The 81076-nt window shown below is 68.2% G+C and carries 91 protein-coding genes, 3 tRNA genes, 1 pseudogene and 1 riboswitch (1 of these 96 running past the window's edge); of the genes and pseudogenes, 50 read left to right on the top strand and 45 right to left on the bottom strand.

The annotated features are described in order from the left end of the window. Positions 1 to 300: 300 nt before the first annotated feature. From V5E28_RS32500 to V5E28_RS49705, 3 genes are all read right to left on the bottom strand, one after another. Complete coding sequence (locus tag V5E28_RS32500; protein WP_336212628.1) at positions 301 to 690, bottom strand: hypothetical protein; 390 nt, start codon at positions 688 to 690, stop codon at positions 301 to 303. Further along, positions 687 to 1946, bottom strand: a complete 1260-nt coding sequence (locus tag V5E28_RS32495) for an IS256 family transposase (RefSeq protein ID WP_336212634.1) — start codon at positions 1944 to 1946, stop codon at positions 687 to 689. Before V5E28_RS32495 ends, V5E28_RS32500 begins: the two co-directional genes overlap by 4 nt. A gap of 709 nt (positions 1947 to 2655) precedes the next feature. Next, positions 2656 to 2781, bottom strand: a complete 126-nt coding sequence (locus V5E28_RS49705) for a transposase (RefSeq protein ID WP_442945902.1) — start codon at positions 2779 to 2781, stop codon at positions 2656 to 2658. Positions 2782 to 3083: 302 nt separating this feature from the next. Here V5E28_RS49705 and V5E28_RS32490 point away from each other — a divergent pair, with 302 nt between their 5' ends. Both V5E28_RS32490 and V5E28_RS49700 read left to right on the top strand, forming a co-directional pair. Continuing rightward, positions 3084 to 4751, top strand: coding sequence for a reverse transcriptase domain-containing protein (locus V5E28_RS32490; protein ID WP_336212627.1), 1668 nt, complete (start codon positions 3084 to 3086; stop codon positions 4749 to 4751). A 3-nt stretch (positions 4752 to 4754) separates the two neighbouring features. Then, positions 4755 to 5546 carry a hypothetical protein gene (locus tag V5E28_RS49700; protein WP_442945900.1) on the top strand — a complete coding sequence of 264 codons (792 nt, stop codon included), beginning with the start codon at positions 4755 to 4757 and terminating at the stop codon, positions 5544 to 5546. A 187-nt stretch (positions 5547 to 5733) separates the two neighbouring features. Here the strand turns inward: V5E28_RS49700 and V5E28_RS32485 are convergent, their stop codons facing one another. Next, a complete protein-coding gene (locus V5E28_RS32485; RefSeq protein WP_336212625.1) occupies positions 5734 to 5973 on the bottom strand; it encodes a hypothetical protein in 240 nt (79 codons plus the stop codon). An 880-nt stretch (positions 5974 to 6853) separates the two neighbouring features. On the opposite strand from V5E28_RS32485, the gene V5E28_RS32480 reads away from it, so the two are divergent. Then, the gene (locus V5E28_RS32480; protein WP_336212624.1) at positions 6854 to 8161 is read left to right on the top strand and encodes a hypothetical protein; all 1308 of its coding nucleotides are present in this window, start codon (positions 6854 to 6856) and stop codon (positions 8159 to 8161) included. Positions 8162 to 8565: 404 nt separating this feature from the next. On the opposite strand, the gene V5E28_RS32475 is transcribed toward V5E28_RS32480, so the two are convergent. Next, positions 8566 to 9294 (bottom strand): XRE family transcriptional regulator, encoded by a 729-nt coding sequence (locus V5E28_RS32475; RefSeq protein WP_336212623.1) that lies wholly within the window; start codon positions 9292 to 9294, stop codon positions 8566 to 8568. A gap of 155 nt (positions 9295 to 9449) precedes the next feature. Between V5E28_RS32475 and V5E28_RS32470 the strand changes: the two genes are divergently transcribed. From V5E28_RS32470 to V5E28_RS32460, 3 genes are all read left to right on the top strand, one after another. After that, the gene (locus V5E28_RS32470) at positions 9450 to 9803 is read left to right on the top strand and encodes a hypothetical protein (RefSeq protein ID WP_336212621.1); all 354 of its coding nucleotides are present in this window, start codon (positions 9450 to 9452) and stop codon (positions 9801 to 9803) included. A 5-nt stretch (positions 9804 to 9808) separates the two neighbouring features. After that, positions 9809 to 10261 (top strand): GntR family transcriptional regulator, encoded by a 453-nt coding sequence (locus V5E28_RS32465; RefSeq protein WP_336212620.1) that lies wholly within the window; start codon positions 9809 to 9811, stop codon positions 10259 to 10261. Positions 10262 to 10328: 67 nt separating this feature from the next. Further along, complete coding sequence (locus V5E28_RS32460; protein ID WP_336212619.1) at positions 10329 to 10895, top strand: HD domain-containing protein; 567 nt, start codon at positions 10329 to 10331, stop codon at positions 10893 to 10895. Here V5E28_RS32460 and V5E28_RS32455 read toward each other — a convergent pair. Then, a complete protein-coding gene (locus V5E28_RS32455) occupies positions 10863 to 11339 on the bottom strand; it encodes an NUDIX hydrolase (protein ID WP_336212618.1) in 477 nt (158 codons plus the stop codon). The two genes, V5E28_RS32460 and V5E28_RS32455, sit on opposite strands and share 33 nt — an antisense overlap. 4 nt (positions 11340 to 11343) lie before the next feature. Beyond that, a complete protein-coding gene (locus V5E28_RS32450) occupies positions 11344 to 12084 on the bottom strand; it encodes a helix-turn-helix domain-containing protein (protein ID WP_336212616.1) in 741 nt (246 codons plus the stop codon). A 149-nt stretch (positions 12085 to 12233) separates the two neighbouring features. Between V5E28_RS32450 and V5E28_RS32445 the strand changes: the two genes are divergently transcribed. Next, complete coding sequence (locus V5E28_RS32445; RefSeq protein ID WP_336212615.1) at positions 12234 to 12443, top strand: hypothetical protein; 210 nt, start codon at positions 12234 to 12236, stop codon at positions 12441 to 12443. After that, positions 12440 to 12631: a hypothetical protein gene (locus V5E28_RS32440; RefSeq protein ID WP_336212613.1), complete on the top strand. Its 192-nt coding sequence runs from the start codon at positions 12440 to 12442 to the stop codon at positions 12629 to 12631. Before V5E28_RS32445 ends, V5E28_RS32440 begins: the two co-directional genes overlap by 4 nt. Here V5E28_RS32440 and V5E28_RS32435 read toward each other — a convergent pair. Continuing rightward, positions 12591 to 12968 carry a winged helix-turn-helix domain-containing protein gene (locus V5E28_RS32435; protein WP_336212611.1) on the bottom strand — a complete coding sequence of 126 codons (378 nt, stop codon included), beginning with the start codon at positions 12966 to 12968 and terminating at the stop codon, positions 12591 to 12593. The two genes, V5E28_RS32440 and V5E28_RS32435, sit on opposite strands and share 41 nt — an antisense overlap. 109 nt (positions 12969 to 13077) lie before the next feature. On the opposite strand from V5E28_RS32435, the gene V5E28_RS32430 reads away from it, so the two are divergent. The 9 genes from V5E28_RS32430 to V5E28_RS32390 all read left to right on the top strand — a co-directional run bounded on the left by V5E28_RS32430 (position 13078) and on the right by V5E28_RS32390 (position 19525). Continuing rightward, complete coding sequence (locus V5E28_RS32430) at positions 13078 to 13407, top strand: SCO3933 family regulatory protein (protein ID WP_336212609.1); 330 nt, start codon at positions 13078 to 13080, stop codon at positions 13405 to 13407. Then, positions 13400 to 14719 carry an FtsK/SpoIIIE domain-containing protein gene (locus tag V5E28_RS32425; RefSeq protein ID WP_336212608.1) on the top strand — a complete coding sequence of 440 codons (1320 nt, stop codon included), beginning with the start codon at positions 13400 to 13402 and terminating at the stop codon, positions 14717 to 14719. Before V5E28_RS32430 ends, V5E28_RS32425 begins: the two co-directional genes overlap by 8 nt. A gap of 19 nt (positions 14720 to 14738) precedes the next feature. Beyond that, entirely contained in the window at positions 14739 to 15380 is a 642-nt protein-coding gene (locus V5E28_RS32420; RefSeq protein WP_336212607.1) for a DUF2637 domain-containing protein, read from the top strand. Between the two features lie 21 nt (positions 15381 to 15401). Next, the gene (locus V5E28_RS32415; protein ID WP_336212606.1) at positions 15402 to 15563 is read left to right on the top strand and encodes a hypothetical protein; all 162 of its coding nucleotides are present in this window, start codon (positions 15402 to 15404) and stop codon (positions 15561 to 15563) included. A 2-nt stretch (positions 15564 to 15565) separates the two neighbouring features. Further along, entirely contained in the window at positions 15566 to 15688 is a 123-nt protein-coding gene (locus V5E28_RS32410; protein ID WP_336212605.1) for a hypothetical protein, read from the top strand. A gap of 135 nt (positions 15689 to 15823) precedes the next feature. Further along, positions 15824 to 17164, top strand: coding sequence for a replication initiator (locus V5E28_RS32405; RefSeq protein ID WP_442945901.1), 1341 nt, complete (start codon positions 15824 to 15826; stop codon positions 17162 to 17164). Then, a complete protein-coding gene (locus tag V5E28_RS32400) occupies positions 17154 to 17336 on the top strand; it encodes a helix-turn-helix domain-containing protein (RefSeq protein ID WP_336212602.1) in 183 nt (60 codons plus the stop codon). Before V5E28_RS32405 ends, V5E28_RS32400 begins: the two co-directional genes overlap by 11 nt. Then, the gene (locus V5E28_RS32395; RefSeq protein WP_336212601.1) at positions 17336 to 18577 is read left to right on the top strand and encodes a site-specific integrase; all 1242 of its coding nucleotides are present in this window, start codon (positions 17336 to 17338) and stop codon (positions 18575 to 18577) included. Before V5E28_RS32400 ends, V5E28_RS32395 begins: the two co-directional genes overlap by 1 nt. 291 nt (positions 18578 to 18868) lie before the next feature. Further along, positions 18869 to 19525 (top strand): hypothetical protein, encoded by a 657-nt coding sequence (locus V5E28_RS32390; protein WP_336212600.1) that lies wholly within the window; start codon positions 18869 to 18871, stop codon positions 19523 to 19525. 76 nt (positions 19526 to 19601) lie between these two features. Here the strand turns inward: V5E28_RS32390 and V5E28_RS32385 are convergent, their stop codons facing one another. The 3 genes from V5E28_RS32385 to V5E28_RS32375 all read right to left on the bottom strand — a co-directional run bounded on the left by V5E28_RS32385 (position 19602) and on the right by V5E28_RS32375 (position 20911). Then, positions 19602 to 20105 carry a DUF4265 domain-containing protein gene (locus tag V5E28_RS32385; RefSeq protein ID WP_336212599.1) on the bottom strand — a complete coding sequence of 168 codons (504 nt, stop codon included), beginning with the start codon at positions 20103 to 20105 and terminating at the stop codon, positions 19602 to 19604. Positions 20106 to 20226: 121 nt separating this feature from the next. Beyond that, positions 20227 to 20299: transfer RNA gene (locus tag V5E28_RS32380), tRNA-Arg, on the bottom strand. Positions 20300 to 20356: 57 nt separating this feature from the next. Beyond that, positions 20357 to 20911 (bottom strand): hypothetical protein, encoded by a 555-nt coding sequence (locus V5E28_RS32375; RefSeq protein ID WP_336212598.1) that lies wholly within the window; start codon positions 20909 to 20911, stop codon positions 20357 to 20359. A 125-nt stretch (positions 20912 to 21036) separates the two neighbouring features. Here V5E28_RS32375 and V5E28_RS32370 point away from each other — a divergent pair, with 125 nt between their 5' ends. The 7 genes from V5E28_RS32370 to V5E28_RS32340 all read left to right on the top strand — a co-directional run bounded on the left by V5E28_RS32370 (position 21037) and on the right by V5E28_RS32340 (position 26671). Beyond that, positions 21037 to 22170, top strand: a complete 1134-nt coding sequence (locus V5E28_RS32370; RefSeq protein WP_336212597.1) for a sensor histidine kinase — start codon at positions 21037 to 21039, stop codon at positions 22168 to 22170. A gap of 234 nt (positions 22171 to 22404) precedes the next feature. Next, positions 22405 to 23031: a response regulator transcription factor gene (locus V5E28_RS32365; protein WP_336212595.1), complete on the top strand. Its 627-nt coding sequence runs from the start codon at positions 22405 to 22407 to the stop codon at positions 23029 to 23031. 18 nt (positions 23032 to 23049) lie between these two features. After that, positions 23050 to 23364 carry a hypothetical protein gene (locus V5E28_RS32360; RefSeq protein ID WP_336212594.1) on the top strand — a complete coding sequence of 105 codons (315 nt, stop codon included), beginning with the start codon at positions 23050 to 23052 and terminating at the stop codon, positions 23362 to 23364. 418 nt (positions 23365 to 23782) lie between these two features. Next, positions 23783 to 24133, top strand: a complete 351-nt coding sequence (locus tag V5E28_RS32355) for a hypothetical protein (protein ID WP_336212592.1) — start codon at positions 23783 to 23785, stop codon at positions 24131 to 24133. Positions 24134 to 24135: 2 nt separating this feature from the next. Next, positions 24136 to 24867: a prolipoprotein diacylglyceryl transferase gene (locus V5E28_RS32350; protein WP_336212590.1), complete on the top strand. Its 732-nt coding sequence runs from the start codon at positions 24136 to 24138 to the stop codon at positions 24865 to 24867. Beyond that, the gene (locus V5E28_RS32345; protein ID WP_336212588.1) at positions 24864 to 26417 is read left to right on the top strand and encodes a radical SAM protein; all 1554 of its coding nucleotides are present in this window, start codon (positions 24864 to 24866) and stop codon (positions 26415 to 26417) included. Before V5E28_RS32350 ends, V5E28_RS32345 begins: the two co-directional genes overlap by 4 nt. Then, positions 26414 to 26671: a hypothetical protein gene (locus V5E28_RS32340; RefSeq protein WP_336212586.1), complete on the top strand. Its 258-nt coding sequence runs from the start codon at positions 26414 to 26416 to the stop codon at positions 26669 to 26671. The genes V5E28_RS32345 and V5E28_RS32340 overlap by 4 nt, the downstream gene beginning before the upstream one ends. Here V5E28_RS32340 and V5E28_RS32335 read toward each other — a convergent pair. From V5E28_RS32335 to V5E28_RS32315, 5 genes are read right to left on the bottom strand one after another with little or no spacing between them, the layout of a single operon-like run. Continuing rightward, positions 26655 to 27998, bottom strand: a complete 1344-nt coding sequence (locus V5E28_RS32335; RefSeq protein WP_336212584.1) for a hypothetical protein — start codon at positions 27996 to 27998, stop codon at positions 26655 to 26657. The genes V5E28_RS32340 and V5E28_RS32335 overlap by 17 nt on opposite strands. Further along, positions 27995 to 28480, bottom strand: a complete 486-nt coding sequence (locus V5E28_RS32330; RefSeq protein WP_336212582.1) for a SigE family RNA polymerase sigma factor — start codon at positions 28478 to 28480, stop codon at positions 27995 to 27997. The genes V5E28_RS32335 and V5E28_RS32330 overlap by 4 nt, the downstream gene beginning before the upstream one ends. Positions 28481 to 28534: 54 nt before the next feature. Then, a complete protein-coding gene (locus tag V5E28_RS32325) occupies positions 28535 to 28993 on the bottom strand; it encodes a MaoC family dehydratase (RefSeq protein ID WP_336212580.1) in 459 nt (152 codons plus the stop codon). 11 nt (positions 28994 to 29004) lie between these two features. After that, positions 29005 to 30267, bottom strand: a complete 1263-nt coding sequence (locus tag V5E28_RS32320) for a hypothetical protein (RefSeq protein ID WP_336212579.1) — start codon at positions 30265 to 30267, stop codon at positions 29005 to 29007. Further along, a complete protein-coding gene (locus tag V5E28_RS32315; RefSeq protein WP_336212578.1) occupies positions 30264 to 30734 on the bottom strand; it encodes a SigE family RNA polymerase sigma factor in 471 nt (156 codons plus the stop codon). Before V5E28_RS32315 ends, V5E28_RS32320 begins: the two co-directional genes overlap by 4 nt. A 234-nt stretch (positions 30735 to 30968) precedes the next feature. Here V5E28_RS32315 and V5E28_RS32310 point away from each other — a divergent pair, with 234 nt between their 5' ends. Further along, entirely contained in the window at positions 30969 to 32150 is a 1182-nt protein-coding gene (locus V5E28_RS32310; RefSeq protein ID WP_336212576.1) for an ATP-binding protein, read from the top strand. A 109-nt stretch (positions 32151 to 32259) separates the two neighbouring features. Here V5E28_RS32310 and V5E28_RS32305 read toward each other — a convergent pair whose 3' ends face one another. Further along, a complete protein-coding gene (locus V5E28_RS32305) occupies positions 32260 to 33048 on the bottom strand; it encodes a MauE/DoxX family redox-associated membrane protein (protein WP_336212574.1) in 789 nt (262 codons plus the stop codon). A 5-nt stretch (positions 33049 to 33053) separates the two neighbouring features. Then, positions 33054 to 34001 carry a hypothetical protein gene (locus tag V5E28_RS32300; protein ID WP_336212572.1) on the bottom strand — a complete coding sequence of 316 codons (948 nt, stop codon included), beginning with the start codon at positions 33999 to 34001 and terminating at the stop codon, positions 33054 to 33056. A gap of 217 nt (positions 34002 to 34218) precedes the next feature. On the opposite strand from V5E28_RS32300, the gene V5E28_RS32295 reads away from it, so the two are divergent. Continuing rightward, on the top strand, positions 34219 to 34725 hold the full coding sequence (locus V5E28_RS32295; protein ID WP_336212570.1) for a SigE family RNA polymerase sigma factor: 507 nt from the start codon (positions 34219 to 34221) through the stop codon (positions 34723 to 34725). Here the strand turns inward: V5E28_RS32295 and V5E28_RS32290 are convergent. Then, a complete protein-coding gene (locus V5E28_RS32290) occupies positions 34682 to 35176 on the bottom strand; it encodes a MarR family winged helix-turn-helix transcriptional regulator (RefSeq protein ID WP_336212568.1) in 495 nt (164 codons plus the stop codon). The two genes, V5E28_RS32295 and V5E28_RS32290, sit on opposite strands and share 44 nt — an antisense overlap. Before the next feature lie 94 nt (positions 35177 to 35270). Here V5E28_RS32290 and V5E28_RS32285 point away from each other — a divergent pair, with 94 nt between their 5' ends. The 6 genes from V5E28_RS32285 to V5E28_RS32260 all read left to right on the top strand — a co-directional run bounded on the left by V5E28_RS32285 (position 35271) and on the right by V5E28_RS32260 (position 42327). Continuing rightward, a complete protein-coding gene (locus tag V5E28_RS32285; RefSeq protein WP_336212566.1) occupies positions 35271 to 35831 on the top strand; it encodes a YceI family protein in 561 nt (186 codons plus the stop codon). Between the two features lie 162 nt (positions 35832 to 35993). Further along, positions 35994 to 36082, top strand: a tRNA-Ser gene (locus V5E28_RS32280). Between the two features lie 326 nt (positions 36083 to 36408). Next, the gene (locus V5E28_RS32275) at positions 36409 to 39765 is read left to right on the top strand and encodes an AfsR/SARP family transcriptional regulator (protein ID WP_336212565.1); all 3357 of its coding nucleotides are present in this window, start codon (positions 36409 to 36411) and stop codon (positions 39763 to 39765) included. Positions 39766 to 40407: 642 nt separating this feature from the next. Further along, positions 40408 to 40926 (top strand): hypothetical protein, encoded by a 519-nt coding sequence (locus tag V5E28_RS32270; RefSeq protein WP_336212563.1) that lies wholly within the window; start codon positions 40408 to 40410, stop codon positions 40924 to 40926. Between the two features lie 175 nt (positions 40927 to 41101). After that, the gene (locus V5E28_RS32265) at positions 41102 to 41338 is read left to right on the top strand and encodes a hypothetical protein (protein WP_336212636.1); all 237 of its coding nucleotides are present in this window, start codon (positions 41102 to 41104) and stop codon (positions 41336 to 41338) included. Between the two features lie 620 nt (positions 41339 to 41958). After that, positions 41959 to 42327: a hypothetical protein gene (locus tag V5E28_RS32260; protein ID WP_336212562.1), complete on the top strand. Its 369-nt coding sequence runs from the start codon at positions 41959 to 41961 to the stop codon at positions 42325 to 42327. Positions 42328 to 42590: 263 nt separating this feature from the next. Here the strand turns inward: V5E28_RS32260 and V5E28_RS32255 are convergent, their stop codons facing one another. The 7 genes from V5E28_RS32255 to V5E28_RS32225 form a co-directional block, all read right to left on the bottom strand. Further along, on the bottom strand, positions 42591 to 42944 hold the full coding sequence (locus V5E28_RS32255) for a hypothetical protein (RefSeq protein WP_336212560.1): 354 nt from the start codon (positions 42942 to 42944) through the stop codon (positions 42591 to 42593). A gap of 179 nt (positions 42945 to 43123) precedes the next feature. After that, the gene (locus tag V5E28_RS32250; protein WP_336212558.1) at positions 43124 to 44089 is read right to left on the bottom strand and encodes a hypothetical protein; all 966 of its coding nucleotides are present in this window, start codon (positions 44087 to 44089) and stop codon (positions 43124 to 43126) included. Further along, positions 44089 to 44469 (bottom strand): hypothetical protein, encoded by a 381-nt coding sequence (locus V5E28_RS32245; RefSeq protein WP_336212556.1) that lies wholly within the window; start codon positions 44467 to 44469, stop codon positions 44089 to 44091. The genes V5E28_RS32250 and V5E28_RS32245 overlap by 1 nt, the downstream gene beginning before the upstream one ends. 166 nt (positions 44470 to 44635) lie before the next feature. Continuing rightward, a complete protein-coding gene (locus V5E28_RS32240; protein ID WP_336212554.1) occupies positions 44636 to 45004 on the bottom strand; it encodes a VOC family protein in 369 nt (122 codons plus the stop codon). A gap of 16 nt (positions 45005 to 45020) precedes the next feature. After that, the gene (locus tag V5E28_RS32235) at positions 45021 to 45398 is read right to left on the bottom strand and encodes a VOC family protein (RefSeq protein ID WP_336212552.1); all 378 of its coding nucleotides are present in this window, start codon (positions 45396 to 45398) and stop codon (positions 45021 to 45023) included. Positions 45399 to 45529: 131 nt separating this feature from the next. Beyond that, on the bottom strand, positions 45530 to 46654 hold the full coding sequence (locus tag V5E28_RS32230) for a S1 family peptidase (protein WP_336212550.1): 1125 nt from the start codon (positions 46652 to 46654) through the stop codon (positions 45530 to 45532). Positions 46655 to 46793: 139 nt separating this feature from the next. Then, the gene (locus tag V5E28_RS32225) at positions 46794 to 47381 is read right to left on the bottom strand and encodes a TetR family transcriptional regulator (protein ID WP_336212549.1); all 588 of its coding nucleotides are present in this window, start codon (positions 47379 to 47381) and stop codon (positions 46794 to 46796) included. 85 nt (positions 47382 to 47466) lie between these two features. Between V5E28_RS32225 and V5E28_RS32220 the strand changes: the two genes are divergently transcribed. Genes V5E28_RS32220 through V5E28_RS32200 form a run of 5 tightly spaced genes read left to right on the top strand, consistent with a single transcriptional unit; the run spans position 47467 to position 51546 of the window. Further along, positions 47467 to 49269 (top strand): MDR family MFS transporter, encoded by a 1803-nt coding sequence (locus tag V5E28_RS32220; protein WP_442945899.1) that lies wholly within the window; start codon positions 47467 to 47469, stop codon positions 49267 to 49269. Beyond that, on the top strand, positions 49266 to 49676 hold the full coding sequence (locus V5E28_RS32215; protein ID WP_336212545.1) for a hypothetical protein: 411 nt from the start codon (positions 49266 to 49268) through the stop codon (positions 49674 to 49676). The genes V5E28_RS32220 and V5E28_RS32215 overlap by 4 nt, the downstream gene beginning before the upstream one ends. Then, complete coding sequence (locus tag V5E28_RS32210) at positions 49673 to 49912, top strand: hypothetical protein (protein ID WP_336212544.1); 240 nt, start codon at positions 49673 to 49675, stop codon at positions 49910 to 49912. Before V5E28_RS32215 ends, V5E28_RS32210 begins: the two co-directional genes overlap by 4 nt. Before the next feature lie 38 nt (positions 49913 to 49950). After that, the gene (locus V5E28_RS32205; RefSeq protein WP_336212543.1) at positions 49951 to 50688 is read left to right on the top strand and encodes a M15 family metallopeptidase; all 738 of its coding nucleotides are present in this window, start codon (positions 49951 to 49953) and stop codon (positions 50686 to 50688) included. A gap of 12 nt (positions 50689 to 50700) precedes the next feature. After that, complete coding sequence (locus V5E28_RS32200) at positions 50701 to 51546, top strand: NUDIX domain-containing protein (protein WP_336212541.1); 846 nt, start codon at positions 50701 to 50703, stop codon at positions 51544 to 51546. Here the strand turns inward: V5E28_RS32200 and V5E28_RS32195 are convergent. Further along, positions 51529 to 51870, bottom strand: a complete 342-nt coding sequence (locus V5E28_RS32195; protein ID WP_336212540.1) for an STAS domain-containing protein — start codon at positions 51868 to 51870, stop codon at positions 51529 to 51531. The two genes, V5E28_RS32200 and V5E28_RS32195, sit on opposite strands and share 18 nt — an antisense overlap. Positions 51871 to 51906: 36 nt before the next feature. Here V5E28_RS32195 and V5E28_RS32190 point away from each other — a divergent pair. Then, positions 51907 to 51993: transfer RNA gene (locus V5E28_RS32190), tRNA-Ser, on the top strand. 1 nt (position 51994) lies between these two features. Here V5E28_RS32190 and V5E28_RS32185 read toward each other — a convergent pair. Then, positions 51995 to 54028, bottom strand: a complete 2034-nt coding sequence (locus V5E28_RS32185) for a MinD/ParA family ATP-binding protein (RefSeq protein ID WP_336212538.1) — start codon at positions 54026 to 54028, stop codon at positions 51995 to 51997. Between the two features lie 114 nt (positions 54029 to 54142). On the opposite strand from V5E28_RS32185, the gene V5E28_RS32180 reads away from it, so the two are divergent. Continuing rightward, the gene (locus V5E28_RS32180) at positions 54143 to 55099 is read left to right on the top strand and encodes an NAD(P)H-quinone oxidoreductase (protein WP_336212536.1); all 957 of its coding nucleotides are present in this window, start codon (positions 54143 to 54145) and stop codon (positions 55097 to 55099) included. Between the two features lie 5 nt (positions 55100 to 55104). After that, on the top strand, positions 55105 to 55620 hold the full coding sequence (locus V5E28_RS32175) for a bacterial proteasome activator family protein (protein WP_336212534.1): 516 nt from the start codon (positions 55105 to 55107) through the stop codon (positions 55618 to 55620). Here V5E28_RS32175 and V5E28_RS32170 read toward each other — a convergent pair. Further along, positions 55611 to 56417 (bottom strand): HAD family hydrolase, encoded by an 807-nt coding sequence (locus tag V5E28_RS32170; RefSeq protein WP_336212533.1) that lies wholly within the window; start codon positions 56415 to 56417, stop codon positions 55611 to 55613. The genes V5E28_RS32175 and V5E28_RS32170 overlap by 10 nt on opposite strands. Positions 56418 to 56641: 224 nt before the next feature. Here V5E28_RS32170 and V5E28_RS32165 point away from each other — a divergent pair, with 224 nt between their 5' ends. Together V5E28_RS32165 and V5E28_RS32160 are read left to right on the top strand one after the other, a co-directional pair. Further along, positions 56642 to 56845, top strand: coding sequence for a cold-shock protein (locus V5E28_RS32165; RefSeq protein ID WP_043619750.1), 204 nt, complete (start codon positions 56642 to 56644; stop codon positions 56843 to 56845). Between the two features lie 201 nt (positions 56846 to 57046). Next, the gene (locus tag V5E28_RS32160) at positions 57047 to 58426 is read left to right on the top strand and encodes a sialidase family protein (protein ID WP_336212526.1); all 1380 of its coding nucleotides are present in this window, start codon (positions 57047 to 57049) and stop codon (positions 58424 to 58426) included. An 11-nt stretch (positions 58427 to 58437) separates the two neighbouring features. Here V5E28_RS32160 and serS read toward each other — a convergent pair whose 3' ends face one another. Genes serS through V5E28_RS32145 form a run of 3 tightly spaced genes read right to left on the bottom strand, consistent with a single transcriptional unit; the run spans position 58438 to position 61897 of the window. Next, positions 58438 to 59700 (bottom strand): serine--tRNA ligase, encoded by a 1263-nt coding sequence (gene serS, locus V5E28_RS32155; RefSeq protein ID WP_336212524.1) that lies wholly within the window; start codon positions 59698 to 59700, stop codon positions 58438 to 58440. Positions 59701 to 59741: 41 nt separating this feature from the next. Next, the gene (gene pheA, locus V5E28_RS32150) at positions 59742 to 60662 is read right to left on the bottom strand and encodes a prephenate dehydratase (protein ID WP_336212522.1); all 921 of its coding nucleotides are present in this window, start codon (positions 60660 to 60662) and stop codon (positions 59742 to 59744) included. 2 nt (positions 60663 to 60664) lie between these two features. Next, positions 60665 to 61897 carry a glycosyltransferase 87 family protein gene (locus V5E28_RS32145; protein ID WP_336212521.1) on the bottom strand — a complete coding sequence of 411 codons (1233 nt, stop codon included), beginning with the start codon at positions 61895 to 61897 and terminating at the stop codon, positions 60665 to 60667. 60 nt (positions 61898 to 61957) lie between these two features. Between V5E28_RS32145 and V5E28_RS32140 the strand changes: the two genes are divergently transcribed. Then, complete coding sequence (locus V5E28_RS32140) at positions 61958 to 64435, top strand: hypothetical protein (RefSeq protein ID WP_336212519.1); 2478 nt, start codon at positions 61958 to 61960, stop codon at positions 64433 to 64435. A gap of 430 nt (positions 64436 to 64865) precedes the next feature. On the opposite strand, the pseudogene mptB reads toward V5E28_RS32140, so the two are convergent. The 3 genes and pseudogenes from mptB to V5E28_RS32125 form a co-directional block, all read right to left on the bottom strand. Continuing rightward, a pseudogene (gene mptB / locus V5E28_RS32135) lies at positions 64866 to 65696 on the bottom strand (polyprenol phosphomannose-dependent alpha 1,6 mannosyltransferase MptB); the annotation flags it as partial. Between the two features lie 581 nt (positions 65697 to 66277). Beyond that, positions 66278 to 67018, bottom strand: coding sequence for a glycosyltransferase family 2 protein (locus V5E28_RS32130; protein ID WP_336212518.1), 741 nt, complete (start codon positions 67016 to 67018; stop codon positions 66278 to 66280). Beyond that, complete coding sequence (locus tag V5E28_RS32125) at positions 67015 to 67362, bottom strand: STAS domain-containing protein (protein ID WP_189127379.1); 348 nt, start codon at positions 67360 to 67362, stop codon at positions 67015 to 67017. Before V5E28_RS32125 ends, V5E28_RS32130 begins: the two co-directional genes overlap by 4 nt. A gap of 320 nt (positions 67363 to 67682) precedes the next feature. On the opposite strand from V5E28_RS32125, the gene V5E28_RS32120 reads away from it, so the two are divergent. Further along, positions 67683 to 68084 (top strand): hypothetical protein, encoded by a 402-nt coding sequence (locus tag V5E28_RS32120; RefSeq protein WP_336212515.1) that lies wholly within the window; start codon positions 67683 to 67685, stop codon positions 68082 to 68084. Positions 68085 to 68086: 2 nt separating this feature from the next. On the opposite strand, the gene V5E28_RS32115 is transcribed toward V5E28_RS32120, so the two are convergent. Together V5E28_RS32115 and V5E28_RS32110 are read right to left on the bottom strand one after the other, a co-directional pair. Next, positions 68087 to 69241, bottom strand: coding sequence for a sensor histidine kinase (locus tag V5E28_RS32115; protein WP_336212514.1), 1155 nt, complete (start codon positions 69239 to 69241; stop codon positions 68087 to 68089). Then, complete coding sequence (locus tag V5E28_RS32110) at positions 69238 to 69936, bottom strand: response regulator transcription factor (RefSeq protein ID WP_336212513.1); 699 nt, start codon at positions 69934 to 69936, stop codon at positions 69238 to 69240. The genes V5E28_RS32115 and V5E28_RS32110 overlap by 4 nt, the downstream gene beginning before the upstream one ends. A 94-nt stretch (positions 69937 to 70030) precedes the next feature. Here V5E28_RS32110 and V5E28_RS32105 point away from each other — a divergent pair, with 94 nt between their 5' ends. From V5E28_RS32105 to V5E28_RS32095, 3 genes are read left to right on the top strand one after another with little or no spacing between them, the layout of a single operon-like run. Next, positions 70031 to 70204 (top strand): hypothetical protein, encoded by a 174-nt coding sequence (locus V5E28_RS32105; RefSeq protein WP_336212511.1) that lies wholly within the window; start codon positions 70031 to 70033, stop codon positions 70202 to 70204. Beyond that, positions 70201 to 70422: a DUF6412 domain-containing protein gene (locus V5E28_RS32100; protein WP_336212509.1), complete on the top strand. Its 222-nt coding sequence runs from the start codon at positions 70201 to 70203 to the stop codon at positions 70420 to 70422. The genes V5E28_RS32105 and V5E28_RS32100 overlap by 4 nt, the downstream gene beginning before the upstream one ends. A 53-nt stretch (positions 70423 to 70475) precedes the next feature. Then, the gene (locus V5E28_RS32095) at positions 70476 to 71123 is read left to right on the top strand and encodes a YidC/Oxa1 family membrane protein insertase (protein ID WP_336212508.1); all 648 of its coding nucleotides are present in this window, start codon (positions 70476 to 70478) and stop codon (positions 71121 to 71123) included. On the opposite strand, the gene V5E28_RS32090 is transcribed toward V5E28_RS32095, so the two are convergent. Further along, a complete protein-coding gene (locus V5E28_RS32090) occupies positions 71107 to 71538 on the bottom strand; it encodes an ATP-binding protein (RefSeq protein WP_336212506.1) in 432 nt (143 codons plus the stop codon). The two genes, V5E28_RS32095 and V5E28_RS32090, sit on opposite strands and share 17 nt — an antisense overlap. 142 nt (positions 71539 to 71680) lie before the next feature. Then, a complete protein-coding gene (locus tag V5E28_RS32085; protein WP_336212504.1) occupies positions 71681 to 73504 on the bottom strand; it encodes a PAS domain S-box protein in 1824 nt (607 codons plus the stop codon). A gap of 141 nt (positions 73505 to 73645) precedes the next feature. Between V5E28_RS32085 and V5E28_RS32080 the strand changes: the two genes are divergently transcribed. Next, a complete protein-coding gene (locus V5E28_RS32080; protein WP_336212502.1) occupies positions 73646 to 74212 on the top strand; it encodes a methylated-DNA--[protein]-cysteine S-methyltransferase in 567 nt (188 codons plus the stop codon). On the opposite strand, the gene V5E28_RS32075 is transcribed toward V5E28_RS32080, so the two are convergent. From V5E28_RS32075 to V5E28_RS32065, 3 genes are all read right to left on the bottom strand, one after another. Further along, complete coding sequence (locus V5E28_RS32075) at positions 74181 to 75530, bottom strand: purine-cytosine permease family protein (protein WP_336212501.1); 1350 nt, start codon at positions 75528 to 75530, stop codon at positions 74181 to 74183. The two genes, V5E28_RS32080 and V5E28_RS32075, sit on opposite strands and share 32 nt — an antisense overlap. Next, a riboswitch (TPP riboswitch) is annotated at positions 75520 to 75633 on the bottom strand. It overlaps the preceding gene by 11 nt. 65 nt (positions 75634 to 75698) lie before the next feature. Continuing rightward, the gene (locus V5E28_RS32070; protein WP_336212500.1) at positions 75699 to 76022 is read right to left on the bottom strand and encodes a rhodanese-like domain-containing protein; all 324 of its coding nucleotides are present in this window, start codon (positions 76020 to 76022) and stop codon (positions 75699 to 75701) included. Further along, entirely contained in the window at positions 76019 to 76450 is a 432-nt protein-coding gene (locus V5E28_RS32065; protein ID WP_336212499.1) for a winged helix-turn-helix transcriptional regulator, read from the bottom strand. Before V5E28_RS32065 ends, V5E28_RS32070 begins: the two co-directional genes overlap by 4 nt. Before the next feature lie 81 nt (positions 76451 to 76531). Between V5E28_RS32065 and V5E28_RS32060 the strand changes: the two genes are divergently transcribed. Beyond that, positions 76532 to 77941 (top strand): MFS transporter, encoded by a 1410-nt coding sequence (locus tag V5E28_RS32060; protein ID WP_336212497.1) that lies wholly within the window; start codon positions 76532 to 76534, stop codon positions 77939 to 77941. Positions 77942 to 77943: 2 nt separating this feature from the next. Here V5E28_RS32060 and V5E28_RS32055 read toward each other — a convergent pair whose 3' ends face one another. After that, positions 77944 to 78822 carry an Fpg/Nei family DNA glycosylase gene (locus V5E28_RS32055; RefSeq protein WP_336212495.1) on the bottom strand — a complete coding sequence of 293 codons (879 nt, stop codon included), beginning with the start codon at positions 78820 to 78822 and terminating at the stop codon, positions 77944 to 77946. Positions 78823 to 78858: 36 nt separating this feature from the next. After that, complete coding sequence (locus tag V5E28_RS32050) at positions 78859 to 79464, bottom strand: TenA family protein (protein ID WP_336212493.1); 606 nt, start codon at positions 79462 to 79464, stop codon at positions 78859 to 78861. A 23-nt stretch (positions 79465 to 79487) separates the two neighbouring features. Between V5E28_RS32050 and V5E28_RS32045 the strand changes: the two genes are divergently transcribed. Continuing rightward, on the top strand, positions 79488 to 80135 hold the full coding sequence (locus V5E28_RS32045) for a GOLPH3/VPS74 family protein (protein WP_336212492.1): 648 nt from the start codon (positions 79488 to 79490) through the stop codon (positions 80133 to 80135). A gap of 21 nt (positions 80136 to 80156) precedes the next feature. Here V5E28_RS32045 and V5E28_RS32040 read toward each other — a convergent pair whose 3' ends face one another. Then, a protein-coding gene (locus V5E28_RS32040) for an LCP family protein (protein ID WP_336212491.1) crosses the window boundary here: on the bottom strand, positions 80157 to 81076 show its 3' portion. 352 nt of this gene lie beyond the right edge of the window; the window shows 920 of its 1272 coding nt (coding positions 353–1272); its start codon lies beyond the right edge, outside the window; its stop codon occupies positions 80157 to 80159.

The following is an 81076-nucleotide window of genomic DNA, read 5'->3' as shown; positions in this document are numbered from 1 at the left end:
AGATGGACCCGGTCTCGTCGGAGATCAGCACACCCTTCCGACCGAGCCGGTGCCCATCAGGCCCCGGCTGTGGAAGGCGCGTGCGCACGCCCCTCCCACACCGTCCACGTCGTCGCCGCCCGCCTCGGTCATGCCGACCCGTCGATCACCCTCCGCGTGTACGCCCACGTGATCCGTGCGGCGGAAGCGTCGGCGGCGGACGTCTTCGCCCAGGCCATCGGCGACCAGAGGGAGCCACGCTGTTAGCAAGAGAAATAGTCAATACCTGTGGATGAGTTGTTTTCCCCTCGCCTGGGGTGGCTACTTGGGGTCGTCGGTCTGCCAAGGGTAGAGAAGTTGCTCAGGGCGCAGGTGCCATGCTTCGAGCGTTGTAGTCAGCTCTGACTCGCTGTCAACCGTCGTGCCTCTGACCAGAACGGCGTCGATGTCGTAGTCGAAGCCGTTGATGCGGTCGGCGTCGTAGTCCCAGTGTTGCAGGCGGAACGTGCGGGAATGGTCGGCTCGTTTCCACCCCTGCTGGTGGGCTTGGATGTCGGCTGGAGTGGTGACCGGCGTGACATCGATGAATGCTCGCCGACCAGGTCGGGAGGGTGGGACCTCGGTGACCAATCGCTGGCCGAGGCGCAATGCGTTCAGCTTGTCGGTGGGCCATTCCCGTTCCCTGCCGGTGGGATGAGATGGCGTGCTCATGCAGCCGTCTCCGCTGGTCGTTCAACAAGTTGGCCATGCACGAAGGTCGCGCCGACACGGACCAGGGCGACGAGGTGGGGTGCGTTGACCGCGCGCCAGCGGACCTGGGCCGACTCGATCAATTTGAAGGCCATCGCGAGCCCGGCAGCGCGAGACCCGGGTCCTTTGGTGACTTTGGTCCGGTGCCGGACGGTGGCAAAGGTGGACTCAATCGGGTTGGTCGTGCGCAGATGCACCCAGTGCTCGGCGGGGTAGTCGTAGAAGGCGAGCAACTCATCCAGGTCGTCGACCACTTTGGCGACGGCCTTGGGGTACTTGGCGCCGTAGGCGGCCTGGAAATCCTTCACCGCGGCCTGGGCGTGCTCCTTGTCCTCGGCGTTCCAGATCTCGGCCAGGTGCTTCTTGGCGGCAGGATGGGCCGACTTCGGCAGCGCCCCCAGCACGTTTGAGATTTTGTGAAACCAGCACCTCTGCTCCTTGGCCTGCGGAAACACCTCCCGCAGCGCCGACCAGAACCCGAGCGCGCCGTCGCCGATGGCCAGCACCGGGGCGCGCATCCCGCGCCTTTTGCAGTCGCGCAGCAGATCGGCCCATGACTCGGTGGACTCGCGGTAGCCGTCGGTGAGCGCGACGAGTTCTTTGCGGCCGTCGGCGCGCACGCCGATCATCACCAGCAGGCACAGCTTGTGTTCTTCCAGCCGGATGTTGACGTGGATGCCGTCGACCCACAGGTAGACGTAGTCGAGGCCGGACAGGTCGCGGGCGGCGAAGGCGCGCTGCTCGGCCTTCCACTGCTCGGTGAGCCTGGTGATGACCGGCGCGGACAGGCCAGCGCTGGAGCCGAGGAACTGTCCCAGCGCGGGCACGAAGTCGCCGCTGGACAGGCCGTGCAGGTAGAGCAGCGGTAGCACCTCGGTGATCTGCGGGGTCTTGCGGGCCCAGGCCGGCAGGATCGCCGAGGAGAAGCGCCGGCGCTCGCCCGTGGCCTCATCGATGCGCTTGTCGTTGACCCGCGGGGCGGTGACCTCGATCGCGCCGGCTGCGGTGAGGATCTCGCGCGGGAGGTGGGAGCCGTTGCGCACGACCAGGCGGCGGCCGTTGTCGTCGCGCTCATCGGCGAAGGCGGCGATGTAGGCGTCCACCTCGGCCTGCAGCGCGGCGGCCAGCATCTTGCGGGCGCCCTCGCGGACGATCTGATCGATCAGCGAAGCCGAATCCGGCGTCGGGCCATGGTCGTCAGCAGGCGGCTCGGGCACTACGGTAAGCGGCACGGGTGTGCCTTCCCGACCGACGTTGGCGCGTCGGCCTTATCTCGAAACCACATCGGATGATCCGGGAAGGTACACCCCTTCCCGGCAGATCCACAGATTTCGATCATTGCTCGTTAGCAAGATCCCGAGATCGTCCTGACAAACACAAAGGCCCGCTCCAGGATTTCCCTGGTGGCGGGCCTTGCGAGTGAGCGCGGCCGACAGGAGTCGAACCCGTAACCTTCTGATCCGTAGGGAAGGGCATGTGCCTCGTCAGCGGCCTCTTCCCCTGCTACAGCGGCGGATATGGGTTGATGTCATGTGATCGCGTGAGGCGGTGTTGCTGTACGAGCTGCTGTACAGCACTCCGCCAATAAGCTTCAGCGCTGTTGCCACCCAGTTCGCGCTGGGAGAGGGCGCTGGCTCTCAACTGGTACCGGCCGGAAACCGGGCTACCGCAAGGCTGCCGGCGAGATCTTCCACGGGAAGGTCAGCGTTCAGTGCGGTGACCATCGCCTGCATCAGCGGAGGAGGGCGTAGATGAGCCGCACCGCGTCAAAATCCACAGACACCTCGTATTAGTCCTCCGCGAACCGCTGGAACGCCTCCGAAGCCGGATCAACGAGCCTTGCAAAACAGGTACACCGCCCCGTCTGGATCGCTCACGCCGTCCCGGTAGTTGCTCGCGCCCACCCGCCAGGAGTCATCGCCAGCCTCACGCCACAGGCAAGCGATCACAACTGACACGCCGCGGCGACATGTCGTGGGGCAGCAGCCACCATGCACAGCCTGCCCGTACCCAGTACGCCAGCGCATTCACGATCTCCCGACGCTCATGGATGGCAGGCCGGCCACCTGGTCTGGAAGCAGGAATCAGCGGGGCGAGCAGTTCCCGCTCGGGTCAGACAAACCGGTTGCTACGGACGCCAAAGGACCATCGCTCGGGGCCCGACACCCTGTCAGCATGACTCGTCGGCCCTTTCAGACACCCTCTTGCAGAGTACCGACGATTCAAAACGGAAGGGCTCAATGACCTCTCTGCGAGAGATACTCCATAGGTCACAATTCGGTGTAAGGATGGAACTACGGAATGGAATATTGCTACACTGTTCAACCTCAAGAATCTTCCCCTCATGAGGAAAATTGGAACTTCTAACGGTTGAAGAGGCAGCGCTTCGACTCGACCTAACCGTTAGTGCCGTCCGCAAAATGGCGGCACGAGGGCAATTGCCAGCAATAAAAAGCGGCAAACAATGGCTTATTGAAGGCGAAGGGCTTGCCAAGCCTAAACGAAAAACTATTGTGGCCGATCCGCACTCAGATGTAGATTTGACGACAGCCCTTCGGCATATCCAAGCGACAGACCTGAAGGAGCTATGGGTTCCTGACGTGTTGCGATTTAAGGACTACCTTGTCGAACCACGCGAACTCATATCTACCGCTTCAGAGCGTCTCCTCAAGGCGGCGGCTGACCCCATTACTGAAGTAGCTGTGGCAAAGACGCCCTTCTTCACAAGAAGCGCAGTACTGCTCACTATTGAGGACCGAGTAGCGTACCAGGCGGTCGTTGCAGCAATTTCCCCGGCAATTGAGTCCGCCCTACCGGAAGTAGTTTACTCCGCACGGCTTTCTAACTCTACCAAATGGTTCCTGAAGCAAGGAACAAAGCAGTGGGTGCTTTGGAAAGAGCGTGTCAGGGCAGAGGTCGCTGCAAAGGGGCCCTGGCTCATTAAAAGTGACCTCACCGGCTTCTTTGACACCATCCCACATGATCTGCTCATGGCCGATATAGCCTCTTTTGCAGAGGACAAGAAGATTGTTGATGCACTTAGTTGGATGCTATCTACCTGGGCCATCGTACCCGGCAGGGGAATACCGCAAGGACCCAGCGCATCGCGCGTTCTAGGAAATATGTATATGATTCCCATCGATGAGGCGATGCTTGCAGCCGGATTCAATTACTCCAGATATCTGGACGACATCAGAATTGTCGGCGGAAGTAAGATGGAAGTTATCTCAGGCCTACGACTTTTTGAGAAGGAGTGTCGTAGGCGGGGGCTAATTGTCAGCTCCGCTAAAACGAGTCTGCTGGAAGGTAAGGATGCTCAAGAGGATGGGGCCCATCCTGAGCGTGATGCGGCACAGTACTTCTTTGAAATTCGCGCGCTTCGTCCTGCGCGCCGAGAGTTGAAGAAGATATTGAGGACCGCGCTGAAGGATGACGGACACATTGACCAGAGGGATGTCCGATTCAGTCTCTGGAGGCTATCTAAAATTCGCGAATACACTGTGCTCGGCTTGACCTTGAAGCGTTTGGAAGATCTCGCGCCTGTCGCCAGCGTAGTAGCTGCCTATCTGAAGCACTTCGTGCATCGACAAATTACTGTAAACGGTATTTCCCGTTTTTTGAGTGACTCGTCACGAGTACACTCCACCTACCTTGTTACTTGGCTCTTCGCTGTCATGCTAGAAAGACGCGGTATCATGCCCGAGGGATGGGCTCATCAGGCACGCCTAACCGTACGCGACAAAAACCAACCCGCCTATTTGCGCGCTGTGGCGGCAGTGGTAATGGCGCGAGGGGGGAAACGTTACGACATATCCTGGATTCGATCTCAGATGCGGGAAGAGAGGGACGTTACTCTCCTTAGAGGGTATGCTACCGCTCTTGCGTGGACTGGCAACCTAAGCCCAGTTGATCACATGGTCTTGAAGCAGAAAGGGCCAGCGCTCGTGAGGACGTCAGCTTATCTGGCAACGGCGCAGCAGTTGCCCTCACTTATAGACTCGTCACTATTGGCGGGGATCTGACAGGTGAAGCGCGCAGCTATATACCTCGCCCTTCTGATCACCGGAAGCATCCTACTCCTTATCATAGATCCAAACAATCAATGGTTTGGAATCATCGGCGGATTCTCTGCGGCTGTGCTCCTAGCACTGTTGGATAGTGCGCTTACAAACCTAAGATATATACGCTTCTTCTTCTATATTTTTAGATACCGTGGCAGTCGGGTACGTATATCAGCTGCCTACCTTTTCCGCATTAAGATCCGAGGAAATTATCTCTTGATAAAGGGCAGACGTTTTCCTCAATATCAACCTGTGGGTGGAGTCTACAAGTCTTCGTCAAGTGCCAGAGAATTTCTCAATAGAATTGAGGCAACAGACGACGATCTAATCTCTTTGGACGATGTCAGCGAACACGACCTGCGCATACGCATTCCCATGCGACGCCTGATTGATTTTGTACGGTGGTTTGAGTCAGGCGTCTCGCGGGAAACTTCCCCTTGGCGCGAATTCTATGAGGAACTTGTTAAGCCAGGAATTATTTCTAGCCAGAATTTTCCTTTCATCTACCACGATTTCGTTACTCGGACTTATCACCCTTTGCGCCATAGCGACCATGCGCAATCGCTAGAGATATTGATATCGGACATATACGTCCTACTGCTTACGGAATCGCAGGAGCTCGAAATTGAGAAATTGATAGGCAACGAAAGCTCGGATATCATATGGGTTTCAGAGGAAACAATTAGGCGTCGCGGTGCCATACCTGGCAAGGATCAGAGTCTCGTGATAGCCGAAACTGCCAGATGGATTGTCTAGGGCAGGGTGCTCGCTTAATAGTTGACGACCGTGCCGGCAACGAACCGATTCCCTCCATCGCACCTCACCACCATCACCCTTCACACACGACGTACAGCACCTGCGAATCCGGTGGCAAGCCGACCCGGAGCGCAGGGCCGCCAGGCCCGAGCACCGGAAGCGGCGCGGCAGCCTGGCTTTTCGCTTTTCAGTCTTTGATGTGGCTGCGCGCACGCCCTGCGTGGCATGACGGCGCGGACGAAAACGCGCCATCGTCGCCCTCGGCAACTCCGTCCTGACCATCGTCTGGCACCTGCTGTCCGACCCTGACGCCCGCTACCACAACCTCGGCCCGGACTTCTACCAGTCCCGCATCGCCACCCAACGCCGCGAACGCGACCTCATCCGTCAGCTCGAACGCCTCACCGGCAAAACCGTCACCCTGCAACCAGCCGCCTGACCACACCCCACCGCGCCAACCTCACCGAAGACCGGAGACGAGGTTCGCTGCCGCCTGCCCACGAACTCACCCATTTTCGAGCCAGGCGGAGCAATCACACTGCTCGGACGATCGAAGCTGTGGTAGAGAGCGTATTGGACGGTGCCGTGGATGCGTCGGCGTGTGGGGACGTTGCTATCAGCGCTGCTGTCACCTCAGCCATGGCCCGACGGAGGAGGGGCCTTGCCACCGGGTGGCCAGCCAGTGAGAGGGGCACCGAAGTCAGCGATGCTCATGACCTGAGCCAACCGCTTTGGCGTGCTCGTGGCCTCTCAAGGCCATCGAGGGTCCGCGTGAAGGTTGTGCGGTTGGACTAATGCCGTAAGCGACGTTGCTACGCTCAGTCCCTGCTCCGTAGTGAGAGAGCCCTCTCAGAACTGCGCTCGGCATGCGCGCGCAATAGTCGGAAATGGGTCGCACGCCCAAGCTGCATCAAGGCAAACTGGCGGCTGTGGGCAGGAAGAGCAGAGAGAAGCTTCGTCGCCGTACTGATCCCGAGTACGGGGAGAGAGTGAAGGCTGCGCAGGCAGAGAGCCGTGGCAAGCAAGTACCACCAACGCCGGCAGGTTACACGCGAGCGGCCGAAACGCGGGGTCATGCAGGAATAGTTGAAGCTCTAATATCACGACACAACCAGCGGTGGAGCAACGTTCGTCACAACCTCACGCCATTGAGTGAACCGATTGCAGAATCGCTTCACGTCATATATCCGCTCGACGCCTTCTTGTGGCGGATGGGAGTTCGCTTTACTGAGCCGCCTTCAGATCCGGCAGGTGGCTGGCTTGGGCAACTACGGTGGGGATTAGATAGCGCGTGTCAGGTTTCGCGCATGCTCCTGGCATCCAACCCGCTTGGAGCGGCGGCTGTCGCGCGAACGCAAATTGAGCGATGGAGCTACAATCGCATTGTCTCCAATGGCATTGAACAGGAAGATGGGGTTTCTACGTCCGAACACTACACGACGATATGGATGCCAGAGGGCCCGAAGGTGCCGGCGGGTACTGTCTGGACCTCACTCTCTGAACTTCTACATGGTCGCGGACCATTGCTTGATTCTGCGCGCTGGGAAAGCATTGACCTAGCCGATCCTCAACGAATCGGAGCAAGCAGGGAAATATTCTTGCATTCGCTTACAGCGACCGAGCTTTCCTTGCGTCAAGTTCTCCTTGGCGTAGTAAGTCTTACGCGGAACTTGGGATCTGTAGCCAACTCTTATCATCCACTTCTGGAGATGCCTCTTTCCCTTCCTTCGGAAGTGAGGATGGGGGACAGTCCGACCGCCGTTTGGCCGTTGAATCTGGAGATGCTCTCCAGCATGGGTGAAGCTGTAGCCCGCTACGGTGCTGCACACCTATCTGATGTAGAGAAGCTGGCATCAGGACAGAAGACCAGGGAACTGGTTTACTCGGCAAGGAGCCTAGAGGCATTTGCGTCCCGGCGAGGTCGTGCAGCATCAACCGCCATCAGAGCATTCGAGGCGGAGAGGCAACACTTGGGGGATCGTTTCGCCCCCAAGGACCTGGCTCAACGAGAACTTGCTTATATATGGCTGAACGAAACTGCCGCCATTTTGGCGTCGTGGATCGATGGGCCGGTATCGGATGCTTTGACGGTGGCTTCTAGTGCTCTGCGAGCAGCATTCTGGCTCTGGCTCGAAGACGACGATCGCTCCATGGTTCTGGCACGTACTGTGGTTGATCAGACGGCAAGACTTAGGGTATGGCGTGTAAAGCCGGAGAAGGCGGAGAACATTGAAGCGCGCGGGAGCCGAACGAGCACCCGGGATTGGATTGACACCGCCGGGTGGCGCCGTCTATCGATTTTGAATCGTAGCCTTGGAGAATTCTCTCATACGTCACTGCCCGCTACGCTAGCCAACGCACGCGCCGCACTGTCCGCAATCCAGAATCAGGACGACGCACATGCAGAGCACACGGCCCGCGGTGGCACTCTGAACGAAATCGCATATGCCTTTGGCTCCGAGATCAGCTACCTAACTCGGGCATATCACCCTTCGCTTGCAGCTGCATTCGAAAGCGTTCTTCCATATGCGGGAGTTGACGGGACTGAAGCACGTGTAGAGCAATGGCTGCAACGCTGCTGGATGCATCGCGGTCTTACTCTACGTGCGAACTAACTCGAAGGCTTAGAGAATGCACGGCTTGGCGCTGACCGCCGAGTTCGCTCACATCGCAGCATAGGACGATCTACAGAGTTAGTGACGCTAATAAGTCCAGAGGACTCTTGACCAGTGCGGATACGTCGGTAGGTTATGGATGTCCTGCCCCCTCCGCTGGGGTTCGGCTTGGCGGGCCTGGTGTAGAGGAACTTCCTTCGGGCCTGCCAGTGATCCTTCGTGTGGAGTCGGTTGCACGGTGCTCCTCGCGCGTGGGCGGTGCTGGCCGCGACCGGCCGGAGAGCCGCAGCGCGGCCAGCGACCGCCCGATGCGCGGCAGGCCGCCGCAGGCGGGCTGCCCTTGATGACGAGGAGATAAGTTGCTTTCTGGGCTGCCCGTAGCTGTAACTATGGGTGTCTATGAGCTATTTGGGGCAGGGCTGGGCGATGTTCCAAATGCGGGCCATGCTGCTGAGGTAGGTGGCTGCCGGTCCTCGGTCGTCGGTGTGCGATAGGTGCATGACGGGGGCGTTGGCGGCTGGTGTGCCGTAGGCGTGGGTGTTGACCAGCAGTTCTCGATCGGCGCGGTAGATGGAGTTGTAGAGCACGGTCCGGTGTAGGCGGATCTCGACGCTTGGGACGTCTCGCAGGGACCGGTACAGCGTGAGCGCGTTGTTGACCCGCGCTGCCATGACCTTGGCTCCGATTCCCTCGTCGACGCCACGTGCAGCCACCTCCTGCCCCTCGGGGTCGCCGAGCAGTATGCGCACCGTGACGCCGGCCTTGGCGCGGTCGGTGAGGGTGTCGAGGATGCCCCGGTCCTCGGCGAGGAACAGCGCGCTGTAGGCCAGGATGCCGATCTCTCGCCTGGCTCCGCCGAAGAGGTTGCGCCAGACCGTCTGTGGGATGGCCCAGCGGTGTGGGTAGATGGCCTGTATGCCGTCGGCGAGTGCCTGGTGTCGTGGCGCAACCTCGGGCCATAGCTCGGCTTCGTCGACGTGGAGCAGGTCGGCGACGGCCCACCGGTGGCGCGGATAGGGCACGCGCCCGTGAAGCCATCGGCTGACGGTTTTGGGGTCGACGGCCAGGGCGGCGGCGACATCGGTGGTGTTGAGGCGGGCGGCGGCCAGTGCGTAGCGGAGGTTGTCGTTCATGTGGCCGGCCTGTTCCTCTCGCGAGTTGACCCTTGTGCTGCGACGTTAACATCAGACGTCCCGAGACGTCCCCAAGTTGTGGTGTTCCTGCCCCTGGCCGTGGGGCGACGCTCGACGCACACAACGACCGGGCATGAATGTCAGGGAGGACCAGGATGCAGGCGAGCCAGACCGTCAAGGAGCAGCAACGGGCCTACACCGAGCGGCTGCTGACCGCGCTGGGCGAGCAGCTGAACGCGCGCGATATCGCGGCGGTGCTCGTCGGCACCCAGGACGGCCGTCCGGCGCTGGACGTGATCGACAGCCGGTGCCGGATGCGGCGGGTGTTCGTCCACCTGTCGTTCTGCTGGTTCTACTGGGGCGACCAGGACGACGAGCGGGTGTCGTTCCTGCAGATGGCCCACGCGGTGGACCGGATCGAGCAGGCCGCCGAAGATGGCTGGCACGACGGTGAGCAGGGCGATCTCAAGGTCGACCTGGACAAGATCCTCGACGCTTACCGCGGCTGACCCTTATGTCCGGCGGCCGATGGCTGACGGGCGGACTGGTCTACCCGCAGATCGCCGCCCGCATCCGTGAACAGATCGTCGCGGGCGAATTCGCGCCGGGCTCGGTGCTGCCGTCTGAGGCGGAGCTGTGCCGCAGGTTCGGGGTGGCGCGCAACACGGTACGGCGCGGCCTGGCGCTCCTGGAGGGCGAAGGACTCCTGGTCACTGTCCCGTCCAAGGGCCGCGTGGTGGCTGCCGACAGCGGCGCGGCCCCGTACCGCTACCAGCAGATCGCCGCAAGCCTGCGTGAGCAGATCGAAAGCGGCATCCTGGCACCTGGTGCCGCGTTGCCCAGCGAGGCCGAGCTACGCCGCCGGTTCTCGGCCTCGCGTAACACGGTGCGCCAGGCCCTGGCCGTGCTGGAGCGCGACGGGTTGATCGTGGCCGAGCACGGGCGGGGGCGCTTCGTCCGGAATTGAGACGTCCTGGGACGTCTCGCCTGCCCCTCTGGCTTCGCCCCTGCCCGTGCTGCCTATCGTGAACCTCGTGGGACAAGTTGAATGGGCCTACGGCCTGGCCAAGGATCTGCTGAAGACGACATTGCCCCGGCGCTGGGCGCACACCCAGGGAGTCGCCGACCAGGCCGAGACCCTGGCCCCGATCCTCGGCGCGGACACTGACACCCTGATCGCCGCGTGCCTGCTGCATGACATTGGGTACGCCCCGGATTTGGTCGACACTGGCATGCACCAGCTCGACGGCGCCCGCTACCTGCGCGACGTCGCCCAGGCCGATGAGCGGCTGTGCCGCCTGGTGGCCTACCACTCGTGCGCGGACAACGAGGCTCGGCAACGGGACATGTTCGACGTGCTGGCCGAGGAGTTCGACCAGGAGCGGCCCGATCTGGCTCGGGCGCTGACCTACTGCGACATGACCACCAGCCCGGACGGCAAGCACCTGGACGTACGCGACCGGCTGGCCGAGATCCACTCCCGGTACGGTCCCGAGCATGTGGTCAGCCGTTCGATCACCGATGCCACACCGTGCATCGTGTCGTCGGTGCGGGCGGTGGAGGCCGCGCTATCCGATGTACGGCAGGCCGATGCCGGCTAGGTAGTGCTCGATCCGCATCCGCATCGATGCGGCCATCGGCAGCGACAGGACCTCATCGCGTGGCACCCACCGCACCTGTAGAGACTCCGCGCTGACGGCCGGAGCTCCGGACACCGCGCGGCCGGTGAGCACGATGGAGAACTCCTGTCGGGCCTCGCCGTTGCTGGTGTAGAGGATCACGTGTCCGGGGTCGGTGTAGGTGCCGACCAGGCCAGTGATCTCACACAGGATGCCGGTCTCCTCCAGCGTCTCCCTTACGCCCGCCTGCGGCAGCGACTCCCCCAGGTCGATGGCCCCGCCGGGCAACGCCCAGTTGTCGTTGTCGGAGCGCTGGATCATCAGCACCTCGCCGCGCTCGTTGGTGACCACGACGTTCACCGACGGGACCAGGCTGTTGGCCTTGGGCGCGTTCGGGTCATGATCGAAGTCGATTCGCCGCGCCATGCCTTTAGGACTCCACCGGGATCGCCTGCGCCCACACCTTCTCGAAGCTGTCGGCGTATGTGGCGACCATGTCGCCGCCGGCCACCCTCCGTAGGTGCAGGACCGGCGCGTTGCCGGCGCGGGTGCCGTACACGTGCATGTTGATCAGGAACTCGTCGTCGGCGCGGTAGATCGAGTTGTACAGCACCGTACGGTGCAACCGGATCTCGACGTTCTCCAGGCCGGTGATCGGCCGGTAGAACACCAGCGCGCTGCGGATCTGCGCCGCCATGCTCTCGCCCACGCCCTCATCGGCTCCGCGCTGCGCCACCTCGGCCGAATCCGGGTCACCCAGCAGGATGCGCACTCGCACACCGGCCCGCGCTTTGTCGGCGAACAGCCGCACCATGCCCCCGTCGTCGGCGAGGAACAACCCGCTGAAGGCCAGGACGCCGATCTCTTCTGACGCCGCACCGAACAGTCGTCCCCAGATGTCCCGGGGCACCGCCCACCGGTGCGGGTGGATCGCGATGATCTCGCTCTGCGAGGCAGACGTCACCTGTTCGGGGCTGAGCGCGTCCGGCCACAGGTACGCCTCGTCCACTCCCAGGTACGAAGCGGTGGCGAAGCGGTGTTTTCGGTACGGCTCGCGTCCCTTGGTGACCCATCGCTCGACGGTTTTGGGGTCGACTTCGATGGCCTCGGCCAGATCGGCGATGGACACGCCTTTCTGTAGCAGGGCCGCGCGTAGTCGTTCGTTGGCCATCTCACCCGCTTCAAGGGGACGTCCGGGGACCTGGCCATCGTAGGCCGGACGTCTTGAACATGTCCCGTCGTGTAGTGATCTCGTCCTGACTCTCCGCAGCATTCTCGGTTCGCAAGCAAGAACAACCGACCGAGAGGAGAGGTGATCACATGACTGAGGAGATCTACCCGGAGCCCACCTGCGCGTGCACCGCACGCCTGGAGCAGGGACAGACCCGCTGCCGTAAGTGCCTGGCCCGTGAGCGCTGGATCAAGAAGCAGGCGGCCAAGCGCAACCGCGACGGCCAGCGGCGGAGTGAGACCCGCCGTCCCCCGCGCGCTCCTCGCGGCCTGGCCGGGGCGGGGGTGATCTGGTCATGACCACGATCCCGCTGATCATCGCCGGAGTGCTCGGCGTCGCGCTGCTGGTCGGGTACGTGACGGTGCTGGTCGGCATCCGCCGTGAGGACAAGCGGCTCAGCCTGCGCCGCAGCCCGTCGGGTGCGTCGGCGTCGCTGGCGCGGAAGGTTACCGGCTGCTACGTCCGGGGCGGGGTGTCGTGGACGTAGCCAACTGCTCCTCGACCTTCGCCAGGCGTACGGACAGGTCGTGCACGGTGGCGCGCAGGTCGGCCAGCTCGTCGCCGGCAGTCTGGGGGTTGTCGGCGGCCTGGACCTCGTCGGCGTCGCGGACGAACACGCCCTTGCCCTGCTGGCCGATCACCAGGCCCTCGGTACGCAGGACACCGACGGCCAGCTTCACCACCGACAGCGACGCGCCGTACTGCTCGGCGAGCTTGGCCGTGGACGGCAACGGAGTTCCGGGCGCCAGAGAGCCGCCGCGGATCTGCGCGCGGAGATCGTCGGCGATCTGCAGGTAGCCCGGCCGGCCGGTGTTCTTGACCATCGCCCTCAATCTCACCACGAAAGTTCGACCAAGCCAACCGAGAGAACATGGACAACCAAGCCAACTAGGTTAACTATGTTGGCAGCGACGAAAGAGGAGGTCACAACCCATGCGTTCCGTCCCCATCCCCGTGGATGTCAGCAAACTCGCCATCACCTGCGTCAAAGCCCCGCGCCCGCGCGTCCTCAACCGCGACACCGGCGAGATCAAAACCGACAAGAACGGCAACACCGTCTACGAGGTCACCGTCTCGGTAGAAGACGAGTTCGGCCGGATCGAACTCGTCAAGATCGGCACCACCGGAGAGCCACCCATCACCACCGGCGACCAGGTCACCGCCGTCGGCCTGCTCGGCTACGTATGGGAGATCTCCGGCCGGTGGGGCATCGCCTACCGCGCCACGGCGCTGCTCCCTGTCCGGGAGGCCGCCGATGTCTGACGCGCTGTTCGTGCTCGCAGCCCTCGCCGCTGTCGCGGCGGGGCTGTGGGCCTGGCGCCGCTTCCACTACCCCTCGTTCTGGCTGGCGCTCGGCTTCCCGCTCACCGCTGCCTCGGTCCGGGCGTCCTGGCGGCGGGTCGCCCTCGGCTGTGGACTGACCAAGAAGCGGCAACGCTGGTGGTTCACCCTCACCCCCGGCGCGGTCGCCTCCACCGGGCTGGTGAAGGTACGCCGCCGCTTCCAGCGGGTGGCCGTCGACACCAAACCGTTCATGTGGCTGCCCAAACCGACCCGGCACGGCTGGCGCGTCTCCCTGTGGACGCTGGAAGGCCAAACCCCCGGCGACTACGCCGACGCCGCCGAACGCCTGGCGCACTCCTGGGGCGTGCACGCGATCCGCGTCTCCTCACCCCGCCCCGGCCGCGTCGTGCTGATGGCGACCATGCGCGACCCGCTGGTCAAGGTCGACCAGCTCCCGCCCTCACCTGAGCTGCTCAAGGTGACGGTCGGGCAGTTGGAGACCGGCAAACCCTGGGTGATCGACTTCCGTACGGTGCCGCACTGGCTCAACGCGGGCGCGACTCAGTCCGGCAAGTCGAACTTGGCCAATGCGCTCATCGTCGGACTCGCGCCGCAACCCGTGGCGCTGGTCGGCTTCGACCTCAAGGGCGGCGTGGAGTTCACCCCATACGCGCCCCGACTGTCGGCGCTGGCCACCTCGCGCGCCGAATCGGTCGGCCTGCTGGCCGATCTGGTCGGGCTGATGATCGACCGGATGGGGTTGTGCCGCCAGGCGTCTGCCCGCAACATCTGGCAACTCCCGCCCGCCATCCGGCCCGTGCCGGTCGTGGTCCTGGTCGACGAGCTGGCCGAGCTCTACCTGATGGCCGACAAGTCTGAGAAAGACGAGATCGCCAAAACCTCCACCGCCCTGCTGCGGGTGGCGCAACTCGGGCGGGCGTTCGGCATCTACCTGTTCTGCTGCGGACAAAGGATCGGCTCCGACCTCGGCCCCGGCGTCACCGCCCTGCGCGCCCAATGCTCCGGGCGGATCTGCCACCGGGTCAACGACCCCGAAACCGCGACCATGACCCTCGGCGACCTCGACCCGGCCGCCCTCGTCTCCGCCCGCGCCATCGCCGCCGAGACACCCGGCGTCGCCATCGTCGCCTCACAGGACGGTCAGTGGTACCGCGCCCGCTCCTTCTACGTCACCGACGCCACCGCCGAACACGCCGCCCACACCCACGCGCACCTCGCCCCGTCCTGGGACGAGATCACCGCCCACCTGACCGAACACGCCAACGCCTGAACCCGAGAGGAGGGCACCGATGCGACGCTTGGCCTGCCGACTGCTCGACACCGGCCCGGTTCTCGTCCTGGCCGTCATCGCGGGTGCCGGATCGTTCACCCACATCCGCGACACCGCCACCGAGCACGGCCAAACCGGCTGGATGTCCTGGGCCGTCGCCGTCTGCATCGACCTGACCTGCGTCATGGCCGCCCGTGAACGCCAACGCGACAAGAAGACCGGCAAAGGCCGGCAAGGCCGCATCACCTGGCCCGTCCTCGTCCTGACCGGCGGCATCATCCTGTCCCTGGCCGCCAACCTCGCCCAAGCCGCCCCCACCGTCTGGGGCTGGATCACCGCCGCCACCCCGGCCGCCGCCTTCCTCATCGCCGTCTCGATGCTGGAACGCCGCGCCACCCACCCCGAACCGCCTCCAGCACCGGCCGCCTCGCCCACGCCCGCGCCCGTCCTGGCCTCGGTCCCGGTCCCTGAGCTCCTCCGCCTGGACAACGACACCCCGGGCGACGGCCTGGCCCCGGCGCTCGTCGACTACGCCCGCCGCGTCGCCGACAACCACCACGCCAAACACGGTCGACCGATCACCCGCGACACACTCCGCACCCACCTCGGCGTATCCGACCAACTCGCCGCAGACCTGCTGCGCGCCCTGCCTACCGCCTGACCAGAAAGGAGGGCAACGACCATGCGCATCCGCATCGACGGCACCCGCGCCGAAATCGTCGACGCCCTGTTCCGCCTGCGCCTGCACTTCACCGTCTACGCCGTCTCCCGCGCCTACCCCGACCGCGCCCGTCCCCACCACTGGCGCGTCTACCTCACCACCCGCCCTAGCGAAAGAAGGTGACCATGCCCGATGACCTGCCGATGATCCACTACCGCTGCTGCACCTGCGGTGGTACCGGCCTGCACTCCGAAGGCGACCGGTGCGCCGACTGCGACGGCACCGGCATCGACAACCACGGCGCATAACGCGCAGCGCCCCCGGCCTGGCCGTACATCCGCCAAGACACACGCCAGGTCGGGGGCCATCCCCATCACCCGAACGAGTGAGAGGAGGTCTCCATCTTGCCCGCAACTCCTGCCAACGCGCACGCCATCACCGGCATGATCAAGCGCCTCAACCGGGCCGACTACGACCGCTGGGCATCCCAGATCCGCGCCACCGGCGGCTGCCGACAACCCATCCACCTACGCGGCAAGGTCGACCACTACGACCAGGCCACCGGCCAACTCCTGCACCGCTACACCACCAAGCACGAGCCCGACGGCGTACTACGGGTGCCGTGCAAGACCCGCCGCGCCTCCCGCTGCCCCGCCTGCGCCGAGACCTACCGCGCCGACACCTACCACCTCATCCGCGCCGGTCTCATCGGCGGCAAGGGCGTCCCCGACACCGTCACCGGACATCCGACGCTGTTCGTCACCCTGACCGCTCCGTCCTTCGGCACCGTCCACACCCGCCGCGAGCACAACGGCAAGGTGCAGCCGTGTCACGCCCGCCGCAACGCCGAGACCTGCCCGCACGGCCACGTGATGTCCTGCACCGAACGGCACAGCAAGGACGACCCGCGCCTCGGCGAACCGCTCTGCCCCGACTGCTACGACTACACCGGCTCCGTCCTGTTCAACGCCCTCGCGCCGCTGCTGTGGAAGCGCTTCGCCGACTCCGTCCGCCGCCACCTCGCCAAGACCGGCGGCCTGGCCCTCAAAAACCTCCGCCACCACCTGACACTGTCCTTCGCCAAGGTCGCCGAATACCAGCGGCGCGGCGTCGTCCACTTCCACGCCGTCATCCGCCTCGACGGCCCCGACGGACCCGCTACGACTCCCCCGACCTGGGCCACCGCCGACGCCCTCACCCAAGCCGTCCAGCACGCCGCCCAAGCGGTCTCGGCCACCGCACCCGCTCACGACGACCAGCCAGAGCGCACCCTGCGCTGGGGTTCTCAGCTCGACATCCGGCCCATCACTCTGAACGGCGATCTCACCGAGCAAGCCGTGGCCGGCTACATCGCCAAGTACGCCACCAAAGCCGCCGAATGCGTCGGCACCCTCGACCGCCGCATCAACCCCCTCGACAACCTGGAAGCCTTCAACCTCCGCGACCACGCCCGCCGCCTCATCACCACCTGCATGCACCTCGGCGCCCTCGACGAGCTGGCCGAACTGCGGCTTGCGGACTGGGCCCACATGCTCGGATTCCGCGGCCACTTCTCCACCCGCTCCCGCCGCTACTCCACCACCCTCGGCCAACTCCGCGCCGCAAGAGAACACCACGCCCGCGACACCGACATCACCACCGGCCGCCTCCCTCTCTTCGAGGAGGACACCGTCCTCGTCATCAGCGAATGGGAGTACGCAGGCAAAGGCCACTCATTCGGGGACGCGCTCCTCGCCGCCGCCCTCACCGGGACCCGCCTCGAACGGAGTCCTTATGAGCTGTGAGCTTCTAACCGTTCCCGAAGCGATGGCCGTTCTCAAGGTCAGTCGCTGGACCCTCTACAACCTCATCCGCTCCGGGGAGGTCGCCTCGATCGTCGTCGGAGAGCGCTGCCGCCGCATTCCCGCCTCAGCCCTCGACACCTACGTGACCCGGCTCTGTGAGGAGGTGTCCTGATGGGCAAGCGCTCCAATGGGGAAGGCTCGATCTTCCCCTATAAGGACGGCTGGGCGGGCTACGTCTGGGTCACCACTCCCGAGGGCAAGAGGACCCGCAAGTGGGCGTACGGCAAGACCCGCGAGGAGACCCACGAGAAATGGCTCAAACTCCACGAGCAGTCCCGCAAAGGACCAGTGCCCACCAAGAACCCCGCCTTGGCCGCCTTCCTGTCCCGCTGGCTGGAAGAAGTGATCAAACCCAACCGAGAGCCGACCACCTACGTCGCCTACGAGCCACTCGTCCGGCTCTACATCGTCCCCGGCCTGGGCAAGAAGCGCCTGGACAAGCTGACCGTCCGCGACGTACAGACCTGGCTGAACACCCTGCCCACCCTCTGTACCTGCTGCGACCAGAAGAAGGACCATCGGCGGCCCGCGCACAAACGGCGGTGCTGCTCCCTCGGCAAGTGCTGCAAGGGCTACCCGTCCCGAAGCACCATCGCGGGCATCCGTCGCGTCCTGCGCTCCGCCCTCGGTCACGCCCTGCGGGAAGAAATGGTCTCGAAGAACGTCGCGTCACTGACCACGCTGCCCAGCCCCAGTACGACCAAGAAGAAGCGCCAGCACACGGCGTGGACGGTCGACGAGGCCCGTAGGTTTCTGGAGCATCTCCGAGAGGTCGACGACCCGCTCTATGCGGCCTACGTCCTCATCCTCGTCCTGGGCCTGCGCCGTGGGGAAGTCCTCGGCCTGGCCTGGGACTGCGTAGACCTCGGCGGCGAACAGCTCTGGATCTCCCGTCAACTCACCAGAGTCAGCGGCCGGCTTCTCCACCGCGAGACCACCAAGACGGACGACTCGACGGCCTCCCTACCCCTGTTCGGCCTCTGCGTCTCAGCTCTCCGCCACCGTCAACGCGTCCAGGACGAGGCACGCAAGACGGCCGGAGACAGATGGAAGCCCTCCGACCTAACCTTCACCACGCGGACGGGCACGCCGATCGAACCGCGCAACTTCAACCGCGCCTTCGAAACCCACTGCCGCAACGCGGGTGTCCCTCGAATCCGCGTCCACGACACCCGGCACACTTGCGCCTCGCTGCTGGCCGCCCTCGACGTACACCCGCGCGTCGCGATGCGCATCCTGCGGCACTCGCAGATCTCAATGACCATGGACGTCTACACCCAGATCCCGAGCCCCGAGACGCGCAAAGCGCTCGACCGGCTCAATCAGAGCCTCGACCGTCAAGCCAAGGCATAGCTCATTAACCCGTTGCCACAAAGGCCCTTTGGGATCGCCCCAAAGGGCCTTTACCCATGCACCACTTCTAGCCATAGCCGAAAGGCTATACCGAACTGGCCACCGCGATAATTTCGTTATTCGTTATTTGTGAAAGAAAAGAATAGGTTTCGTGCGAGCCTCTCAGTTCACCTTCACGCCGAGCGTAACGGAGAGCGAATGAAGCACCCTGTGAATTGTGAGCGCGCCAAGGGGCATCACTGTGGATGTTCCGCCTGCGGCGGGGCACAGCATGGTTGGACCAACGCCCTCATGTTGGCTCGCGATCCCTCTCCCACCAGTCGCCAAGAAGCGAGAGACCGCAGCGACTCTGACTGGGCCAAGACCCAACCTCCCAGAGGACGACGGGGGCCCTCCAAGGGGCGACAGGCAGCAGCCACCGACAGTGCCACAGTTGATCTCATTGACTGGCTGGTCGAAAATCCAAGCACTATCGAACACATCCAGGAAGTCGGCGACCTCCTTGCCGGCCCTGTGATCAGGGAACTAGATAAGAGGTTCGGCGGCAGCGATCCACGAGAGACCAGACGGCGCCTCACCGATCATTTCTGGTGCGATCTCCTAACCGCTCTGGCCGAAGCCATCGAGAAATTCTCGAAAGCCATGGACCAAATACCCGCATACGTTACTACGGCCATCATCAAGTCCAGAGATGTCGAGCATCGCAGCCCTCTCCTCGAAGCACTGATAACTCTTGCCGTACGGACAGCGTGGGAGCCCATCAAGAGCATGATCCAAACCGGCGGGATCGAGGACCTGCAACGGACGTGTCGGATCCTCGCCGTCCTGATCTGCCCGGCTCCCGAAAATCACGCGGCAGTTCAAAACGGCGCCCTCCTGCCCCTGGCGAAGGAGGGCGCGTTGGAGATCAGCAAAGAGCGACTTGAGCAGGTCTTCCCCGCAGACTGAGTTCACCGTCTACGGGAGGGCCTCGGCGGTGCCTGAGCAAGGCTGCTGGTTTCCGCCCCCGTGAACGAACCGATCGTTAAGCGCTTCGCCAGGCGTCGGTGATGCAGGACTCCTCGAAGTGCCACCAGCCATCCATTTGACCGCGTGTCAGCAGCGTCCTTATCTGCCCAAGGTCTGCGTCAGCCGGCACGGTGAAGGCGATCAGAGGAAGCTCCGAGCTGAAGGATTCCCCGTCTAGGCCGAACAAGGCCAACCGCTCGCGCACGGCCTGCGCGCTTCGCCCGAGCGGTCCATCGGGCACCGGCAGGATCCGGATCGTGCAATTGCCCGACACCTCCACCCGCTCACAGGCCCAGTGAAGCCCGTCGTCGTCGGTGATGAAGCGCACCACGTCGCCTTCGGCGACCCCGTCCTGTAGAAACGGGACGTTCGCCACACGGGCGGTGTCCCGGCTCAAGCGCGTGGCCCAAAGCCCTTCGGTGTCGTAGGGAAGCCAGCCTTCCCGCGGCACGAACTGAAACCACACCTTGATCAGGCCGGGCTCTATAGGGACACGTTCGGAGGGGGCTGCGAGGATCATGCCTACATGATCGCGCTGTCTGTAGGAGACCGGCTGTGTGGGCTCGCGTTGCTGTAGAACGCTGCTGTACGGCAACGAAAAAGGCCCTCTGGGATGATCCCAAAGGGCCTTCGAACTGGAGCGCGGCCGACAGGAGTCGAACCCGTAACCTTCTGATCCGTAGTCAGATGCTCTATCCATTGAGCTACGGCCGCTCGCTTCTGAAGCAAGCATAGCGGGTTCTCACCGATGCCTCGAACCAGTTACCGCAATCATGAACTGACCGATTCCACCTTCCGGGGCCACAGGGTGTAACTGACGGGCCAGATCAGTGCGATCAGGACCACCACGTCCGCCCCTCTCACGAGGGCGATCAGTGGTTCCGTACGCGCGGGATCGTCGACGAGCCATGCCAGTCCCAGCGCCAGCACCCAGGCGACTCCGTACGCGACCGCGATCCACAACCACAGCACCCACTCGTACCGGGCCCGGGCCATGCCGCCGGCCGGGGGGCGGGGCGGCGGGGGGCCGCCGGCGAAGCGGTGGTGGAATCTGGCGTCGGCCCAGCGCAAGGTGCGATGCCCGAAGACGACCGAGTATGCGAGGTACGCCACGGCGAGGCCGTGTCTGCCGTCCGCCATGGCGCCACCGCGCATGTCGATCACCGCGGCGGCGAGGAGGATCACGTCCAGAAGGGGGACGCTGATCAGGAGGGCAGTGCTGAGCCGGCGGCGGCGCCACAGGTAGCGGCTGGCGAGGCCGAGGGCGAGAAGAACCCAGAAGCCGATTTCACAGCCGATGATGATGGCAACAATCACGTTATTCATGATCTGGGATGGTCCAGGCGTATTCATCCCCTAGGGGGACGAGCCTGTGGATACATCGAAGTGTGTATCCACAGGCGGACCGGCGAAGGAGGGGAACGGTCGCGTTCGGTGGTGGGATAGGGGACATGAAACGCGTGGCTCTGTGGGCGGGGCTGGCCTTCCTGATGGGCCTGTTCCTGATCGCGGCGGGGGCGTCCCTGCGCCGCGACGCGCCCACGTGGCAGCTCGTGATCCCGCTCGCGATCACTTGCACGGCCGTCCTGCTGCGGACCCGGGCACCGCTCGGGTCGCTCGGGCTGGGCACCCTGGGGGTCCTGCTCGACGCGTTCGTGGGGCCCTCGCTGGGGACCGTGCTGGTCTACACGGACAATCTGTACGCCGCCGCGCTGTACGGCCCGGCGAGGTTCGCGCGGTGGCTGCTGGGGATCACCACCCTGATCGCGGTGGCCGCGGGAGCGGCGGGATGGTTCATCGCGGGAGACTGGCGGTTGCTGGCACTCGTCGGTTTCCAGGTGGCGCTGGTCCTGGTGACGCCGGTGACCACCGCGCTGGTGCTGCGGCAGCATCGTGACCAGGCGGCCATCGAACGGGCCAAGGCCGAGCAGGTGGCGCGGCTGGCCGAGCTCGACCGGCAGGCGGCGATCGCCGCCGAGCGGGCGCGGATGGCCCGCGAGCTCCACGACATGATCGCCAACCATTTCAGCGCCATCGCCATCCAGTCCACCGCCGCGCTCTCACGCAAGGACCTCGATCAGGCCACCGTGCGCAAGGTCATGGAGTCCGTACGGGAGAACAGCGTGAAGGGCCTGGCCGAGATGCGGTCCATGATCGGCTTGCTGCGGCAGGAAGGCGACGAGGGCGAGGCCACGCGGTTGCGCCTACAGGACGCGGAGGACCTCGTCGACAGGTCGCGGCGGTCGGGGATGGCCGTCGGGTTCCAGGTAGATGGCGAGCCGCGGGAGCTTCCTCCCTCGGTGGATCTGGCCGGTTATCGCATCCTCCAGGAGGCGCTGACGAATGCCCTCAAACACGGCGAGCAACCGACGGCCGTCAGCGTCACCTACGCACCTCACCACGTGTCGCTCACGGTCGACAACCCGGTCAACGGCAGGAAGGCGAGCCTGCCTGGGGCCGGTGCGGGGCTGATAGGCATGCGGGAGCGGACCAACCTGGTCGGCGGCAACCTCAAGGCGGGCCCGCACGGGGACGGGTGGCGCGTCGCCGCCACGCTGCCCACGTCGGACAGGGACACATCGTGAACGTCCAGCGGGCGAAGCAGCCGGTTCGAGGCGACGGCTCCCCCGTCTCCCAGCGGTGGCCATCGCAGGCGAGGGCCCGCACGGGCCGGTGCTACGAGGCCGGCACGGCCCGGCGCCGCCAAGTGGTCCGTGCGGAAACCGCACTGCGGGAGGCCGTACGGAAACCGCGCTGTTGAAAGGCTGCCTGGAGCCGTATGACCAGGTTGGAGGCAGTATGACCGGGCTGGAGGAAAGATGACCATCAGGGTGTTGGTGGCTGACGATCATGCCGCGGTGCGGGCCGGGATCGTGATGATTCTCGATGGGGTGGACGACATCGAGGTGGTGGGCGAGGCGGCCGACGGAGTCGAGGCGGTCGCGCTGGCCGGGGAGACACGGCCTGACGTGGTGTTGATGGATGTGCGCATGCCCAGGATGGACGGAATCTCCGCCACCAAGGAGCTGGCCGGGATGACCGATGTGCTGATCCTTACGACCTTCGACGTTGACGAGTACGTGTTCGGGGCGTTGCGAGCGGGGGCTGCCGGATTCCTGTTGAAGAACACCGATGCCGATTCGCTGGTCGAGGCGGTGCGGTTGGTCGCCAGAGGGGATGGGCTGATCTCGCCGGGGGTGACGCGGCGGTTGATCGCGGCCTTCGCCGAGCAGGCGCCGCGCAAGGAGCCGCCGGATCCGGCTGTTCTGACGCCGCGGGAGCGAGAGGTGCTGGCTTGCATCGGGCGGGGGATGTCCAACGCCGAGATCGCCAGGGTGCTCGACATGGCGGAAGCCACCACGAAAACGCATGTCAGCCGGGTGCTGAACAAGCTCGGCCTGAAGAGCAGGGTCCAAGCCGCCATCTACTACTCAGAAGGGATGTAGGGCCGTAGTCTGAACGCCGTGAGCACGCCACCGCCACCTGAGCGGCCCCACCAGACGGGGCTGATCGTCGGGCTGGCGTTCGTGGGGGTCTTCGGCTATCTGATCATCAACGTGGTCGTGGGGTTTCTCGCGCTCGCCACGGAGTCCACCGCGTGGTTCGGCGTCGCGGCAGGATTCCTCGCCCTCGTCGGCATCGGGGCTGGGCTGGTCCTACTGATCATGCGCAGGCCCTGGTCGAAGGGGTTGGGGATGGGGCTGATGATCGGGTGGGCGCTGGCGTCCATCGTGTCGGCCGGCTGGTGCACGGGGCTCAATCCCGGGCTGTACCCCTAGGTGACGGCGTTCGGATGACGGCGTTGACCGGATGGCGATGTACGCCTCCCAGCCTGGCCGGGATCAATCGGGGGATCACTTGACCACACCGCCACCGCAGGAACCGGACGACGCCGGCCGGGACTGGACCCCACCCTCCCCGGGACCGTCCGAGCCGCCGCCCCACCAGACGCCGCAGGAGCCGGCGCCTCAGGGACGGCCTCCGCAAGGGCCACCACCCCCGCAGGGGCCGCCCGTACCAGGACCACCGCCTCCGCAAGGACAGCCAGGACCGCAGGGGTCACCACACCCCTGGCCGGCCCAGCAGGGTCATGCCCAGCAATCGGGCCAGTACGGGCCAGGCCCGGCGGGGCCGCATCCGCAGGGCCCGTTCACGCACGGCCCGCCTCCGCAGGGCCCGCCCCCGCAGGGTCCGCCGATGGGCCCGCAGTGGATGCCCCCGCCTCCGCCTCCGCCCGCGAGCAACTCCACGGGCCTGGTCGTCGGGATGAGCTTCGCCGGCCTCGGCGCCTACAGCATCGTCAATCTCGTCCTCGGCTTCGTCATCTTCATCGCCGCCATGGACCAGTCCACCGGCGGCGGCACCGGTCTGGTCGCCGCGGGGGCCGTGATCCTCGTGCTCGTCGGCCTGGGCGCCGGTGTCGGGCTGCTCCTGGTCCGCAAGCCCTGGGCGACCGGGCTCGGGCTGGGGCTGATGATCGGCTGGGCGCTGTGGTCGATCACCACAGCGGGTTTCTGCACCGGCCTCAACCCCTCCCTGTACGGCTGACCATGCCCCTTCACGAGATCTTCGTCGGCCTGGGCGTCTTCGTGGCCTCGGTCGTCTTCGTGCGCGAGGCCCGCCGCCGGGGGGCGCTGAACGAGCAGTCGCTGGTCGCCGTCACCGGCGCGCTGGTCGGCGGCGCGATCGGCATGCGCCTGGCGGGCTGGCTGGAGACGATGAACCTGTCGGACCTGTGGATGTACGGCTCACGGAGCATCCTCGGCGGCCTGACCGGCGCGTACATCGGTGTCCTGATAGCCAAGAAGATCATCGGCTACAGGGAGCGCACCGGTGACCTGTTCGCGCCCGCTGTGGCGCTCGGCATGGCGGTGGGCCGGATCGGCTGCCATCTCACCGAGGCTCCGGGACGCCCGACCAGCCTGCCGTGGGGGGTGCACGCCCCCGCGACCACGCCGGAGTGTCCCGGTTGTCTGGCAGGGCAGGCGATGCACCCGTCGTTCGTCTACGAGATCATCTTCCAGCTCGTCGCCTTCGCCGCCCTGCTGTGGGCGCGCGAGCGGCTCACGCAGCCGGGCGAGCTGTTCACGCTCTACCTGGCGGGCTACGCCGCCTTCCGCTTCGTCGTCGAGTTCACGCGGGCGAACGAGATCCTGTGGCTCGATCTCACGGGCCCGCAGTGGTTCCTCGTCCCGGGTCTGCTGCTCCTGGGGTTGCGGCTGGTGTACGGCTGGCGGCGCGGCCACTACGCTCCACTTTTCCAGCGAAAGGTCATGACATGAGTTCAGGGATGGGACTGCGGGGTGACCGCATTCTCAGGTACGTCAACGCGTTCTGCCCGCACTGCCATGGCCAGGACCTCGACCAGGTGGAGCGGCTGAGCGGCTATCTGGCGGCGCGGGACGGCGAGGTGTGGCTGGAGCGCGGGTGCCGCACGCACGGGCTGGTGCGGACGCTCTACGACGAGGATCCGGAAATCCTCGCGTACCTGGAGGAATGGACCGCTCCTACCAAGGAGCACCTGCCGGACGTCTCGGGGAACTTCGCGCCGGTCCCGGCCGCGTACCTCGACGGCCTGCCCGAGATGCAGACGCAGCACACCTGCATCCTCCTGGAGGACATCGCCGAGGCGTGCAACCTGCGCTGCCCCACCTGCTTCGCCGACAGCTCCCCCGACCTGAACGGCATCGTCCCCGTCGCCGAGATCCTCGCGAACGTGGACCAGCGCCTGGCCAGGGAGAACGGCAGGCTGGACGTGCTCATGCTGAGCGGTGGCGAGCCCACGCTGCACCCCGAGCTCAAGACCCTGCTCGCCGAGCTCGCCCAGCGCCCTGTCACGCGCATCCTGATCAACACCAACGGCGTCCTGATCGCCCGGGACGACTCCCTGCTCGACCTCCTCACCGAGCACCGCGAACGCGTGGAGGTCTATCTCCAGTACGACGGATCCTCGGCCGAGTCCTCCAAGCACCACCGGGGCGGCGACCTGCGCAAGCTCAAGGCCCAGGCCATCCAGCGGCTCTCCGAACGCGAGATCTTCACCACCCTGGTCATGACCGCGGCCCTCGGCGTCAACGACGGTGAGATCGGCGACGTCGTGCGACTCGCGCTGGACACCCCGTTCGTCGGCGGAGTGTCGCTGCAGCCGCAGTTCGGCTCGGGCAGGTCGGGCGCGATCGACCCGACGGACCGGCTCACGCACACCGGGGTGCTCAAGCGGCTCGGCCCGCAGACCGGCGGCCTGGTGACCTGGCGTGACCTGACGGCGCTGCCGTGCTCGCACCCGCACTGCTGCTCGGTCGGCTACCTCATCCGCGACGACTCCCAGCAGTGGCGCTCGCTGGTCGCGCTGATCGGCCACGACCGGCTCAAGGAGAACCTGGGCCTGGTCTCCAACCGGATCGCCGACACCGAGATCCCCCGCGAGCTGCGGCTGGCCGTGCAGGAGTCGCTGCTCGGTCTGCTGTCGGAGCAGTCGTCGCTGTCGCACCCGCAGATCGGCGACCTGTGGCGCGACATCTGCGAGAACTGCGACCTGGGCGTGTCCACGCTGCTCGCGCTGGCCTCGTCGGCGCTGCCGGGCAGGCGCAAGAAGCTGCGCAGGATGCTCGGCGAGCGGGTGGTGCGGATCACGGTCAAGCCGTTCATGGACATCTCGACGATGATCGAGGAACGGCTCACGCAGTGCTGCGTGCACGTCGGCACGCGGGCCGCGCAGGATCAGTGCGCGCCGTTCTGCGCCGTGCAGGCCTGGCCGCAGCTGTCGGCCCAGCGGCTGTCCGCGGTGGCCTCGGAGCCCCGGGTACGGCTGCCTCTGGAGGTCATCACATGACGACCGAGCAGAAGGCGGAGCCGTACGATCCGCTGCGGTTGTGCGTGTACGCGACGATCGCGTTGCTGGCCTGGCTGTTCGGGCCGTGGGCGTTGCTGGGGTTCGCCGGGCTGGGGTTCGCCGGTTACTGGAAGGCGCGGCGAGCCGGGTTGTCCCGGAGCAAGTGCCTGCTCCGGGACACCCGGCTCGTGCTGGGCTATCTGGGGCTGCTCGCGGTGGTGGCGGTGGCCGCGATCGTCAACTCCCTGGTTTGACGGCCAGCAGGTTCAGCACCGTGAACCGCGTGCCGCCGCCCCTCTCCTTGCTCTCACACGTCTCGCTCCCGCCGGGCGAGTCCGCCGAGGGCGGCTCGGTCTCGCACTCGCGATACTGCTCCTTGTCCTCGTCCCAGTACATGATCGTGGTGGGAGAGGAGGAGGTGCCGACGCCGAAGCTCCCTCCGCCGGTCGGTGACACCTTGCCGATACCGGCGGCCAGGCCGGTCGCCGGGTCGTACACCGCGGCGGCCGGGATGCGGTACTTCGCCGGATCGCCTCCCACGACCGGCATGACCCTCGCGAACCGGTCGCCGAGCAACTGCTCCCCGCCCGAGAACTCCAGGCCCTCGGGGAGCAGCTCGCGGCCGGACCCGTCGAGGTGCTGCCTGACGCTGCGGTCCCGCTGCCTGCCGAAGCACCACGCGGCGCCGCAGGTCAGGCTGGTGACGCCGGGCGGCGCCTGGATCTCCGTCGACTGGCCGGTCTCCAGGTTGACCATGCGGTTCACGTTCTTCTGTCCGCGTTCGCCGGGGGCATGGCCGGCTGCCATGGGCCAGGAGGTCAGGTGGAGGCCGTCGGTGCCCTCCATCCGCTCGGGGGCGCCTCCGGTCAGCGGGATGCGGTAGACGCCGCCCTGTCGTACGGACCAGACGAGATGCTCGTCGGTGACGGCGATCGTCTCCACCAGCGAGAGGTCGCCGGTGACCTCGCCTACTTGCCGGGCCGTGCCGCCTTCTCTCGGCATGACCCAGAAATCTGCCCATTTGTCGCTGTTATTGGGCGTCTCGCCGTACCAGGCGAAGTACTTCTCCCCCACCTCGACGGCCTGGCTGAAGTAGCCCTTCACCCCCGCGGGAGCGGGCATGTCACCCAAGGTGCGCGCGGTTCCGGTGGCGGCGTCGTACACCTCCAGGCGGCCCGCCTTCTCGAAAGATGACTCCGCGGTCAGAAGCACCTCTGTCGCGCTAAGGCCGGTCACCGGGCGATATTTCCAGCCGTCGGTGGCCTTGGTGGGCATCTTGAAGACCGCCTGCGGCCACACCTCCGCGGCGGGCTTGAGCTGGAGCTTCGGGACGGCGTCCGAAGGCGGTCCGGTCATCACGGTGACCGCCGGCTCGACCCGTCCGCCCCCGTCGGACAGTACGGCCGCCGTCCCTCCCGCGACGATCACCACCGCGGCGGCGGCCAGCGCCATTTGCGCCCGCTGCCGCGTCCGCCTGGCCCGGCGGCGCGAGGCCACCGCGTCCGCCAGGGTGCCAGGTGGCTTCCTGACCTGGTCGGCGGCAACGCGCAGGGTCTGCGTCAGGTCCTCTTCGCTTCTCATCGCGCCTCCTGCAGCACTCGCTTGATCCGGAGCTTTTCCAGGGCACGGGCGGCCTGGCTGCGTACGGTTCCGCGCGAGACGCCGAGGATCTCCGCGATCTTCTCGTCGGGGAGATCCTCGTAGTAGCGCAGCACGAGCACGGCCCGCATCTTGCGTGGCAGTTCCTGGAGCTCGGCCCAGAGGTCGGCGTCGCCGTAGCGATCGAGCCGGCCGCTCTCGGGCACGGCGGCCACCAGGTCCTCCCGTTGCCGCCGCCGCCACGAGTTGATGTGCAGCCTGACCATGATCGTGCGCACGTAGCCCTCAGGGCTGTCCTTCTTCCGTACGCGGGGCCAGGCGTCCCCCAGGCGGGCCAGCGCTTCCTGGACGAGATCGGCCGCGTCCTCGGAGTTACCCGACAGCACGTAGCCGTATCGGAGAAGCGCGTCGCCCCGGGCTCGAACGAACTCGTCGAATTCAGCCGTATCAGCTGTATGGTCCACGAACCCAGGGACCGTCGAGCGCGTGCTTGTGTTGCACGAGAAGCGGAAAAGAAGTTATTCGGCCGGCACGTACAGGCTGAGCGTCTCGGCGATGCAGGCGGGGCGCTTCTCGCCCTCGACCTCGATCGTCATCTTCAGGTTGGACAGGTAGCCGGCCGGCGTGCCCTTGACGTCGGTCAGCTCGGCGACGGCCCTGACCCGCGCTCCGACCGGCACCGGCCGGGGGAAGCGGACCTTGTTCAGGCCGTAGTTGACGCCCATCGCGATGCCCTCGACCCGCATCAGCTCGAACATGAACGACGGCAGCAGCGACAGGCTCAGATAGCCGTGCGCGATCGTGCCGCCGAACGGGCCCTCCTTGGCGCGCTCCACGTCGACGTGGATCCACTGGTGGTCGGCGGTGGCGTCGGCGAAGAGGTTGACCTGCTCCTGGGTGATCGTGCGCCACTCGGTCGGTCCGAACGTCTCGCCGACGCTCGCCTTGAGTTCCTGTACGTTCGCGAAGGTCCGCATGATGCCGAACGCTATTGCGCGGGCGGCACGGCTGCCAAGTTCAGCACCCGGAACTTGTCCGGCTTGTCGGCCTTCGTGGCTCCCCAGTAGAGGATCGTGCTCGCCTCCGAGGACGTGCCGACCCCGCTCCAGTTGCCGGGATTGTCGACGGTGACCCGCTTGCCGGTTCTCAGGTCGTACACGCCGCCTCCCACTGCCAGGAAGCGGTCGAGAATCGGGTACGGCGAGAGGCCTCCGGCGAAGCCGAGATCTCGTGATTCCCGCCTTGATGTGCCGTCGACGCGCTGGACGAGCCCGCCCTGCTCCGTGCGCCCGTAACACCACAGCGGCCCGCAGCGCAGGCCCTTCACACCGGGCGGCGCGGCCAACCGGTTGACGTGACCGCTGGTCAGGTTGACCACCTTGGTCTGGTTGCGCTCGGTGTTCGGCGGCCCCTCCGCCATATCGGACGCCCATGGCCAGCTGATCAGGTGCAGGCCGGCTCCGCCGGGCAGTTCCTCCGGCGTCCCGCCCGCGAGGGGAACGTGCCAGACGCCGCCCTGCCGGAGCGACCAGACGACGCGGTCGCCGTCCAGTGCGATCGCGTCCATCTCCGCGTCGGCCCCGGTGCGGGTGGCGATCAGCCTCGCCTCGCCGCCTGCCAGCGGGGCCGTCCAGATGTCGCGCACCGGCGTGCCGTCGGCCTGCTGGCCGAACGCGAACCAGGCGACGTTGGTGCCGTCGGCGGTCGCGGTCTGCGCGATATATCCCTTTAGATCCGGATTTTTCGGCACTTCGGTCACAAGCCTGGATTCTTTGGTCTTGGTGTCGTAAATCTCGATCTTTCCGGACCGCTCGAACGACGACTCCGCGCTGAGCAGCACCTCCGTGGCGCTGAGAGCGGTGATCGGCCGGTAGCGCCAGCCGTCGGCGTTCTTGGCGGGCATCGTGAACAGCGCCTCGGGCCACAGGTCGCCGGCTTCGACCGCGGGTATCCGAGCCGAGGCGGTCATGCTGACGGCCGGCGTGGACGCCGACGTGGACGCCGACGTGGGCGCCGACGTAGCCGGTCCGGTGGGAGAGACCACTCCCTCTCCGCCCCTGCGGGAGAGGAAGCCTCCGGCGACCGCCGTACTGGCGCTCACCACCGCGACCACGGCCGCCGCCGCGAGGAACTGCGTACGCCTCCTGCTCCGCCGCCGCCTGAACCGCGCCACGCCCGCGAGCAGGTCCGGCTCCGGCGCGCTCCGGGCGCCCTCGCGCAGCGCCGCGGCCAGGTCGTCCTCTGTCCTCATGCCCGTCCCCTTTCGAGCATCGCAGGCCTGACCCGCAACGCGTGGAGCGCGCGGAATGCCTGACTTCTCACCGTCCCGCAAGAGATGCCGAGGATGTCGGCGATCTCCTGATCCGGCAGGTCCTCGTAGTAACGCAGCACCAGCACGGTGCGCTGCTTTCTCGGCAGCGTGGCCAGCTCCTTCCAGAGCTCGCCCGTCGGGTGCCTGTCGGTGTAGGAGCCCTCGGGCACGTGGTCCGTCAGGTGCTCCCGGCGCCGTCTGCGCCACCAGCTGATGTGCTGGCGGGCCATGATCGTGCGTACGTACGCCTCGGGATTGTCCTTGTCGCGCACCCGCCTCCAGGCGTCACTCAGCTTGAGCAGCGCCTCCTGCACCAGGTCGGCGGCGTCTTCGGGGTTGCCGGAGAGCACATAGCCGTACCTCAGCAGGGCGGGCCCCCTGGCTCGGACGAAATCCTCGAACTCCACACCACCCAGACGCTCGGGAGCGCCTCTCCGTTGCAAACTTCTTTACTCGAAAACATCGCGCAGGTGTTCGAGTGCGCGCTACAGTCGTAGGTATTCGACTCGAACAAGGGTTCGGCCAGGTGAGAGGGGGTGTGTCCGGTGACGGTCCTGGCGCTCGCCCCTGCGCGGACACGCCGTAGCACTTTCTTCCCAAATCTAAGACGGCCGCTATATCCGGCAATAAAGTCCGAGATCGTGGACCCTGTGCGCAACCCCTACGCCCCCGGAGCCGGTCAGCGTCCGCCGGAGCTCGCCGGGCGCGATCGCGAGCTGCAGCAGTTCGAGGTCGTGCTGGAGCGAGTCGCCCGCGGCCGCCCCGAGCGCAGCATGGTCGTCACCGGCCTGCGCGGCGTCGGCAAGACCGTGCTGCTCAACACCTTCAAGTCCATGGCGATGCAGCGGCTGTGGGGCACCGGCAAGATCGAGGCCCGGCCCGACCAGTCGATCCGCCGTCCCGTCGCCGCCGCCCTGCACATGGCGATCCGCGAGCTGGCCCCCCGGCATCGCGCGCCGGAGCGCATCGAGGAGTTCCTCGGCGTGCTCAAGGCCTTCGCCATGCGCGATCCGGCCGCCGCCAAGGGCACCTCCCACTGGTCCCCGGGCATCGAAGTGCCCGCCAGCCGCGGCCGCGCCGACTCCGGCGACCTGGAGATCGACCTCACCGAGCTGTTCGTCGACGCCTCGGGCGTGGCGACCGACCTCGGCGTCGGCATCGCCCTGTTCATCGACGAGATGCAGGACGTGCAGGCCGCCGACGTCTCCGCGCTCTGCGCCGCCTGCCACGAGCTGTCCCAGTCGGGCGGGCCGCTGATCGTCGTCGGGGCCGGGCTGCCTCACCTGCCGAGCGTGCTGTCGGCCAGCAAGAGCTATTCGGAGCGGCTCTTCCGCTACGCCCGCATCGACAAGCTCGACCGCGAGGCGGCCGATCTGGCCCTGATCCTGCCGGCGCGCGAGGAGGAGGTCGAGTTCACCCAGGAGGCGCTCGACGCCCTTTACGACGCCGCCGACGGCTACCCCTACTTCGTGCAGGCCTACGGCAAGGTCGCCTGGGACCTGGCGCCGCGCAGCCCCATCACCCTCGACGACGTCAAGGTGTCGGCTCCGGAGGCCGAGGAGGAGCTCGCCGTGGGCTTCTTCGGCAGTCGCTACGAGCGCGCCACCCCCGCCGAGCGCGACTACATGCACGCCATGGCGGAGATCGGCGACGAGCCGGTCCCCACGGCGGACGTGGCCGACGCTCTGGGGCGCAAGCCGTCCAGCCTGTCCCCCGCCCGTGACAGCCTCATCAAGAAGGGGCTGATCTACAGTGCCGAGCGCGGTCTGATCGCGTTCACGGTGCCGCACTTCGGGAGGTTCCTGCGTGCCCAACCGGTCTGAGCGGCACCCCTAGACCTCTATTGGGCTGTCTAGTGGGGAAGCTAGATAGCCCAATAGAGCTATATCTTCATGCCCGTCGAGGGAAATCTAGCGCTGTCTAGCGTCACGCCTATACAGGCGTATATTCCGGCAGAGGCCTACTGTCCTCCGAGCTGACCACCGCGACCCGGACCGCCGGGCGGCGTCCGGTCAGATAGACGGCGAAGACCACGTCGTCGTGGTCCTGGTTCTGGAAGGCGAAGAAGCGCCAGCACAGCTCTCGCCAGCTGTCGTACGGCTCGGCCGTGGTCAGCTCCGCCTCGTGGGCGCGCCAGGTGCCGCTCGACCTGAGCCGGGCCAGCGTGATGCCCTCGGCAGGCCCGCGGCGCTGCTCGCATGGCGCCCGGTGGCGGGCGCGATCGGCCAGCTCGTCGAGCTCCGGCGACAGCAGGGCCAGCAGCGCCACCCCGATGAGCCCGAACTCCCACGACGGGTGCGCGAAGGCCACCCAGGCCGGCTCCTCCGCCCACAGCGACAGCACCGCCATCCCGGTCAGCACGACGGTCCTGCCTATCGACCGCAGCCCGACCGGCGCGGAGCTGACCTCGCCGAAGCACCCGCACCCGGCATCCGGCCGTCGCCTGCGCAGCTCGAGCAGCACGTACGTGGACATGGCGAAGAACGCGACCGTCCCCCACCTGAACAACGGGTGCGTGGTGACCAGCAGCCCGGCCGCGAGCACCAACTCCCCCACCGCGCAGCAGATCAGCGCCCACGACCGGAAGCGATCAGGCACCAGGACCGCGGGGCCCAGCCGGGCCAGCGCCCCCAGCTCGCTGCCCGACCGTACGGTGGCGACCTTGGCCACCGTCCCCAGGCAGAGCAGGACGATCAGGACCGGCAGCTGCGATGCCAGCACGTGCGTCACCCCATTCCGATCTGCGCGTTGAAACACCCGGTGATCAGCTCGCCGCCCAGCTCCACGTAGGAGGTCGGGGACAGCTCCGCGATCCGGCCGCGCGGCGAGGTGCCGCACTCGACGCACCGGTCGCAGAAGCGGCCGGCCAGGCAGCCGCACGCCACGATCGGCAGGTTCGCCGACCGGCTCGCGCACACGTTCCGCACCTGGAGCAGCGAGCCGATGGCAAGGTACGGCAGGCCGGCGCACGACACGCCGGCGTCGGCGCAGGCGGCGTCGGAACGCTCCACCATCGGATAGCCGACGCCCCGCTCCTCCGCGTCGAAGATGTCGGACCAGGTGACGGTGCCGGAGATCCGGGCCTGCACCCCGGCGTAGGCGGGCGGCGGCGCGGGGACGGCCCGCGCGGGGTAGGCAGGCTGCGAGGTGGCCGGGAGGAGCGCCAGGGCGGCGCCGTCCTTCCTGATGCCGATCGCGTCGAAGAGGTAGCCGGGCTCGAACTGAGGATGGCGCACCCGGAGGCGCCCGGTGGCGCGGTAGGGGATGACGGCCGTCCGGTGGCCCCGGTGCGGGCCGCAGTCGAGCTCGACCGTCACGTCCCTGCGGCCCTCGATCGACACGATGGTGCCGGTGAGCCGGATGGTCTCGGCCCAGAGCCGCTCCACCACGCGACCGTCCCGCAGCGTGCGCATCATGACCCTGGCCCCCATCGGCAGGTCGGCGGGCGGGGTGTCGCCACCGTGCCAGGCGGTCGCCCACGGCGCGATGACCAGCCGCTCCTCGCCGCCCTCGGGGGTCTCGATGATGATCAGATGCGGGCTGACGTCGCGGATCTCGCCCGTGACCGCGCGCAACGGCTCGCCGCCTTCGGACCCGGCGCCCGGGACGCCCGGCTCCCGGCCCAGCGCCGCGGCCGCGAGCACCCGGCGGCGCTCAACGCTCGGATGACCCATCGGCCCCTCCCTCGTCCGCTTACTAGGGTCACACGACTCTGGAGGGGCTCGCGCCGCACGGAACAGAAGAGTGCAAAATACGCATCCCCCAGTGAAGGAGATGACATCCGGCGTCGCACAAACCGCCACCGACCTTGACCTACCTTTATCGTCGGCGGGCCGAATCCTGAATTGCGGTTCAGCCAGAACATGGCATCAGGCTGCGATTCTGACCACGATGCAGACCACCGGGTTCGAAGAGGAGTTCCGCGAGTACGTGATGGCACGCGGTCCCGCGCTGCTGCGTGCCGCCAACCAGCTCACCGGACACCCGCTGGATGCCGAGGATCTCCTGCAGAACGCGCTCACCCGGACTTATCTGGCGTGGGATCGCATCCAGGATCGGGGCGCCCTCGACGGGTACGTGCGACGGGCGATGGTCAACATCAACATCTCCCAGTGGCGTCGACGCAAGCTGGAGGAGTATCCCTCCGACGAGCTGCCCGAGGTCGTCGCGGTGGTGGAGCCCTGCGGCGATGTGCACGAACGGCTCGAACTGGCGCTGCAGAGGCTGCCCGAGCGGATGCGGGCCGCGATCGTGCTGCGTTACTACGAGGACATGACCGAGCCGGAGATCGCCAGCACGCTGGGGATCAGCGTCGGCACGGTGAAGAGCACGGTGTCGCGGGCGATGGCCAAGCTCAGGTCCGAACTGGGAATCCCTCGCCGGCCGCCCCCGCCGTAGCGCAGGGCCGTACGACATCTCTGATCTTGCGCAGAGTGTCGAGGAACCGCTCCAGCTCCACCGAGTCGAGCAATCCGGTCAGGCACTCGTCGATGTCCGCGAGATGTTGCGGCAGCACTCCATGGAGCCTGTCGCGCCCCGCGTCGGTGAGTGTGGCATAGGAGGCCCGCCGGTCGGTGGCGCATGCCTGCCTGCGAACCAGGCCGTCACGTTCCAAACGGTCGACGACCCGGGTCACACCACTGGTGGACAGCCCGGTCTGGGCCGCGAGGTCGGTCATCCGGAGCTGCTCCTGGGGTGAGCGCCCGAGCCTGATCAACGTCTCAAAATCGATCTCCGACAGCCCGGCCGCCGCGAACACCGGCTGCATCCTGGCCGTCAGTCCTGCCTGGACCTCTGCCAGCAGGCCCACGGCCGTCAGCCGAGGGTCGTCAATGTGGGTCACGTTCATACTGTAACCGACGTTAGTTGACGAGGGGAATATTCCTCGTGTAGACATTTGTTGGAGCAAACATCCGCACCGCAAGTTTCCGTGGAGGAACCCCATGAGCACCACCGCTTGGAACGGCCTCGACATCCCGGCCGCAGGCACCTACAACCTCGACGTCGCCCACACCCGCGTCGGCTTCGTCGTCAAGCACATGATGGTCAGCAAGGTACGCGGCAACTTCACCGACTTCTCCGGCTCGGTCACGATCGCCGAGAACCCGCTCGAGTCGACCGCCGAGCTCACGATCAAGACCGAGAGCATCTCCACGCACGCCCCGGACCGTGACGGCCACCTGCGCAGCGACGACTTCCTCTCCGCGGAGAAGTTCCCCGAGATCACCTTCAGGAACGCCCGCGTGACCGGCCACTCGGGCGACGAGTTCACCGTCGTCGGCGACCTCACGGTCCGCGACGTCACCAGGGAAGTCGAGCTCAAGGTCGAGTACGGCGGCGCCGGCACCAACCCCTGGGGCCAGCCGCTCTGGGGCTTCTCGATCAGCACCGAGTTCGACCGCGAGGACTTCGGCCTCACCTGGAACCAGGCCCTGGAGACGGGCGGCGTCCTCGTCGGCAAGAAGGTCAAGATTGAGATCGAGGGCGAGGCGAACCCCGCCTAAGGTGGTTATCCACAGCCGAGAGCCCGCTCCCGAGCAGGAGCGGGCTTCATCCACAGCCAGTTATGCACAGGGTGTGGATATGTGTATGCGGAGACGCGCGGCGCAACCGCTTTGCCGCGCTGCCTGAAGGCCGGTACGCTGTCCTGAGCCACGTGGCTACCAGGAGGATTCGCCTAGTCAGGTCTATGGCGCCGCACTGCTAATGCGGTTTGGTGGCAACACCATCCGGGGTTCAAATCCCCGATCCTCCGCATGTAAAAGGCCCTTTCCCGGGATCATGGGAAAGGGCCTTTCGATCTTCAGATGGCACCGGTGGACCAATGCCGGACCATCGCGCCAAGCGCTCGCGCATCCGCCGGGCCACGCCGACAGAAGCGTCGCGTTCTCGGCACCGACCGCGACCGTCCGCCAGGAGCTGCTGCTCACGACGGAGCGCCGCCCACCGTCCACGCTGCCAGACCTGGCGATGAGGACGCGCGCCATCTTCTAGTCAGACGACCCGCAGGGAGCACTCACAGCCGAGCAGGCTCGGGCTCGCGTCGATCCAGGCGATCACCGGCCGGCCTGGTCGAGGGTCATGGCCAATAGCCGTTCGCGGCTGTCTCAGACCAGGCGCATTCGACACCGCTGCCGTCGGGGATCGAGGGTCGGGCGAGAGAGATTCGCAACCGCTTCTTTGCCCAGTGGACCACTGAAACAGGCCGTCCAGGTTTACAGTGCGTCCAGCCAAGGGGGCACGATGGAGTTTGGGATATTAGGTCCGCTGACGGTGTGGCGAGAGGGTGAGCAGCTCGATCTCGGCACGCCTAAGGTGCGGGTGCTGTTTGCGGTTCTGCTGTGCCAAGCGGGTAACCCTGTCTCGGAAGATCAATTGGCCGTGGCACTGTGGGGGAACGCCCCTCCGAAGAGCGCCACCAAGAATGTGCAGACCTACGTCCACCGGCTCCGGCGGCACCTGGGCGACTCGGCTCGTGTCGTGCGGCAGGGCTCCGGCTATCTGGTGCCGGTGGCCCGGGACGAGCTGGATGCGGCGAGGTTCGAGAACCTGGGCGGCTCAGGGCAGGCGGTGGAGGCCGCCGGTGAGCCGGAGGAGGCGACCCACCGCCTGCACGAGGCGCTGAGCCTCTGGCGAGGGCCCGCGTTCGCCGGCATGACCGATGTCCCGATGCTGGCCGCGGAGGCCGCGCGGCTGGACGAGGTCCGCCTGTCGGTCCTGCAGTCGCGGATCGCCGTGGACCTGAGGCTGGGACGCCACGCCGGGCTGTTGGGCGAGCTGACCTCGCTCACCAGAGAGTACCCACTGCGCGAGCGGCTGCACGCGCAGCTGATGCTGGCGCTGTACCGCTGTGGCCGGCGGGCGGACGCGCTCGCCGAATACGCGCGTGCCCGCAAGACCCTGATCGAGGAGACCGGTCTGGATCCGGCCGAAGAGCTGCACGACATGCATCAGAGAATCCTCACTCAGGACCCCTCGCTCGATCTCGTTCCTCGCGTCATGGCGACGATCACGGGCTCCCCTGCGGGACCGGGCCCGTACACGCCGGCCCACCATGACCTTGCTGCGCGCCTGTCGCATGAACTGGGCATCGAGCCGAGCGAGAAAGTGCAGCACGCACACCTGCGTGCCCTGTCCGCCGACAGTCCCGGCCATGCCACGGCCCCGATGCCCGAACCTCAGGCGACCCCCACCCCCGCCGAGTTGCCGCCGGACATCGCGGATTTCACAGGCAGGGACGGCGAGGTGGCGGACCTCACCGAGGTCCTCACCAAACCACGACCGGGCACCGTCGCCATGGCCAGCATCGCGGGTCTGGGGGGCCTGGGTAAAACCACGCTAGCCGTGCACGTCGCGCACCGGATCGTGGGTCGCTTTCCCGACGGCCAGCTCTATGCGGACCTGCGCGGCGCCTCCGCCGACCCTGCCCGCCCAGAGGACGTGCTCAGCCGATTCCTGTTCGCGCTGGGCATCAGCGCCACCGGCATACCCGAATCCCTGGAAGAACGCGTGGCGCTTTTCCGGAGTTGCCTGGCCGGACGCAGAATTCTCATTCTGCTCGACAATGTCGCCGGGGAGGAGCAGGTGCGGCCGCTCCTGCCCGGGGCTCCCGGCACGGCCGTGCTCCTCACCGGACGTGTCCGGCTGGTCGGTCTCGAGGGCGCGAGCCTGCTGGAACTCGACGTCCTGCCGTCGGACCAGGCCATGGGCCTGCTGAGAAGGATCATCGGCGACGAACGCGTCCAGGACGACCCGGACGCCGCTCTGGAGATCACCCGGTTGTGCGGCCGGGTGCCGCTGGCGGTCCGCATCTCGGCGGCCAGGCTCCTCGGCAGGAGGCAGTGGAGTCTGGCCCACCTTGCCGGCGTCCTCGGGGAGGAGCGGCACCGGCTGGACGAACTTGTGGCGGGCGACCTCGACATCCGTGCGGGGTTCGAGATGAGCTACCGGACGCTTCCCGCGGCCGCGCAGCGGGCCTTTCGGCTGGCCGGACTGCTCGACGCGCCCGATTTCGCCTCCTGGGCGGTGGCGGCCCTCCTGGACGTGCCGGTACGGCAGGCGGAACACGAGATCGAAACCCTGGTCGACGCTCATCTGCTGAACCTCACCGGGACGGACGAGACGGGCAGGCTCAGGTATCGGTTCCACGACCTGATCCGGTTGTACGCGCGTGAGCGGGCGCAGCGCGAGGATTCCGAACCCGAGCGCCAGGCCGCGCTCGGGCGGGCCCTGGGTGCGTGGCTGGCGCTGGCGGAGGTCGCGGCGGAGCACGTCCCGGGCCCCTGCTACGCACTCATGCACAGCTGTGCGCCGCGCTGGCGGCTCCCTGCGGCGGTTACCGGCCCGCTGCTGGCCGACCCGATGGCCTGGTTCGGTGCGGAACACGCCGCGCTGATGGCGGGGGTCGCCCAAGCGTGCGAGGCGCGCCTGACCCAACTCGCATGGGACCTCGCGGGGTCCACCGAGACGTACCTCAACGTGCGCGGCTTGTATGACGGCTGGCAGCGCATGCACGAGCAGGCGCTCGCGCTCTGCCGTGAGACCGGCGACAAGCGCGGCGAGGCCGTGCTGATGCGCGGCCTCCTGGAGGTCACCACCTGGAGCTCACCGGCGGGCCCCGGACCGGCGATGACCCGGATGCGGGCCGGCGCTTCGCAGCTCCTCGACCTGTTCACCATGCTGAACGATCCGGTCGGAATGGCCGACGCCTTGGCGACCCTGGCCTGGAGCATGACGGCCGACGGGAACGGTGCGCAACCGCTCGCCCTGGCGCAGCGCGCTCTGCGGACAGCCGCCGACGCGGGCTACCTCGGCGGCCAGGCTCGGGCCTATCACGTGATGGCGATCATCCACGGTGAGGACGACCCTCAAGGGGCGCTCAAGGTCCTGGAGCAGGCGACGAAGGTCGCCGAGGCTCTCGGCAACGCTCACTACACCACGACGATCACCCAGTTCCTCGGCGCGGCGAAATCGTTCTGCGGTGACACCACGGGCGGCCAGGAACTGCTGGAGAGCTCCTTGGGAATGGCACGGCGGTTGAACTACCGCTATCTGGAGACGTTCTCGCTGCTCTACCTCTCGAAGCTGTTCGTCGCGGTCGGGGACGAGCGGGCCAGGGCGACCGCCGAACTGGCGCTGGCCCACAGCGAGGACGGCAATTTCGGCCATTATCTCGCCGACTCGCTCAGCGTTCTCGGGCAGTTGAACCTGGCCGAAGGAGACCTGCCCGCCGCCATCGCCACCCTCGAACGCTCGGTCCGGGTGTGGCGAACCCGCGGCTCGATCCCCTACCTGGCGCGGACGCTCCGCGCCCTCGGCGACGCCCACGGCGCCGCCGGCGACCACCGCACGGCCAGCGCCGTCTGGGAAGAGGCCCGCGAACTGTTCCGCGGGATCTCGCACGAGAATGGCGTGAGAACGCTGGACGCCCGGCTTTAATCCTTGCGGAAAGAGCCGCTGCTGCTCTTGATGGCCGGGGCGATCAGCACATTCCTATCGAAGCCATTCAGGTAGCACACTTTGATTTTGGTTAGCGTTACCCTCGTCCGAGGGTGGTGCCTGAAGTAGGCCACCACCCCGCACGACTGCCGGGTGTCGGAACGCATAATCTTGAGCCTGTCGTAGGACCAGGTGCGGGTTTGGCCGAGATCAGGTTCCATCCGTTGATCCAGGCGCGAGCCCGACCATGTCCGCTGCCATCACCTGGCGGGCAGGACCCGGCGGGATCCAGCGCCCGTATGCCGGCCATATTCCCTGAATATACCGAGGTCGTATAGAGTTCGGTCGGCGCAAAAAGCGAAAAACGCCTGGAAGGAAAGGAATTAAATAACCAGCGGGCGGAAGAGGATCGCAAGCGTTGTGTCCGTTCTCGGCGTTTCGGCTGGCGTCGTTGTCGGGACGGCACCGAGATGCGGATGTGCGACGGCCACGTGCTCGGCGCCCGCGCAGCCGCGGCCGGCCGGCTCCGCCTTCACCCGGCTCGACGCTCACTCTTCGACCTGACTGCGCTCCTCAACAGTATTTTCTGACCGGTCAGATAATCGTCTGTCCAGGAATGCCCTGCATGGTGAAGGAGAACCAGTGCGACCCCTCACGCGACTCCGGATTCCCACGATCGGAGTGGCTCTCACCGCCACCCTCGGAGCCGGGCTGCTCATGGCGCCCGCTGCGCACGCCGCGCCCGACACAAAAAACGCCTACGTCAAGCGAATCAAGCCGGTCCAGTCCGTGAACACCTATGTCACGATCAAGGACCACCACGGCCGGAAGTACCCGATCAAGGTGACCACCACCTGGGCCTACAAGTCCCCCAAGTCCGCGCTGCTGCGGTCCATCGTGATCCGCGAGAACGGCTTCCCCAGGGGCCAATGCATCTTCCCGGACCTCTACTTCGCGAACGCGAACGACTGGGAGGCCCAGCGGGGTAGATACGGCAAGATCTGCGACGGCGGCCACAAGGCATATTCGGTCATGAGGACGGTCAGAGCGCGCAGCGGCAGCAACCTCGGGCAGCTCTGGATCCGGACTCCCAACCCGAGTCACCCTGGCTGCTGCGGAGCGCGGCAGTACACCATCCAGTACAACATCGCGAGGCGCTGAGCTCACTCCCGGCCTGACCTTTTCTGAGTACGGCGAGAGCCGCGATCGGGAGCAGCAGCATGGTCAGAGCACCGGAGAGCACCAGCCCTCCGGTGCTCCCGGCCGGCTCGATCAGCGGCCCGCCCGCGGCCGGCGTCGAGCCGGTCGTCCAGAGCGTGACGACCTGCTGCTGCTCGTGCTTGCGATCTTCCGGCTCATATCGGAGACCGAGATCGACTTCGACGTCGACCTTCGTGAACTGCAAGGTCAAGAGGGGGTCGACGTGCTCTGCGACTTCCTGCGGGCGATCGGGAGCGAACTCGGCAAGCCGGTGCTGATGACCCCTGAAGGCGGAAGCCAAGAACACCCGGTCCTCGGCTTCGATCCCGTTGTCAGCAAGGTCGTCCTGCTCGCGGATCCGGCACCCGACTGACCGCGACCGATCGGCACGGGTACGAAACAGATTCCACATAATGACCCGGTTGACGTGGCCTTCCACCGGGCCGGAGCTCCAGCGCAGGGTCAGGCCGACGGTGACGGCGTCCAAGTCGCGTTCCAAACCGTTGGCAAAGCCGTGCCGACTGGGCAGGTCATCGGCCCGTACGGCTACAGCCTTGTGGATGCCAGTCCACACTCCAACCGTGCGCACGCCCGATGGGGTCGCAGATTGCAGAAGCTGGAACCCGATTCTTGAGAATCCCCGCCATACCGGCCAACTATCAGCTGCACCTGGCGGATGCTGGCAAGCCTCCAGGTCGTGACCGGCGCGCACGCCGAAGGCAGGCTGCTCAACAAGGAGCCTCCAAGGTCCGCAGCGTCATGTGGTGAGGTCGCTGCACCCCTTCAGCCAAGCAAAGCCGGGTGACCAGGCATATTCCCCTCGTATTCCACGGTGCTATCGACGCGTGCAACGATCACTCCAGTGAACCTCGGCCCAGGGATCGCTCGCGTCAGAGGGATTCGAGCATGACGAATCCTCGTTAGAGGCCATATTTCACCCCCTAACGCCAGGCGCTCCGGAGGGCTGATCTCCGTCCGAGAGAAGGAGGAACGATGAACCCGCTCAAAACGGTCACCGTCGGCGTCGCTGTCGCGGTGGCGAGCGTGATCCTCGCACAACCGGCCTTGGCGGCGAGCTTTCAACGGGATGTCGGAGACGGGATCGTCCGCTATGCCGACCCCACCAACGAGCTGTGCGTCCGGGCGGATGACACCACAGGAACGGCCTGGGTGGAGGTGACCCTGACCCGCCCGGGTGTGATCGGAAGACCCATTGTCATCAGAGATGACAACATCCGGCACCCGGGCGCCACCTGCGAGGTACTCGCCGCCTTCGAAGACGTCACCTACCAGGCCGATTACGAGAGCTACTGGAGCGGGAGAGGCACCGTCCTGCGCGGGACGTTCCAGTTCAAGGCCTGACGCTCAGACAGGGCCCCACACCATCAATTGCAGTTCTCGTCTCGATCCACCAGAGGCGGCATCTCGCACGTCCCCCCGATCGCAACCACGTCAGCGACCTGACGTACATCCCGATGCACGGCCTCAGCTGCTGTCATGCCAGTGACGAAACTGCTCGTGCTGGTTCAAATCCCCGATCCCCCGCACGTTGAAAGGCCCTTCCCAGATCTTCGGGAAGGGCCCTTTCACTTTCTGGATGTCCACAGCCGTGCTCGGTGCGGCCTTCAGACACGTTCCACGACGAGGTCGGCGGGGCAAGGGAGCGAGGCCGGCTCATCGTCGATGGTGTAGATCTCCAGGCACGAGAGATGCCCGTCTTCGACGAAGAGAAGAACGCCGTCTCCGCCCCCATGCGCGCTGGCAGAGACCAGCAGTCCGTCCTGCACAGGAGAGCTGAGCGCGCGAGGTCCTGTTCCTGGGCGAAGGTCCACCGTCGCGCATCCGCATCCACAGTGTCCGGTGACCAGGGCCGAAGGAATCTGAGCCCGGAGTTCCTCTGCGCCTGGGAAGTCCTGCGCGAGGAGGGCCAGAATGACAGCCTGCTCCTCGGCGGAGAGATGGCGTTCGCCGGTTGACACCTCACCAAGGTAATGGGCGGTGCGCGGTCACCCCTGCGCCACGATGATCCTGTGCAGCGATTCGATGCCGCGGGAGCCGACCTGGTCCCTGGTCAACGGATCCGCGTTCGGGTGACCGGGCCTGCACCGATAACGTCACGAGCGTGGACGACAACGAGCCGGCGCCTCCGGCGAGGGCGTCAGCGGAATCGCCAGCCCGGCGGGAAGATCAACGCGCGCAGGCCATGGCCTTCGAGCTTGTCCGCCCACTGCTCAGGGGTCGTCGCGAGTGCGTCGTCCTCGCTGTCGAGCGCGTTGTAGACCGGGGTGAAGCCGAAGCCGGATCCGACCAGCCGGGCGGCGGCCTCGCTGCCGCGGCCGGCCGGGCCGCGGATGCCCAGCTTGGTCACGTCGTAGCCGAGGATGTAGGCGGTGTTGCCGGCCATGATCTTGCCGGCTTCCGAGGCGGTGTCGCCGGGCGAGCCGAGGGGCAGGCCGTAGGCGGCGTTCACCATCTTGTCGATCCCGATGGATCCGGCGGCGTAGGCGGCGCCGTCGATGGCGGCGTAGTTGAGGGTGGTGAGGACGTACTTCGGGAACGCCATCTGCAGGATGCGGGCCACGCTCGTGCCGAAGCTCATCTTCAGCGCCTGGGCGATCTTTATCAGCCTGGCCATCTGCAGGGCGGCCATCGCCTGCGCGACGCCGTACAGGGCGGTGGTGAGGGGCTGGAAGGCGACCAGCCAGAGGAGCTGCATGATCGCGTTCTCGATGGCGGCGAGGCGCTTGTTCACGTCCTCCACCAGGGTGGCGTAGGCGGCGCAGCCGGCGGCGATGACGCGGCAGTCCCGGGCGAACGCGTACGGGAACAGCATGATCTTGCGGATGTAGAGGGCGGCGAACTCGTCGACCGCCTCGCCTCCGTTGTGCCCCCACACCGAGGCGGCGGCGCTGTCGGCGGCGCCCGCGACGCCGACCTCCTTGGAGCCGTCCTCGCCTCCGTCCAGGTCGTCGGCCAGCTCCCGGAAGATCTTGGCGGCCTTGCGGAGATCGTCCACCGGGATCTCGGGCGCGGTGACGCCGGCGTAGATGCGCAGGCAGATCATCGATCCGGTGCCGGCGGCCATCAACACGGTCAGCGCGGTGACCGGCGAGAGAAGGGGCATCAGCGCGGCCCTTCTTCCGGCCACTCGTACACCGGCACGTCCTTGATGTTCAGGTCCTCGATGATGCCCCATTCGACGGTGGCGACGTTGTTCTGCATGGTGAGAAGCCCGTCGGCGACGTCGGTGTAGACCTCCGCGAACTCCGCGATCAGCGTGAGCATCTCGTTGCGCTTGGGGGCGTACCACTCGATGAACGCTCTGTCGACCTCTTCGTCGGTGGACCAGCCACCGATCCCGCCGAGGGCGTCGCGGGCTCGCTCGACCGCGGCGCGGACCGCGACGGAGACGTCGTCGAAGGCGGGCGCGGCCCGTTTCCTCAGCTGTTCGTGGTCGATGTCGGTCGGCGGAGCGGACCTCGGGTCGGGCGGAGGCTCGGCCACGAATCAACTCCCCACGCGCGAACAACATGCTGGTGCCGACCCTGCTTGCCGGACATTACGGTCATACGGCTCTTGTTGTTACAGAAATGTATACAACTTCTAAACTGGCTCGTCGTCGTCTGTTCACCCGGGCCCCTCCCCGGCGGAGAGGGGTCCGGGTGCGCTTCTACTCCTGTAGGACGGACAGGACGTTTCCCGCCGGATCCTTGAACCAGGCGATCAGCGGGCCACCGCCACGGAAGATCCCCTTCTCGTCCGCTTCGAGCCCGTCGTAACGCTCGAAGCGCACCCCTCGCCGGACCAGCTCGTCCACGGTCCGGTCGATGTCGTCGACGGGGAAGTTGAGGATGGTGAAGGTGGCCGGCGTGTGGTCGCCCTTCGGATAGACCAGGATGTCCCGGTCCCCGGCTATGTGCAGGGTCAGCATGCCGTTCTCCTCCGACACCTTCAGCCCGAGCGTCTCGCTGTAGAACGCCCTGGCCGCATCGATGTCGTTCACGGAGAAGCCGCTGAACGCCTTCGTCGTGCCGAACATGGTCGTCTCCCCTCGTTCACATGGCCGCGCGATGCTCCGCGCTCAGCTCGATGATCTGGACGTAGTTGCCGTCCGGGTCGATGGCGGTGGCGAACAGGCTGCCATCGCGATCCTCGAGCTCCGCCAGCCACGACACGCCCAGCTCGTTCATGCGCGCCACCACGGCGCGGGCGTCGGGCACGTCGAAGTTGACGATCACCCTGCCGGGCTCCGGGTTCTTGTCCCCCACATCCGCTCGCGTGTCGATGAACAGGTGGAAGTCGCCGAACCTGAGCACCCCGTAGGTGTTGACGTCGCTGTTCTCCTGCGGCTCCAGCGCGGTGACGTACCAGGTGCGCAGGCGCTCAGGGTCGGTGCTGGCGAGCAGCATGCTGCCCAGGACTGACCGCTTCATGCCGTCTCTCCTCTCGGTCGACGTACTGTCACCCATGGAGACTCGGCGGCGGCCCGGAACTCATCGGCGGCCCAGAAGACGGCAGCGTGCCCGGCAACGCGGTGCCGGGCACGCTGGTTCGGGTTACGGGGTCAGCCGACCCGGAGGGTCAGGCCGTAGACGCTCAGGATCTCGTTGACCGGTTGGTGGTACGTCGTGCCGCCGACGCTGCAGTTGCCGGAGCCGCCGGAGGTGACGCCCTGGGCCTGGCTGCCCGAGATGAACGAACCGCCGGAGTCGCCCGGCTGGGCGCACGCACTGGTGCGGGTCAGGCCGGTGACCCTGCCCTGCGGGTAGGTCACGGAGGCGTTGTGCTGCTGGATGGTGCCGCAGCGCCAGCCGGTGGTGGAGCCGGAGCGGCAGATGGACGAGCCGACCGGCGACTGCGTGGAGCCGCGGACGGTCACGCGCGTGCCGCCGGAGCCGCGCACGTACGGGGTGGCGTTGTTGCCGGGGGCCGCGACCCAGGCGTAGTCGTTGCCGGGGAACGAGGAGCCCTGGAAGGTGCCCGTCGGGTTGGTGGTCCTGGAGCCCGCCCTGCCGCAGTGGCCCGCGGTGACGAAGCCCGGGGTGGTGCCGCGGGTCACCGAGAAGCCGACGCTGCACCGGCTGGAGCCGATGTAGTACGGCGCGCCGCCGACGATGTCGATGAACGGCTTGGGGGTCTCGGTGGTCACGGCGGTCTTCACCGCGGCCTTGTCGACGCCGGCGGCAGCGGCCAGCGCGTCGGCGGCCTGCTGGGTGGCGGCGAGGATGGCGACGCTGTTGGTCGTCACGTCGACGTACCACAGGGCGGCGGCGGCCTGTGCCGCCTGCGGCGCCCGGTCGATCTGCTCCATGATGCCGTTGAGCTGGGCCAGCGTGCGAGGCACGAGGACCGCCTCGGCGCCCTGTGACTGGATGGCGGCCGTGGCGGCCGGGTCGGTGGTGGCCACCATGAGCTTGGAGGCGTCGGCGTTCAGCCATGCTCCGCCGTAGGACGCGCCTAAGGAGGAGGTCAGGGTCGCTTCGGTCGCGGCGGCGCGCTGCTCGTTGGCGAGCCTGGTGACGACCTGCTGCTCGGTGAGGCCGAGATCGCGCTCGAGCGCGTCGATCACCGAAGGCGGGGTGGCTGGGTCCGCCGCGGGGGCCGGGTGGGCCATGGCGGGGGTGAGTGGAGTCGCCAGGCAGGCGGCCACGATGGTGGCTCCTACCAGCGCACAGCGTTTACCCAACATGTGCACTCCTTGATGGGGGGTGCTGTCAAGCTAACGGCTGGTAGGAGTCCTGCCATGTTCCAAATGATCCCTATTTCGGTGTTATGGCCCCTTTACGGCTGCAGGCCCCGGCGCGGGATCAGCCCGCCTAAACCGGGCCCTAGGCGCGCAGGCAGGCCTCGAACATCGCGGTGAGGCGCTCGACGTCTGCCGGAGTGGGGGCCTCGGGCCCCAGGGTGCGGCGCATGCGCCCGATGCCGAGGAAGAGCGCCGTAGCCGTACGGGCGCGGGCGTGCGCGTCGGGGCCGTCCAGAGCCGCCGCCAGCGGGTCGATCACCGCCGTGCGCAGGCGGTCGCGCATCAGGATCTTGATCTCCGGGTCGCCTGAGGAGTATTCGAGCGAGCGCAGGATGCGGCTCTCCGGGTCGTGGTGCATGCGCCAGGCGGCGTATTCGGCCAGGCGTCCGGCCAGGCCCGCCGGGTCGCCGTCGATGATGCGGCGGATCGTCGGCTCGCCCTGCAGGACCTCGCCGAACAGGCCGGCCTTGGAACCGAAGTAGCGGCACACCAGAGCGATGTTGGCCTCCGCCTCGGAGGCGATCATCCGCACCGTCACGTGCTCGTAGCCGTGCTCGGCGAACAGGGCTCGCGCCGCCACCAGCAGACGCTGCCTGGTGGCCTCGCGGTCACGCGGCCTGGCCGCCTCTGCCACCTGGGCTTCCGTGCTCGGGATCGCCTCGATGTTCATGCTCAGGAATATATCCACTTGCCGCGCGGCTAGTAAACGAGCGTATACTCCAAGGCGGAATCAGCATATGAGGGGATGTGGTGTCTTGGCAGCCCAGGCACATGCCACGATCCCCACGGGGCGGCAGTACACACACCGCGAGATCCTCGAGGTCATGTCCGGGCTCATGCTCGCCATGCTCACCTCGATGATCTCGACGTCCGTGGTGGGCACGGCACTGCCGACGATCGTGGGAGAGCTCGGCGGGCAGGACCAGTATTCGTGGGTGGCGTCGGCGACCATGCTGACGATGACGGTGTCCACCCCGTTGTGGGGCAAGCTGTCGGACCTGTTCGGCCGCAAACTGCTCTTCCAGACCGCCCTCGGACTGTTCGTGGCCGCCTCGCTCGTCGCGGGCCTGTCGCAGGACATGGGCCAGCTCATCGCCGCCCGCGCCGTACAGGGGCTGGGTGTGGGTGGTCTGTCGGCCCTCGCGCAGGTGATCCTGGGCGACATCGTCTCGCCACGGGAGCGCGGCCGCTACTCCGGCTACATGGGGGCGGTCTTCGGGATCTCCACCGTCGCGGGGCCGCTGCTCGGCGGGTTCATCGTCGACAGCGAGTGGCTCGGCTGGCGCTGGTGCTTCTACGTGGTCGTGCCGTTCGCGATCGTGGCCGCCGTGGTGATCCAGCGGGTGCTCAAACTTCCCGTGGTCAAGCGCGACACCACGATCGACATCTGGGGCGCCACCACCATCACGGCCAGCGCGAGCGCCCTGATGCTCCTGCTGACCTTCGGCGGGCAGCAGTTCGAGTGGAACTCCCCCTGGACCTACTTCCTCGGCGCGATCAGCCTGCTCTCTCTGGGCCTGGCAGTGCTGGCCGAGCGCACGTCGGGCAACCCGATCCTGCCGCCCCGCCTGTTCCGCAACCGCACCTTCGTGCTGACCAGCGTCGCCTCCCTGTTCGTCGGCATGTCGATGTTCGGGGCGATGATCTACCTGCCGCAGTACCTGCAGATCGTCAAGGGGATGAGCCCGACCGACTCCGGGCTCATGACGCTGCCGATGGTGATCGCCCTGTTCCTGGCGGGCGTGGTCTCCGGGAAGATCGTCACCAGGACCGGGAAGTGGAAGCTGTTCCCGGTGGCGGGGATGCTGATCGTGGCCGTCGGCCTGCTCCTGCTGTCGCGGCTGCGCGTGGATTCCAGCGGGTGGCTCATCGGGTTCGACGTGGGCGTGCTGGGCCTGGGGCTCGGCCTGACGATGCAGATGCTGATCCTCGCCGCGCAGAACGGCTCGGAGCCGCGTGACATGGCCGCCACCACGGCCGGCGTGTCGTTCTTCCGGTCGCTGGGCGGGGCCGTGGGCGTGGCCGCGTTCGGTGCGCTCCTCACCAACCGGCTCAGTGCCGAGATGGCCGAGATGATCAGGGCCGCGCACCTCTCGCTCCCCGGCGGCGCTCCCCGCCTGGGCAGCCCCGCCGAGATCCAGCGGCTGCCCGAGCCCCTCAAGCACATCGTGCTGGAGTCGTTCACCCGCGGCCTGGAGACCGTCTTCATGGTGGGCGTGCCCATCGCCGTGCTGGGCTTCCTGGCGACGCTGTTCCTCAAGGAGCTGCCGCTGCGCGGCGGCGCGGAGCCCGCGCCCGTGGCCAAGCCGCCGGGCAAGGACGACCTGGTCCTCGCCGGGCTGCTGCTGGAGCTCGTCGCCCAGCGCGTCGAGCGGGCCAACGGCCGGCCGTCGGCGCTGCTCACGGCCGTGGCCAGGATGGCACCACCCGACGACCGGCCCGAACGCGAGCGCGCCAGGTCAGTGGCCCAGGACGTGTTGCGCCCCACCTCTCGCGCCCTGATAGCGCAGGCCGCGCCACCTCAGCAGGATCTCGTCAGCGGAGGAACCCCCCGATGATTCGCAAGTTCGTGGGCGCCGTCGTGGCCGCCCTGGCCTTCATGGCCGGGCTGTGGCTGATGATCGCGCCGTTCGCCCTGGGCACCCAGCCCGAGAACGCGGACTGGACCGGCACCACCACGTCCGAGTTCTTCACCGGCCTCGGCGTGGTCGTCGTCGCCCTTGCCGGCGCGGCCGCCTTCGCCGCGGCCATCCACGAGGAGCTGGCCGGGCGCGGCCTGGTGACCGTGCGCGAGCGCCGGCCCGAGCCTGAGCCCGAGCCCGCTCCGGCCGTACCGGAGACGTCGTCCGCCGAGCTGGCCACGATGCTCGCCCCGCTCGTCGAGGCGCTGCGTCAAGACCTGGAAACGCCGCCGCGCCGCCAGAACGGCTCGGTCCCCCTGGTCGCCGCGGAGGAGAACCGATGAAGGCCAAGCTGGGCGTCTGCGCCCTCGTCCTGCTGTTCCTGGCCGGCCTCTGGCTGGTCGCCGCGCCGTTCGTGGTCGGCTATCAGCCCTCGGGCGCCCCGTACGCCGACGCGACGGTCAACGACCTGTGGGTCGGCGGGATGCTGGCCGGTGTCTCGTTCGTCGCCCTCGTGGTCTACGCCGCCGAGGCGCTGCGCGCGCTGACCGGCCGGGGCAGGCACGCCGCCGAGGGTTAAGTAGCCTGACCTGGAAAGACGTGGCATATGGTGGCCAGATGAAACGTACTGCCGCCATGGCGTTCGTGGTGCTCGCGGCCGTTTCGTGCGGCGGGCAGGACCCGGCCGCGTCCTCGAAACAGAGCCCACCGGCCACCACACCCACGACCACGCCCGCGACCGAGACCCCGGCGTCGAGCCCGAGCCCGAGCCCGACCAGCACGAAGCCGCCCGAGTTCCGGTCCAAGGTGACCAAGGTCGGCCGGGACCGCCTGCCGTACTCCTGGCGGGAGGGATGCCCGGTCCACTACCGCGACCTGCGGCTGATCACCCTGTCCTACTGGGGCTTCGACGACAAGCCCCACACCGGCGAACTCGTCGTGCGCAAGACGGTCGCCGACGACATCGTGCAGGTCTTCGGCAAGCTGTACGACTGGCGGTGGCCGATCCGGCGGATGGAGCTGGTCGACGCCTTCAAGGCCGACGACTTCGCCTCGATCGAGGCGGACAACACCTCGGCGTTCAACTGCCGCCGGGCCACCGGGTCGGGCAGCTGGTCCAACCATGCCTTCGGCGAGGCCATCGACATCAACCCGCGCGAGAACCCGTACGTCACCGCAAGCGGTGACACAGCTCACAAGAACGCGGAAAAGTACACTGAGCGTCCAATGAAAGGGAAAGGCGTGATCAATCCGGGCGACCGGGTTGTACGGGCCTTCCAGCAGGTCGGCTGGGAGTGGGGCGGCTCCTGGGCGGGCACCAAGGATTTCCAGCATTTCAGCAAGGGCGGAGGCTGAGAGGATCCCGGCATGGCGGACAAGGATGGCGACGGCTGGACCGAGTGCATGCGCGGGCACCGGCACTGGGGGCTGCACGGCGCCTCCGGACTGCTGGCCGTGCACCACGACGACCTCGGCACACCGTACGTGCTCATGCAGAAACGGTCCTGGTGGAGCCACCACGGCGGCACCTGGGGACTGCCCGGCGGAGCCCGTGACAGCCACGAGGACGCCGTGGCGAGCGCGCTGCGCGAGGCCCGCGAGGAGGCCGCGCTCGGCGACGAGGGCCTGCGCGTCCAGGGCGTCTACCGCGACGACCACGGCGGGTGGGCGTTCGAGACGGTGATCGCCGAGTCTGCCGGGCTGCTGGCCGCCGTGTGCGCCAACGGCGAGAGCGACGAGCTGACCTGGCTGCCGCTGCCCGAGATCGCCGCCAAGGAGCTGCATCCGGGCTTCGCCGCGACCTGGGACGAGGTCCAGCGCGCGATCAACCCGGAGACCGTCGTGCTCGACGTGGCCAACATCATCGGCGCCCGCGCCGAGAAGGGCTGGTGGAACGACCGGCTCGGCGCGGCCACCCGGCTGCTGCGCTCCGTGGCGGAGCTCAGGCTGACGCACCCGACCCTGGCGCAGTGGTATCCGCGCATCGTGGCGGTGGTCGAGGGGGCCGCCAAGGGCGCGCCGGACATCCCCGGCATCCAGGTCGTCGCGGCGACAGGCAGCGGCGACGACGCGATCGTGGGCGTGGTGGGGAAGGCCAGGGCGTGGGAGCGGACGCTCGTCGTCACGGCCGACCGAGGGCTGAAGGAGCGGGTCACCGAACTCGGAGCCAAGACCGCCGGCCCCAAGTGGCTGCTGTCACAACTGGACGGGTAACACGCTGTCGAAGGCGGCCTTGAGCCCGGTCACGTCGAGCACCCGCCGGAAGACCCCGTGCACGCCGGTGAGCCGGAGCGACCCGCCGAGCGCGCCGACGTCACGCCGGTGCGCCACGAGCACCCACAGGCCGCTGGAGTCGCAGAAGGTCAACCGGCTCGCGTCGATGACGACGTCGAGCCGCCCCTCGGCCGACAGCGCGGTCAGGCACTCCCTGAACGCCGGAGCCGTGACCTTGTCGAGCTCGCCGTCCACGCGCACGACGGCGGCGGCCCCCTCGGCTCGTTCCACCTCGACGCTGAGATCCACCACCTGAACGTACACCGGCGTCACCGCAGCCGCTATCGTGGTTTCCGCACTGGAGGGTTCGCATAGTGGACGAGTGCAGCCGCCTTGAAAGCGGCCAGGTCAGCGATGGCCTCGTGGGTTCGAATCCCACACCCTCCGCTCACTCGCGGGTTCCCGCGAACCCGTCGCCGACGTAGGCCGCGAGCTGCAGATACGCCTCCCTGGTGGTCTCCTGCAGCCGGTCCAGGTCGATCTCCGCGCCCTCCTCCAGGTGGGGGTCGTACGGCACACGGATCACCGCACGGCACCTGGCGGCGAAATGGGCCTCCAGCTTTCTGATGTCCACCGCCGACTTCGAGCGCGGCCTGACGCTGCACAGCACCACGGTCGCCTCGCGCACCAGATGGCCGTAGTGGTGCGCCTCCAGCCAGTCGAGCGTGGCCGAGGCCGCCCGGGCGCCGTCCACCGACGGCGAGCTGACCAGCACGATCTGGTCGGCCAGGCCGAGCACCCCGCCCATGGCGGAGTGCAGCAGGCCGGTGCCGCAGTCGGTGATGCAGATCGAGTAGAAGTTCTCCAGCACCTGCGACACGGCCTGGAAGTCGGCGCCGCTGAACGCCTCCGACACCGACGGGTCGCGGTCGGAGGCGAGCACCTCCAGCCGCGACGGCGCCTGCGAGGTGAACGCCCTGATGTCGACGTACCGCTTGACCTGCTCGTGCTCGTTGAGCAGGTCGCGCACGGTCGCCGAGGTCTCGAGCACCAGCTTGTCCGACAGCGTGCCCCTGTCGGGGTTGGCGTCGATCGCGATGACGCGGTCGCCCCGCATGTGCGCGAGTGTGGCGCCCAGGCCGACCGTGGTCGTGGTCTTGCCGACCCCGCCCTTCAGGCTGAGTACGGCCACCCGGTGGTGACCCGCGGCGACCGGGGTGCGCGCCCTGGCCATCAGCTCGCGGCGACGCCTGACCTCCGGCGGCTCGCCCGGCTTGATCCAGCCACCCGACGCCTTGTAGACCAGGCGGCGCCAGCCCTTGGAGGGGGCGTTGCGGCGGCCGCGCAGGAGCGACTCGGGGTCGAGGCTGTCGGCGTTGGGCCGACCGGTGACCGGCGGGCGGGGCGGCGCGTTGAACACCGGAATGGGAGCCGGGCGGTGGCGCGGCTCCGCCGGGCGCTGGAACTCCGGCGACTGGCGGTGACGCGGCTCGGACGCCGGACGCGGCGACTCGTCGAAGGGCCGCGACGGCTCCCCGAAGGCATGTTGCGACTCGCCGAAGGCGCGCTGGGGCTCATCGGAAGGACGCCGGGACTCGGGCTGCGCGGGGGGCGCGGGCTCGGGCGCGGCCTCTGGCTCGGGCTCGTCGAAAGACCGCTTGGGGTCGTCGAAGAACCGCTGCGGCTCCTCGGCCGGGCGTATGGGCTCGTCGAACAGGCGCCTCGGCTCGTCGGCGGGGCGCTGGGGCCGGTCGAAAGCCTGCTGCGGCGTGTCGAAGGACCGGCGCGGCTCGTCGAAATGCCGCCGGGGCTCCTCGAAGACGCGCCTCGGCTCGTCGGCGGCAGGCTGCGTCTCGCCGAGCGGCTCCGCCTTCAGGTCCTTGGACAGTCGGAATATCTCCTGCGGCCCGGTGTCCTGATCGGCCTGGTCCTGCTTCTCCTGGGGCTCCCGCGACCACGCCGGGGGCAGGGGCCAGGGGATGTTCTCCTGCGTCTCCTGCTCGGGCTTGTCCTGCTCGGGCTTGTCCTGCTCGGGCAGGGACAGCAACGAGTAGGTGTCGGTGTCGTCGGGCCGCGGCAGCGGCTTGAGCGGCGCCAGGAACTCGTCGGCGGCCTTGCCCAGGCTCGTCGGCGGGGTGGTGGGCAGATCCTTGGCGACCGGCTCGGCCGGCTCGTCCTTGGCCGGCTCGTCCTTGACGGCGGCCTTGTCCAGCCACTCGCCGGCCTCGCTCTCGGCCTCGGGCAGTTCCCCGGCCGCCGCCGCGCCGTACACGGAGTCGACCGCGGCGCGGAACAGCGGCGGGGTCGGCGTGTCGTGCTGCGGGACCAACGACCACGGGTCCTTGGGGTACGGCGAGACCACAGAGTCGTCGGTCGAGGCTGACGAGGCGCTTACCCTGACCGGAGCTTCCTCCGTCTCCTTGATGGCGTCGAGCCAGGCCAGCTGTTCCTCGAGCGATTCTTCTCGATCGTGTCTTGCCACCGTGTTCCCCCTCGGGTGGGTCTAAAGGGGCAGCAAATTACAATGCAGATTAACGCCAAGGCTGCAGGGTGGCGCCGCCAACCCACAACTTCTTTGCCCCGTTACCGTGGTGTCATGCGAGCCATCGAGATCACCCGCAGCGGCGGGCCAGAGGTGTTGGAGTGGCGCGAGGTGCCGGATCCGCGCCCCGAGCGTGGCGAGGTCCTCATCGAGGTGACCGCCTCCGCGGTCAACCGGGCGGACGTGCACCAGCGGCAGGGCTTCTACGACCCACCCACCGGCGCGCCCCCTTACCCGGGGCTGGAGGTGTCCGGCGTGGTCGCCGAGGTCGGCTCGGACGTCGAGCAGTTCAAGGTCGGGGACGAGGTCTGCGCCCTGCTGGCGGGCGGCGGTTACGCTGAGCGCGTAGCCGTGCCGTGGCAGCAGGTGATGCCGGTGCCTCAGGGCGTGCGCCTGGTGGAGGCCGCCGGGCTGCCCGAGGTGGCGTGCACGGTCTGGTCCAACGTGTTCATGACCGCCCGGCTGCGCAGGGGCGAGACGCTGCTCGTGCACGGCGGGGCCAGCGGGATCGGCACGTTCGCGGTGCAGCTCGCCAAGGCGCTCGGCTCACGGGTGGTCACGACGGTCGGCTCGGCGGCGAAGGCGGAGCGGGTCAGGGAGCTCGGCGCGGACGAGGCCATCGACTACCACCAGGAGGACTTCGCGGACAAGGTCCAGGCCGACGTCATCCTGGACATCATCGGCGCCAAGTACCTGGCCGGAAACGTCCGGGCGCTGCGCACCGGCGGGCGGCTGGTGGTCATCGGGCTGCAGGGCGGCCGCAAGGCCGAGCTCGACCTGGGCGCGCTGCTGACCAAACGCGCCGCGGTGTACGGCACCACGCTGCGCTCGCGGCCCGTCGACGAGAAGGGAGCCATCGCCCGCAGCGTCGTCGACAACGTGTGGCCGCTGGTCAGCGCCGGTGCGGTGCGTCCTGTGGTGTACGCCGAGGTGCCGATGGCGCAGGCGGCCGAAGCTCACGAAATGGTGGATTCCGGCGAGCACATCGGGAAGATCCTGCTAGTACGGTGAGACGTATGAATGCTGAGGACAACAACACCCCCCACATCGTGGTGGTGGGTCCTGACTTCCAAGGTCAGGGCGATAACGGCGAGGACGAGCGATCGGTCACCAACCTGGTCGAGCAGCCCGCCAAGGTGATGCGCATCGGCAGCATGATCAGGCAGCTTCTGGAGGAGGTCCGCGCGGCTCCTCTCGACGAGGCCAGCCGCAAGCGGCTGAAGGAGATCCACGAGTCCTCCATCAAGGAGCTCGAGGACGGCCTCGCCCCCGAGCTGGTCGAGGAGCTGGAGCGGCTGTCGCTGCCCTTCACCGAGGAGAACGGCGCGCCTCCGAGCGACGCTGAGCTGCGCATCGCGCACGCCCAGCTCGTGGGATGGCTGGAGGGGCTGTTCCACGGCATCCAGACCACGCTGTTCGCGCAGCAGATGGCGGCCAGGGCGCAGCTCGAGCAGATGCGCAGGGCGCTGCCCGGCGTGCCGCACACCGAGGAGGCGCACCGGCCTCCCGGCGGCTCCGGCCCCTACCTGTAAAGCTCTTCGAGCACCCGCGCGACACCGTCGTCGTCGTTGGCCGCGGTCACATGATCGACCGCCGCCAGCACGCCGGGGTGCGCGTTGGCGACCGCGTAGGACGTGCCTGCCCAGCTCAGCATGGGCAGGTCGTTCGGCATGTCGCCGAACGCCACCACCTGTGATGGTTTGATCTCGTGCCGTCCGGCCAGCGTGGCCAGGGCGGTCGCCTTGGTGACCCCGCGGGCGCTCATCTCGATCAGGCCCCTCCCGCTGGAGTGCGTGGCGGTCACCAGATGGCCCACGAGGCCGTGGACGGTCGCGTGCAGCTCGTCGGGGCCCATCGCGGGATGCAGGGCCAGCAGCTTGGCGCACGGCCGCGAGGTGAGCGTCTCCCGGATCGGCCTCGCGCCGCCCTTGGCCGTACGGTCCCAGCTGCCGAGCCGGAAATCGGACTCATGCGCAAAGCCACCTTCGTACTCGACCGAAAAGGCGAGTTCGGGCACGTTCGCTCGAAGCTGAGCGACGACTTCCCCGAGCACCTGTACGTCGATGAGGTGAGATTCGACTATCCGTTCGGTGTGCAGATCGTAGATCAGGGCGCCGTTGGCGCAGATGGCCACTCCGCGGTGACGCAGCGCGCCTGCCACAGCGCCCATCCACCGAGGTGGGCGGCCTGTGACGAAGACCAGCATGGCTCCGGAATCTTCGACTCTGGCGAACGCAGCGGCCGTGCGGGGAGAGACCGTTCCGTCGGTGCGCAGCGCGGTGCCGTCCAGGTCGGTGGCCACAAGGCGGGGTGCGGGAAGGCTGTGCATAACACGTTCCAGTTTGCCTGCTGATGCCGTCGGCCAGAAATCTTCCTAGGGAGAGGAACACCAACGCGCCAGAATGGTGTTAGATGTGGTGGCGTTGTATTAGCTGATCCCGTAGTGAAAACCAGCATGACTTTGTCTGAGCCACCCCGGGGTGCTTGCTGTACGACACACCGGGATCCACGAGGTGTGGGTCCCATAGATTCACATCCTGAGGGAGAGCTTTTATGGCTCAGGGAACCGTCAAGTGGTTCAACGCTGAGAAGGGCTTCGGCTTCATCGCCCCGGACGGCGGTGCGCCGGACGTGTTCGTGCACTTCTCCGAGATCGTCGGCAACGGCTACCGCAGCCTTGAAGACGGCCAGCGGGTCGAGTTCGAGATCACGCAGGGCCAGAAGGGGCCGCAGGCCTCCCAGGTCCGCGCTATCTGACCTGTAACAGCGAGACAGGCCGGGGTTCGCTTCCAGCGGACTCCGGCCTTTCGCGTTTCGTTCGCCTTTTTTAGGACATCCTGTCTCGTATTGACCGGGGTTGTTACGAGTGTGACTCGATTCACACGCTCCGTGAACCCGTCGGGTATTGGCGCCATCAAGCCATATATGAGATACGCGTGGTTATGCCACCCTGCAACCGTGCTCTCGGTGGCCGTGCTGTTACTCAACGACCACTTGCTCAAACACGCCTGGCCCGGACTCGTCACCGGCAAGCTCAGTGATGTGGCCGGCCTGGTCGTCGCGCCGCCTCTGTTGGCGCTCCTTCTGTGCCGCAGAGCGGACCTGGCCGCCACCATCCTGACGGGTGCGCTCTTCACGCTCGTGAAATCCACGGAGATGGGCGCGGAGGCCGCCTCCCATGCCTGGACCGCCCTGGCGGGCCCGTCGCGCGTCGTGGCCGATTACACGGACCTGCTGGCCCTGCCGGCGCTCGGGCTCGCGTGGTGGATACGGCAGCGCAGCCTCCGGCCGGATCCACGGCGCCTGCGGGTGATCGCCACGGTGCCGCTGGCCGTACTCGCCGTGACGGCCACCTCCGCCCACCCCGGGCACCCCACTGCCGAGACCGTCGAGGTGCACCGGGGGTCCATCGTGGTCACCGGCCGCTTCGGGCCCGACCTGGTCTCCGATGACGGCGGGCAGACCTGGACCACCGGTTCCGTCCTCCCCGCGAGCCGCGAGCGCGGACCGGAGCAGAGGGCGGCCTGCGTGCCGAAGGACCCGGAACGCTGCTACTCGATCGTCGACGGCCTGATGAGGGTCATGCAGTCCGACGACGGCGGCAAGACGTGGACCGTCTCCTGGGAGGTGCCTCCCGCAGGGGTGGAGACGCTGGAGAGCACCCTGGCGGCGGCCCGGTCCTACGGCCCGATCCGTTCGAACTCCCTGGCCGTCCAGCCCAGAGCCGGAGGCGGGCACGTGGTGGTCGTGGCCAACGGCCGCGACGGCGTGGCCGTGCGCGACGTGGCCGGCACGTGGCGCCGGCTCGGCTTCGGCGACGGGGACCTGCTGTCGGAGTCCGGGGCGGTGCCGCTGGACCGGCCCCTCGACGCCGGCGGCGCGATGTGGATCGCCGCGCTGGCCGCCCTGTGGACCGTGCTCGCGGGCCTGGCCGTCCAGGCGGTGCGACGGCCCCGGCGCGCGCGGCCGGCCCTCATCGTCGTCCAGGGCGGCGTCGGGGCGGTGATGCTGGCGCCGTGGCCGGCTCACCAACTGGAGGGGCTCTTCTGGCTGACCGGAGCGGCCCTCCTGGTCACCGCGGTGATCGTGGCGACCTCGCTCGTCCCCGACGCCCGGATCGGCTCGCGCGGGGTCGTCAACGCGCTGGCGGCCGGGGTGCTGGTGGGGCTCGGCCTGGCCGTGCCGTTCAGGGCCTGGAGCGAGGGCTGGATCGACTACGGCGCCTCGCTGGCGCTGGGGCTGACGCTCGGGCTGGGGACCGCGATCGGAGGGCTCGTGGCGCTGCGGAGGAGCGCACGCCTCCGGGTGGAGGACGTACGCACCCCGCCACACACGTGACGGACCGATCCCTACTTGACGGGCTCCAGCACGTCGAGGCCCACGAAGGGGCGCAGCGCCTCGGGGACCACGACCGAGCCGTCGGCCTGCTGGTGGTTCTCCAGGATCGCGACGATCCAGCGGGTGGTGGCCAGCGTGCCGTTGAGCGTGGCCAGGTGCTGGGGCTTGCCGTCCTTGTCCCGGAACCGGACGGCGAGCCTGCGCGCCTGGAACTCGGTGCAGTTGGAGGTGGACGTCAGCTCGCGGTAGCGGCCCTGGGTGGGGATCCACGCCTCGCAGTCAAACTTGCGGGCCGCCGACATGCCGAGGTCGCCGGCCGCCGTGTCGATGATGCGGTAAGGCACCTCGATCTTGGCCAGCATCTCCCGCTCGTAGGAGAGCAGCCGCTGGTGCTCCTCGTGGGCGTCCTCGGGACGCACGTAGGAGAACATCTCCACCTTGTCGAACTGGTGGACGCGGATGATGCCCCTGGTGTCCTTGCCGTAGGAGCCCGCCTCGCGGCGGAAGCACGACGACCAGCCGGCGTAGCGCAGCGGCAGCTCGTCACCGCCGAGGATCTCCTGGGCGTGATAGCCCGCCAGCGACACCTCCGAGGTGCCGACCAGGTAGAGGTCGTCGTCGGGCAGGCGGTAGATCTCCTTGTCGTGGGCCACGTGGAAGCCGGTGCCCTGCATGGTCTCCGGCTTGACCAGCACCGGCGTGATCATCGGGATGAACCCGCGCTCGATCGCGTGCTGCATGGCCATGTTGAGCAGGCCGAGCTGCAGCCGGGCGCCCACGCCCTTGAGGAAGAAGAACCGCGAGCCGGACACCTTGGCGCCCCGCTCCATGTCGATGGCGTCGAGCCGCTCGCCCAGCTCCAGATGGTCCCTGGGCTCGAAGTCGAACACGCGCGGCTCGCCATGGGTCTCGAGCACCACGTAGTCGTCCTCGCCGCCGGGAGGCGCACCCTCCTCGACGATGTTGGGCACCCCCTGGAGCAGCCCGTCGAGCTCCGCGGCCAGCTTTTCGGCCTCGCCCTCGGCGGACTTGACCTGCGAGGCGAGGTCCTTGGCCCGCTGGAGCAGCGCGGCCTTCTCCTCGCCCTGCGCCCTGGAGACCGACTTGCCCAGACTCTTCTGCTCCGCGCGCATGGTCTCGAACGAGGTCAGCGCTGAGCGGCGGCGCTCGTCGAGCGCGAGCAGCGTGTCGACGACGGAGTCGTCCTCGCCGCGGGCACGCTGCGACGCCCGTAGCCGGTCGGGATCCTCACGAAGGGTACGCAGGTCAATCACAAGGAAAGGCTACCGGCGCGCGCCCGCCACCCGCTCCTGGATTAGAGCTGTCCGGCCCGGATCCTGGCCAGCCACCGCCCGGCCTCGGCGAACTCGGGGTCGGCCGTCCCCCTCTTGATCTGGGGAGCGACGCCGTCGGCCCGCGGATAACTGCCGAGGAAGCGCACCTCGCCGCAGATGCGATGCAGGCCGGAAATCGCCTCTCCGACCCGCGCGTCGGCCACGTGGCCCTCGAAGTCGAAGTGGAAGAAGTAGCGGCCGATGCCGTTGCCGGTGGGCCGCGACTCGATCCGGCTCAGGTTGACGCCGCGCACCGAGAACTCCGTCAGCATCTCCAGCAGCGCGCCCGGATGGTCGTCGGCGAGGAAGACGACCAGCGTGGTCCGGTCGGACCCGGTCGGGTCCGGCAGCGCGCCCGGCCTGCTCACCCTGACGAACCTGGTCACGGTGTCGGACCGGTCGCCGATGTCGCCGGCCAGCTCCACCAGGCCGTAGTGCTCGCCCGCGATGCGGGCGGCGATCGCCGCGTCGTACGGCGAGCCCGGCAGCGAGACCTCCTGGGCCGCCGCCGCCGTCGACGGCGCGGACACCACCACCGCGTCGGGCAGCTCGCGGGCGGTGAACGCGCGGCACTGGGTGATGGCCGCGGGATGGGTGTAGACGCGCTTGATGTGCACGATCTCGGTGCCGGGCCTGGCCAGCAGCGAGAACCGCACCGGCAGCAGCAGCTCGGCGGTGATCATCAGCGGCTCGCCCCAGGCGAACTCGTCGAGGGTGGTGGTGATCCCGCCCTCGAGGGAGTTCTCCAGCGGCACGACCGCGCCATCGGCCTCCCCGGTCCTCACAGCGTTGAGCGCGGCTGTGACGGTGGCGCAGGGCAGGCGCTCGGCGCCGGGCTCGAGGAGCCTCAGAGCCTCTTCGGTGAAGGTGCCCTCCGGTCCGAGATACGCGAGTCTGGGCATGGTCAAAGGGTATCCGCCGGTTGACGTGCGGCGTCGGGCTTTACGATCTCCGTGCGGTCCCTTCTCGGCAGCCAGTAGGCCAGAAGCCAGACCAGGGCCAGCGCCCCCAGCCCGAAGCCGTTCTGCACGATCTTGCCGAGGACGGGGCTGACGAGCGGTATCTCGGCCGCCTTCAGCGCCACCCCCCACCACGGCACCGGCACCACGTAGTAGAGCCACACCCCGGCGGCCACCCGCAGCCTTACCGGGTCCCGCCCGTCGCCCACGATCGCGCCCAGCACCACGACCACCCAGGCCAGGTGGTGGATCCAGGCGACCGGCGAGAGCAGCACCGCCATCAGTCCCACGAGCGCGACGGCCCTCAGCGGGTCCCTGGCCAGATAGGCGTCCCGTGCGCCGCGGAACCCGTACCAGGCGACCACCGCCACCAGGGCCAGCCAGAGCACAGACGTCAGCGTGTCGGGCATGTAGAGGCGGATGAGCATGCCGCGGATCGACTGGTTGGTGGTGGCCGCGTTCGCGCCCAGCCGCTCTGAGTCGAGCAGCGCCCCGAACCAGAAGTCCGCCGCGTCCTGCGGCACCACCGCGAACGGCAGCAAGGTGAGCAGCGCCGTCACGAACGACGCCATGAACAGGGTCCGCCACTGCCGCGTCACCAGCAGATAGATGAGGAAGACGCCCGGTGTGAGCTTCACCGCGGTGGCCAGCCCGATCAGGAACCCGCGTGGCCACCACGGCCGCTTCGCCACGCAGTCGGCCAGGCAGAGCGCCACCAGCAGGATGTCCACCTGCCCGAACCGCACCTGATCCCGGATCGGCATGAGATAGGCGCACGCGACCATCAGGAACGCGAACACCCACGGCGCGTACCGCCCGAGCACCCGCCTGAACGAGAACCCCACGGCCACGCCCAACGCCACGAAGACGCCCGCCGTCCACACCCACTGCGCGGTCCCCCACGACATCTCCGCCAGCAGCATCGCCAGCATCGCCGCGATCGGCGGATAGGTGAACGGCAGCAACTGCGGGGCAGGGGTGAAGTAGTCGTAGACCGGCCGACCCTCAAGCAGCATCTGACCGCCGGTACGGTAAACGTCGAGGTCCACGAGGCGCTGGTCGTCCGGATTGGTCAGCCACTGCTGCACCAGTGGCGTCACCGCCGCGGCGACGACCAGCACCGCCACGGCCCACGCCCACCACTGCCGCCGCTTCTCCGGCGCCTCGACACTCGTCACGGTGTGGCACGTTACCGTGGCTGTTGTTTGTCGAGCGCGCCAACACTGGGGGTTCAGCACATGCCGCGATCCACCTTCGGCGCGCCCGTCCCCCCTCACAGCCTCACCCGCGCCCGGCGCGGCGCGCACCCCGTGCGGCGGAGCTCGGCGCGACACGTACCGCGCACCGTCGCGGCGATGCTCCTGAGCATGGTGCTCCTGAGCATGGTGCTCCTGAGCATGGCGCTCCTGGCCCTCCTCGCCCCGAGCCCGGCGGCCGCCACCTCAGCGCAGGGCCGCGTGGCCCTCGTCGGCGTGCCCGGCCTCGAGTGGAGCGACATCCACCAGTCCCGCACCCCGAACCTCTGGAAGCTCGCCACCCAGGGCGGCTCCGCCTCGATGTCCACCCGGGCCGTGCCGCCTCCGGACCGCGGCATCACCTGCCCTGTCGCCGGCTGGCTCACGGTGTCGGCGGGTCAGCGAGCCGGCACGGCGGGCAGGGGCTGCCCGCCCGTCCCGTCCCCGCGGCCCGACGGCGAGGGTGCTGTGATCCCGGGCTGGCCCGGCCTGGTCGCCCACCAGTCCACCACCGGCTACGCCGCGCAATTGGGCACGCTCGCCCAGACCATCACCGACGCCGGGGGGAGGGTCGCCGCGATCGGGCCCGGGGCCGCACTGGCCGCAGCCGACAAGACCGGAAAAGTCACCAGATACGTCGACACCCCGGAGTCCCTGGGCGACCCGGCCCCCTACAACCTGATCGTCATGGACGCGCCCGACCTGGCCGCCGCCTGGGCCGGCCGGCCCCTGGACGAGTACGGGGTCCCGACCCCCATGCCACCGGCCGCCCGTCAAGCGGCCGTCACCGAAGCCGACCGCCGTATCGGCGCCCTCCTCACCACCCTCCCCACCGGCACGACGATCCTGATAGCCGGCATCTCGGACGTCACCCCGAGCGCCCACCTCCACGTGGCGATCGCCACCGGCCCGTCCCCCACCGGCGGGCCGTACCTGCGCGGCCACCTCACCGCGACCTCCACCCGTCAGGACGCCCTGGTCACCCTCGCGGACCTGACCGCCACCACGATCCAGCTGACCGGCGCCGAGCCGGCGCCCCAGGTCGTCGGCCGCCCCTGGCAGTCCACCGACGCCGACCGTGCCCCGGCCCCGGACGCGGACATCGTCACCGAACTGGCGGACGCCGACCTGGCCAGCCAGGTGCTGCGCGAGGTCCGCGGCCCGTTCTTCGCCGTGTTCGTAACGGTCCAGCTCCTCTTCTACGCCTTCGCCGCCGTCGCCCTGCGCCGCCGTGCCCGTCCCGGCCGGACGGCTCCAGCCGGTGCGCCCGCCACGAACACGCCCCCCGACGCCGTACAGACCAGCACATCCCCGCACCCGGAAGACCCCTCACCCCCGAGCAACGGATCCGGACCAGGGGCGCCCAGCGCACACGCCGCATCCGACGTGGCGAGCGCCTCCCGGCTGCTGGTCGCCGTGCAGGTCGTCTCGGTGGTGAGCGGCGCCATCGCCGTCTCCACGTTCCTCGCCCAACTGGTGCCCTGGTGGAGCCTGCCCGCGCCGATGACCGCCTTGATCGTCACCATCCTGGTCATCGCCGGTCTCATCACCGTCCTTGCCTTCGCCGGCCCGTGGCGTGCGCACGTGCTGGGCCCGCTGACCGTGGTCGCGGCCGTCACCTCGCTCGCCATGCTCATCGACGTGATGACCGGCTCCACCCTCCAGGTGAACGCCGTCTCCGGCTACGAACCCGTCACCGGAGGCCGCTTCTACGGCTTCAGCAACATCGCGTTCGCCATCTACGCCACCGGCACCATCCTGGGCCTGGCCGGGATCGCCCAGTGGCTGATCGGCAGGGGCACGTCGAGATCCGTGACGCTGCTGGTGTGTGTCGGCTACGGCGGGCTGGCGGTGTTCGCAGACGGATGGCCCTCCTGGGGCGCGGACTTCGGCGGGGTGCCCGCGTTCGTGGTCGGGTTGGCCGTCTTCCTGATCCTGCTCGCCGGCCGCCGCGTGTCGCTGGTGAAGCTGCTGCTGGTGGGCCTGGCAGGGGGCGCGCTCATCAGCGCCATCGCGCTTTTCGACTGGCTGCGGCCGGCCGCCCAGCGCACCCACCTGGGCACCTTCGTGCAACAGGTCATCGACGGCCAGGCGCTGACGGTCATAGCCCGAAAGTTCGGTGCGATGGTCGGTGTGACCGTCGGGAACTGGTCACTGACCCTCCTCTCACTGGTCGCGCTGGCCTTCCTCTTCCTGGTGCTCAACCGGCCCTCCCGCTGGGGAGCCTCGGCGCTCGGCCAGACCTACGCGCTCGCCCCCACCCTCCGCGCGGGCCTGATCGGCGCTCTGACCTGCACCTTCATCGGCTTCCTCATGAACGACTCGGGCATCGCCATCCCAGCCATGGCCCTCACGGTGGCGGTGCCGCTGACACTGGCGTCGTGCGTACGCGCCCTGCAGCTCGCCAAGCCCACCACACCAGAGCCACCGTCAGCGCCAGCAGCGCCCACGGGGCAAGCTGACTCCGTACGACGGTCCTGAGCCATTCGAGCTCCGGCGGCTGCCCGGCGATGCGGGCGGGAAGATAGGCCAGCGACAGCACGAGCAGGTGGGCGACCATGAAGCGGTCCACAGTGGACGCGGCGACCAGGGCCAGCAACCCGAACGCGAGCCCGTCATACCAGGGCAGCACATACGGCGAGGCGAACAGGTAGGCGACGACCAGGACCAGAGCCACGACCGTCGCCTCGTCCCCACCTCCAGGTGCTGTGGGCGCCACTCGGCCGCCAGGCGATTCTCCGGATCTCGGGACGGCCTGGGCAGGCGGCGGTGACGTGGATGCGAGGGTCACGCGGCGGGCGGCGGCCCCGTTGATCACGCCCTGCCGCATCCTGCTCACCGCGCCGCTCACCGTGCCGGCCTCGCTCACCGGCTGTCCGGGATCCGGGAGCCGGTGCGTGAGGGCCCGGCGGCGGGAGGTCAGGCGGAAGAGTGACCACGCCACTAGGCCGAGCACGAGCAGGGAGCCGATCTGGATCTCGCCTCGGTAGGCGCTGCCGGTGCCGACCAGCGACTGCAGCCAGCCCTGGACGAGCTTCCAGAACGAGGCATTGGAGACGGACTTGCTCGTCCGGGTGAGAGGGGCGAACGCCTCCGGCCCGACGACGGCGTAGCCGGCGGCCACCACCGCGAGGGCAACCCCGGCCATCAAAGCCAGACGGGCGGGACGGCGGCGCAGCTCCCAGGCAGGACCCAGGGCCACCAACCCGGCGTTGAGCTTCAGGGCGACGCCCAGGCCGAGCAGTGCTCCTCCGGCCGCTGGACGAGCTCTGGCCAGCAAGGCTGCCACCATGCAGGCGATGGCGAGGGTGTCCACATGCATGCCCGCGACGAGCTGGTAGAGCAGCAGCGGATTGGCCGTCCACAGCAGGGCCGCCCGCGTCCGCCTGGCCGGGTCGGCTCTGGTGAAGCGGTCTATGAGCAGGCCGGTCGCGATGAACGCGACGACGTTGACCAGGGCAAGGACGAAGATGGTGAGCCGGAGCGAGTCACCGCCGACCCAGCTGGCCAAGGCCTGGACGGCGGTGGCCACGGGACCGTAGACGCTGGGCTCCTCGCGCCACGGATCCTCGACGGCGCCGGCGATCGGGTCACCGGGCAGGTCGTGCGCGCCCTGGGTGTAAGGATCGAGGCCCAGGGTGACCATGCGCCCGTAGGCGGCGTAGTTGAGATGGTCGCCCGAGCCCGCCGGTGGCAGGAACGTCAGCAGCCCGGCGGCCAGGCTGCCGAAGAGCACGAGCATGCGGGGCAGGTGGACGGCTCTGACCGCCGCCGCGGGCAGGGCCGTCAGGGCCGCCAGAAGCCCGAGACCACCGAGGACGAGTGCGGCGGCGGCCAGGGCGACCACCAGATAGGGGTGCGGATGGACGTCCAGCGAGTAGGGCGGATGCCCGCCAGGACCGCCTAGAGCCGGGATCATGGCTGACGGGCCGAGCAGACCGATGGTGATCGTCAGCAGGATCGAGGCGGCGATCGACACCGTGGCCGGCCCCGCGAGCCTGCCTGGAAGCCTGTCGCTCCGCGTCTCGGAAGTCACCCGCAAATTCCAGCACACTCCCCGCACGAGTTCGGCCGTCGATCCCCAGCCTGTGGATAACTCGGGAGCCTGTGGATAACTCGGGCGGGCAGTCACGACACGGTCGGGCCGATGGACGAGCCCAAGGGGAGCGTCCCAGAACGCCAGAGCCCGCCGAGCCGCTGCTCTGGCGACCCTCGTCGGAGGTGAGGGGCGGGGACGGCCGCCGAGACGGCCCGCGACCGATCCCCCGACGGCGAACGAGCCGACAGACGCCCGCCCGGTCCTGCGAGTGGGCGGCGAGGCCGTCAGCGCCTGTGGCGCAGCTTGGCGAGGTTCTCGGTGACCAGCGGCTCGCGGGTGGCCAGTGCCAGTGCCACGTCCCGCAGCTGCTTGGCCCGGTGCAGCTGGGCTCGCCAGTCGGTCCCGGTGGCCCGATGGGCCATGTCGACGTCGACTTCGGCGATGCGGTAGCCCTTGCGGAGCAGGTCGATGGTGAGGGCCGTCTCCACGCCGAAGCCGTGGGCCAGGGGGCGGGCGGCTTCGAAGGCGTCCCGGGTGAGGCAGCGCTGGCCGTTGAGCGGCTGGGCCGCCTGGAAGCCGGTGGCCCTGCGGATGCCGTCTCTGGACACGCGGACCACCATGCCGTGGCCGCCCAGCTTCACCCTGGTCGAGAAGACCGCGATGGTCATGTCGGCTTCGCCGGCACGGACCGGGTCGACTAACGGCGCCGCGGCCTGGGCGGTGTCTCCCAGGTCGGCGTCCAGGAAGAGCAGGTGGCGCGGGGTGCCGGCGTCCAGGAGCCGGACGGCCTCGGCGCCGCTCTCCATGGCTGCGGCCTTGCCGCGGTTGCGGCTGTGACGCACGACCCTGGCTCCCGCCGCCCGCGCGACCCTGCCCGTCTGGTCGGTCGAGCCGTCGTCGACGACCACGACGAGGTCGACGCCGGGCAGGGCGAGGGCGGACTCGACCGTGAGGCCGATGCGGTCGGCCTCGTTCTTGGCCGGGATGACGACCGCCGTGTCCTTCGTGACGTGGTCGGGTGTCATGAGCCCTCGGCGATGAGGAACTCCTGCGGCACCTCGTCGTGCACGGTGAACACCGAGTCGAGGCCGGTGACCTGCAGGATCTTGCGCACGGCGGGGCGCGGGGCGGCGACGTCGAGCGCGCCTCCCTGCTCCTTCATCCGTTTGAGTGCTGAGAGCAGCACATTCATCCCCGTGGAGTCACAGAAATCCACGGCGGACATGTCGATGACCACACGGCTGGGCCCTTCCTGCAGCAGGCGAGTGAACTCGGACTGCAGGTGGGGTGCCGTATAGAGGTCTATTTCACCGGTGATCGCAACGAGTGCATGGCCGGCATGTGATCGAGTCGAGACCTTGAGCTCCACATGGGCAGGCTAGCGGCGAGATGGCCTCGGGTCACGTTGTCACGCCGATAGGGAGACGACCGGTATGAAGCAGCGAGGCGAAACGACCGGTTCTTGGCCTGACCTCGTGACACTTTTTGTCGGCAGGGGCCCGGAGTCGCGCTGAGTCACCGATCCGGTGACGAGAGTCCCCGTTTCGGCTCCACGGAGACGGAGAGTACGCGAAGCTTGACACTGTGACACCGGCGTGGCCGGAACGGGGGCAGGTCCGGCACCTCCGCGTCCGATCACCACTTCACACAGGAGGAGGGGCTGGGCGAGATCCGTGGGCCCGATCACCGATGAACACAGACCAAGCCGAAGATCCTCAGCGCCAGAGGCTCCGCGAGCAGCTGGAGGCCATTTTCATCCGCACGGAGAAAGCCGCGCCATGGCATGACGAGGCCGCGCGCCTGCGTGGCCTGGTGAACCACGAGGGCTTCGTCCCCGTCCGCACCAGGCTGGCGAGCGAGGACCTCGACTTCCTCGCCGGCGCGCGCGACGACCTGCTCAGGTTCTCCGAGCTCGGGCTGCGGCTGCTGGACCTTCACCAGCCGCGCGACGCGGGGGGCATCACCAGCGACGCCGCGCATCCGATCCTGCGGTGCCGGAGCTGCATGTGGCGCTGGCCCTGCCCGACTTTCCGGGCGATGTCGGAGTCGTTCGGGACACCCCAGGACTCCATCCTCCCGGAGTCGGCCTGACGTCAGCCGCGGAGCCGGCCTGACGGCGCCTCACCCGAGTGGCCGGCGCCGACCAACGGCAACCGGATCTCGAACCTGCACCCGGGCCCGTCGTTGACCACGCCGATCACCCCGTCATGCGCCTCCACGATGCCCTGGGCGATCGCCAGACCGAGCCCGGCCCCGCCGTCCGCCGTCGGGGTCCGGGCCGCCTCTCCTCTGAACGCCACGTCGAACACCCGCGGCAGGTCCTCCTCAGGAATCCCGCCGCAGCTGTCGGAGACCGACAGGCACGCCATGCCCGCGTCCACCCGCGTACGCAGCACGACCGACCGGTCCGACGGCGTGTGCTTGATCGCGTTGATCACCAGGTTGCGCAGCGCGCGCCCGAGCGCGCCCGCGTCGGCCTCCACAGGCACCGTGTCCGTCGCGTCGGCCGTCAGGAGCACGCCCTTGGCCCTGGCCAGCGGCTCGGCCCCGGCGAGGGTGTCGGCGACGAGGTCCGACAGCCCGATCCTGGCCCGCGAGAGCCGCAGCGCGCCCGCGTGGATCCTGGACAGCTCGAACAGGTCGTCCACCATGGCCGACAGGCGCTCCACCTCCAGCTTGATCTGGCCGTGGTAGCGGCCGACCGTCTCCGGGTCGGACACCACCCCGTCCTCCAGCGCCTCGGCCATCGCGCGCATCCCGGCCAGCGGGGTGCGCAGGTCGTGGCTGACCCAGGCGACGAGCTCGCGCCGCGCCCCTTCGAGGGCACGTTCGCGCGCGTACGCCTCCTCCAGCGTGTTGGCGATCGTCCGCAGCTCGGCCGGCAGACCTTGGGGCGCGGTGAACGGCAGCTCCCCCACGGCGGCGACCAGCCGCCTGCTCTCCCCCACCACCCGCCTGGCCAGCACGAACGCGACGCCCAGCCCGACCAGGCCGCCCACGGCCACGACGCTGAGCACGATGTCCCGCGCCGGGCCCTCGATGATCATCCGCATGGTGATCGCCACCACGCCCGCCAGGGTCGCGACCACGGCGACCACCACCACGACCGCGAGCATCACCCCGATCGACCGGGTTCGCAGCAGCCACATCACCCCGATGCCCAGGGCCGCCACCAGGAGCCCGAGCCCGGCGGTGACGGCGACGATCATGCCGAGGTCGTCCATCGCCGCCGCCAGGTGCGGGGTCATCCCACGCTCTCCAGAGGTTCGTACCGGTATCCGACTCCCCATACCGTGACGATCCTTCGTGGCTCGGTGGGGTCCGGCTCGATCTTCTCGCGCAGCCGCCTGACGTGCACGGTCACGGTGGAGGAGTCGCCGAACGACCACCCCCAGACCTGGTCGAGCAGCGCGGACCTGCTGAACGCCTGCCTCGGGTTGCGCATCAGGTAGGCCAGCAGGTCGAACTCGCGGGCGGTGAGCATCACCTCGGCGTCGCCCAGTCGCACCTCGTGCGCGCCCACGTCCACCACCAGGTCGTCGTCGCGCAGCACCCCGGTGCCCCCGGTGACGGAGGCGCCGCGAGCGCGGCGCAGCACCGACTGCACCCGCAGTGCCAGCTCGCGCGGGCTGAACGGCTTGGTCACATAGTCGTCGGCGCCGGTCTCCAGGCCGACCACCCGGTCGATCTCCTCGCCCAGCGCGGTCAGCATGATCACCGGCACCGGCCAGCGTTCCCTGAGCTTCCTGCACACCTGCAGCCCGTCGATCTTGGGCAGCATCAGGTCGAGCACCATCAGGTCCGGTGGCTCGGCCAGCGCCCGGCGCAGCGCCTCGGCGCCGTCCCCCACACACTCCACCTCGTGCCCGTCCCGCTCCAGATAGCGGGCGACCACCTCGGACACGGTGGGGTCGTCGTCCACGACCAGGATGCGGGTAGCCACAACTTCACGGTACGGCTCGGCCACGTGCGACCTACACCCACGTCATCGGTTCGTAAGGCTCGCAGATCCAACTGGCAGGACGTACGGTTGCCTCATGAGTCGAGTAGTCATGCTCGTGTTGGGTGCCCTTCTGGCGCTCTTCGTGCTGTTCAACTTCATCCTGCCCATGGTTCTCGGGCTGCTGAAGATCGCGCTCATCATCGGGGTGGTGGCTCTGTTCGTCTTCATCGCGGTCACCCTGGTCGGTAAGTCGTCCTCTTCCCGGTGACGCTTTTCCTGTTCGACCCCTGGCTCATCGCCGTCACGATGATGGCGGTCCTGCTGCTGGCCTCATGGGCGGCCAGGCTGCTGCCCGTCGTCGGTGGTGAGCCGACCGGCTTTCCGCTGGTCTACGCGCGACGCACGGCCTTCCTGCGCCAGCGCGACCCTGACGCGGCAGGACGGCCGCGACCACGAGCCCCATCATCGCGCCCCGCTTCCGGTTGAGCGGGGCTCGAAAACTCGAGCCCTGATTCCGCTTCTCTGAGTGAGATGGGCTCATGATCGATTCTCTTGTCACCTTCGTCATCGGCATGTCCGGCGGCAACGCCGCTCTCGCCATCGTGCTGTTCACCCTGGCCGTGCGGCTCCTGCTGCTGCCGCTGGGCATCCGGCAGGCCCGCAGCGGGCGGATCAGGGAGCGGCTGGCGCCCAGGCTGCGCACCCTGCAGAAGAAGTACGGGCGCGATCCGCAGCGCCTGGCCAAGGAGACGTCCGCGCTGTATGCCGCCGAGGGCAGCTCTCCGTTCGCGGGGATCCTGCCGGGGCTGGCGCAGCTTCCCTTCATGTGGCTGGTGTACCGGGTCGCCACGCATCCGACCGCGCTGGCCGGCCATGACCTCTTCGGCGCTCCTCTGGGTCAGCAGGTCGCGAGCGTGATCGCTCATTACGGTCTGGTCAGTCTGCCCGTTTCGGTCTTCGCTTTGGTGCTCGTGCTCCTGGTCGTGGTGGCCTGGCTGACCTCACGCAAAATCTCCTCCACGCTGACCGAAGAGCAGCCGGAGTTCATGCGCAGGATCATGCCGCTGCTGCCGTACGGCTCGGTGCTCGCAGCCGCGGTGCTCCCCCTGGCCGCGGGGCTCTATCTGCTGGTCTCCACGGCCTGGACGGCCGGCGAGCGGGCGGTGCTGGCTAGCCGGCCTCTCTGAGTGCGTGGACCTGCCCGTTCACCGATCCATGGGGGGCGGGCAGTATCGCCCACACCGTCGTCATGTCACCGTCGTGGCGCACTCCCCAGCTCTCCGCGACGTACTCGACGATGCCGAGCCCGCGCCCGCCCAGCGAGGACAGGGTGGGCCGGCCCGCGCGCGGCTCCGTGGCCGCGCCCCCGTCGCTCACGGCGACCTCAATGTGATCATCGCTGCGCATCCATGAGACCTTCACCATGCCCGAAGGCAACGGATGCGCGTGCCTCAGCGCGTTGCTCAGCAGCTCGCTCACCACGAGGACGGCATCGTCGATCGCGGTGGTGAACACCCCGCAATCCTGCAGGTCAGTGCTCAGACGCTGGCGGGCAACGGCGACGCTGGACGGCGCGTACGGCAGTAGCACGACGCTTGACACACCCACCTCCCCGCTCCCAGTGCCCCCCGCGGGAACACTCCCCGGTACGACCGAAATGCCCCGTTACTCGATCCCAGAAACCGCATCTCGATCACAGCTTGTACACATCGGACGATAGATCAGCTCAACCGTGACCACCTCGTTACCGCATCGGTGTGTCGGATCCGATAGTGGAAGAGCACCTCAGAACGAGCCTCATCCGGGTGCCCCCGCCAGGCCGTGGATGGGCGCTCACGTCGCCGCCCTGAGCCCTGGCCAGGCTGCGCACGATGTAGAGGCCGAGGCCGACGCCACCGAACCTCCTGCGGTCGCCGCTGTCGACCTGGACGAAGCGTTCGAAGACCCGCTCGCGGTCCGGCCGCGCGATGCCGACGCCCTCGTCGTCCACGACCACGATCACCCTGCCGTCCTCCGGCCACGCGGCCACCCGGATCAGCCCGCCTTTGGGCGAATACTTGAAGGCGTTCTCCAGCAGCTGCCCGAGAACGATGTCGGTGGCGAGCGCGTCGCCCATCACCTTCGGCAGCCCGACGGCGATGCTCACCTCGACCCGGTGCTTGTCCGACAGCACCGGCAGCCCGAGCGTCGCCGCGTGCACGCGCTCGGCCAGGTCGAAGGGCTCGTCCCTGACCAGCTGCTCCTCCCCGCCCGCCCGGGCGCCGAGCAGCAGATGGTCCATGAGCTGCCCGAGCGATCTGGAGCGCTCGGCGATCGTGTGCACGGCCGATCGCCGCTCGGCGTCGCTCAGCTTGTCCCAGCGAGTGTCCAGGGTGCTGGCGAAGCCGCGCACGATCGTGATCGGGGTGCGCAGCTCGTGGCTGGTCGTGGCCAGGAACAGGTCCTTGGCCTCCTCCAGCTCCTTGGCCGCGGTCACGTCACGGAAGTCGACGACCAGCTCGCCGGTCTCCACGATCTGCGCGCTGACCACATCGAGCCAGCGTCCCGTTTCGAGGTGGAAGGTGAGCTTCTCGCCGGGAGCGGGGAGCGGGAACGGCGGCGGCTTGCCGATCACCGCCTCCGCGGAGACGGAGGTGAGCTCGGCCGCCGCGGGGTTCCATCTGAGCACCCGGCCCTCGCCGTCGAGCACCGCGATGCCGTCGGCGCTGGCGTCGAACACCGCCCGCTCGTGCGCCCGCTGCCGCACCGCGTCCTGGTAGGCCACCGCGTTCCCGACCGCGATGCCCGCATGGCCCGCGAGCAGCTCCAGCAGCTCCAGCTCCAGATGACCCGGCTTGCGCTTGGCGAACAGCGCGTAGAGGGCGCCGTACGGGCGCCCGCCGACCGCGGCGAGTCCCAGCGCGATCGTGTGCAGCCCCTTGAGCTCGGCCCACACCAGGTCGTCGAGCCCCCGCGACTCCAGCATGACGGTCTTGCCGGTGCGCAGCAGCTTGCCCACCAGGCTGGTGTGCAGGTCCGTGGTGGTGCCCAGGATCGCGCAGGGGAGCTGGTAGGTGCTGACCAGCCGCAGCCGCTCCTCGTCGATGAGCACGAACCCGCCCGCGTCGGCGCCGGTGAGCTCCGTGAGGCTCGCCGTGATCCGTTCGAGCACGGCGGGCAGATCCAGCTCGGCGTTGATGTCGCCCACCACGTCGGTGAGCCGGCGCACCAGCCGTGCCCTGCGCGCCACTCGGTTCTTGGCCGCGTGGTCCACCTCGACGAGGTGGTAGACGCAGACGTATCCCGTCACCGCGCTGCCCGTCAGCAGCGCGCTGATGTCGACCCGCACGTCGAGCAGGCCGCCGTCGCCGCGCACCCGCTTGGTGCGCAGCGAGACCTGGTCTCCGGTGCGCACCCGCTCCAGCACGGCGTGGTGCTCGGCGGTCAGCTCCTCCGGCACGATAGGCGCCCTGCGACCCAGCATGTCCCCGGCCGTCCAGCCGAAGAGCCGCTCCGCCGCCGCGTTCCAGACCAGGACGGTCTGGTCCCTGTCGAAGGCCACGACGGCGTTGGGCGAGCTGTCGAGCACAGCGCGGGCTATCTCATCGTCACTCCAAGCCCTTGGGTCCCCCACATCTCCATAGTGCCTGTGGCGTGGCGCTCGTGCCGGGCGATCCGTCCGATACGCTGCGGTCACGGCTTTTCCGTGGCGGGTGAAGAGGGTGAAGGCATGTCAGGCGACCTCGAAGCCCTGCTGCGGGTGACGTCCGACACCTACCGCGGCGACGGCCCACCCGACGTCGCCTTCGGCACCTACGACGGCGCGGTCGGCCGGCTGGTGCTCGCGGTGACGTCCAGAGGCGTCGCCTCCTGCAGCTTCGAAGACGAGAACAGCGTGTACGAGCGCGTCACCAAGCAGGTCGGCAGCCTCATCGGCACGGACGCCCGGCGGCTCGACCCTGTCCGCCGGGAGCTCGACGCGTACTTCTCGGGCCGGTTGCGGACCTTCGCCACGCCGGCCGACCTGGCCCTCGCCACGCCGTTCGCGCGCACGGTGCTGCAGAAGACGATGGCGGTGCCGTACGGCACGACCACCACCCTGGAGCGGATCGGCGAGCTCATCGGCAGGCCGCGCGCGCTGCGCGCGGTCGGCAACGCGCTCAGCTCCAACCCCCTGTGCGTGATCGTGCCGTGCCACCGTGTGGTGCGCGAGGACGGCGAGCTCGGCGACTACGCGGGAGGCGTGGCCGCCAAGCGTCACCTGCTCAACGTCGAGCGTCGCGAGTCCCGCGCCTGAGCGCACCCACCGCCAGCGTCACCAGGGCCGCCACGACGGCGCCGCCCAGCGCGCCGTTCATCCACGGCTCCCTGGTGAAACCGACCGCCTCCCGCACCCCGGCCCACATCCCGTCCCACTGCGCGACGGTGGGGGTCGAGGTGGTGAGCCAGTAGGCGGCGAAGCCGAGCGCCCAGGGCAGCAGCATCGACCAGCGCGCGGGCGCGTCCTCGGCGGTGTTCCAGCGGGTGGAGCCGCCGAGCAGGAAGTAGTCCACGGCCAGCACCGCGAACATCGGCACGAAGACCGCGCCGATCAGGCCCAGGAACGCGCCGTAGGACGTCACGTCGGCCACGAGCGCGATGGCGACGGTCAGCACGCCGATGGCCGTGCTGAGGATCCGCCTGTCCACCCGCGGCATGAGGTTCTGCAGCGAGACGGTCGTGGAGTAGACGTTGGCGAAGGACTGGTCGGCCTCGCGCAGCACGAGGATGGCGAAGAACAGCGCGCCGACCGGCGCCGCCACGAAAGGCGCGAACACCGCCGTGCCGTCGGCTCTCACCGCCGCCGCTCCCGCGATCGCCACCGCGTAGACGCCGAGCCCGAGGCAGGCGACCTGGGCCAGCGTGTAGCCGCCGACCACTCCTGCGAACGCGGCCCGGCTGGACCTGGAGTGCCTGGCGAAGTCGGCGGCGAGCGGCACCCACGAGACCGACAGCGCGATCACGTAGTCGACCGCGGGCGCGAACGCCGTCCACGACCCGCCCGTCTGCGGTGGCGCCTCGCCCAGGAACTGCACGGCGAACCAGATCAGCGAGATGATCACGGCGATGGTGATGTAGCGGCGGAGCAGCCTGATGGCGCCGAGCGGCCAGATGGTCAGCGCCGTGGTCAGCAGTCCGGCGACGATCACCCACACCGCGTACGGCACGGTGTCGCCGAAGATGGCCATCGCGCCCTTGGAGATGACCCAGAGCTCGAACGCCCCCCAGCCGATCATCTGGATGATGTTGAGCACCGTCGGGATGTAGGACAGCTTGGCCCCGAACAGCCCGCGCAGCAGCACCATCGCCGGCTGCCCGGTCTGCGTGCCCGGGATCGCCGACAGTCCCACCATGGCGGTGCCGATCAGGCTCCCCACGACCGCCGCGGTCAGCGCGGCCGTCAGGGTCAGCGGGGCGTCGGTCAGCGGGTCGAGCAGGAGCAGGGCCCCGGAGAAGCCCAGCAGGCTGACGGCCAGGTTGGCCCAGAGCGCGCCCTGGTCGAGCACGCCCAGTGTCTTGGGCGGGGAGCCTTCGAGAGTGAGGGGAACTTCGTCGTCGTGGACGGCATGCGACATTCGCACTCCCTACGCCGGCATTACCCGGACAGGTTCATGCGGTCGGCGACGGCCTCGGTCGCCCTCTCAGCCCGGTGCGCCCCGAGCTCCCGCGTTGGGTGGATCAGCAGAGACGGAGATCACTCCGGCTCGCGCCCCCATGATGCCTGATTTGCCGGAGATCAGCCACTAGGCAATGAAAGGCGACTGCCCGGTCTCGCTGACCATCGGCAGCTTCTGCTGCTCCCACGACTGCATGCCGCCGTCGACGTTGACCGCCTCACGCCCGAGCTGGTTGAGCCAGGCCGCGACCTGGAACGACCGCCCGCCAACCCGGCACACCACGTAGACCGTCCGGCCGGCGGGAACCTCGTCGAGGCGGGTCTGGATCTCGCTCATCGGGATGTGCACTGCCTCAGGGGCGTGGCCCGCGACCCATTCGCCCTGCTCACGCACGTCGAGCAGGAACCCGCCTGAAGGGATGTCTCGCGCCTCGATTTCGGGAACCGTCATGCCTCCATCATCTCGCGTCGCGAGTCGTAGGCCGCACGCGCCTCGGCGATCTCCTGCTGGTGCTTCTCGGTCCAGGTCACCAGGGATTTGATCGTCTCGTGCAGGGTGCGGCCGAGCGGCGTGAGCGCGTAGTCCACCCGGGGCGGCACCACGGGGTGGACGGTGCGGCTCACCAGCCCGTCGCGTTCGAGCTGGCGCAGCGTGACGCTGAGCATGCGCTGGCTGACGCCGTCGATCTCGCGGCGGAGCTGCGTGAAGCGCAGGCTCTGGCAGTCGAGCAGGGCGATGACGAGCAGCGACCACTTGTCGGCGACGCGGTCGAGGATCTGCCGGACCTCGCACCCTTCCCTGACGTCCCACTGGCGGACGTCGTAGTCGTCGTCGGTGCTGCCGGGGTAACAGAGTGACTTTGAAGTGCCGTCTTCCATGCATGCCCATGCTGCCGCATGATGCTGATGGTTACAAGAGGTAACCGACATATAGAAACGTAACCGAGGAGTGTCCGCATCATGCCTTCCACCGAACGACTGAGAGGCCGCCCGCTGGGCGTGCTGATGGTGCTGTGCGGGGCCATCTTCCTTGAGGGCATCGACGTGGCCATGCTGAACGTCGCGCTACCGGCCATCCGCGCCGACCTCGGACTGTCGACCACGATGCTGAGCGGCGTGGTCAGCGCCTACGTGCTGGGCTACGGCGGGTTCATGCTGCTCGGCGGCCGGGCGGCCGACCTGCTGGGCAGGCGCAGGATGTTCCTGCTCTGGCTGACCGTGTTCCTGGTGTTCTCGGGGCTCGGCGGGCTGGCGAACGAGGGCTGGGTGCTGCTGCTCGCCAGGTTCGTCACCGGCGTGGCCGCGGGCTTCATGACCCCCGCGGGGCTCTCGCTGATCACCACGAGCTTCGCCGAGGGCAGACAGCGCAACAGGGCGCTGCTGATCTACGCGGGGACGGGCGCGGCCGGCTTCGCGCTCGGCCTGGTGATCGGCGGGCTGCTGACCGCGATCGGCTGGCGGTGGGTGTTCTTCGCGCCGGTGATCCTGGCCCTGGTGATCCTGCTCACCGCAACCGCGCTGATCAAGGAGCCCGCCGCGCCGCGGCGCACCGCCGGGCGCTTCGACCTACCGGGCGCGATGACCATCACCGGCGCGATGATGCTGCTCGTCTACGGCGTGATACGGCTGGAGCATCCGGCGGCGGGCTGGGCCTGGACCCTCGCCACGTTCGCCGGCGGCCTGGCGCTCGTGGCGGCCTTCGTGGCGATCGAGCGACGCTCGGCCGAGCCGCTGATCCGCCTCGGTCTCTTCAGATCCGGGCCGCTGGTGCGCGCGAACCTGGCGGCGATCCTGCTCACCGGCTCGTTCTTCGGCTTCCAGTTTCTGATCACCCTCTACCTGCAGGAGTTGCGCGGCTGGTCGGCGATCCAGACCGGCCTCGCGCTGCTCGCCGCCGCCGCTGACGTGATCCTCGCGCCCACGCTCACGCCCCTGCTGGTCAACCGGTACGGCAACGCTCGCGTGATCTTCGGCGGGCTGGTGTCCGGGCTGATGGCCTTCGGGCTGTTCCTCGGGGTCGGGATGGACTGGACCTACGCCGCCATGCTGCCGTCGATGCTGCTGATCGGGCTGATGTTCGCCTTCGTCTACGGCCCCCTGACGATCGTCGCGACCGAGGGGATCGCCGAGCACGAGCAGGGGCTGGCCGGAGGGCTGATCAACACGTCGTTCCAGTTCGGCGCCGCCCTGGGACTGTCGATGGTCACCGCCGTCAACGTGGCGGCGCTGGGCGCCGGCTCGACCGGGATCGACGCGCTGCGAGCGGCGCTGGTGGTGCCCGTGACGGCCACGCTGCTGTCGGCGGTCATCGTCGCCTTCGGCCTGCGCAGGCGGGCGTCGGCCGACGTCCGGGTGCCCGCCGGCGTGTAGGCCTACTTCAGCAGCTTGGACAGGCGGCGGTCGGCCAGCGGTTTGCCGCCTGTCTGGCAGGTGGGGCAGTACTGCAGCGAGGAGTCGGCGAACGAGACCTCGCGGATCGTGTCGCCGCACACGTCGCACGGCTGGCCGGCCCGGTTGTGGACGCGCAGGCCGGACTTCTTCTCCGCCTTGAGGTCCTTGGCCGCCAGGCCGTGCGCCCGCTCCACAGCCTCGCGCAGCGTAGCGACGATGGCCTCGTGCAGGTCGGCGATCTGGTCGTCGGTCAGCGTCGCCGCGATCTTGAACGGGGACATCTTGGCCGCGTGCAGCACCTCGTCGGAGTAGGCGTTGCCGATGCCCGCGATCACCTTCTGGTCGCGAAGCAGGCCCTTGATCTGGGTACGGTTGCCGCCCACGATCCGCTTGAGCGCGGCCACGTCGAAGGAGTCGTCGAGCGGGTCGGGGCCGAGGGCGGCGACGCCCGGCACATCGTCCGGATTTTTCGTGACATAGACGGCGAGGCGCTTCTGCGTCCCGGCCTCGGTCAGCTCGAAGCCGGGCGCGAGTCCCTCATCGTCGGGCGCGAGCCTCACCCGCACGGCGAGCGGCCCCTTGCCCGGCCTGACCGGCTTGGCGCCCGACAGGTCTTCGCGCCAGCGCAGCCATCCCGCGCGCGCGAGGTGGATGATCAGATGCAGCCCGTCGCAGTCGAGGTCGAGGAACTTGCCGTGCCTCGACACGCCCGTGACGGTCAGCCCGCCGAGCGCGGTGACCGGCGGGTCGAACGTCTTGAGCGCCTGGAAGGCCACCACGTCGACGCCCAGGACCGTGCGCCCCACCGCCCGCTCGCGCAGGAAACCGGTGAGGGATTCCACCTCGGGAAGTTCCGGCATGCCACCAGAGTACGATCCCCGTCCACAGCCTGTGGACTACGGGACATCCCAGAAGGCCAGCTCGTGCGCCATTCCTTCGGCGAAGAGGACCTCCGCCCTGCCGGGATCCGGGTCGGCCTCGTCGATCATCGCCCCGATCCGCGCTGCCAGCGCCGCGAACCCGGGATCGGCGTAGGTGTCCACCCAGGCCCGGTAACGCGGCTCAGCGGGCGGATTCTCTGCCAACATCTGGCCCAGCGTCGAATATCCCCACATACACGGATAAAGAGCGACGAGCCCTTCCGCGTACGACGCCGCCGACTCCAGCAGGAACGCCGTGTACGCCTCGCACGCGGGCCCCTTCCTGGCGCCTTCGAGGTCCGCCCCGAACCCGGCGGACAACGACCTGTGCAGGTCCAGCTCGTCATGGAAGGTGGCGTACGCCAGATCCACCAGGTCGCCGAGGTGCGCGGAGGGCGCCTGCCAAGCCAGCCGGGAGAACACCCGGACGTAGTCGAGCAGGAACAGGTAGTCCTGCTCCAGCCACGAGGCGAACACCGGCTCGGCCAGGTCCCCGCGCCCGATCCCCACCACCGTGGGATGCGCGAGCTGGGCGTCCAGCAGCGGCCGGCCGATCGCGTGCAACTTTTCAGAGACAGTCATGGGCTGCACGTTAGTGTCGAAGGATGAGTGTGACGATTGCCGAAGAACTCCTCCTGCTCGCCCACGGCGAGGACGACGGTAAGCAACTCCTTTCCACCACCCAGCTCGACCCGGCGCTCGGCGGCGCCCTCCTGGCCGAGCTGGCGCTCGCCGGCAGGCTGGAGCTGACCGAGAAGAAGGTGACGGTCAAGGACCCGGCCCCGCTGGGAGACGCCGAGCTCGACGCCGCCCTGGCGCGCATCGCCGAGAGCCGCAAGGAGCACAAGCCCGCCTGGTGGGTCCAGCGGCTGCAGTCGCGCAAGCTGCGCCTGCGCCTGCTCACCAGGCTCGCCGAGGCGGGCGTGCTGACCGAGGAGCGCGGCAAGGTGCTCGGCATCTTCCCCACCACCCGCTGGCCGGAGGCCGACGGCAGCGCCGAGGCCCAGGTGCGGGAGCGCGTCGCCGCCGTGCTCGGCGGCGCCGAGCCCGACCCGCGCACCGCCGTGCTCATCGCCGTCATGCACGCGTCCAAACTCGACCGCAAGGCGTTCCCCGGAGCGGACAAGCAGCGGGTCAAGCAGATCGCGACCGGCTCCTGGGAGGCGGAGGCCGTCGCCCAGACCATCGCGGCCATCCACGCGAGCGTCTCGGTCGCCGTCACCGCGGGCGTGGTCGCCGCCGCCTCCTCCTGACGGCTCCGGAGCCGGGCAGGGTCAGCCGGCGTCGAGGATGTCCTTCGGCACCGGCTTGTCCTCCTTGAGCGCGTCGAACAGGGCCAGCGCCTTCGTCCTGTCCCACTTGACGGCCGTGCCGCCGCCGGCGATCTCGTTGCCGCCGAACGGCACCACCGTGGTCACCGGGCTGTCGCCCATGGCCAGGCCCAGCGAGAGCATGTCGAACACGCCCGTGCCGGTGTCGACGGCCACCGCGTCGGTGGCGGCCGAAGCCAGCGGGAGCGAGGTGAAGGGGTTGATCAGGACCCCCGGGCTGGCCGCCTTCTTCACGACCGCGCTGAGGAACTGGCGCTGCCGCTTGGTGCGCTCGAAGTCGGGCAGCGCGCCGCCCTTGCGGGTGCGGACGTAGCCGAGGGCCTGGCCGCCGGTGAGCACCTGCGGCCCCTTCTTCAGCTTCAGTCCGGCCTTGGGGTCGTTGACGGCGGCGCGGACGTTGATCTCGACACCGCCGACCGCGTCGACGATGTCCACGAAGCCCGCGAAGCCGATCTCCATGTAGTTGTCGACGTGCACCCCGGTGACCGTCTCCACGGTGCGGACCAGCAGCTGGGGCCCGCCGATCGCGTAGGCGGCGTTGAGCTTGTTGCGGCCCTTGCCGGGAATGGTGACCGCCGAGTCGCGAGGCAGGCTGACGAGCGTGGGCCTGTCACTGCCCTCCGGCAGGTGGAGCAGCATCATGGAGTCGGTCCGCTGGCCGGCGCTGCTGCCGGTGGCGAGCTTTCTGCGCTGGGCGGCCGACAGGCCCTTGCGGCTGTCGGAGCCGACCAGCAGCCAGTTGGTGCCCGGAGTGTCGGCCGGGCGGCCCTCGTAGTCGTCGAGCACCCGCTCGATGCCCGCCAGCTTGCCGTCGATCCAGATGAACAGGCCCACGGTCGCGAGCAGCAGCACCGCCACGAACG

It is taken from the genome of Nonomuraea sp. LPB2021202275-12-8 (assembly GCF_037044575.1).
In the GTDB taxonomy this organism is placed as follows: Bacteria; Actinomycetota; Actinomycetes; order Streptosporangiales; family Streptosporangiaceae; genus Nonomuraea.
Note: the sequence above shows the minus strand (reverse complement) of the source record. Positions and strands in the feature narration are given on the sequence as shown.

Excerpts from the sequence above, each read along its gene's own strand:
- V5E28_RS32500 (WP_336212628.1), bottom strand. The coding sequence starts at position 690 with ATGAGCACGCCATCTCATCCCACCGGCAGGGAACGGGAATGGCCCACC.
- V5E28_RS32480 (WP_336212624.1), top strand. The coding sequence starts at position 6,854 with ATGCTCCTGGCATCCAACCCGCTTGGAGCGGCGGCTGTCGCGCGAACG.
- V5E28_RS32475 (WP_336212623.1), bottom strand. The coding sequence starts at position 9,294 with ATGAACGACAACCTCCGCTACGCACTGGCCGCCGCCCGCCTCAACACC.
- V5E28_RS32470 (WP_336212621.1), top strand. The coding sequence starts at position 9,450 with ATGCAGGCGAGCCAGACCGTCAAGGAGCAGCAACGGGCCTACACCGAG.
- V5E28_RS32465 (WP_336212620.1), top strand. The coding sequence starts at position 9,809 with ATGTCCGGCGGCCGATGGCTGACGGGCGGACTGGTCTACCCGCAGATC.
- V5E28_RS32455 (WP_336212618.1), bottom strand. The coding sequence starts at position 11,339 with ATGGCGCGGCGAATCGACTTCGATCATGACCCGAACGCGCCCAAGGCC.
- V5E28_RS32450 (WP_336212616.1), bottom strand. The coding sequence starts at position 12,084 with ATGGCCAACGAACGACTACGCGCGGCCCTGCTACAGAAAGGCGTGTCC.
- V5E28_RS32445 (WP_336212615.1), top strand. The coding sequence starts at position 12,234 with ATGACTGAGGAGATCTACCCGGAGCCCACCTGCGCGTGCACCGCACGC.
- V5E28_RS32440 (WP_336212613.1), top strand. The coding sequence starts at position 12,440 with ATGACCACGATCCCGCTGATCATCGCCGGAGTGCTCGGCGTCGCGCTG.
- V5E28_RS32435 (WP_336212611.1), bottom strand. The coding sequence starts at position 12,968 with ATGGTCAAGAACACCGGCCGGCCGGGCTACCTGCAGATCGCCGACGAT.
- V5E28_RS32430 (WP_336212609.1), top strand. The coding sequence starts at position 13,078 with ATGCGTTCCGTCCCCATCCCCGTGGATGTCAGCAAACTCGCCATCACC.
- V5E28_RS32425 (WP_336212608.1), top strand. The coding sequence starts at position 13,400 with ATGTCTGACGCGCTGTTCGTGCTCGCAGCCCTCGCCGCTGTCGCGGCG.
- V5E28_RS32420 (WP_336212607.1), top strand. The coding sequence starts at position 14,739 with ATGCGACGCTTGGCCTGCCGACTGCTCGACACCGGCCCGGTTCTCGTC.
- V5E28_RS32415 (WP_336212606.1), top strand. The coding sequence starts at position 15,402 with ATGCGCATCCGCATCGACGGCACCCGCGCCGAAATCGTCGACGCCCTG.
- V5E28_RS32410 (WP_336212605.1), top strand. The coding sequence starts at position 15,566 with ATGCCCGATGACCTGCCGATGATCCACTACCGCTGCTGCACCTGCGGT.
- V5E28_RS32405 (WP_442945901.1), top strand. The coding sequence starts at position 15,824 with ATGATCAAGCGCCTCAACCGGGCCGACTACGACCGCTGGGCATCCCAG.
- V5E28_RS32400 (WP_336212602.1), top strand. The coding sequence starts at position 17,154 with ATGAGCTGTGAGCTTCTAACCGTTCCCGAAGCGATGGCCGTTCTCAAG.
- V5E28_RS32395 (WP_336212601.1), top strand. The coding sequence starts at position 17,336 with ATGGGCAAGCGCTCCAATGGGGAAGGCTCGATCTTCCCCTATAAGGAC.
- V5E28_RS32390 (WP_336212600.1), top strand. The coding sequence starts at position 18,869 with ATGTTGGCTCGCGATCCCTCTCCCACCAGTCGCCAAGAAGCGAGAGAC.
- V5E28_RS32385 (WP_336212599.1), bottom strand. The coding sequence starts at position 20,105 with ATGATCCTCGCAGCCCCCTCCGAACGTGTCCCTATAGAGCCCGGCCTG.
- V5E28_RS32375 (WP_336212598.1), bottom strand. The coding sequence starts at position 20,911 with ATGAATAACGTGATTGTTGCCATCATCATCGGCTGTGAAATCGGCTTC.
- V5E28_RS32370 (WP_336212597.1), top strand. The coding sequence starts at position 21,037 with ATGAAACGCGTGGCTCTGTGGGCGGGGCTGGCCTTCCTGATGGGCCTG.
- V5E28_RS32365 (WP_336212595.1), top strand. The coding sequence starts at position 22,405 with ATGACCATCAGGGTGTTGGTGGCTGACGATCATGCCGCGGTGCGGGCC.
- V5E28_RS32355 (WP_336212592.1), top strand. The coding sequence starts at position 23,783 with ATGGGCCCGCAGTGGATGCCCCCGCCTCCGCCTCCGCCCGCGAGCAAC.
- V5E28_RS32350 (WP_336212590.1), top strand. The coding sequence starts at position 24,136 with ATGCCCCTTCACGAGATCTTCGTCGGCCTGGGCGTCTTCGTGGCCTCG.
- V5E28_RS32345 (WP_336212588.1), top strand. The coding sequence starts at position 24,864 with ATGAGTTCAGGGATGGGACTGCGGGGTGACCGCATTCTCAGGTACGTC.
- V5E28_RS32340 (WP_336212586.1), top strand. The coding sequence starts at position 26,414 with ATGACGACCGAGCAGAAGGCGGAGCCGTACGATCCGCTGCGGTTGTGC.
- V5E28_RS32335 (WP_336212584.1), bottom strand. The coding sequence starts at position 27,998 with ATGAGAAGCGAAGAGGACCTGACGCAGACCCTGCGCGTTGCCGCCGAC.
- V5E28_RS32325 (WP_336212580.1), bottom strand. The coding sequence starts at position 28,993 with ATGCGGACCTTCGCGAACGTACAGGAACTCAAGGCGAGCGTCGGCGAG.
- V5E28_RS32320 (WP_336212579.1), bottom strand. The coding sequence starts at position 30,267 with ATGAGGACAGAGGACGACCTGGCCGCGGCGCTGCGCGAGGGCGCCCGG.
- V5E28_RS32300 (WP_336212572.1), bottom strand. The coding sequence starts at position 34,001 with ATGGGTCATCCGAGCGTTGAGCGCCGCCGGGTGCTCGCGGCCGCGGCG.
- V5E28_RS32295 (WP_336212570.1), top strand. The coding sequence starts at position 34,219 with ATGCAGACCACCGGGTTCGAAGAGGAGTTCCGCGAGTACGTGATGGCA.
- V5E28_RS32290 (WP_336212568.1), bottom strand. The coding sequence starts at position 35,176 with ATGAACGTGACCCACATTGACGACCCTCGGCTGACGGCCGTGGGCCTG.
- V5E28_RS32285 (WP_336212566.1), top strand. The coding sequence starts at position 35,271 with ATGAGCACCACCGCTTGGAACGGCCTCGACATCCCGGCCGCAGGCACC.
- V5E28_RS32275 (WP_336212565.1), top strand. The coding sequence starts at position 36,409 with ATGGCCAATAGCCGTTCGCGGCTGTCTCAGACCAGGCGCATTCGACAC.
- V5E28_RS32260 (WP_336212562.1), top strand. The coding sequence starts at position 41,959 with ATGAACCCGCTCAAAACGGTCACCGTCGGCGTCGCTGTCGCGGTGGCG.
- V5E28_RS32250 (WP_336212558.1), bottom strand. The coding sequence starts at position 44,089 with ATGCCCCTTCTCTCGCCGGTCACCGCGCTGACCGTGTTGATGGCCGCC.
- V5E28_RS32240 (WP_336212554.1), bottom strand. The coding sequence starts at position 45,004 with ATGTTCGGCACGACGAAGGCGTTCAGCGGCTTCTCCGTGAACGACATC.
- V5E28_RS32235 (WP_336212552.1), bottom strand. The coding sequence starts at position 45,398 with ATGAAGCGGTCAGTCCTGGGCAGCATGCTGCTCGCCAGCACCGACCCT.
- V5E28_RS32230 (WP_336212550.1), bottom strand. The coding sequence starts at position 46,654 with ATGTTGGGTAAACGCTGTGCGCTGGTAGGAGCCACCATCGTGGCCGCC.
- V5E28_RS32225 (WP_336212549.1), bottom strand. The coding sequence starts at position 47,381 with ATGAACATCGAGGCGATCCCGAGCACGGAAGCCCAGGTGGCAGAGGCG.
- V5E28_RS32215 (WP_336212545.1), top strand. The coding sequence starts at position 49,266 with ATGATTCGCAAGTTCGTGGGCGCCGTCGTGGCCGCCCTGGCCTTCATG.
- V5E28_RS32210 (WP_336212544.1), top strand. The coding sequence starts at position 49,673 with ATGAAGGCCAAGCTGGGCGTCTGCGCCCTCGTCCTGCTGTTCCTGGCC.
- V5E28_RS32205 (WP_336212543.1), top strand. The coding sequence starts at position 49,951 with ATGAAACGTACTGCCGCCATGGCGTTCGTGGTGCTCGCGGCCGTTTCG.
- V5E28_RS32200 (WP_336212541.1), top strand. The coding sequence starts at position 50,701 with ATGGCGGACAAGGATGGCGACGGCTGGACCGAGTGCATGCGCGGGCAC.
- V5E28_RS32180 (WP_336212536.1), top strand. The coding sequence starts at position 54,143 with ATGCGAGCCATCGAGATCACCCGCAGCGGCGGGCCAGAGGTGTTGGAG.
- V5E28_RS32175 (WP_336212534.1), top strand. The coding sequence starts at position 55,105 with ATGAATGCTGAGGACAACAACACCCCCCACATCGTGGTGGTGGGTCCT.
- V5E28_RS32170 (WP_336212533.1), bottom strand. The coding sequence starts at position 56,417 with ATGCACAGCCTTCCCGCACCCCGCCTTGTGGCCACCGACCTGGACGGC.
- V5E28_RS32165 (WP_043619750.1), top strand. The coding sequence starts at position 56,642 with ATGGCTCAGGGAACCGTCAAGTGGTTCAACGCTGAGAAGGGCTTCGGC.
- pheA (WP_336212522.1), bottom strand. The coding sequence starts at position 60,662 with ATGCCCAGACTCGCGTATCTCGGACCGGAGGGCACCTTCACCGAAGAG.
- V5E28_RS32140 (WP_336212519.1), top strand. The coding sequence starts at position 61,958 with ATGCCGCGATCCACCTTCGGCGCGCCCGTCCCCCCTCACAGCCTCACC.
- V5E28_RS32130 (WP_336212518.1), bottom strand. The coding sequence starts at position 67,018 with ATGACACCCGACCACGTCACGAAGGACACGGCGGTCGTCATCCCGGCC.
- V5E28_RS32120 (WP_336212515.1), top strand. The coding sequence starts at position 67,683 with ATGAACACAGACCAAGCCGAAGATCCTCAGCGCCAGAGGCTCCGCGAG.
- V5E28_RS32115 (WP_336212514.1), bottom strand. The coding sequence starts at position 69,241 with ATGACCCCGCACCTGGCGGCGGCGATGGACGACCTCGGCATGATCGTC.
- V5E28_RS32105 (WP_336212511.1), top strand. The coding sequence starts at position 70,031 with ATGAGTCGAGTAGTCATGCTCGTGTTGGGTGCCCTTCTGGCGCTCTTC.
- V5E28_RS32095 (WP_336212508.1), top strand. The coding sequence starts at position 70,476 with ATGATCGATTCTCTTGTCACCTTCGTCATCGGCATGTCCGGCGGCAAC.
- V5E28_RS32080 (WP_336212502.1), top strand. The coding sequence starts at position 73,646 with ATGTCAGGCGACCTCGAAGCCCTGCTGCGGGTGACGTCCGACACCTAC.
- V5E28_RS32075 (WP_336212501.1), bottom strand. The coding sequence starts at position 75,530 with ATGTCGCATGCCGTCCACGACGACGAAGTTCCCCTCACTCTCGAAGGC.
- V5E28_RS32070 (WP_336212500.1), bottom strand. The coding sequence starts at position 76,022 with ATGACGGTTCCCGAAATCGAGGCGCGAGACATCCCTTCAGGCGGGTTC.
- V5E28_RS32065 (WP_336212499.1), bottom strand. The coding sequence starts at position 76,450 with ATGGAAGACGGCACTTCAAAGTCACTCTGTTACCCCGGCAGCACCGAC.
- V5E28_RS32060 (WP_336212497.1), top strand. The coding sequence starts at position 76,532 with ATGCCTTCCACCGAACGACTGAGAGGCCGCCCGCTGGGCGTGCTGATG.
- V5E28_RS32055 (WP_336212495.1), bottom strand. The coding sequence starts at position 78,822 with ATGCCGGAACTTCCCGAGGTGGAATCCCTCACCGGTTTCCTGCGCGAG.
- V5E28_RS32050 (WP_336212493.1), bottom strand. The coding sequence starts at position 79,464 with ATGACTGTCTCTGAAAAGTTGCACGCGATCGGCCGGCCGCTGCTGGAC.
- V5E28_RS32045 (WP_336212492.1), top strand. The coding sequence starts at position 79,488 with ATGAGTGTGACGATTGCCGAAGAACTCCTCCTGCTCGCCCACGGCGAG.